The following is a 111111-nucleotide window of genomic DNA, read 5'->3' on the forward strand; positions in this document are numbered from 1 at the left end:
ATCGAGGCGCTGCCGCCCGGCTCCAAGGACCGCAAGGACCTCGCCGACCAGGCCACGATCGAGCTGGTGCGCCACTCGGTCGCGGAGGAGGCCTATCTGTACCCGGCGGTGCGCGAACACGTCTCCGGCGGGGACGCCCTGGCCGACAAGGAGCTCGCGGATCACGCCAAGGCCGAACGGATCATGAAGGACCTGGAGGGCATGCAGGCGGACGACCCCCGGTTCGACACGACGATGGCGCAGTTGATGAGCGAGATCAGGTCGCATCTGACGGACGAGGAGAACGATCTCTTCCCGCGGCTGGAGGCCGCCTGTCCCCCCGACGCGCTCATGGACCTGGGCGACAAGGTGCGCCGGGCGAAGAAGACGGCCCCCACTCGCCCGCACCCGTCCGCACCGGACACTCCCCCGGCCAACAAGCTCCTGGCCCCGGGCACCGGTCTGGTCGACCGTATGCGCGACGCGCTGTCGGGGCGGGGCAAGCAGAGCTGAGCACGACGACTCGCGGGCGGTACGGCCGGGACCCGGCCGTACCGCCCGCGTTCACGTGCGTCCTGTGTCCGTTCACACGGAGACCTCACGGAGGCCTCACGGCTGTCGAACCCTCACGGCGGTCGGCGGCGCCGGTACGGAGGCGCCTGCCGCAAGGGCAGGCGCACCGGGGCAGTCGCACGGCCCTCAGAGCCACTCCCTCGCCCTCTGTCCCGAGCGGGACCCGCCGCGGGTCAGGCGGCAGAGGAGGCGGACGGCCTGGAAGAGGGTGAGGGGCCACAGGAAGGCGAAGCAGCACAGCAGCGCGGGGTCGGAGGTGCGGATGCCCATGGCGGCGACGAACGCCGAAGCCATGCTCAGCAGCAGTACGGCCGCGGGCAGCAAGCGCCGCTGTCCGTCGCCCATGCGGCGGGCGAAACGGCGGTCCCGCCGAAGGCCGGTCTCGATCTGCAGCAGCACCAGCCGCTCACGCGGCGACAGCCGTGCCTCGTCGTGCATCTCCCACGTCTCCCAGTCGTCCATGTCCGAGTCGTCCACGGCGCCCCACCTCCTGTGCCGATCGGCGGGTCCCGTCCCCGGACGCCCGAGTTCCCCGGACGACCCGGCCGATGCGGGCCGCGTCCATGACGCAGGCCGGGCAAGGTGGCCGTTCAGGACGCCGGCACGCATGAGGCGGGTACGGCTCCGGGGAGGGAGAGCCGGCCCCGGCCCGGCTCGCACCGGTCGCCCTCGGCGTCGAACCGCCGTCCTGGGCGCTCCGCTCACGATCCGGGCGACGCGGCTCGCGGTCCGTGACGACGGGCGCTTGCGCGTGACCTCGTCTGGTACAGGGCCGATACTGCCAGTAGCTCCGTACTCCACCCAGCTCCCGCAAGGCGCACTAGGAGATACCGATGAGGATGCTGATCAACGTGCCGGAGACCGTCGTGGCGGACGCGCTGCGCGGGATGGCGGCCGCGTATCCGGACCTGACCGTGGACGTGGAGAACCGGGTGATCGTGCGCCGGGACGCTCCGGTGGCCGGGCAGGTCGCGCTCGTGTCCGGCGGCGGGTCGGGGCACGAGCCGCTGCACGGGGGGTTCGTCGGCCCGGGCATGCTCTCCGCCGCCTGTCCCGGAGAGGTGTTCACCTCCCCGGTGCCGGACCAGATGGCGCGCGCCGCGGCCGCCGTGGACAGCGGCGCAGGGGTGCTGTTCATCGTGAAGAACTACACCGGCGACGTGCTCAACTTCGACATGGCGGCCGAACTCGCCGAGGACGAGGGCATCCAGGTCGCCAAGGTGCTCGTCAACGACGACGTGGCCGTCACCGACAGCCTCTACACCGCCGGCCGGCGCGGAACGGGTGCCACCCTGTTCGTGGAGAAGATCGCGGGCGCAGCAGCGGCCGAGGGGCAGCCGCTGGAACGCGTGGAGGCCATCGGCCGCCAGGTGAACGAGAGTTCCCGCAGTTTCGGCGTGGCCCTCAGCGCCTGCACGACCCCGGCGAAGGGCACTCCCACCTTCGAACTTCCCGACGGAGAACTGGAGTTGGGCATCGGCATCCACGGCGAGCCGGGCCGGGAGCGGCGGCCGATGATGACCTCCGGGGAGATCGCCGACTTCGCGGTGAACGCGATCCTGGAGGACATGCCCCCGCGCAGCCCCGTACTGGTCCTGGTGAACGGCATGGGCGCCACCCCGCTGCTGGAGCTGTTCGGCTTCAACGCCGAGGTGCAGCGGGTGCTGCGCGAGCGCGGCGTCGCCGTGGCGCGCACGCTCGTCGGCAACTACGTCACGTCCCTGGACATGGCGGGCGCCTCGGTGACGCTCTGTCAGACCGACGAGGAGCTGCTGCGGTTGTGGGACGCGCCGGTGAAGACCCCGGCGCTGCGCTGGGGGATGTGATACGGCCCACGAGGCGACCACCACCGTGGCGCGCCGGTCATCATCCCTACCACGTAAGGAGATCCAGTGCTCGACGCCGACTTCTTCCGCCGTTGGATGGCGGCGACCGCCGCGTCCGTCCACCGCGAGGCGGACCGGCTCACCGCTCTCGACTCGGCCATCGGGGACGCCGATCACGGCAGCAATCTGCAGCGCGGCTTCACGGCCGTGCGGGCCGCCCTGGAGAAGGAGGCGCAGGACACCCCGGGTGCCGTACTGACCCTCGCCGGGCGGCAGCTCATCTCCACGGTCGGCGGCGCGTCGGGGCCGCTCTACGGCACTCTGCTGCGCCGCACCGGCAAGGCGCTGGGCGACGCCGCCGAGGTCAGCACGGAGCAGCTGGCCGAGGCGCTGCGCGCGGGCGTGGACGGGGTGATGGCGCTCGGCGGGGCGGCCCCCGGCGACAAGACCATGATCGACGCACTGGTGCCGGCCGTGGACGCGCTCGGCGACGGCTTCGCCGCCGCGCGGGCCGCCGCCGAGGAGGGCGCGGTGGCCACGACGCCGCTGCAGGCCCGCAAGGGCCGGGCGAGTTATCTCGGCGAGCGCAGCATCGGCCACCAGGACCCGGGCGCGACCTCGTCGGCGCTGCTGATCGCCGCGCTGGAAGAAGCGGCGGAGGGCTGACGGTGAGTGACGAGAAGCTGGTCGGGATCGTGCTGGTCTCGCACAGCGCGGAGGTGGCCGCCTCGGTCGCCGAGCTGGCGAAGGGCCTGGCGGGCGGGGCCGCGGCGGTGCCCGTGGCCGCGGCGGGCGGTACGGAGGGCGGCGGGCTCGGCACCAGCGCCGAGCTGATCTCCGCGGCGGCGGCCTCGGTCGACCGCGGCGCCGGGGTCGCGCTGATCACCGATCTCGGCAGTGCCGTACTGACCGTGAAGGCGCTCATCGCCGAGGGCGACGAACTGCCGGACGGTTCACGGCTGGTGGACGCGCCGTTCGTGGAGGGCGCGGTGGCCGCCGTGGTCACCGCCGCCACCGGCGCCGGTCTGGACGCGGTGGAGAGCGCGGCGACGGAGGCGTACGGCTACCGCAAGGTCTGACGCGACGTCGGGGTCCGGCTGGTCACTTGTCCATGACGAACAGTCTGGCCAGCCGGACTCCCGCGTTGGCCGCGGCGGTGTCGTCCTCGATGGGGTCCATGTGCGAGTTCTTGAAGACGATGTAGGTGACGCCGGAGGGCGCCCCGCCGCCGCGCGGGTCGGCCCGGATGCCGAGGCGCCGGGCGGTGGCGTAGGAGGCCTCGCCGATGAGGTCGCGTGGACCGATGTCGCCGACCACGGCGTACTGCACCCGGCCCCGGTAGACGACGGCGGCGATGGATCCGCCCCGCACGCCGTCCTTGCGGGGGTTCCAGATGCGGCTCGGGGCCGGGACGACGATGTAGGGCAGGGTCTCGGCGTTCAGGGTGCGGCCGTCGGACTGCGGGTAGGCGGTCGCGCCGGAGAACTGCGGGTCGGTACGCCGGTTGCAGCGGGCGGTGGACTGTCCGTCGCAGTCGACGTCCAGGTCGGCCTTCCAGAAGACGGCGTCCCGGGTGCCGCAGACGGGCACGGACGCGGAGCTGTCGGCGTCGGTGCGGTACCGGCCCCGGGAGATCTGGTGACAGTCGCCCAGCCGGGCCAGCAGGTCGGTGGCGGCCACGGCGCCGCTGCCGCGGGCCATGGACCGTCCCCCGGGCGGGAGGGCGGCGGCCGGGACGGGCAGTGCGGCCGGGGCGAGCAGGGTGGCGCCGGCAACGGCCAGCGTCAGGGAAGGGACACGCACGACGAGGGACCCTCTCGACGGGGACGGGGCGACATCCAGCACACTGTGGTGCCGGTACACGGCCCCGGCCGTCTTGGCCACTCCGAAGCGGCCGGATGGAGCACGGTTCTGACACCCCGTGAGGGACAAACGCGCCCGCTGGCGTGACGGACGGCGGCGACAGGGGCCGGGAATCCGGGCCGCAGCCGGTCCGGATCCCCCGGCCACCCGCGCCGGCGCGGGTTCGGCGACGACAGCGTGTCCGCGCCACAGGCATGAACTCCCCCGGGTCCTCGGTGAGTTCATCCGTAGGAGACTCAGCATACGTAACGTCCCGGGACGGCCACCAACGCGGGCCCGCACCGGTCGGCCACGCGGCATCGGGATCCGCCGGCCCCCCGGAACCCGCACCGGTCACCCGCACGGCCCTCTTGCCGCCCCGCGCCCCGCCGCGCCATATTGGTCCGGACCTTTACGTGAGTGCCGATGCCGTCCCCGGGGAGGCAGAGCCGTGCGACGTGTTCCCTGGCCGCTCGTCCTGGTGTGCGAGGCCCTGCTGCTGGTCGCGTCCTGCGGCTGGGGCCGGGCCGCCGACGCGGACGAGGGCCGGGCGCCCGGTCCGCCGACCGGGGTCACCGCACAGGCGGGCAGCGCCACGAGCGTGCACGTCATGTGGAACGCGGTGCCGGACGGGCCCGGTGTCCGTTCGTACGAAGTATATCGCGGCACCACGAAGGTCGAGGAAGTGGCGGGTTCGCAGCACATGGTGGACGTCACCAGGCTCAGGCCGTCCACCGTGTATGTCTTCACCGTGCAGGCCCGGGACACGGAGGGCCGGCTCGGCCCGCCGAGCCGTGCGGTGCGGGCCCGCACCCCGGCCAGGGTGGCCGCGGACCGCTCGGCACCGGCCCGGCCCTCGGGGCCCGCGGGCCGGATCGTCGGCAGCCGCGCGGTCCAGCTGTCCTGGGGCGCGTCCCGGGACGACCGGGGCGTGGTGTCGTACGACGTGTACCAGGGCGACGCGAAGATCCACAGCGTCGGCGGGGGCCAGACCGCGACCGTGGTGACCGGACTGCGCCCCGGCACCGGCTATGTGTTCACGGTGCGGGCCCGCGACGCCGCCGACAACCTCTCCCCCGCGAGCGCCCCGGTCCGTCTCACCACCCCCGGTCGCGACGACGGCCGGAACACCGCACCCCGTGGCTTCACCGCGGCGACCCACCGGGCGGGCGGGGCGTACTACCTCGACCTGTCCTGGGACCCGCCCCGCGTGGACGGGGTGATCACCGAGTACCAGATCCGGCTCGACGACACGTCGGCCACCTCGCTGGTGTGGGGCGGCACACCGCCGCACGGGAGGGCGCGTTACAGCTTCTACGTCGGCCGGAGCGCGGGTGAGCGGCACCGGGTGCGGCTGCGGGCGCGGTTGCCGGACGGCACCTGGGGCGGCTGGTCGGCGCAGCGTGAGGCGACCACGGGCGGCTGACGGACGCTCCTTCGCGGCGTGTCGCCTTGCGCCGGACGGAGGAAACCGTCACCTGGCCGGGCGCCTCCCGGGTGCGGGCGGGCCCGCGGCGGCGTTGGCTGCTGCCGAGGCAGCACGGACGCTTCCCGACCCCTGGCGGCGCATGGGACGTACCGCCGACCGTGCCGCCGGAGGCCAGCCCATGCACCCCTCGCGACTCCTCGTCCGCTCCGGTCTGTTCCTGGCGGCCGCCACGGCGCTCCCGACCGCTCTCGCCTGGCCGTCCGCCGCGGTCTCGGGCATCTCCGTCAGCACCACCGGGTCCGTCGTCTCGGTGGTCACCAGCGCATGCACCCAGATCAACGGCAGCTGGGGCACCGCGGCCCTGCTCGGCAGCAAGCAGGCGAACTTCGCCCAGGGCCGTCAGGTGGCGCTGTCCGGCACGACCATCAGCCAGTCCGCGGCCTGGTCGGGGGTGAGTCCGGGGACGTACACCGTGGTCGTGGTCTGCTCCAGCGGCAGTACGGCGGGCACCCAGTCGGTGATCGTCTCGGCACCCTCGGCGCCGACGATCTCGTCGACGGCCGCCAAGGAGGCGCCCTCCCGGGGAGTGATGGGCGGCGCGGGCGGCGCCACCCGGGACTACGGGCCGCTGACGCTGGGCGTCGGCGCGGCCATGGTCGGCTCCGGGGCGATCGCCGCGGGCTGGTACCTGCGCCGGCGTTCGCGGCCGTACCGGCTCTGAGCGGGACTCAGTCGTCGGGCAGTTCGGCGAACTGGGCCAGGGCGTGGGTGAGCCACTGGGTCCAGAAGGTCTCCAGGTCGATGCCGGCCCGCAGCACAAGGTGCCGGATCCGGTCCTCGGGGGCGTCCCGGTCCGGCGGGAAGTCGCGCTGCTCGATCTCCCGGTACTCGGCCAACTGCCGCCGGTGCAGCTCCAGATGGCGGCGCAGATCCGCTTCCAGGCCCGCCGTCCCGACCACCGCCGCGGCCCGCAGCCGCAGCAGGAGCACGTCCCGCTGGGGCCTGGGGTCCTGGGCGGCGGCGGTCCAGCGGGCCAGTTCGGCGCGGCCCGCGGGCAGCACCTCGTAGCTCTTCTTCTGCCCGCGGGCCGGCTGCTCGGCCGGCAGCGTGCGGATGAGCCCCTCCCCCTCCAGCTTCCCCAGCTCGCGATAGATCTGCTGGTGCGTCGCGGACCAGAAGTAGCCGATCGACTTGTCGAACCGGCGGGTCAGATCCAGTCCCGACGACGGCTTTTCCAGCAGGGCGGTGAGGATCGCGTGCGGGAGTGACATGGGCTCATCCTAGGGACGTGCGTCAGGTGACCTACAGCGCCGCCGCCAGCTCCGTGCCCTGCTTGATGGCCCGCTTGGCGTCCAGTTCGGCCGCGATGTCCGCGCCGCCGATCAGGTGGACGCTGCGCCCGGCCGCCGCCAGCTCGTCGTACAGGTCACGGCGCGGCTCCTGCCCGGTGCACAGGACGACCGTGTCGACCTCCAGGACCGTGCTCTCCTCGCCGACGGTGATGTGCAGGCCCGCGTCGTCGATCCGGTCGTAGCGGACGCCCGGGACCATGGTCACGCCGCGGTGCTTCAGCTCGGTGCGGTGGATCCAGCCGGTGGTCTTGCCGAGGCCGGCGCCGACCTTGGTGGTCTTGCGCTGGAGCAGGTGAACCTGGCGGGGCGGCGCCGGCCGCTGCGGGGCCGCGAGACCGCCCGGAGTCCGGTAGTCCATGTCGACGCCCCAGGCACGGAAGTACGTCTCCGGGTCCTCGCTCGCCTTGTCGCCGCCGTCGGTCAGGTACTCCGCGACGTCGAAGCCGATGCCGCCGGCGCCGAGGACCGCGACCCGGTCGCCGACGGGCGCGCCGCCCTGGAGCACGTCGAGGTAGCCCAGGACGCGGGGGTGGTCCACGCCGGGGATGTCCGGGGTGCGCGGGGTGACGCCGGTGGCGACGACGACCTCGTCGAAGTCAGCCACGGTCTCGGCGGTGACCCAGGTGTCCAGGCGCACGTCGACCCCGTGCGCGTCGAGCCGGTGCCGGAAGTAGCGCAGCGTCTCGTCGAACTCCTGCTTGCCGGGGACCTTGCGGGCGACGTTGAGCTGGCCGCCGATCTCGCTCGCGGCGTCGAACAGGGTGACGGCGTGTCCGCGCTCGGCGGCGGACACCGCGCAGGCGAGTCCGGCCGGGCCGGCGCCGACGACGGCGACGCGCTTCTTCAGCCGGGTCGGGGCGAGCACCAGCTCGGTCTCGTGGCAGGCGCGCGGGTTGACCAGGCAGGAGGTGATCTGCCCGCTGAAGGTGTGGTCGAGGCAGGCCTGGTTGCAGCCGATGCAGGTGTTGATCGCCTCCGGCGTGCCGGCGGCGGCCTTGGCGACGAACTCGGGGTCGGCGAGCATCGGGCGGGCCATCGAGACCATGTCCGCGTAGCCGCCGGCGAGGAGCTCCTCGGCGACCTCGGGGGTGTTGATGCGGTTGGTGGTCACCAGCGGCACGGACACCTCGCCCATGAGCTTCTTGGTGACCCAGGTGTAGGCGCCGCGCGGCACGGACGTGGCGATGGTGGGGATGCGGGCCTCGTGCCAGCCGATGCCGGTGTTGATGATCGTCGCCCCGGCGGCCTCGACCGCCTTGCCCAGCGTGATCACCTCGTCGAGGGACGAGCCGCCGGGCACCAGGTCCAGCATGGAGAGGCGGTAGATGACGACGAAGTCCTCGCCGACGGCCTCGCGCACCCGCTTGACGATCTCGACGGGGAACCGCATCCGGTTCTCGTACGGCCCGCCCCAGCGGTCGGTGCGCTGGTTGGTCCGCTCGGCGATGAACTCGTTGATGAGGTAGCCCTCGGAGCCCATGATCTCCACGCCGTCGTAGCCGGCCCGGCGGGCGAGGCGGGCGGCGCGGGCGTAGTCGTCGATGGTGCGCTCGACGTCGGCGTCGGACAGTTCGCGCGGCACGAACGGGCTGATCGGCGCCTGCAGCGCGCTCGGGGCGACCAGGTCCTGGTGGTAGGCGTACCGCCCGAAGTGCAGGATCTGCATCGCGATCCGGCCGCCTTCGCGGTGCACGGCGTCGGTGACCACCCGGTGCCGCTCGGCCTCCGCCTCGGTGGTGAGCTTGGCGCCGCCCTCGTAGGGCCGGCCCTCGTCGTTGGGTGCGATCCCGCCCGTGACGATGAGGCCGACGCCGCCGCGGGCGCGGGCCGCGTAGAACGCCGCCATCCGCTCGAAGCCGCGCTCGGCCTCCTCCAGACCGACGTGCATGGAGCCCATGAGCACGCGGTTGGGCAGCGTGGTGAAGCCCAGGTCGAGCGGGGTCATCAGATGCGGGTAACGGCTCATCGGGGCCCTCCGTGCGCGGTGTCGTCGCATCTGTTGTAGAGGACGCCCAGCTCTTTATGCAACTAGTTGCACAAACCCGGAGAGTGACCCCGGCCACTCTGTACCTACTGGTATGTACACTTGCCACCACACGCACACCCGCTCCGAAAGGACCTCCCGCCATGCCCTTCGTCCGGATAGACGCGCTCGGCACCGACCCCGCCCGGCTCGGCACGCTCGGCCAGGCCGTCCAGGACGCCCTCGTGGAGACGCTCGGCGTCCCGCCCGACGACCGCTTCCAGGTGCTGACCGGCCACGACGGCGTGACCAGCACCCTGCGGTACGACGACTACCTGGGCCTGCGCAAGGACGACGCGGTGGTGTTCGTGGCGATCACGATGCGCTCGGGCCGCACCCCGGAACGCAAGCGCGCGCTGTACCGGAGGATCGCCGAGCTGGTGCACGAGCGCACCGGCACCGACCCGCGCAACGTCCTCGTCACCGTCACCGAGAACACCTCCGTCGACTGGTCCTTCGGCGACGGCGAGGCGCAGTACGCCCCGGCCGGCGCGGAGCCGGCCGGGGCGCTGCCGTAGCGAGAGGGAGGGTCAGCGGCTCTGCAGCCGCAGGTGCAGATCCCTCTCCTGGTCACCGGAGGCCGTGCAGGTCTCCTCGACGGTGAACATCGAGTCCAGGGTGTGCCGGAACCGGTCCACGGCCCAGTAGCCGCCCTGGACGTCCGCCTGCACGTCCGCGCCGAGGTGGACCGGCGGGCAGCCCGGGCCACGGGGGTCCGCGACGTCGTACGTACCGAGCCACACCATCGGCCGGACCTCATGGAGCTGCTGCGGGATCTCGTCCGCGCCCCGGTCGGACGCGAAGCAGGAGCTCAGCGCGTCGAAGACGAGACGGGCGTCCTCCTTGGAACCGCTGATCTCCACCGTGACGGTTTCCGGATGCGACCGCTCCGTGTGTGCCATTGATCGCTCCTTTCGTGGCCGCGCTGCGGTGGAACGGGGTACCCCGCCGAACCGCGTCCACCCCTCAGGAAAGCACCACCGGCCGGTCCGCACACCCTCAGCCGGGCTCAGCCGCGCGAGAACTTGTAGGTCTTGCTGTCGGTCAGGACGCAGAAGCCGGGCGACATCACGATCACGCGCAGGATGCCGGTGCGCCGGTCGTAGTCGACGCCCTCCGCCTCGAACGTGCCGGAGCAGGAGCTGCGCAGCGGCAGCTGGCGCAGGGCGGTGACATGGCCGGTGACGTCCCCGGAGCCGTTCGGCGCGCCCGACAGGTCGATCTGGAGCAGCGGCTTGGTGACGCCGAAGAGACTGCCGTCCGGGTCGTCGGAGGAGCACAGCAAGGTGGCGGGACCGGAGAAGTCGCAGCCCTGGACGTCACGGACGGCGTGGTCCAGGCGGACCGTGGAGGCCTGCGGGAGGTTCGCGGAGGGCGAGGTGGACGGGTTGACGCCGGGGGTCGGGAAGACCAGCAGGCGGTTCATCGTGCCCCACTCGCCCGAGAGCATCCACCGGCCGTCGGGCGAGATCGCGTCCCAGGAGTTGTTGAGGGCCTCACCGGGGCTGAGCGTGTGGACGTACTCCGACCAGGTGCCGTCGGGCGCCTGCACCCGGTACATCTTCGAGTTGCCGGAGTCCTGCTGGTAGGGCTCGATGTAGTAGCCGTTGTACGAGGCGTCGGGGTCGCCGACATGGTTCCAGCCGCGACTGGAGACATCGAGGGGGACGGTGCCGATGCCGGTGTACCGGTTGGGGCTGTTCGCCGGAATCTCGACCGAGGTCAGCCCCTGGCTCTCGGTGAGGGGGCGGGCGCGGTCGGAACCGGTCTCCGTCCAGGTGTCGGCCGCGGCGGCGGACCCGGGTGCGGCGAGCGACACGACGGCGGCGGTGGCGAGGGTGACGAGTCCGGCGAGAGCTGCGTGACAACGTTGCCGGGCGGGCGCGGGCATGGCCGACTCCTCGGACGGGGGGACACAGGGACGGGTGTGTGAGCACACTCGATCGGCCGACAGTCTGGCGTGCCGCCGTGGTCATGTACAGGCCAATGAAGCAACATGAGCGTGAACTCTCCCGGCCGGCCGCCCCGGCGTGCACGATGTCCGGGAAAGGCGGCCCGCCCCGGCGTGGCGGCTTCGGCGGACGTGCACCGCCGCGGTGAGAGATGGTGGAGCTAGCCGGCGAACGCGTCGGGGAGTCGGGTGTGAGCGCGGTGGAACAAGGGGAGTCGGCACGGGGGACGACGTGCCGTGCCAACGGGCGAAGGCGGTGCATGGCATGAATGCAGCCGGGGCTCCGGCGACGGAAGGCGGCGAGCCGGTACGCGGGCCGGTGCGGCCCGGGGGTCTGCTCGACATCCTGGGCGTGGCCTCGGTGGTGCTGGACACCACCGGGCGGATCGTGCTGTGGAGCCCGCAGGCGGAGGAGCTGTTCGGTTACAGCGCCCGCGAAGCCCTCGGCCAGTACGCCGCCCGGCTCATGGTCCACGAACGGCACCTGGAGCTCGTCGGCAAGCTCTTCGCCGATGTGCTGCGCACCGGGGAGAGCTGGGCGGGGGGCTTCCCGATCCGGCACAAGGACGGCAGCACCCGCCTGGTGGAGTTCCGCAACATGCGGCTGCTCGACGGCCGCGGTGACGTGTACGCGCTCGGACTGGCCGCCGACCAGTCGACGGTACGGCGGCTGGAGCAGGACGTGGCGCTGTCCGAGCGGATGGTGAAGCAGTCACCGGTCGGCTACGCGGTCCTCGACACCGACCTGCGGTTCGTCTCGGTCAACCCGGCCCTGGAGAAGATCAACGGGGTGCCGGCCGCCGAGCACGTGGGGCGGACGCTGCGCGAAGTGCTCCCCATGCTGAACTCCGAGCCGGTGGAGACCGACGCCCGGCGGGTGCTGGCCACCGGCCTGCCCGTGGTCGACAACACGCTGATCGGCCGCACTCCCGCCGACCCGGACGAGGACCACGCCTGGGCCCACTCGCTGTACCGGCTCGAGGACACCATGGGCAACGTGCTCGGGGTCGCGGTCTCCGTGGTCGACATCACCGCGCAGTACCGGGCCTCGCTGGAGGCGGAGGCCGCCCGCCGCCGGCTCGCCATCATCGCCGACGCGTCCGCCCGGATCGGCACCACCCTGGAACTGGAACGCACCGCCTGCGAGCTGGCCGACGTCGCCGTTCCGGAACTCGCCGACGTGGCCGCGGTGGACCTGCTCGAAGCGGTGGTGGAGGGCCGGCGCAGCACACTGGGCCCGTCGGAGGCGGCGGTGATCCGGGCTCTCGCGGTGCGGCCGGAGGAGGGCTCGGAGGCGGTGCTGGCGGCCGACCCGCCCGGCCAGATCGCCCGGTACGCCCCCGACCGCCTGGTCACCGAGTGCGTGCGCTCGGGCGAGGCGGTGCTGGTGCCGTACGTGAAGGACGATGACCTGCCGCGCATCGCCCGCTCCGCCGAGGCGGCCGAACTGCTGGGCCGGGCGGGACTGCACTCGTACCTCGCGGTGCCGCTGATCGCCCGGGGCGAGGTGCTCGGCGCCCTGGACCTCAAACGCATCGCCAATCCGGCGCCGTTCGACGAGGACGACGTGCTGCTCGCCCGGGAGCTGGCCGCCCGGGCAGCCGTGCAGATCGACAACGCGCGCTGGTACCAGAACGCCCGCAACACCGCGCTCACCCTGCAGCGGAGCCTGCTGCCCGGCCATCCGCCGCTCATGACGGGGCTGGAGGTGGCCTCCCGCTACCAGCCCGCCGGGGCCACCATCGAGGTCGGCGGCGACTGGTTCGACGTCATCCCGCTGGAGGGCGGAAAGACGGCGCTCGTGGTGGGTGATGTGATGGGCAGTGGGATCAGCGCCGCCGCGACCATGGGCCGGCTGCGTACGGCGACCACCACGCTGGCCGCCCTCGGCCTCGACCCCGCACTGCTGCTGGAGCACCTGGACAAGACGACGTCGGCCCTGGACCACTCCATCGCGACCTGCGTGTACGCCGTCCACGATCCGCATCTGCGGCAGTGCCGGATCGCCAACGCCGGGCACCTGCCGCCGGCCCGCGTCCGCCCGGGCCGGCCGCCGGAACTGCTCGAACTGCCCACCGGGGTCCCGCTGGGCGTGGGCGGCGTCGGCTTCTCCACGGTGACCGTCGACTTCGAGCCCGGCGACGAGCTGGTGTTCTACACCGACGGACTGGTGGAGACCCGCCGCCACCCCCTGGACGAACGCCTGGACTTCCTGCTGTCCCTGCTCGACGACCCCGCCCGCCCGCTGGAGGAGACGTGCGACTTCCTTCTGCGCACCCTGCACCACCCCGACAACCACGACGACGTCGCGCTGCTGATCGCCCGGGCCCGGCAACTTCCGTGACAGGGGCGTGAGACGACGGAGGCTACGGCCGCACGCCGATCACCACGTGCGCGGACAGCTCGTCCGACACCGCCAGCCGGGTCGTCAGACCCGCCCCGCTGAAAGCCCGCACGGCTGCCGGTGCCTGGTGTGCGCTGGTCTCGCTCAGCAGGCACCCGCCCGGTGCGAGCCACTCGGGCGCCCCGGCGGCCACCCGGCGCAGCACGTCCAGGCCGTCCCTTCCGCCGTCCAGGGCGACCCGCGGCTCGTGGTCGCGGGCCTCCGCCGGCAGCAGGGGCAGTTCGGCGGTGGGGACGTACGGCACGTTGGCGCTGAGGATGCCGACACGACCACGCAGTGCGGCGGGCAGCGCGTCGTACAGGTCGCCGGTGTGGGCCCGGCCCCCGAAGGCGGCGAGGTTGCGCCGGGCGCACCGTACGGCGGCGGGGTCGATGTCGGCGGCATGCACCTCGGCACCGTCGAGTGCGGCGGCGAGGGCCGCGCCGAGTGCGCCCGAGCCGCAGCACAGGTCCACGACCACGCTCGCGTACGGCGCCTGGGCCAGCGCCTGGTCGACCAGGAACTCGGTACGGCGGCGGGGGACGAACACCCCCGGTTCCAGGGTGATGCGCAGCCCGCGGAACTCGGCCCAGCCGAGGACCTGTTCCAGGGGGAACCCGGCGACCCGCCGGTCCACCATCGAGGACAGTTCGTCCGCGGAGCGGGCGGTGGCGCGGATCAACTCCGCCTCGTCCTCGGCGAAGACACACCCGGCGGCACGCAGCGCGGCGACGACTGCGGTGAGAGAGCAGGAAGATGGCATGGAGGCGAAGGGCCTTTCGGAAGCGCGAGACCTGCAGGGCGCTCCCGCGGTCACCGCTGCCGGTGCACCGCGCCGTCCTGAGGGGAGAGCACCCCGGCTGACACAGCGGTGATGGGTCCCACCTCCTCGCCGATCGGGGCCGCGAACCGTCCGCGACCGGACGGCCACCATACCCCAACGCCCGCGACCGGGCCGCTGTCGCGGAACGGTGGGAAACCGGGTGACGCGGCGCCGGGTACGCGGTTAGGCTCGCCGCGATGACGACTCAATCGACTCAGAGATCGGGGGTCCCGTCCGCGCAAGGTGAGCGCTGATGCTCCCTTCCACGTACGGGGACTCCCGGCTTTCGTTGTGGCTGCGCGTGCGCGAGTACGCCGTGCCACCATCCATGATCGAGACCGCGACCGGCCGCCGTGAGGCCGGTGACTGGGCCGGGGCCTGCGCCGCCGCCCGGATCGACGTGGACCTCGACCTGCGTTCCGTCGCCCGGACCCACGGCCGTCGGATGGCGGACCGGCTGCGCGCCGACCTCCGCCGTCTCGCCCCGGATCTGCTGCGCTGGCACATGCCGAGGATCGCGCCCGACGGGCTGCTGCGCCCGGGCCTGACCCTCACCCTGGCCCGGTACGACCGGCCCGGCCGGACCGGCCCACTCCACCTGGTGGCCCGTACCCCACCGGCCTGGGCGGGCGCCGGCCAGCGGATCAGTATCGCGGTGTGGGACCCGGCGCGGCCACCGGCCGGCGGTCATCCGCATCCGCACCCCAACCGGCGCTACCGACTCGACCTGCACCGGCATCTGTGGGACGCCCGCACGGCCGCCGACCTGCGCGAACGGGCGGGGGCCGACGGGGGCGTGGCACCACGGGCGCGCGACCGCGCAGAGGCTGACGGGAGTGTGCCGCCGCGGGCCGGTCCGCTCGGCCTCGTACCGCCGGCCGAGGGCTGTGCCGTGGGCCGGTGGGCGGCCGAGGCAGCCCTCCTGCTGGCCGCCGAGGGCCGCCGCGGCGGCCCGTTCGCGGTACGGCTCGGCGGCCGACGCCGGCTGGCGCTGGAGCTGGTGGCGGATCCGGGCGGCGACTCGGAGGCGGCGACTCGCTCAACTCCCGCCGCACCGGGGGTCGTTGATCCCGTCCGGAGGAATGCCCCCGGCGCTCCGGGCAGTGGCCCCGAGCCCGCTTCCCGCCGGGCACACGTCCGCCGGCTCCCGTCGGCCGACGGCCACAGCGGCCCTGATCCGGCCACCGCACATCCGCCGCACGGACACCCTTCGCCGGATCCTGCCGGTGTCACACTCGCGCTGCGGGTCCTGACGCAGCCGCCGCCGGGCGGGTTCTCCGCGCTGCCCGTACTGCCCGACGCGGCGACCTGGGTGCTGCCCGACCTGGAGCTGCTCCGCGCCGGACTGCTCGCACCGGGACAGCTGCACCCGCTGGTCGCCGCCGCGCTGGCGCCCGGGTGGGAGCGGGTGGACCCGGTGCCCGACGGCGACCCGGCCGCGGGAGCACGGCTCGTGCAATGCCGGGGAGCCACGCACCGCATCGGTCTGGTCGACGGCGTTCTGGCCCCGTTGGACCACGACCCGGCCGAGATCCGGCGCGAGGAACTGCTGGCCGCACTCGGCGGCCCACCGCTGCCCTGCCTGCGGGCCGTCGACGAGGCGCACCGGCGTCCGGACTGCCTGGCCGGGGTCCGGGAACGGCTGGACCACGGTGACACCGCCGGCGCCCTGGCCGTGGTCGAGGCTCTGCTGGGCCCCGGCGCCGTGCTGCGCGACGGCCCGCTGCGGGACGAACTGGCGGTGGCCGCCGAGCGGCGCGTCGCCCACGGGCTGTACCGGGCGGGTCTGACCGGCTCCGGCCGCACCTCCCCCGCCCCGGCCCCGCGCGCCGCCCGAGGCCGGCGCCTCACCCGGCGCCAGGCCGACACCGTCACCTTCTACTGAACTCCCTTTACTTCTCCCCTACTTCACACCCAGGTGATTCCTTCATGACCTCATACGCCTCCGCCACCCTGGCCGCAGAACGACCGGACATCTCCCAACTGGCCGTGGCCGACGACCTGTTGACCCTGCTCCGGGACACCACCACCGAACCCCGCACCGACATCCAGCTGGAAGCGCTGACCCTGGCCGTGGCCGCCGACCTCCCGGTGCTGCTGTGGGGTGAACCCGGCATCGGCAAGACCGCGGCCCTGAACCAGCTCGCCGCGGCCCTGAACCTGCCCCTGACCACGGTGATCGCGAGTGTGCACGAGCCGTCCGACTTCTCCGGGCTGCCCGTCGTGGGGGACGATCCCGCGGTCCAGGGCGTGCCGATGGCCCCGCCGGACTGGGCGGTACGGCTGGTGCGGGCCGGACGGGGACTGCTGTTCCTGGACGAGCTGTCCACCGCTCCCCCGGCGGTGCAGGCGGCCCTGCTGCGGCTCGTGCTGGAGCGGCGGATCGGTGCCCTGCGGCTGCCGCCCGGGGTGCGGATCGTGGCCGCCGCCAACCCGCGCTCCTCGGCGGCCGACGGCTGGGAACTGAGCCCGCCACTGGCCAACCGGTTCGTGCATTTGCAGTGGACCCACGACCACGACGTCGTCGTACGGGGCCTGGGCGGGACCTGGCCGCGGGCGGCCCTGCCCCGGCTCGACCGCGACCGGCTGCCCGAGGCCGTGGCCTTCGCACGGCGCGCGGTGTGCGCGTTCCTCGTCGCACGGCCCGGGCTCGTCCACCGGCTGCCGGAGGGGGAGAGCCGCCGGGGCGGTGCGTGGCCGTCGCCCCGGAGCTGGGAGGCGACCCTGCGCCTGCTCGCCTTCGCGACCGCCGCCGGATCGCCGCGGGACGTGCTGTCGCTGCTGGTCCGGGGCACCGTGGGGGACGGTCCCGGACTGGAGCTGCTGGCGAGCCTGGACCGGATGGACCTGCCCGACCCCGAGACGCTGCTCGCCGACCCCGCGGGCGCCGAACTGCCCGAGCGCGGTGATCTGCGGCAGGCCGTGCTGGACGGCGTGGTGGACGCGGTCCGCAGACGGCCGGAGCGGGACCGCTGGGACGCCGCCTGGGCGTTGCTGGTGCGGGCGATGGAGACCGGGGCTCCGGACGTGGTGGTCGTACCGGCGACCACGCTGGCCTCGCTGCGCCGGGACGACTGGGACGTGCCGGCGGCGGTCGAGCGGCTCGCCGGGGCGGTGTCGCTGGCCCGGCGGGCCGACGAGGCCGCCCGCCACGCGGCGCGGACCGCCGGGGGCCGCCGATGACGGCCGACGCACCCGCCCGGCTGGATCTCGTCAAGCTCTTCGCCGCGCGGCTGCACGCGGCCCGCGCCCGCCCGTACCTGGCCACCGCCCTGTTCGCGCTGCGGCCGGTGGAGTCACGGGAGGTACCGACGATGGGGGTCGACCGGTACTGGCGGTGCTATGTCTCACCGGTCTTCGTGGACCGCACACCGGTGGCGGAACTGGCCGCGGTGTGGGTGCACGAGGTGGCGCACCTGCTGCGCGACCATCACGGGCGCAGCGAGCGGTACGCCCGCGAGCACGCACTGTCCGGGCCCGCGGAGCGGCTGCGGATGAACATCGCCGCGGACTGCGAGATCAACGACGATGTGTACGGCGACGGTCTGGTGCGGCCCGAGGACGCCGTGACACCTCAGCGGGTAGGGCTGCCGCCGGGCTGGTTGATGGAGGACTACCTGCCCGGCTTCCGGCTCGGGCCCCGACTGGAACGGCTGGCCTGGCTGGACTGCGGCAGCGGCGCCGACGGGCTGGACCGGGCGTGGGAGCTGGGGCCGGACGGCGCGCACGGGCTGAGCGAACAGGAGCGGGACGCGGTCCGGTTCCGGGTGGCGCAGGGCATCAAGGGCGACCCGGGCAACGCGCCGCGGGGCTGGCGGCGGTGGGCGGAGGAGGTGTTCCATCCACCGCAGCCGTGGCGTCAGTTGCTGGGCTCGGCACTGCGCTCGGCGGTTTCCGGACCGGGAGCGGGCGAGGACTACCACTACGGCCGGCCGGCGCGGCGTTCGGCCGGGCTTCCCCGGGTCGTCCTGCCGAGTCTGCGGCGCAGGCCGCCACGGGTGTGCGTGGTCGTCGACACCTCGGGGTCGGTCAGCGACGCCGAACTGGGCAGCGCGCTGCTGGAGGTGGCCGCGATCTGCCGGGCCGTGGGCGGTCGGCGGGACCTGGTCTCCGTGCTGTCCTGCGATGCCGCGGCCCAGACCGTGCAGCCGCTGTGCCGGGCGGAGGGCATCGAGCTGGTGGGCGGCGGCGGGACGGATCTGCGCACCGGATTCGCCCGGGCACTGCGGACGCGTCCCGACGTGGTGGTGGTCCTCACCGACGGGCAGACGCCATGGCCCGCGGCGCGGCCGTCCTGCCGGACGGTGGTGGGCCTGTTCCCCCGCACCGGCGGCTCGTACGACGAGGACGACCCGGACTACCGGCCGGACATGCCACCGGCCTGGGCCCGGGTGGTGACGATCGGGTCGGCGCGCCCCTGAAGGGCGGTGGCGCCGGAGCGACCGGCAAGACTCGCGAGGGACCGCTGGCGCCAGACAGCCAGCGGCGCACGGGGCGCCGGTGGCGACACGGCAACCGGCGCAGTCCGAAAGGCCGGCGGCGGGGTGGGGCCGGCGAGGGAGGGACGGCAGGCGCCCTGGAAATCCGGCAGGGAACCCCGCCCGGTGCTGGGCGGTGTGCTCCCTGTCCCCCGGTCGGCACCGGGTCAGACGCCGACCGTCTCCTCGACCTCTTCCTCGGCCTCCTCCTCGGCCGCCCGCGCCGCCGGCCGCGGGGCCGCCGCCGGGGCGGGCACCGTCGCGGCCCCGACCTCGGTCACAGCCTCGGCCTCGGCCGCCGGGGCGGTGTGGCCGGCGGCGTGCCGGGCCTTGCGAGGGCGCTCGTACAGGGCCGCGATCCCGGTCACCACCAGGCCCGCCAGCAACCAGGCCACGAGGGTCCACGCACTGCGGGACAGACCGTCGTCGCCGAAGTACAGCAGGCTGCGCACGCCCTCGACGAAGCCGGCGCCGTTCCAGAAGGCGTGCAGGGTGCCGAAGAAGCCGTTCTGCAGTTCAGGCCGGAACAACCCGCCGGAACTGGTGAAGTTGAGCATCACGAACAGCACCATCATCGTCAGCGTGGTCCATCGCTTCAGGAAGGTGTGCAGGCCGAGGCCGACGAAGAGGATGCCGGCGGAGTACAGCCAGGCCATGCCCCACACGCCCGCGAGGTCGTGGTGCGCGAGGTGGAACACCGGTCCGGCGAGCAGCGCGCCGATCCCGCTGACCGCGGCGGAGACCCCGAGCGTGAGCAGCGCACGCGCCCGCATGGGCAGGGCCGCGCCCGCGGCACCGAGGGCGGCGACGGAGGCGTAGGAGCCGATACTGAGGGCGATCAGCAGGAAGAACAGGCCCTGGCCGGTGGGGTCGTCGGCGACGGGCTCGGCCACGTCGGTGACCTTCAGCGGCACGCCCTGCTTGGCGGCGACCGGGGTGAAGACCTTCTCGACGGCCGTCGCGCCCATGTCGGAGGCCGCGCTCGCCACGAGCAGCTCGGGCGCCTTGGGGCTCGGCACATAGGCGCCGGTCACCGTGCGGGACTTCAGCAGGCCGACGGCGTCGGCGCGGGTGGCGACCGTGCGGACGTCGAGCTTGTCCCCGGCGGTGTCCTTGACCGTCTGGGCGAAGACCTTGGCCTGCGGGGCGGTGCCGACGACGGCGACGGGCAGGTGGTGCGGCTCGGGGGTGACGAAGGCCCCCATGTATGCGAGCCCCATGCCTATGCACATCAGCAGCGGGGTGATCAGGTGCGTCAGCACATGGCGCAGCGCCGGTGACCTCATCGCGGCGACCTCCCAAATGGTTGGCTTATACAACTCTCGGATCAAGTTGTACTATACAACTAGAACGCCGGAGGAGGTATTCCCGTGAGCGCAGCGGAGTCGGCCGTCGAGACGATCCAGCGCGAGATGACCATCTTCGCCCGCCGGGCGCGTGCCTCGGCGGGCCGTATGCACCCCGAGCTGTCCCTGGTGTCGTACACCCTGCTCGGCCATCTGGAGGAGCAGAGCGGCTGCCGGGCGACCGACCTGGCGGCGCACTACGCGCTGGACAAGTCCACGGTCAGCCGCCAGGTCGCCGCGCTGGAGCAGGCGGGGCTGATCGAACGCCGCCTGGCCCCGGAGGACCACCGGGTCCAGGTGCTGCATCTGACGGAGGCCGGCCGGGAGATCCTCGCCCAGGTCACCCGCAGTCGCCGGGCCGCGTTCCGCGAACGGCTCGCCGACTGGCCGGCGGAGGACCTGGTGCGCTTCGCGGCCTACCTGGAGCGGTACAACGCGGACCCGGGCGACAGGGGGTCCGGCTGAGCCCCGTCGTGTCCTGCGGCGCTCAGGCCACCGGCACCGCGGTCGGCTCGTCCGCAGGCCGCTGCGGGGCGCGGGCCGCGAGGAACGCGGTACGACGGCGCAGCCGGAAGCCCAGGGACTCGTACAGCCGGATCGCGCCCGTGTTCCCGGCGCTCGTGTGCAGGAACGGCGTCTCGCCGCGCTCCCGGATGCCGTGCGCGACCGCGAGGATCAGCCGGGTGGCGAGGCCCTCGCCGCGGACGGCGGGATCGGTGCAGACCGCGCTGATCTCGGTCCAGCCCGGCGGGTGCAGCCGCTCCCCCGCCATGGCGACCAGCGCGCCGCCCCGGCGGATGCCGAGGTAGGTGCCGAGTTCGACGGTGCGCGGCAGGAACGGTCCGGGGCGGGTACGGGCCACGAGGTCGAGCATCTCCGGCACGTCCGCCGGGCCGAGGCGGACCGCCTCCGCGTCCGGCGCGGCGGCCAGGCCGTCGTCCACGAACTGCACGCCGTCGATCCGGAAGGTGATCTCCCAGCCGTCCGGCAGTTCGCCGCGGTAGCCCGGCAGCGGGATCTCCGCGCCGGGGCCGGCGAGCGCGGCCAGGTCGGCCCAGTCCCGCGCGTCCGGCGTATCGGGCAGCGCCAGCCACGGGGAGACGTCGACCGGGTAGCGCAGCACCCGGCCCCGCCGCTCGGCGAAGTGGGCGTGCGGGCCGGTCAGCGAGGTCAGGGCCGGGTTGTCGAGGACGTGCGGGGCTGCGGCGGCGCTCCGGTCGCCGACGCCCGCGCCGACGGTGACGCTCACGCGGCCACCTCGATCACGATCTTGCCGAGGACGTGCCCTTCCTCGACGGCGCGCAGCGCCGCACCGGCCTCCTCAAGCGGGAGGACGCGGGTGACGTGCGGCTCCAGGTCACCGCGTACGACGAGCCCGGCGACCGCCTCCAGCACGGCCGCGGTGCGGGCCCGCTGGACCCGGGTACCACCCAGGGCGGTGACGGCATCGAGCGGTGCGGCGGCGCTGACCAGCCTGCTCCGGTCCTTCAGCAGTTCGGCGGCCTCGGCGAGCGCCTGGCCCCCCACCAGGTCGTACACCGCGTGGATCCCGTCGGGCGTGGCGGCCCGCACCCGCTCGGCCAGGCCGGGCCCGGAGGACACGTGCACGGCGCCCAACGCCTCCACGAAGTCCTTCTTGCCCTCGCTCGCCACGCCCACGACCCGCAGTCCGACGGCGCGGGCGATCTGCACGGTGGCACTGCCGACCCCGCCGCCCGCGCCCGTCACCAGCAGGGTGGCCCCGCGGGGCAGGGCGAGCTGGCGGACGCCGTCGTAGGCGGTGGCCGCGGCGACCGGGAGGGTGGCGGCGTCACGGAAGGACAGCGCGGCCGGCTTGCGGGCGGTCACGTCGGCGGCCAGCAGGGCGTACTCCGCGTAGGCACCGCCGGCGGTACTGCCGAACACCTCGTCGCCGACGGCGAAGCCGGTGACTCCCGCGCCGAGCTCCGCCACGACACCGGCGGCCTCACTGCCGAGAACCGCGGGAAAGACGCGCTCGGGGTCGCCGGGACGGCGGAAGCCCTCGCGCAGCTTCCAGTCGACGGGGTTGACTCCCGCCGCACGGACCGCGATCAGGATCTGGCCGGGACCCGGGCGCGGCCGGTCCAGGTCGGCCAGCGCCTCGGTCCCGGGTCCGCCGTCCCGCGTGTGCACATACGCCTTGGGCATGCTCTTCCTCGCTTCGCTCGCGCTGTCACCGGTGAACCGGTGCCGGCACCGAGCCCAAGGCGCAAACGTCGCGGGGCTATTCCCCCGGCCCGGAAGAGTTCACACGGGCGCAATGATCCGGGCGATGACCAGGGCCGGAGCACCCGGAACGACAGCGTACGGTTGAAGGATGAACGTTACGCGAGGCTTCACGGGCCGTCCGCGCGTCCACAACCCCGGGCTGCCGCCGGGACAGTACGACGCGGGTGCGGACTGGCCCGTCCTGTCCGCCGAGGTCACCCCCGACCTCGCGCCGGCCGACTGGTCCTTCCGCATCGACGGCCTGGTCGAGCGGCCGTACACCTGGGACTGGGACGCGGCGCACGCGCTGCCGGCCTCGGCGTACGACGGTGACATCCACTGTGTGACCGGCTGGTCGAAGTTCGGCGTGCGGTTCGGCGGTGTCTCGCTGGACGCGTTCTTCGCTGTGGTGCGGCCCCATGTGTCCGCCACCCATGTGCTCGCTCGCTCCCACACCGGCTACACCGCCAACCTGCCGCTCGCCGACCTCACCGGCGGCCAGGCCTGGATCGTCTGGGAGTACGACGGCGCGCCGCTGCCGTCCGAACACGGCGGCCCGGCTCGGCTGCTGGTGCCCCACCGCTATTTCTGGAAGAGCGCCAAGTGGATCGCGGGCCTCACGCTTCTCGACCACGACGAGCCCGGGTTCTGGGAGCGCAACGGCTACCACGAGCGCGGCAACCCCTGGGAGGAGCAGCGGTACTCCGGTGACTGAGGCGCTGACGACACACCCGAGCAGCCCGGCCGGGGCCTCCCCCGCCCCCGGTGCGGACGTTCCCGCGAGGCGGTTCGCGGTCCCCGGCCGCATCGCCGTGAGCGAGCAGGCGGCGGCGGTGTGGCAGACGGCCACACTGACGGAGATCCGGCGTGAGACGCCGCAGGCGGCCACCTTCCGGCTGGCGGTACCGGACTGGGCGGGGCATCTGCCGGGCCAGCACCTGATGCTGCGGCTGACCGCGCCGGACGGATATGTGGCGCAGCGCCACTACTCGATCGCCTCCGCGCCGGACGATTCCGGGCACATCGAGCTGACCCTGGACCATGTGCCGGACGGCGAGGTCTCCGGCTGGTTCCACACGGTCGCCCGGCCCGGCGACACGGTCGAGCTGCGCGGACCGCTGAGCGGGTTCTTCGCCTGGCCCGGTGACCGGCCCGCGCTGTTGCTCGGGGCCGGCTCCGGGATCGTCCCGCTGATGTCGATGGTGCGGCACCACCGGCGGTGCGGCCTCACCGTGCCGCTGCGCATGCTGGCCTCCGCGCGCAGCCCCGAGGAGCTGATCTACGCCTCGGAGCTGGGCGCGGAGACGACACCCGTGTTCACCCGCAGTGCTCCGGAGGGGGTACCGGTGGGACGTATGGCGGCCGCACATGTGGCGCCGCTCCTGGCCCAGCAGCCTCCTGGTGGGTGGGAGGCCTATGTCTGCGGGTCCAACGCGTTTGCCGAGCACGCGTCCCGGCTGCTGGTCGCGGCGGGCCAGCCGGTGGACCGGATCCGCATCGAACGCTTCGGCTGATCCGGGGCGCGCACCACCGTCGGTCGCGCGAACGCGGGGCGCACTGCGCGTTCCGTGCTCCAGGCGGACTGGAACTCGCGGTTCGCGGTGTGAGCGAGGTGCTCCGTACGGGGTACGAGACGGGTGTGGGCGCTCGTGTACGTGAGCGGCGGGGGTGACGGACTCGGGGAGCGGTTCGTCGGCTCTCCGGCTCCGAGGGAGCGAGGAGGTGGACATGCGTACCCGGGTGCATGGCTGGCGCTGGCGGCGCAATCCGCTGCGGCGCAGCTCGGATGTCGTGGAAGCGTGGACGGTGCTGATCGTGGCCGTCCTGCTGTTCGTCGTCGCGCCGCTCGTCGGCGCCGCCGCGGGCCTGCGCGCGCACGGTGAGGCCCGGACCCTCGCGGCCGCGCAGCGGGCCGAGCGCCACCTGGTCCGCGCGCGGGTGATCGGCGACCCGCCCGAGCGGCTCTCCGCCGTGCAGGGCGACCGCGAACACCCGTACCGCGCCGAGGTCCGCTGGACCGAGCCCGGCAAGGGGGCCCGGACGGCGTGGGCCAGGGTGCCGGCGGGGACCCGGACCGGGGACACGGTGTCCGTGTGGTTCGACGCCAGGGGCCGCAATGTCGCACCGCCCGCGGGCGACGCGGCGGTCTGGCAGCACGCGGTGACCGTCGGGGTGTGCGCGGCGGGCGGTGCGGCGGCCGTCGTCCTCCTCGGGCACGCCGTCGAGCGCCGGATCGCGCTGCGCCACCGGCTGGCGGAATGGGAACGGGAGTGGGCGTGGACCGGTCCGCGGTGGACCCAGCCACGGACGTGACGGCGATCCGGCCGCCGGGGGAGCGAAGGCTTACTGGTCAGCCCACGGCCACGCCCGTACGGTGAGCAGACGCTGATTCCTTCACAAAGGCGGTTGTCGATGGCCCTGTTCGACCTTCCCCTGGACGAACTCCGCACGCACCGCAGCGAGTCCACCGAGCCCGAGGACTTCGAGGCCTTCTGGGACAAGACGCTTGAGGAGGCGCGCGAGCACGAGCTGGACGCCCGCTTCGAGCCGGTGGACAGCGGGCTGTCGACGGTCCGGGTGTACGACGTGACGTTCGCCGGGTTCGACGGACACCCGGTCAAGGGCTGGCTGCGGCTGCCGGCCGGCGCGACCGAGCCCCTGCCGGTGGTCGTGGAGTTCATCGGCTACGGCGGCGGGCGCGGGCTGCCGCACGAGAACCTGCTCTGGGCGTCGACGGGCCGCGCGCACTTCGTGATGGACACGCGCGGTCAGGGCAGCGCGTGGGGGGCGGGGGGCGGCACCGCGGACCCGGTGGGCGCGGCACCGGCCTACCCCGGCTTCATGACGCGGGGCATCGACGCACCCGAGAACTACTACTACCGCCGGGTGTACACGGACGCCGTGCGCGCCGTCGAGGCGGCCCGCTCCCACCCGCTGACCGACGCGGCGCGCACCGTGGTGCTCGGCGCCAGTCAGGGCGGCGGCATCTCCCTGGCCGTCGGCGGCCTGGTCCCGGACCTGGTCGCGGTCGCCCCGGACGTGCCGTTCCTGTGCGACTTCCCGCGTGCGACGGTACTGACGGACCGTCACCCGTACCGGGAGATCGGCCTGTTCCTCAAGACGCACCGCGGCCGCTCGACCGAGGTGCAACGCACGCTGTCGTACTTCGACGGCGTGCACTTCGCGGCCCGGGGCCGGGCGCCGGCGCTGTTCTCGGCGGCACTGGAGGACCAGACCTGTCCGCCGTCGACGGTGTTCGCCGCGTTCAACGCCTGGGCGCACGAGGACAAGGCGATCGAGGTCTACGACTTCAACGATCACGAGGGCGGCGGCCCCTTCCACGAGGCGGAGAAGGTGCGCTGGCTGCGGTCGTACACCTGAGGCCGCGGGCCCCGGCCGGGCCCTTCCCTCCGGTCCGACCCGTCGGTATGCTCTGGCCACCCGGGTCGCAGCGCCGCGACCCGGGTTTTGCTGCTCGTGCGGCGGCTCGCCGGTGGCGGCTTCGAGGCGCGACCGGGATCGGGCCGGTTCCGTGGCCGATCGGCGCCAGGCGCGTGCGGCCCGAACCCGCCGGCTTTCGGTCATGACGGGTTCGGCGGCTCCTCTAAGCCCCCGACCCACAGACGGGCGCGCCACGGGGCACGTGAGGGACCGGATGGCTCCGGGCATCGCCGGCGGCTCGCGGAAGACGGCACCGATCGGCGCCACGGACAGCGCTCCGCGACGGCGGGACGGCCTGGGTGGGTTTCGGCCGAACCGGCGGACCGCTCTTCCCTTGTGGTTTAGACCAATGCTAATTGTGGTCGCGCACCGAGTCCGCACGACTACGTCTTGTCACAACAGGAGGGCGCGGCATGGCCCGCACCACCCCGCACGAACCCGCCCAGAACGACGACCTGCCCCTGTACGGGCGGATCGCGGCGCTGCTGCTCGACGAACTGCGCGACGGCACCATTCCGCCGGGCGAACGACTGCCGGGCGAACGACACCTGGCCGCCCACTTCCAGGTCAGCCGGGAGACCGTCCGGCAGGCACTGGAGATGCTGCGGCGCAGCGGTCTGGTCGCCACCGACCGGCGGGGCAGCCATGCCGCGCTGCCCGCCCGGCCGGTCGAGGCACAGGGAACGCCCGCCTTTCCGCTGGGCGCCCGCTCGGCGGACCCGTCCGCGGTCGACCGGGCCACGGTGACCTGGGAGACACCCCCGCCGGAACACGCGCGGGCGCTGGGCCTGGCACCGCACCGGCCGACACTGGTGCACCGCTACCGGTCGGCCACGCCGGACGGCCGCTCGCTGCGCACGGCGGTGACGTCGTTCTCGGCGGTGGCGCTCGCGGAGGTCACCGAGCTGGCCCGCTACCGCGGCCGGGCCGACGGTGCCACCCCCGCGCATCTGCGGTGCGCCTACGACTGGATGCGCAAGGCGGGTCTGTCCCTGCACCACCGCGATTCCATCAGCCAGGTCGACGGCGCCTCCTCGGTGCGGGTGACCCGGCGCGTGCACGACCAGTACGCCCGGCCGCTGGAGATCACCGACCTGGTCGTGAACGCCGAACGCGACACCCTGGTCTACGAGTTCACGCTGCCCGCGGCGGGCTGAGTCCGCCGGGCCTCGACCAGCCGGGCCCGTGGGCTGCCGTCGCCGCGCCGTCCGAACCCGGCAAGCGCGTGCAGCTCGACGGCGAACCCGGCCCGGCCCAGCTCGCCGAGCACGTCACCGAGCCGGAAGGCCCGGTAGTACATGACGAACGGTGGCCGCCACAGCGCGTTGCGCACCCGCATCACCGCGTCGAAGCCGAGCAGCGCCCAGAAGCCGGGCTGTGCCGGGCGGGGCGGGGCGAGCACCGGGAAGGCGAACCGGCCGCCGGGCCGCAGAACGGAGTGGACCTCGGCGAACAGCCCGGGCAGCTCCCGCGGCAGGAAGTGACCGAACGCCCCGAAGGACACCACGAGATCGAAGGCGGCCCGGAACGGCAGGGCACGGGCGTCGCCGCGCACCCAGGCGACCCCGGGCCCGCCGGCGGGCCGCGCCCGGCGCCGGGCGACGTCGAGCATGCCCGCGCTGAAGTCGACACCGGTGACACTCCGGCGGCACAGCCCGGTCAGCGCTTCGACGCCCGCCCCGGTACCGCAGCACAGGTCGAGTCCGTCCTCGAACGGGCCGAGCGGGGCCAGCGCCTTCGCCACCGACTCCAGCACCTGGTCGGGTGTCCGGAAGGGGGTGTGGTCGAACTTGGGGGCGAGCAGGTCGTAGCCGTGCTCGACGGACGACAGTGCCTGCACGGCCAGTTCACGCAGCCGGGGGCCTTCAGGACCGAACATCTGCTCAGCCTAGGGCCACCCGCTCGGCCAGGACCACGAGGACCCGGTCGCACCAGCGCAGGTTCTCCTCCTCGAAGGCGATCCCGGCCATGAGGGTGAGGTAGGGGCCGACGCGCTCGGCGTCGCGGAGGTACTCGTCCTCGGTGCGGCCGCCGAGGAGGCGGGCCTGCACCCGCCGGTAGCGGTCGAGCTTTCCGCGGGACCACCCCCTGCGCTCCTCGACCAGCGCACGGGTGGTCTCGGGGTCGCCGCCATCCATCGCCTGGATCTTGATGAGGAGTTCGTCGCGGACGGCGGTGGGCCGCTTCGGCGGCTCGGCGGCGAACGCGCCCAGCTCCGCACGGCCCGCCTCGGTGAGCGTGAACATCCGCTTGTTCGGCCGCCGCTCCTGCTGCACCGTCCGGGCCTGGACCAGCCCGTCCTGGGCCAGGCGCTCCAGCTCCCGGTAGAGCTGCTGCGGTGTGGCGGGCCAGAAGTTGGCGAGCGAGACGTCGAACGACTTCGACAGCTCGTAGCCCGATGCCTCGCCCTCCAGCAGGGCGGCCAGGACGGCGTACTTGAGCGACATATGGACAGGCTAGCAGTCGTTGATTAATCTCATCCGCACCTATTCAACAAATTGACTATGCGAGGTGGTCCGATGCGCGCGTTCCGCGAGGCGGTGGAGGCCGGGGACATGGAGGCCGTCGAGGCGCTGCTGGCCGAGGACGTCGTCTTCACCAGTCCGGTCGTCTTCAAGCCGTACCCGGGCAAGGCGATCACCGCGGCGATCCTGCGCGCGGTCTCCCAGGTGTTCCAGGACTTCCGGTACGTCCGCGAGATCGGCGACGCGGCCGGCGCAGACCAGGCGCTGGTCTTCACGGCCCGCGTCGGCGACCGCGAGCTGACCGGCTGCGACTTCCTGCACGTGAACGAGGAAGGCCTGATCGACGACTTCATGGTCATGGTCCGTCCGCTGTCCGGCGCCCAGGCCCTCGCCGAGGCCATGGGCGCGCGGTTCGACCAGATCGTCAAGGAGGCGCAGGCACGGTCGGCACAGAGCCGGCCCGGCGACGCGCGGGGCTGAGGGTCAGCCCCGCAGCCGGCCCAGCGTGGACTTCGCGTCCTGCTTCAGCCAGCCGTCGACCTGGCTGAGCGAGGGCGGGTTCTTGTCCTGGTCGTAGGAGGAGAGGTAGACGCTGTAGCTCATCGTGTAGGTCACCGAGCCGTCGCGGACGGCGAGCGTGGCGTAGCGTGAGCCGCTGCTGGAGGAGCCGCTCGTGGTGTCCTGGCTGACGAGGTAGGCCTCGTCGCCGATGCCGCTGACCGTGGAGACGTCGTAACCGGTGTGGCTGTCGCCGTAGTTCTTCCACGTGGCCGTGAACTCGGGCCCCGGGTCGGTCTTCTTGTGCAGGTCCAGCTGCATGGACAGATAGGCGTCGGCGTACGACGAGCCGGTCTTCTTCAGGCCGAGGCTGCAGTAGCTCTCGTCCAGCGCCGGGTTCTTGAGCGAGGTCTTGGCCGGCGAGGAGTCGCCCTCGGGATACTCGCCCTTGAAGGAGGAGTAGTCGGCGCTGGAGCACATGTCAGAGGGCGCCGAGTAGCCCCGCAGGTCCGCGCTGTCGCCCTTGCCGCCGACGAGGAGAACACCGGCCGCCCAGGCGGCGGAGGCGACGACCGCGCCGACCGCTGCCCAGAGCACCGCCTTGCCGGCCCCGCCGCCACCGGACGCGGGCACGGGCGCCGCGGGACCGAACTGGGCGGCCTGGGCATAGGGATTCCCCGGCTGACCGAACTGGCCGGGCAGCGGCTGGACGGCGGGCTGGCCGATCACCGTGGGCTGCGCGTAGAACGGGCCCGGCTGCGGGGACTGCGGTGTCGGGTAGGGGTAGGCCGTCGGCTGCGGCGGGACCGCCGGCTGCTGCGGGGGCTGTGGTGGCGTGGACATGTCCTGAACATAGTCGACGGTTGGCGGTGAAGTCCCTTGACGTCCTGGATCGTTACGGTCTGGGGATATCTGGACTGGCCTGCCTGGCCTGCCTGGCCTGCAGGTGACGAGCCGGTGTCAGTGTGGCCGGTGGTAGGTGTCGAGAGGGACGCGTGCCTCGTCGAACAGGGCCGGGCCGTCCTGTGCCACCGTGGGCCAGTCGCCCGACTGTGGGTTGAGCGCGACGAGTTGCTCGGTGGAGAGAGCGTAGACGACCCGGCCGATGCCGGAGCGGACGATGCCGCCGGCACACATGCCGCATGGCTGGCAGCTGGTGTACAGGGTGGTGTGCGCGGCCGTGTCCGGGGTGAGTTCACGGGCAGCCCAGCGGGCGAGCTTCAGTTCCGGGTGGGCGGTGATGTCGTCGTCGCGCCGTACCGTGTTGTGGGCCTCGGCGAGGATCGCGCCGTCGGGGCCGGCCAGCAGGGAACCGTACGGTGCGTCGCCCAGGGTGACCGCACGGGCCGCGATGGCGATGGCGCGCCGCAGGAGGCTCTCGTCGGCACTGTTGATCATGATGGGTCCTCGAAGTCCGTTACGCTGACGCCACGTTGCATGCCCCGAGGGTATGCCGGTGATCACGGCAGACCGAATCCGGCCGGTCCTGACCAGCGGCAGACCCGCGCGCCCCGGTCGGGTGCGGCCATCCCCTCGCCCCCGCCGGACATCCCACGTCGACGGTCTCCGGGCAGCCACCGGAGGGCTCACGGGGGCTCAGGAGGGAATGGACACGGACGTCCTCTTGTTGACGCGAGCGAACGCATGGGTATAGTGCGATCAGCGCATGTGCGTGTCCCGTCGTACGGACACCGATGCGGTTCTCTCTCCACCAGCCCTTCGGCCGAGGCTTCCGACCGGCCCGGGCTTCTTCTCCGCAGCACCTCGTGACCAGGGCGTCCGTGCCGTACCCGAGGTGCCGTTCCCGCCGCCCGGAGGCGGTTGTCCACGCCTCCCGCTCGCGGCCTCTCCCCCCCTTCCCGTCTGTCTTCTCCCGTCCGTGAAAGGACTCCCACCATGACCACCACTCTCGAACACCCTCCCGTGGTCCAGCAGCCCCCGGCCTCCCCGCTCGTCACCGGTGTTCTCGACATCGACGCGCACGGGAAGGGGCATCTGCGGGCCGCGGGCCTCCTCTCCTCCCCCGCCGACCCGCAGGTCCCGTCGGCCCTGATCCGGCGCCACGGGCTGCGCAAGGGCGACCTCGTCGAGGGCGTCCGGGGCGCCCAGCGCGCCCTGACCGAGGTCACCCGCGTCGACGGCCGCGAACCGGCGGACCTCCGCGGCCGAAGCCACTTCCGCGACCTCACCCCGCTCCACCCGCACGACCGCATCCGCCTCGAACACCCCGCGTCCGGACCGGCCGGCCGGGTCGCGGATCTCTTCGCACCGGTCGGCAAGGGCCAGCGCGGGCTGATCGTGGCCCCGCCGAAGAGCGGCAAGACCGTGCTGCTCCAGCAGCTCGCGGCAGCCGTGGCCGGCAACCACCCCGAGTGCCGGCTGATGGTCCTGCTGCTGGACGAGCGCCCCGAGGAGGTCACCGAGATGCGCCGCTCGGTGCGCGGCGAGGTGTACGCCTCCACCTTCGACCGGACGCCCAAGGAGCACATCGCCCTCGCCGAGCTGGTCGTGGAGCGGGCCAAGCGCCTGGTGGAGGCCGGTGAGGACGTCGTCGTCCTGCTGGACTCGCTGACCCGGCTGTGCCGGGCCCACAACAACGCCTCCGCCGCCGGCGGCCGTACCCTGAGCGGCGGTGTCGACGCGGGCGCGCTGCTCGGACCCAAGCGGTTCTTCGGCGCCGCCCGCCAGGCCGAGGAGGGCGGCTCGCTGACCATCCTCGCCACGGTCCTGGTGGACACCGGCTCCCGCGCCGACGGCTACTACTTCGAGGAGCTGAAGAGCACGGGCAACATGGAGCTGAGGCTCGACCGGGAAGCCGCCGCCCGCCGCCTCTTCCCCGCCGTGGACCTCGACGCCACCGGCACCCGTCGCGAGGAACTCCTGCTCGGCGCGGCCGAGTTGGCGGCCACACACGGCCTGCGCCGGGTGCTGCGCACCCGCGAGAGCGGTCCGTCCGGCCTGGAGACCCTCCTGGAGCGGCTGCGCTCCACCCCCGACAACGCCGCGTTCCTGCGGCAGATCCGGCCCACCCTGCCCGGCGGCTGACACCGCCCGCGGACGGCCGGGGTGCGGCATCCGGGTTGCTCCCCTGGGCCGAACGGCCCCGACAGCGCGAGGGACGACGCCCCCGTTCGTACGTTGATCATATGTTCACAGCCCTTTCTCATCGGGCGGCCGTGTCGGCTTGTTCCCTGTGTGTGGCGGGCGTGCTGGCACTCGCGCCGGCCGCCGCCTCCGCGGAGACCCGCGCCGGGGAGCCCGCCCCGCCAGGCCCCCGGGCGGCGATGCCCGGGCCGTCCCTGCTCTACCGCTCCGGCACCCAGGTCCGGCCGCGCCAGGGGGTGCCCGAGGTGCCGGAGGTGTCGGCGCTGTCCTGGGTGGTGGCCGACGCGGACAACGGGGAGGTGCTCGCCGCGAACGACGCGCACCGCAAGCTGCCGCCCGCGAGCACCCTGAAGACGCTGTTCGCCCTCACCGTGCTGCCGGCGCTGCCCGCCGGGATGCAGCACACCGTGCAGAACGCGGAGCTGGCGGACATCGGCCCGGGCAGCAGCCTGGTCGGCGTCGAGGAGGGACACTCCTACCAGGTGGCCGACCTGTGGCGCGGGGTCTTCCTCAGCTCCGGCAACGACGCCGTGCACGTGCTCGCCTCGCTGAACGGCGGCTGGCAGGCCACGGTCGCGCGGATGCAGGCCAAGGCACGCTCGCTCGGCGCCCTGGACACCCATGTCGTGTCCCCCGACGGTTACGACGCCCCCGGTCAGGTGTCCTCCGCCTACGACCTGGCGGTCTTCGGCCGGGACGGGCTGCGTAATCCCGACTTCGCCCGCTACTGCTCCACCGCCCAGGCGCAGTTCCCCGGTGAGGGCTCGTCGTACGGCATCGAGAACACCAACCGGCTGCTGACCGGCGAGGACGGGGTGGCGCCTTATCCGGGGCTGATCGGCGTCAAGAACGGCTACACCACCAACGCGGGCAACACCCTCGTGGCCGCGGCCCGCCGGGGCGGCCGCACGCTGATGGTGACCGTGATGAACCCTCAGGAAGGCGGCGGACTGACCGTGTACGAGGAGGCACGCCAGCTGCTCGACTGGGGCTTCGCGGCGGCCGGGCGGGTCGATCCGGTCGGCTCGCTGGACGGGCTGCGCGCCAAGTCGTCCCCGGCGTCCGCCGCCGCGCCGGTGGCCGCGGCGGCCTCGTCGGCGCAGGACGACCCGGACTGGTCGGGCACCGCTGTCGTCGTGGGGCTCTCGGGGCTCGGCGCGGGAGCCGTGGCGCTGGCGTTGCGGGCCAAGGCCGGCAAAGGCGCGCGCGGCTGACCCGTCGGCAGGCCGAGCAGCAGACCCAGCGTGATCCATGTGTAGGCGTTGCTGCCGAGGAAGCCGCCGATGCCGGAGGCGTCGTCGTACCACAGCCAGACCACGCTCGTGCACAGCACCGCGTACAGGGCGCCCGCGATCCGCGGGCGTCCGGCGCGCACCAGTACGGCGAAGGACGGCAGCAGCCACACCAGGTGGTGCACCCAGGTGATGGGGCTGACCAGGCAGGCCGCCGCCCCGGTGAGTGCGAAGGCCGCCGTCCAGTCGCCGGCCGTCACCGCCCTGCGGGCCCGCCACGCCCAGACGCACAGGACCAGCAGGACCGCCGTCGCCCACAGCGGGCGGCCGGGCTCGCCGAGGCGGGCCAGTACCCCCTGGAGCGACTGGTTGGACACATAGGCGAGCCGCCCCACCCGGCTGGTGTCCCACAGCGCCTCGGTCCAGTAGACCCGGGACGCCCCGGGGTCCGCCCAGGCGGCCAGCGCGCTCGCGACGGCGGCGACGGCCGTGGCGAGGCCGGCCGCCCGGCGCCGCCCGGCGAGCAGCAGCAGGCCGATGAACAGGGCGGGCGTGAGCTTCACGGCGGCGGCGAGCCCGATCCCGGCGCCCGCCAGGCGGTCCCGGCCGGTCGCCAGCAGCAGGCAGTCGCCGAGGACGAGGGCGAGCAGCACCAGGTTGACCTGGCCGAAGCTGAAGGTGTCCCGCAGCGGTTCGAACAGGGCGAGCAGGCACAGGCACAGCGACCAGCGGTACCAGCCGTGGCGCCGCCAGTCCGGGCCGGCCAGGGCCCGCAGGACCACCGCCAGGGCGGCCAGGTTGACCAGCAGGGACGCCACGATCGCCGAGGTCCGGTCGAGCAGGGCCAGCGGCAGCATGGCGAGCGCCGCGAACGGCGGGTAGGTGAAGCCGTAGGAGGTGCCGGGCACCTGGTAGTCGTAGATCCGGCCGCCGTGGTGCGCCCAGGTGTGCACGGTGCCGTAGTAGACGCGCAGGTCGAAGAAGCCGCGCAGCAGCGGCACGGTGGCGGTGAAGACCGTGACGGCCGCGGCGAGGGCGAGCACCAGCAGCACGCGGCCGCGGTCCGTACGGGGTCGCAGCGGCCCGCTCACGCCGTACGTCCCGGAGCCGGGGCCTGCGCCGCCTGGTGGGCCTGCCACAGGACGACCACGCCGAGCACCCCGCCGGAGACGGCGAGCACCAGCTGGCCGAGGTCGGCCGGACCGCCGCTCGGCAGGACGGCGAGGGCGAGGACGCCGGCCAGGGCCGCGACCCGGTTCCGTACCGAGGTGTCGGGCGCGCCGGCGGCGATGAGGAACAGGCCCCACAGCACGTACCAAGGGCGGATCGCCGGGCCGAACACGGCGACCGTGAGCAGGCTGAGGCCGAGGGCGTACACCGGTCTCAGGCGCAGCCGGAGCCATATCAGCGCCACGGCGACGGCGGTGGCCGCGAGCCCGAGCAGGTGCCAGGCCGGGACGGCCAGCGGGGCCAGGCTGCTGCCGAGGTGTTTGAGCAGAGCGCCGGTGGCGCGGCCGGCCAGGCTGGTCAGGGCCCAGTTCTGCGGGGAGACGGGAGTGGTCAGGGCGCCGATCCAGCCGTAGCCGGTGCCGGCGACGGCGGTGGCGGTGACCGTGGTCAGGGCGGAGGCGGCGGCCGTGGTCAGGACGGCCGGCAGCGGGCGCCGGCCGGCCCGGATCTGCAGGGCCAGGACGGCGAGCAGGCCGAGGGCCGCGGGTGCCTTGACCAGCGCGGCGAGGGTGACGAGGACGGCCCCGACGGCGGGCCGGCGGCCGCGCGCGGCGACCAGCCCGAGGCCGAGCAGGCCGAGCATGATGGCGTCGTTGTGGGCACCGGCCACCAGGTGCAGCAGGACCAGCGGATTGAGGGCGCCGAGCCACAGCGCGGCGGCCGGGTCTGCGCCGCTGTGCCGCGCCAGGCGGGGCAGCGCCGCCGCCATCAGGGCCACGCCGAGCAGGGCGACCAGGCGCATGCCCAGCAGGCCGGCCGGGAGCTGTCCGCGGGTCAGACCTGCCAGGGCGGAGGCCATGGCCAGGAAGGCGGGCCCGTAGGGGGCGCCGGTGTGCTGCCACATGGGGGCGACCTCGTCGGCGAGCGGGCCACCGAGCATGGCGGGCCCGTGGGTGTAGACGTCCATGTGGGCGTCGGCCATGGCGCCCTGCGCGAGGTAGCTGTAGACGTCCCGGCTGAACAGCGGCGGTGCGAGCAGCAACGGGGCCGCCCACACGGCGAGCACCAGCAGCAGGGAGCGCGGGGTGGGCGGCTGGGGGCCGCGCACCAGGCGGCCGAGGAGCACCCAGGCGGCGACGAGCAGCACGACACCGAAGTACACCCCGACCAGACCGAGCGCGGCCTTGGCCGAGGCGGAGCCCAGCAGGTCCTGGACGGGCAGGGCACCGGATGTCTCACCGCCCAGCGCGAGGGAGGCGGTGCCGGCCAGCCCGAGCAGCTGGCAGCGGCGGAGATCGACGGGGAATGCCATGGCCAACACTGGGGCAGCGTGTCAACGCCGGATGGCCGGAAGGCGACGGTAGCCCTGCCGGGCGGGGGCGGCGATGTAACTGGTGAGTGCGGGTATGGTGCCGGCCGCGGGTACGCCGTGGCTTGTCGCCCGCCAGGTTCTCGGCTTCGCCCGATGGAAAGCGGCGTCCTCAGAACACCGACAGACCCGTCAGTGTCGTGAACAGGTCCAGGGCCGCCACGCCGGCCACCGAGTTGCCCCGTTCGTCCAGCCCCGGGCTCCAGACGCACAGGGTGCACCGGCCGGGTACGACCGCGATGATCCCGCCACCGACCCCGCTCTTGCCGGGCAGCCCCACGCGGTAGGCGAAGTTCCCGGCCGCGTCGTACGTCCCGCAGGTCAGCATCACCGCGTTGACCTGCTTGGCCTGGCTGCGGGTGAGCAGGCGGCTGCCGTCGGCGCGGATGCCGTGCCGGGCGAGGAAGCCGGTGGCGAGGGCCAGGTCGGCGCAGGAGGCGGTGATCGAACACTGCCGGAAGTACTGGTCGAGCAGGGTCGGCACATCGTTGTCGATGTTGCCGTAGGACGCCATGAAATGGGCGAGGGCCGCGTTGCGGTCGCCGTGGGCGGTCTCGGAGGCGGCGACCTCCTGGTCGAAGTCCAGGGAGGTGTTGCCGCTCTCGGCGCGCAGAAAGGCCAGCAGCTCCCCGGCCGCGTCCCCGGTACGGGTCTGGAGGCGGTCGGTGACGACGAGGGCGCCCGCGTTGATGAAAGGATTCCGCGGGATGCCGTTCTCGTACTCCAGCTGGACCAGGGAGTTGAAGGGGTTGCCGGAGGGCTCGCGGCCCACGTGCTCCCAGAGCTCGTCACCCTCGCGGGCCAGGTCCAGGGCCAGTGTGAAGACCTTGGTGACGGACTGCGTGGAGAACGGCTCGCGCCACTCCCCCACCCCGTACACCGTGCCGTCCAGCTCGGCGACGGCCATGCCGAACCGGCGGGGATCGAGCGCGGCGAGGGCCGGTATGTAGTCGGCGGCCCGGCCGCGGCCGGGCGTGCGCTCCATCTCCTCGGCGATGCGCTCCAGGACCGGCAGGAAGGTGAGGGACGACGTCGTTGTCATGATCACCATTGTGCCTCCCGCTCGGTCCCGGAGCGCAATCGGCCGTACGTCGCCGCAGGTCAGGCGGCCGGTGCCCCGCTGCCCGCGACGACCTCGGGGCGCAGCAGCTCGGCGAGGCGCTCGGCCGGCAGCAGGCCCTTCTCCAGCACCAGTTCGGCCACTCCGCGGCCCGTGACGAGGGCCTCCTTGGCGATGTCGGTCGCGGCGGTGTAGCCGATGTGCGGGTTGAGCGCGGTGACCAGGCCGATGGAGTTCTCGACCGTGGCGCGCAGCCGCTCGGTGTTGGCGGTGATGCCGTTCACGCACCGCTCGGCCAGCGTCAGACAGGCGCTGCGCAGGTGCGTGATCGACTCCGACAGCGAGTGCAGGATGATCGGCTCGAAGGCGTTGAGCTGGAGCTGTCCGGCCTCGGCGGCCATGGTGATGGCGACGTCGTTGCCGATCACCTCGAAGGCGACCTGGTTGACCACCTCGGGGATCACCGGGTTGACCTTGCCCGGCATGATGGACGAACCGGCCTGGACCGGCGGCAGGTTGATCTCGCCGAGGCCCGCTCGCGGCCCGGAGGACAGCAGCCGCAGGTCGTTGCAGCTCTTGGAGAGCTTGACCGCGATCCGCTTGAGCACGCCGGACATCTGGACGAAGGCACCGCAGTCCTGGGTGGCCTCGACCAGGTTGGCGGCGGTGACCAGGGGCAGCCCGGTGATCGTCGACAGATGGCGGCGGGCGGCCTCGGCGTAACCGGCGGGCGCGTTGAGCCCCGTGCCGATCGCCGTGGCGCCCAGGTTGATCTCATGGATCAGCTCGACGGCCTCGGCGAGACGGCTGCGGTCCTCCTCCATCATGACGGCATAGGCGGAGAACTCCTGGCCGAGCGTCATCGGTACCGCGTCCTGCAACTGTGTACGGCCCATCTTGAGCACGTCACGGAACTCGACGGCCTTGCGGGCGAAGGCGTCCTGCAGGACGGCCATCGCCTTGAGCAGTCCACGGACCGCGAACACCGTCGCCACCTTGACGGCGGTCGGGTAGACGTCGTTGGTCGACTGGCCGAGGTTGACGTGCTCGTTGGGGTGCAGCCGGGTGTACTCGCCCTTGGCGTGGCCGAGCAGTTCCAGCGCGCGGTTCGCCACGACCTCGTTGGCGTTCATGTTCGTGGACGTGCCAGCGCCGCCCTGGATGACGTCGACGACGAACTGGTCGTGCAGCTTGCCCGCCCGGATCTCCTGACAGGCCGCGACGATCGCGCGCGCCTTCTCCGGCTCCAGCAGGCCGAGTTCCTCGTTGGCGAGAGCGGCGGCCTCCTTGACGGCGGCCAGGGCGTCGATCAGATGCGGGTAGGCGGAGATCGGGGTGCCCGTGATGGGGAAGTTCTCCGTCGCGCGCAGGGTGTGCACACCCCAGTACGCGTCGGCGGGCACGTCACGGTCACCGAGCAGATCGTGTTCGCTGCGGGTGAGGGCGGCGGTCATGGGGAAACGGTCCTCTTTCTGCGGTACGGAGGTGAAGGCGCCCGGTCAGGGGCGCGGGGAACTGCGCGGTCGGCCACAGACGGCCGACAGACCGGCGACGGCCCGCGGTCCCCCGGAGGCATCGGCGCATCCCTAGGCGCAGGCAGGAAGCTCGACAGGGTCCAGCGCACGCACCGCACGCACACACCCCACCGGCTCCCCGCCCCCGAGCAGCGGCTCCCCCGCGAACTCGGTCAGCAGCCCGGGATCCACGCCCGCGCGCGCGAGCGCGGCCGCGGCCACCGGAATCCGCGCCCGGTTCGCCCCGTCGGCGATCTTCACGGCGATCGCACGGCCATCCGGCAGCGCAGCGACCTGCACGCCCTCGAACCCGTCCTTGGCGAGCAGCCCCGGGACGGCCCGCATCAGCGCGGCCACGTCCCGCCCCGAGCCGGAGGCCATCTCGGCGTGCGAGCGCATCGCGTCCGCGACCCGCGCCTCGGGCGTGCCGGGGACGGCCGAGGCGATGCGGGACAGGGCACGGGCGAGCCCGTGCAGGGAGATGGAGAACAGCGGCGCGCCGCAGCCGTCCACGGTGACCCGGGCGACCCGCTGGCCGGTCAGGTCCTCGACGATCTCCTCGATCGCCTGCTGCAGCGGGTGCTCGGGATCGAGGTAGTCCTGCAGGGACCAGCCGTTGAGCCTGGCGGTCCACAGCATGGCCGCGTGCTTGCCGGAGCAGTTCTGGGCGAGTCGGGAGGGCATGCGGCCCTCGCGCACCCAGACGTCCCGGACCACGGGGTCGAACGGCATGTCGGGGACGTTGCGCAGGTCGTCCTCGGTCAGCCCGGCGAGTTCGAGGATGCGCCGGGTGCCGGCGAGGTGGCGTTCCTCACCGGAGTGGCTCGCGGCGGCCAGCGACAGCAGTTCGCCGTCGAGCGGCAGTCCGGCCCGCAGCATGGCCACGGCCTGCAGCGGCTTGACGGCCGAGCGCGGGTAGAAGGCGGCCTCGATGTCGCCGAGCTGGAACTGCACCCGGCCGTCGGCGCCGAGGACGACGACGGAGCCGTAGTGGATGCCCTCGACGACCCCGCCGCGGACGAGGTGGGCGACGGGCGCGTGGAGGGGCTCGCGTATGACGGGTGCGTCGGCGGGGGAACTGCTGTACATCACTGCCTGTATCGAGGGATCGGGGCGGTCCGGGTCGCGGGTCACGCGCCGGCGCCGGTGGACATGCGCGCTATGCGGCCGCGGATGCCGTACCAGCCCGCGACCAGCGCTGCGACGATCAGCGGCAGACAGAGCACGGTGGTGCGTCCGGCGCCGCCGTCGGCGTACATGAGGACCAGGACGGAGGCGAGGAACGCCAGCGTCACGATTTCGGTCCAGGGGGAGCCCGGCAGCCGGTAGGAGGGCCGGGCCAGTTCGCCCTTCTGGGTCTTCCGCCAGAAGAGGACGTGACAGAGCATGATCATGCCCCAGGTCGCGAGGATGCCGATCGCCGCGAAGTTGAGGACGATCTCGAACGCGTCGGCGGGGACGACGTAGTTGAGGCCCACGCCGAGGACACACATACCGCTGGTGAGCAGGATTCCGCCGTACGGGACCTGGCTGCGGCTCATCTTCGCGGTGAACCTCGGGGCCGAGCCGCTCATGGCCATGGAGCGCAGGATGCGGCCGGTGGAGTACAGGCCGGAGTTCAGCGAGGACATGGCGGCGGTCAGCACGACGAGGTTCATCACGCCGCCGGCCGCCGGGACACCGATGTGCGACAGGACGGTCACGAAGGGGCTCTCGCCGGCGCTGTACTTGTTCCAGGGCAGCAGCATCGAGAGCAGGACGACGGAGCCGACGTAGAAGAGGCCCACGCGCCACATGATCGAGTTGATCGCCTTCGGCATGATCTTCTCGGGGTTCTCGGTCTCGCCGGCGGCGACGCCGACCAGCTCGACCGAGGCGTAGGCGAAGACGACACCCTGGATGATCAGGAGCATGGGCAGCAGGCCGCTGGGGAAGACGCCGCCGTTGTCGGTGATCAGGGAGGGGCCGGGGTGGTGACCGTCGACCGGGTGCTGGGTGACCAGCAGGAAGATGCCGATCGCCATGAAGACCACGAGCGCGCCGACCTTGACGATCGCGAACCAGAACTCCAGTTCGCCGAAGATCTTGACCGAGATCAGATTGACGGTCAAGACGATGGCCAGGGCGATCAATGCGATCAACCATTGCGGGATGTCCGAGAACATGCCCCAGTAGTGCGTGTACGTGGCGACCGCGGTGATGTCGGCGATGCCGGTGGTCGCCCAGTTCAGGAAGTACATCCAGCCCGCGGTGTAGGCGCCCTTCTCGCCCAGGAACTCCCGGGCGTAGGACACGAAGGCCCCGGAGGAGGGGCGGTACAGGACGAGTTCGCCGAGGGCCCGGACGACCAGGAAGGCGAAGACGCCGCAGACGGCGTACGCGATGAACAGGGAGGGTCCGGCGTCGGCGAGCCGGCCGCCCGCGCCGAGGAAGAGGCCGGTGCCTATGGCACCGCCGATGGCGATCATGTTGACGTGCCGGTGCTTCAGGCCTTTGCTGTAGCCGGCGTCTCCGGCGTCGACATGGCCGGACGAGGGGCGCGTCTCGTCTTTGAGGTGCTGCTCGCTCACGCCTCGGGTCCGCCTTCCGTGGGGAGGTCCGTGCGCCGGGGACGCACGATGTCGGTGAGGGTCGTCTCGACGCGGTCCAGATGGTGGCTCATGGCCTCCACCGCGTCGTGCTCGGAACCGTCGATCAGCGCCTCGACGATCGCCCGGTGCTCGCGGTTGGACTGCTCGCGGCGCCCGCCCAGCTCGTTGAGGAAGGCCGACTGACGCGCCAGTGCGTCCCGGATCTCCTCGATGACCCGGCGGAAGACCGGGTTCTGGGCGGCCTCGGCCACGGCGAGGTGGAAGAGGGTGTCCATCGCGACCCAGGCGGTGGTGTCCGTCTCCCGCTCCATGCGGTCGAGCAGGTGGGCCAGGTGGTCCAGATCCTCCGGGGTGCGGCGTGCGGCCGCGTATCCGGCGACCGGGATCTCGATGTGCCGGCGCACCTCCAGCAGGTCGCTGGCCGCGTAGTCGCCGAACGTGGGGTCCTCGACGGCGTTCGCGACGACGAAGGTGCCCTTGCCGGTCCGGGAGACCGTCAGGCCCATCGTCTGCAGCGCGCGCAGCGCCTCGCGCAGCACGGGCCGGGACACCTCGAGCGTGCGGCACAGCTCGGCCTCGGAAGGGAGCTTGTCGCCTATGGCGTACTCGCCGCGCTCGATGGCACCGCGGAGGTGGGCGAGGACCGCTTCCATGGCGCTGACGCGCCGCGGGGCCCGACCACCTGTCTGGCTGTCTGACAGGTTCACGGGAGTGATCCTGCGGGTTGCGTGTCCGGACTGTCAAGGCGTCCCGTAAGGAAACATTCACGGGGTGCGGCGCCTGAATGCAGGCATCCGCACCCCGTGGGTGATCAGCAGGGTTCGCTCAGGCGTTGAGCGTGCCCGTGGCGAGCAGGCCGAGCAGGCCCACTCCGATGACGATGCGGTAGATCACGAAGGCGTTGAAGGAGTGCTTGGCGACGAACTTCAGCAGCCACGCGATGGAGGCGTAGGCCACCACGAACGACACGATGGTGCCGACGGCCAGCGGCGCGGCGCCCACGCCCGCGCCGAGGGCGTCCTTGAGCTCGTAGATGCCGGCGCCGGTCAGGGCGGGGATGCCGAGGAAGAACGACAGGCGGGTGGCGGCGACACGGTCCAGGTCCAGGATGAGCGCGGTGGACATGGTGGCGCCGGAGCGCGAGAAGCCGGGGAAGAGCAGGGCGAGGATCTGGGAGCAGCCGACCCACATCGCGTCCTTGAACGAGGTGTCGTCCTCACCGCGCTTGTGCCGGCCCATCTGGTCGGCGGCCCACATCACGGCGGAACCGGCGATCAGGGAGCCGGCGACCACCCAGAGCGAGGCGAGCGGACCGTCGATCAGCGGCTTGGCGGCGAGGCCGACCACCACGATCGGGATGGTGGCGGCGATCACCCACCAGGCGAACTTGTAGTCGTGGTGGTAACGCTCCTCGCGGTGGGTCAGACCGCGGAACCACGCGGAGACGATCCGCTTGATGTCCTTGAAGAAGTACACGAGCACGGCGGCGATGGCGCCGACCTGGATGACGGCCGAGAAACCGACGACGGACTTGTCGTCGACGGGAATGTTCATGAGCCCCTCGGCGATCTTCAGGTGACCCGTGGAGGACACCGGGAGGAACTCGGTCACCCCCTCGACTACTCCGAGGACGACGGCCTGACCGACGGAGATGGCGCTCATGGGATCCAGTTCTGAGGAGAGTTGGTCGACAGTGCTGTAGACAGTACTTGTTGTGTCCGGCCGTATGGCAAGCGCCTAGGCCCACAGGGCGCCGGCGAGCGAGACACCCGCGAAGGCCGCGGCGAGCCCGGCCACCACGCTCGCGACGACGTTGACGGCAGCGTAGAGGCCGGAGCCGGCCTCGGTCAGCCGCAGGGTCTCGTAGGAGAAGGTCGAGTACGTCGTCAGGGCGCCGCAGAACCCCGTGCCGATGAGAAGCTGCAGGTGGGGCCCGGCGGCTCCGGCCGAGACGGCGCCCGTGAGCAGCCCCAGGACCAGCGAGCCGGTGACGTTCACCACGAAGGTGCCCCAGGGGAAGACCGAGTCGTGCCGGGCCTGCACGGCACGGTCGGTGAGATAGCGCAGCGGTGCGCCGACCACGGCTCCCGCGATGACGAGCAGCCAGTTCACAACGACTTCTTACCCTTCGGATCCGTGTCCCCCGTGACACCCGAGCGCCCCACGTACCGGACGACCTCGCACTCCTCCAGGGTCACGAGGCCTTCGTCGACGAGTTCGTCGAGTTGCGGCAGGAACGCCCGTACGCGCTCCTCCGTGTCCACGACGACGACCGCCACGGGCAGGTCCTCGCTCAGGGACAGCAGCCGGGAGGTGTGGATGCGGGAGGAGGCGCCGAAGCCCTCGATGCCCCGGAAGACGCTCGCGCCGGCGAGTCCGGCCGCGTGCGCGCGGTGCACGATCTCGGAGTAGAGGGGCTTGTGGTGCCAGGTGTCGTCCTCACCGATGTAGACGGTCAGCCTGAGGGCCCGGCCGCTGAGCGATGTCATCGCTGCCTCCCGATCAGCACCCGGCGGGCGGCGGCCGAGGCGAGCCACACCGCGGCGAGGGCCGCGCACAGCGTCGCGGCGAGATAGGCGAACCCGGTTCCCGGCCGGCCGGCGTCGACCAGCCTGCGGATGTCGACGGCGTAGGTGGAGAAGGTGGTGAAGCCACCGAGCACTCCGGTGCCGAAGAAGGGGCGGACGAGTCGGTGGGCGGCCCACACATCGGTGATGAGCACCATGAAGACACCGATCACCGCGCAGCCGATGAGATTGGTCCAGAAGGTCGCCCAGGGGAAGCCACCGGGCGGTGTGGGCCAGGTCAGGGTGAGCCCGTAGCGGGCGCACGCGCCCAGGGCGCCACCGACCGCGACGACGGCGACGACGGGTGTCTGGGTACGCCACTCGGACCGCCGCCGTGGCGTGGGGCGGACACGGAGGCTCTCGGCTTCCGGGGCTGTCATGCTGGTGCGTCTCCTGTTCGGCCTGCCCCGACGGGTGATCACGGCCGGCACCAGCGTACCGCCGTGTCAGAGGGCGGCGGGCCGGGCGCAGACCGCGACGCCGGGCTCCCGGAGGCTGCCGAGGACGAGGTGGTCGCCGGTCGCGCAGACGCTGGTGACCATGCGGAAGCCGGAGCGGCGGCGGGCCAGGTGGTGGAGGGTGCGTCCGGTGTCGTCGAGGGCCATGACCCCGATCGTTCCGCTCGGGCGGTAGGGCGCGTGGACGGCGGCCCGGGCGGCTGCGCCGCGCACGGCGGGCGGGGTGCGGTGCAGGAGGTCCAGGGGCGGGACCCGCGGACTGGCGAGCGCGACCCAGAGCGGGCCGTCGGAGCCCTCGCGCCAGAGGTTGTCCGGCATGCCGGGCAGCGTGGCGAAGAGGTCGGTGTGGCCGGCGCGCGGGCCCCTGAGGTGGTAGCGGGTGAGCCGGCAGGCACCGGTCTCGGCGATCACCAGAAAGGAGCCGTCGCCGCCGGCCGCCAGACCGTTGGCGAACTGCAGCCCTTCCAGGAGGACTTCCGGCTCGCCGCCGTCGGCCGGAAGGCGCAGCAGCCGTCCGGTGGCGGTGTGTTCGACGATGTCGCCGATCCACTGGTCCAGCGGGTAGCGGCGGCTGGAGACGGTGACGTACACGGTGCCGTCCGGAACGGCGACGACGTTGCTGCAGAACCGGAGCCGCTCGCCCGCCACGGAGTCCGCGAGGACGTGGACGGTGCCCGCAGCGCCTTCGACGGGATCAACACGCAGCAGGCCGCGTTCCGCGTCGCACACCAACAGGCCCCCGTCCGGGAGCGGTTCGAGCCCGAGCGGACGGCCGCCGGTCTCGGCCAGCACCTCCACGCGGGCCGTGCGCGGGTCGCCGAGGTGGTGGACGCGCAGGATCCGGCCGTCCTCCGCTCCGGTCAGCACGCGTCCGTGCGCGTCGGCCACCACGTCCTCGGGGCCGCGGGCGCCCAGGGAGACGTAGTGGAGCGGGACGAGTGCCGTGGGTCGGTCCATGCGCGGTGTGCCCTTTCGCCGTCGGTCGCCACCTGTCCGGCCACTCTGTCCTGCCCGGCGGCCTCTCACCACCCCTTCTCGAACATCCGGGCCACCTCGGCGATGCGGATCTCGTCGCGCCGGTAGTAGGTGCGGCAGCGGCTGCGGCGGGTGCGCAGCAGGCCGAGGCGGGTGAGGAAGTCCAGGTGGGCGAGGGCGGTCCGACGCGGCACGCCCAGCTTGACGGCCACGGCCCGCGCGGTGACGCCCGTCTCGGCGAGGTCGCGGCGGAGGTACGCCGGGAAGTGCGCCGCCGGGTCCTTGAGCCACTCCAGGATGGTCTGCCGTACCCGGCCCGAGGGAGTTCCCATCATCAGTCCGCCTCCGTCCCCGGCCTCCTCGTACGCAGTCTTCCCACTGTCACCCGGCCGATTCCGTCGCGCACGGGAGTCGTCGTTCGTTGTCCGGTACCGAACGGCCGTGCGACCGCGAGACGCCTGGCGGGCCCGGAAAACAGGGCGGGGCCCCGCCGCCCCCTACGGCCGGGCCCCGCATCGGTGGTTCAGCGATGGCTGAACCACGTCATGGAGGGCAACGCCTTGTCGTCGTAGCCGAACAGGGCCTGGTTCTCCCAGCCGTTGCCCGAGGTGGCGTCGGCCGGGTCCCAGCCGTTTCCGGTGACGGCGGTCCAGGTCGCCTCCCAGTAGACGACGCCGAGGCCACGGCCGTTCGGGACGGCCTCCACGATGCTCGTCATGTCGTTCATCCACTTGGTCTGGCCGGCCACGGCCGCCGGTAGCCGCTCACCAGCTCGCCGCTGGTGTCGATCTGGTTCTCCAGCAAGTCGTCCTGGGCCAGCGTGAACGGGTAGGCCGTCTCGGCGACGAACACCGGCTTGCGGTGCTCGCGACCGAGGCGGTCTGGGCCGGCAGGGCGGTGAGGGCGAGCCCGGCCGCGAGCGGCAGCAGCAGGACCCTGATGGTGCGTCTGGGATGGAACTTCATCGTCCGTCGTCCCTTCGACGTGTACGGGCAGGGGTGTCCTCCGGTGGGGCCGGAGGAGAACCTTTCCGCCCGCGGCTCTCGTGGCCCACCTGAACGAGGGGAGCCGGCTCAGCTGTCGAGTCGTACGCCCCGTACGGCCCCCGCCGGGACCGCCGGGCGGCCCGGCGGGGCCTTCGGCGTACGTCCACACCGTCTCGGCACCGCGTGGCACGACGAACTCCGTCCACACGTCCCCGTTCAGGACGCAGCCCTCGGGGCCCGTCAGCCGCACCCGCTCGTCCGCCGGCAGCGGCGAGAACTCCTCCACGGTGAGGCCGAGGACGTGCCGCGGCGCGCCCAGGCAGGCGCCCTCGTGCACGGCGTCGTGCTCGTCGACGACGCCGGAGAAGTACGGCACCACCAGCGTGCCGCCCCTCTCGACGTACTCCCTGAGGTTGTTCCCGGCCGCCTCCGTCATCAGGTACAGGGCCGGTACGACGACAAGGGGATAGGCCGACAAGTCGGCTTCCGGATGGGCGAAGTCGACCGTGAGGTGGCGGTCGTAGAGGACCTCGTGGAAGGCGTCGGCGCGTTCACGTGGGTCGTGGTCCTCGCTGGGGCGCCAGGCGAGGTTCTGCGCCCACCAGGACTGCCAGTCCCACAGCATGGCCACGTCGACGACCGTGCGCGTGCCCCGTACGCTGCGCAACGCGTCGACGGCCGCGCCGAGTTCGGTCACCTCACGCCACACCCGGGTGCCGGTGCCGCCGTGCGGCAGCATGGCCGAGTGGAACTTCTCGGCGCCGCGCCGGGACTGGCGCCACTGGAAGAACATCGCGCCCTCGGAGCCGCGCGCCACGTGCGCCAGGGAGTTGCGGGCCATCTGGCCGGGGGCCTCAGCGGGGTTGCGGGGCTGCCAGTTGACACCCGAGGTCAAGTACTCCAGGAGCAGCCAGGGGGCTCCGCCGGCGACGGAGGCCTGTACACGCTGCTGGAGCAGGGCTCCCACACCCCGGCGCTGTACACGCTGGTGATCACAGGGGCGTTCCTCGCGGTCCTCCCGCTGATCGCGCTGTTCCTGGCCATTCAGCGCTTCTGGAGCCTGGATCCGCTGTCCAGGGCCGTAAAAGTCATGACCATGACCAATGCGGGAGGCCGGTGCAAACCGCCGACGATCCACGACGTGGCGCGGGAGGCGGGTGTCTCGCGCGGCACCGTCTCACGTGTGCTCAACGGCGGCCACTACGTCAGCCCCGCCGCCGCCGAGGCGGTCGCCGCCATCCGGAAGACCGGCTACGTCGTCAACCGGCACGCACGGTCACTGATCACCGGACGCTCGGGGCCTTCCAACGGGCGCTCGAGACGGGCGACCTGCAGAGCCTGCTCGACCTCCTCGCGCCGGACGTCGTCGCCCTGAGCGACGGCGGCGGCGTCAAGCAGGCCATGCCGCGTCCCACGGTGGGAGCCGAGAAGGTGGCCCGTCTGCTGGCCGCCGGCGTGGCGGTGTTCGGTCTGCGGCGACCGGTGGAGGCGGCGCAGGTCAACGGTCATCCGGCTCTGATCGTCAGGATCGACGGGGAGATCGACATGGTCGTGGCGCTGCGGATCGACGACGGCCTCGTCACCGGGCTCTACTCCGTGCGCAACCCCGGGAAGCTGACGTGCATGGAGCGGGAGACCGCTGTGAGCCGCTGAAGCCGGCAGGCGGGGACGGCTGCCGTCCGGCTGGAGACGGGCCGGTGGCGCACTGCTGGTCGCCGCGGCCGTAACCTACGACTCCGCACGTTCTGGATGAGGGGTCTGTTCCGGATGAGGAGATGGCTGGAGGGGCTGTTCGGAAGGGGGCGGCCCCGCACCGTGGCCGCGTCCGTCCCGGGGGCCCCGGTGTGGGCCGAGCCGGAGATCCCCGATGAGGAACGGGCCGTCCTGCTGGTCGGCATCCTTGACGACCCGATGGCTCGCGAGGACGAGAAATACGACGCGGCGGGCTGTCTGGAGTTCCTCTCCGGTCCGTTCGTCGAGTCGGGCCTGGCCCGGATCATCCGCGCCGAGGGCTTCACGAGCGTGCTGGCCCAGCACTGCGCGGAGTCCCTCGGCGGGATCTGGGCCAGGACCGGTGAGGTGGACCCCGCCTTCATGGCGGAGCTGCGGGGGCCGGCGAAGGACGAGGTCTTCGGCATCCTCGGCATCCGCGCCCCGCGCCTGCTCCCCCCTCCCGGCGCCGGGAGGGGGGAGCAGGCGCCGGGAGGGGTGTGAGCTACTTGCCGAGGACGAGGGTGTTGTCGCACCCGAGGCGGGAGCCGACGTTGGTGGTCTGCTGGCCGGGTGAGCCCTTGCCGTTGGGCTGATTGCCCTCCCGGCCGTTCTCGAACCCGGACTCACCCTGTACGTCGACGTTCTCTTCGGCCACCGTGCATGAGGTGCTCTGGTTGATGAGGACTGTCTCGCTCTCTCGACCCTGGTGTCCCTTCGCGTGCGAGTGCCCGTTTTTGTGCCCGTGCCCGTGTCCCTGCCCGTGGGCGTAGGCGGTGCCGGTGCCGAGGAAGCCGACGGTGGCGAGAAGGGCGGCCACGACGGCGGTCTTGCGAGGCTTGCGCATGTCTTCTCCGAGCGTTGAAGCGGATGCGTACGCGATCCACCACGTCATAAGGTGACGAGAGGTTAAGTCGCACATGTCCGAGATCTGCTCGTCGGCACGCCGGATCGTCTGATCAACGAGCACGGGCGCCGGCCCGGCGTTCGGCACCAACTCCCTTGTGCGGTCAGGGCATCGCGAGGTGGAACGCGGGCTCAGGCGCTCCGCGCAGAACCACCCGTGTGGCCGCGCCGCGAGCGCGGGGCGGCGTGGGCTGTTCGGCGCTGTACCGGGAACACCGGGGAGACTCCCGTGCATTGTCGACGAGTTCCTCCCACGACGGCGAGCGATCGTGCCTGCCGGCTCCTGCAGACCCGTACGTGAACCTCTCGGCCGTGTATGACGGGCCGACGATCACACTTACGCCCTGATCGGGTCGAGCCGTACTTCGCCGTCCGGCGCGAGGGCATCATGGTCGGACTCGCCGAGCAGTTCGGCTGAGGACCGCCTGAGGGGCCGTGGCTGACTCCCGGCTGTCGGAGTAGATCACCAGTGTCTGTTCCGGTTGTTCGGCCAGATGGAACGCGGTGTAGGCGAAGTCGACGATCCGACGTCCCGGGAGCCGTATCCGCTTCCGTCCGCCGCGCCGGGCCTGCACGTCGTACTGCGGCCACCAGGCACGCACTTCAGGGCTGCCCGCGTTCAGTTCGTCGATCAGCCGGGTGTACCGGGGGTCGCCCGGGTGGCGTCCGGCAAGTGTCCTCAGCCGGGCGAGCAGGCCGCGTGCCTCGGTCTCCCAGTCGACCAGAACGTCCCGGGCGACGGGTTCGAGGAACACCCAGCGGGCGAAGTTGGCTTGCCCGTCCGCCGCGTTGAGGCGCGGGAACAGGTCGTCGGCCGCCTGGTTGTGGCCGAGCACGTCGTAGTTTCCGCCGATGATGTACGCCGGATGCGGCTGGAGCAGGAGCGGGACGGCTGCCACATCGGCGGCGAGGGACTCCGGTTCTTCGGGTTCGGCCGCAGGTGCGCGCCCGGCGAGCCGGAAGAGATGACCGCGCTCGTGCCGGTCCAACTGCAGTGCCGAGGCTAGGGCGTCGAGCACCTGGTCCGAGGCGCGGACGTCCCGGCCCTGCTCGAGGTACGTGTACCAGGTGGCGCTGATGCAGGCGAGCAGCGCGAGTTCTTCCCGGCGCAGGCCCGGTGTCCGTCGTCGGCCGGTGTGCGGCAGCCCCACTTGGTCAGGGGTGATCCGCTCTCTGCGGCTGCGTAGGAAGGCGCCCAGCTCGCGGCGCTGATCGGGCGGTGAGGGCATGCTGGATGGTATCTCCGGTTCCAGAATAACCGCGTTCTGGATACCGGGCTGAAGACCTCACAGACTGTCCTCCGAGTGGGAGTTGCGGCTCTCCCCGGTGACCTGTGGGCCCCGGCTACCGGTACTTCAGGAAGCAGAGGAAGACAACGTGTCCGGAATCGACGGCAAGGTCGTGGCGATCACCGGAGCCAGCAGCGGTATCGGCGAGGCGACCGCACTGCTGCTGGCCGGGCGAGGCGCGCGGCTCGTCCTGGGTGCGCGCCGGTTCGAGCGCCTCGCGAACTTGGTGGCGCGGATCGAGAGCGCGGGTGGCACGGCCGTGCAGACCCGCACGGACGTGACCCGGCGGGACGACCTGCATGCCCTGGTCGCACTGGCCGGCGAGCGATTCGGCCGGCTCGACGTGTTGGTCAGCAATGCCGGGGTGGGCACGATCTCGCCTCTGGACGATCTACGGGTCGACGAGTGGGACCAGATGGTCGATGTCAACGTCAAGGGCGTGCTGCATGGAATCGGCGCGGCGTTGCCGGTCTTCCGGGCCCAGGGCACAGGCCACTTCATCACCATCGCCTCCACCGCCGCATTGCGCGTCGTGCCGGCCATGGCGGTCTACGCCGGCACGAAGTTCGCGGTCCGCGCCATCTGCGAAGGCCTGCGCCAGGAAGCCGGTGACTCCCTGCGGGTGACCACCGTCTCGCCCGGCGCCGTAGCCACCGACTTCGCCGAGGCATCAACGAATCCGCAGGTCCGAGCGCAGATCACGGAAATGCGCGACCGGGTCGCGATCCCGCCGGAGGCGATCGCCCACGCCGTCGCCTTCGCCATCGAGCAGCCCCCGACCGTCGACGTCAACGAGATCGTCGTCCGGCCCACCGCCCAGAACTGACCTGACCGCCGGCCCCGAGTCGATCGCCTGGAGCAGCTACGTCGACCTCCTCGCCTGCGGCCTCCACCTCCCCCTCGGAAGCGCGCTTCGGGATGTGCCTGGGCCTGGTGCCCGAAGGCCTACGTCCACGCCGAACCGCAGAAGAAGTCGGCACGGGACCTGAAGGAGGAGCTGCGCAGGTCGGGGACGGTCCCGTCAGTGCGCCAGCAGCTCGATCAGGCCCGTCAGGCTCTCGTCGCCGCCACCCTCGGCCAGGCGGCGGCGCATCAGCTCGAAGTAGGGGTTGAGCAGTTCCGCGCTGACGCCCTGCTCCTCGGCGGTCCTCAGGAAGGTCGGCGTGCCGGCCACCTGCATGGCGAGACGGGAGACGACACCCCTGGTGTAGTCACCGGTCCGCAGCTGGTCGGCGGTCTGGTGAACCGCCGGGGCCATCGCGACGAGCCAGTCGGCGAGCAGCGGAGCGAGCGTCGCGGGGTCGATGCCTTCCTTGCGGATCAGGGCGAAGGCGTGCGCGGTCCCGGCGAACATCCCGTACATGGCGCTGAGCAGGGCCACGTCGTACAGGGCTGCGAAACCGGCGTCCTCGCCGACGTAGGTGGTGCCGGCCGGGACGCCCAGCGTGTCCTGGTGCCGTTCGAGCAGTTCTCGCGAGCCGCTGTAGAAGACGTAACCGCCGGCCCCTGGGGCACCGATCATCGGAGGGACGGCCATGATCCCGCCGTCCAGGTAGCGGGCGCCACGGTCGCGGGCCCACGCGGCGCGGACGCGGGCCTGGGCAGGGGTACTGGTGGTCAGGTTGACCACGTCCCGGCCGGCCAGGTCGGTGCCGGCCAGCGCCTCGCCGACCGAGGCGTCGTCCAACAGACAGACGATGACGAGGGTGTTCGCCGCCACCGCCTCAGCGGCGCTGTCCGCGACGCTCGCACCCTCGGCGGCGAGCGCGGCCGCGCGGGCCGGCGTGCGGTTCCAGACGGTGAGCGGGTGGCCGGCGGCAAGCCAGGTGCGGGCCAGCGCGCTGCCCATCGCGCCGAGGCCCAGCAGTGTGACGGAGGTCTTCTCAACGGTGTTGTGTGTCATGCCGATTAGGCTGGCCACAGGCCCGCAGGTGATCAAGTACGCACTTCGGAGTGGGTGGTTACCTCGGGGTGAGCGAGCACGTCAGAAGGGGTGGGCATGACGACGCTGAACCGGCCGGGCGCACCAGACGGACACGTCTGCGGGATCGACACCGCGATGGAGGTGATCGGCGGCAGGTGGAAGGTGTTGATTCTCTGGGCGCTTCAGGAGTACCCGCACCGTCGCTTCGGCGAGCTGCGCCGGCTGCTTCCGGGGATCACCGAGAAGGTGCTGGCCTCTCATCTGCGCGAGATGGAATCGGACGGCGTCGTGCGCCGCGTCGCCTATGACGAGGTGCCGCCCCGCGTCGAGTACTCGCTCACCGAGGACGGCACGCGCCTCAACACCGCTCTCCAGCCGCTGGCTTCCTGGGGACGCGAGCGGAGGGCCGCCCCAGGCCCCGCATCGCCCTCTGCGTCTGTCTCTACGCCCGCTCCGCCGGGGTAGTGGGGCGAGCCGTCCTGTCCTGGGGTGCACGGCCATCAAGGAGCTGAGCGGACAGGGCCCGCCCTCCCTCAAGCGGTCAGGATCGGAGAAGCCATGGCAGGCTCCCCGGCCCTAGCGTGAAGAGCACCGGCAAACGACCCGCCGGGCCACGTACCTCAGAAGGAGAGTCCCATGACCGCCGGCCTGCAGACGATCATCTACCCCGTCAAGGACAAGGACCGGGCCAAGGCCCTGTTCACCGTCCTGCTGGGCGTCGAGCCGTATGTCGACGAGGCCTACTACGTCGGTTTCAAGGCCGAGGGGCAGGACGTCGGCCTCGACCCGCACGGGCATGCCCAGGGCCTGACCGGTCCGGTGCCGTTCTGGCACGTCACCGACCTCAGGGAGCGGCTCGCGGGCCTGCTGGAGGCGGGTGCCGAGGTCGTCCAGGACGTGCGGGACGTCGGCAACGGCCGGCTGATCGCCTCCGTGAAGGACGCCGACGGCAACCTTGTCGGCCTCCTTCAGGACCCGGCCGCCTGAGGCGGGGCCGCGCAGCACACCCGCACTAGTTGCACACTCAACGATTGGCTGGATCGGTGCTACGGTGCGGGTATGGCAGTCAAGACGGCCGAAGCCCGGCTCGAGGAACGGTGGCGGGACATCCTCGCGGTGCACGCACACACGATGTGCGAGATCGACCGGGCTCTGCACCCGCACGGGCTGGGCGCGAGCGACTTCGAGGTGCTGGACATCCTGGCTGCCGAGTCGCCCGCGCAGGGCGACCAGTGCCGGGTGCAGAACCTGGTCGGCCGCGTCCATCTCAGCCAGAGCGCGCTGTCCCGGCTGATCGGCCGGCTGGAGAAGGACGGGCTGGTGGAGCGCTCGGTGTGCGCGGAGGACCGGCGCGGGGTGTGGGTGGCGCTCACCTCCAGGGGCCGCGCCCTGCACGCCGAGGTGCTGCCCCTGCAGCGTGCCGTGCTGGAGCGCATGCTGACCGGGCAGGAACGCTAGAGCACCAGCTCCGCACCGTCGGGCAGGACCTCCACGCCCTCCTCGGCGACCCGCGCGCGTGCCGCCGACGCCGGGTCGAGGAGCGGGTTCGTGTTGTTGAGGTGGGTGTAGATACGGCGTGCGCCGGGATGCCGGGCCAGGCCGGCGAGCGAGCCGTCCGGGCCCGTGACGGGCAGGTGCCCCATGGCGGCCTGCCCGGCGCCGGACCGCACCGCCGTGCCCATCTCGTCGGACGCGAAGAAGGTGCCGTCCAGCAGGACGCAGTCGGCCTGGGCGCACAGCTCCTCCAGCGCCGGACTCCAGGCCCCCGCACACGGCGCGTACACCAGCACTCCCCCGCTGGCCAGGTCCTCGACACGGTACGCCGTCACCCACGGGCCGGCCGGGTCCGGCGTCGGCGCCGGCACGTACTTCGGGATCTTCATGCCCACCGGATGGGCCGTGACGACCAGCCCGCCGGCCAGCACGAACCCACCGTCGGCCAGGCTGTCCGCCCACTCCCAGCGGGCGTAGCGGTCCAGGGCGGCGCGCGCGGGCGCCAGGACGGCACGGACCGGCGGGGCGGCGTAGACCTTCAGATCCGCCGCCCCGCGCAGCTCGGACAGGCCGGTGACGTGGTCGGCCTCCGCGTCGGTGAGCAGGACACCGCGCAGCGGGGTGTCCCGGGGGCCGGGGCCGGGCCACAGCGCCGGTGTGGCGGTGAGCTGGGCGCGCAGGTCCGGCGAGGCGTTCAGCAGCCACCAGTCGCGGCCGTTGCCGGTGACGGCGGCGCACTCCTGCGTACGGGAGGGCAGCCTGCCGTCCCGGGCGGCGGCGCACAGCGCGCAGGCGCAGTTCCACTGCGGGAAGCCGCCCCCGGCGGCGGTGCCCAGCAGGACGACCCTCACGACCATCGGCTCCTTCGCACGCGTACGGATACGTCTCCGGTGGGACCTTCCCGTCTCGGGCCGGGGACTACCCAGTGGCAGGAGGAAGTTCCGGCCGTCCTTCGCCGGACGGGTCGACCGGGCGCCGGTCGGCGGGGCGCAGCGGCGGGATCGGGCCGCCGGGGAAGTCCCGGGGGCCGGTCCACAGCGCGGGTACGGCGTCACAGCGGCGGCACAGCTCGTAGGCGATCGCCTCGTAGTTGACCCGCCAGCCCCGGAAGTGCGGCCAGGCCTCCTCCGGCGGGCGCTCGGCCCGGAACCCGGCCGCCTCCAGCATCGCCACGGCCGCGTCGAACTCCGCGAAGGTGAGCCGGATGGAGGCGTCCGGCGACGGGTCGGCGTCGAAGGGGATGCGCAGGGCACGGGCGATGTCGCGCAGGGCCGTGAATCCGGCCCGCAGCACCAGCCGGGCCTCGGGCGGGGCGAGCCGTGGCTCCAGGGCGAGGTGTGTCGCGGCCGCGTCCATCACGGCGACGAGCCCGACCAGCCAGCTGCGGTGCGGGCGCGGGGAACGGAAGGTCAGCAGGACAGGGTACGTCGAGTGGCTCTCGCCCATGTCCGAGGCGAGCCGCTCCCAGGCGCGGTAGAGGGCCGGCAGTGCGGTCTCGGTGTCGACCAGCCACTGCCGGGCGAGGATCTCCGGCCCCCACGCGGGCTCGCCGGCCCGCGCCTGCAGCAGGGTGACCTCCAGTTCGCGGCGGTTGTAGGCGGCGTACAGGGTGGGCAGGTAGGCGATCTGCAGGGCGATCAGGACCGGTCCGGTGGCCGCGGCGACGAAGTCCAGCACCGACAGTTTCAGCCGGGCGCCGCCGGCGAAGCCGAGCGTGAACAGGCTGGACCCCGCTTCCCGGAAGGCGTTGGTCCAGGACAGCGGGGACAGCGCGTACAGCAGGAGGCCGAAGCCCAGCAGCGCCCCGGCGAGCCAGGCGGTGAGCATGCCGATGAGCATCAGCGGGGCGAGCCAGGTCTGGGCGCGGTCGATCGCGGCGTAGTCCTGGCGGACGGCGATGAGCCGCAGGAGCCGGCGCAGCGTCCACCAGAGCCGGAACACCAGCGCGGAGTACAGGCCTCGCGGTACCACCAGCGTGCGGAGGATGCTGCTGAGGACCAGTACGAGGATGACGGCTCCGGCCGCGCCGGAGATGTATTCCATGGGCCCATTTTCGCGCCCGAGGGAGTGGGCGCCCTACGGGCCGCTTGTCATCGGGCCAGCAGCGTGCGGACCCCCTGCGACGTGAGGGTCAGGGCGTGGGTGGAGTTGCCGTCGATGGCCAGCGAGAGATCCTCCTCGGGCCATTGGGAGGCCAGGGCGCCCAGCGGTATGAGGCGGTAGCGGGAGACGAACGGCAGCAGTTCGGCCATCTCGCCCTCGGTGGTGAACACCGGGACGACCGGGTCTCCTCCGGGCTGTTCGAGGACGGGCAGGGCCACGCTCGTGGCGTCGGCGCCCTCTCCGTCGATCGCGTCGTCCGGGACGGGGACGAGTACGTCGCTGTGGGCGAGGACGTCCAGCGCGGCCTGGTCCTCGGCATTCGTGGCCAGCGCGTCCAGCGCCTGCTGGGCCGGCGTCGGCAGGTCGTCGTGTGCGGGTGTCTCCATGGCAGATCCCCAGGTAGCGGCGGTGGTACGGGCCACCCGGGGCGGTTGCGCACCGGGCGTGCTCCCGCCTCGCGTACCCGGTGGGCGACGGGGCATGCGCGAGGATCGACGGCAGGTCCGGTGGGGGCCCTGGGGCCCGGGGCGATCCGGGGGAACCACAACCGGCAGCGGTGCGGGTCAGCCGTAGGTGAGGGTCAGCTGGAAGTGGCCGGGGTCGAGGAGGCTGACGGCGTGCTCGACGAAGGAGCCGTCGGCCGCCCGGCTCGTCCGCCGTGTCTGCAGGAACCAGTCCCCCGGCGTGCGCCGCAGCAGCTCCGCCTCCCAGGTGTCGAGGGGCCGCCCGCAGACCCGCTGCTCCCCGTGGTCGGGCCGCAGCCCCGCCCGCAGCAGCAGTTCCGTGAGCGCCTCCTGGCCGAGGCCGCGGGCGGGCAGTTCGCGGATCAGGGGCAGCGGCGGCAGGAAGCTGCGCTCGTACGACACCACGGTGCCGTCCGCGACCAGTTCCCGGGTGCGCTCCACGCACACGAAGGCGTCCTTCTCCAGGCCGAGTTCCACGGCAAGGGCGGCATCGCGCGTCTCGTGCACGCCGAGGGTCCGCACGGTGGTGTCCGCGCCCCGCGGGCCCAGGGCCCGGGCCCAGCCGGACCCCTCGTCCAGCGGGCGGCCGTCGTAGCGGACGTAGGAGCCCTTGCCGGTGCGGGTGGTGATCAGGCCTTCCCGGGACAGTTCGGCGAGGGCCGCGCGGACGGTCGTACGGCTGACGCCGAACCGCTGGGCCAGGGTGTGTTCGCCGGGCAGCCGCTCGCCCGCCGGGCGGCTGCCGCCGCGGATCTCCCGGGCGAGGATCCGGCTGATCCGCTGGTGCTTGAGCGGGACGCCGGTCACGGTCCGGGCTCCGCGAGCAGATCGTCGACGGTGGTGACCCGGATCAGCGGCCGGTACAGCTCCATGATCTGCAGGGCCTTGAGGTGGGAGTCGTCGTCCACGCCGGCGCAGGCGTCCGCGACCACCAGGACCTCGGTGCCGGCGTCGGCGGCGGCCAGGGCGGTGGACAGCACACAGCAGTCGGTGCTGACACCGGCCAGGACCAGGCGTTCTCCGGGGCCGACGCGGGCAGCGAGCTGCGGGGTCCACTTGCCGAGGGTGGTGGCCGTCACGACATGGCCGGCCAGCTCGGCGAACTCCTCGGACAGCTGCCAGAGTTCGGAGTCCGGGGGCTGGAGGGCGAAGGCCCACTGCGCGTAGTAGGCGCGCCAGGCGCCGGTGGGTTCGCGGGGGGCCTGGAAGCGGGTGAAGGTGACGCGGTCGGCGAAGGCCGGCAGCAGGCTGCGGACGCCCGCCACCGCGTCGGCGTACCGGGGGGTGGCCCAGGGGCTCACCGGGTCGGCGAAGACGCGCTGCATGTCGATGACGGCGAGGTGTCCGGCGGTCATGCGTTGAGCACCCCCTCGTCGGTGACCGGGCTGGGCGCCTGTGCCTCCTGGGCGCGCACCCGGCCCCGGCCGAACAGCAGGGTGCCGGCGAAGGCCAGGGCCAGCGCTGCCAGGACACCCAGGTTGGCGTACGCCCAGGCGCCGGTCTTGCCGCCGAGGCCGAACGGACCGAGCAGGTAGCCCTGCCAGGTGAGCCAGCTCGCGGCGGTGTTGGTGACCAGGCCCCAGCCGACGGCCGTGGCGGCGAGGGTGAGCAGCAGGGGCGGCAGGGGGATGTCGCCGTACCGGCCGTGCGGGCGGTAGAGGTCGCCGTCGTCGTAGTCGCGGCGGCGCAGGGCGAGGTCGGCGAGCATGATGCCGCACCAGGCGGCGATCGGGACACCGAGCGTGGTGAGGAAGCCCATGAACTGGCCGAGGAAGTCGTCGGCGAAGAAGACGATGTAGACCGCGCCGGCGATCATCAGGACGCCGTCGAAGAGCGCGGCCAGGTATCGGGGGACGCGCAGGCCGGCGGAGAGCAGGGCCAGGCCCGAGGAGTAGATGTCGAGGACGGCGCCGCCGACCAGGCCGAGTACGGCGACCACCGCGAACGGCACCAGGAACCAGGTGGGCAGGATCGTCGTCAGCGCGCCGATCGGATCGGCCGCGACGGCCTTGCTCAGGCTCGGGGAGGAACCGGCCAGCAGCAGGCCGAAGACCAGCAGGAGCAGCGGGGCCGCGGAGGCGCCGAAGGTGGTCCAGCCGATCACACCGCGGCTGGAGGAACTCCGGGGCAGATAGCGGGAGTAGTCGGCGGCGGCGTTGACCCAGCCGAGGCCGAAGCCGGTCATCATGAACACCAGCGCGCCGACGAACTCCTGCGCGGAACCGGCCCGGACGGCGCTGACGGTGTGCCAGTCGACGTGGTCGACGACGAGGGCGACGTAGACGAGCGTGAGGACGCCCGTGACCACGGTGATGACCGTCTGCAGCCGCATGATCAGGTCGAAGCCCATGACGCCGCCGACGACGGTCAGCGCGGCCACCACGAGGAGGGCGACCACCTCGGTCTGTGTGCCGCCGCCCCAGCCGAGGCGGCTGAAGACGGTGGCGGTGGCCAGCGTGGCGAGCGCGGTGAGGACGGTCTCCCAGCCGACGGTGAGCATCCAGGAGATCAGGGACGGCAGGCGGTTGCCGCGCACTCCGTAGGCCGCCCGGCTGAGGACCATGGTGGGCGCGGAGCCGCGTTTTCCGGCGACCGCGACGAACCCGCACAGCAGGAAGGAGACGACGATGCCGAGCACGCCGGCGGTGAGGGCCTGCCAGAAGGAGATGCCGAAGCCGAGCGCGAAGGCGCCGTAGCTGAGTCCGAGCACGGAGACGTTGGCCCCGAACCAGGGCCAGAACAGCGTGCGTGGGGTGCCCTTGCGGTCCGCGTCCCCGATCACGTCGAGCCCGTGTGTCTCCACCTGTATCGGGCGGGCGGGGGATCTTCCGCCGGTGCTTGTGAGCGGGTCCTGCGGGTCCGTCATCGCCGAGCCACCTGTCCTACCTGTCCAGACGTGTCTGGTCCCGCACGCTAGGCCGGGGCGCCAGGGGCGTCAAGGGACGGCGGGGCGGTGCGGGTCGCAGGCGTCGGCTCAGCGGTCGAACTCCTCATGGATCGGTGTCTTCGGCTCCTCCCACAGATGCTGGGCGAGGCCGGGCTTGCCGCCCTTGCGCGCCCGTACCGCGCGTGGAGCGGCGGTGCGGCCGGGCTCCGGGCCCGGGTCCACCCGGACCGACCTCGCCACCTCGTCACGGCCCGCGTACCGCTCGGCGGGGATCCCGCGCAGGGCCCTGACCACCTCGTCCGACGCGCCCGCCGCACGCGCGGCCGTGACCAGGCGCTCCCTGTCGGCCGGGTACGACACGTCCTTCAGCGCGGCCAGCACCTCGGGGACGCTGGTGTGTGCCGTGATCATGACTCCTCCCTCACTCGTCGCTCTGGTCGGCGTCGCCGTCCGCGGTCTCGTCCGCGGTGTCCGGCCCCTCCGCCTGGGACGGAGTCGTGCGCGGCGGCTGCTCCGCCTGCGCGTCGCCCGTCTCCCGCTCACCCTCCGCCTGGGAGGGCGTGGACTCGCTCATCGGACCTCCCTCACGCGTGCGCGCCTGCTGCGAAGCCTTCGAGTACCCGTCGGCCCGGTGGCCCATGACCGGGGGGATCCGTGCATCCGCCGGCCCGGCCCGAGCGGCCGGCGCGGACGGACGCCGCGGCGGCTCACCGGGAGGTCATGGGGCGGGTCTCCTCTCCCTTGCCGGCCTCCCTCCCGGCCCCGGTTTCGGTTTCGGCCGCCGGCGCTCCGCTGGGCGGCCGGGGAGGGCCCGGCTCGGACAGGGTGCGCAGCAGCAGCCAGCTCAGCGCGGGCATGAGGACGAGCGGGGCGAGGGCGGTACGCAGGGAGGTGGCGTCGGCGAGCCGGCCGATGAGCGGGCTCGCGAGACCGCCGACGCTGACGGCCAGACCGAGGGTGATGCCGGAGGCCGTGCCGACCCGGGAGGGCAGGTAGTCCTGGCCGAGGGTGACCTGCAGGGAGAACGGCACGTACAGGCCGGCGGACGTGAGCGCCACGCACGCGTACAGAGCGGGACCCGGGACGAACACCACGCCCGCGACCGCCACGACCGACACCAGGCAGGACCAGCGGCACACCGTGACCCGGTCCCACCGCTCCGCCAGCGCGCCGCCCAGCACGGAGCCGACCGCGCCGCCGAGGTAGAGAACGAACAGCGTGACGGTGCCGGAGGCCCGGCTCCCTCCCAGGCGTTGCGCGGCGTACAGGGAGAGGAAGGAGCTCAGCCCGATGAACACGACCGAGCGGCACATCACGGCCAGCGACAGCTTCACGAACGACGCCGTGTCGTCGGCCTCGGCCGCCGGCGTCGCACCGGCCCGGACGCGGGGACTTCGTTCCCGTGCGCGCAGCACGACCACGCACAGCGCGGTCCCGGCCAGCGCCGGCAGCACCAGCAACGGCGTCCGGCGCAGCCCGCCCGTGCCCACGACGGCGGCGACCAGGAGCGGGGCCAGGGCGAAGCCCACGTTGCCGCCGAGCGAGAACCAGCCCATGGCGCTGTGCGCGCCCGCGGCCGCCTGCCGCGCGACCCGGGCGGACTCGGGGTGGTAGGCGGCCACCCCGATCCCGGACAGCGCCGCGCACCCCAGGGTGAGGACGTAGGCGCCGGCCAGCCCGCTCAGCGCGATGCCGACACCGGCCAGGAGCGTACTGACCGGGAGCAGCCAGGGAACGGCCCGGCGGTCGGTGAGGGCGCCGAAGAACGGCTGTGCCACGGACGACAGCAGGGAGGCCGCCAGGACGACACCCGAGGCAGCGGCGTAGCCGTATCCGCGCTCGGCGACCAGAAAGGGGATCAGGGACGCGACGGCGCCCTGGTAGACGTCGACGCAGGCGTGTCCGGCGGACAGAAGAGTGATCGATGTGTTCCTTCGCACCCTGTCATGCTCGGGTCCGGCCGGGTTGTCGTACTTCCGATAACCTGCCGGCTGATGACGGAAATCCGCCATCAGCCGACGGCTCCGACGCGCATCCGCCGGCTGGCGTCCCGCGCGGCGATCGAGGCCCACCGGCACGACGACCATCAGATCGTCTACGCGGGCCGCGGAGTGGTGGCCGTCACCACCGACGCAGGTTCCTGGGTCGCGCCCGCGACCCGGGCCATCTGGGTGCCGGCCGGCACGGTGCACGCGCACGAGGCGCACGGCGAGCTGGAACTGCACCTGGTGGGGCTGCCGACTGCCGAGAACCCGCTGGGCCTGCACACGCCGACCGTGCTCGCCGTGGGCCCCCTGCTGCGCGAGCTGATCATCGCGTACACCCGCTCACCGGACGACGACAGTCCCCGGCGGGCCCGGCTGCGCGCGGTGTTGCTCGACCAGTTGGAGGCCTCGCCCCAGCGGCCTCTGCACCTGCCCACGCCCTCCTCGGCCGTGCTGCGCGCGCTGTGCGACCTGCTGCGTGCCGATCCGGCCGACGGCCGTACCCTCGCGGAACTGGGCCGCGAGGTCGGGGCGAGCGACCGTACGCTGTCGCGGCTGTTCCGCCAGGACCTCGGCATGACGTTCCCGCAGTGGCGCACGCAGTTGCGACTGCACCACGCGCTGGTGCTGCTGGCCGACCGGACGCCGGTGACCACGGTGGCGCACCGGTGCGGCTGGGCCTCGGCCAGCGCGTTCATCGACGTCTTCCGCCGCGCCTTCGGCCACACGCCGGGCTTGCGTCCGAAGGACGGCGACGGCCCGGTCGGCTGACGCCGCGCGGAGGTCCAGGATCCCGGCGACGGGCGCCCGCGTGGCGCGTGCCGCGTGGCGGCGGTTCGCGGGCGAGGATGGCGCGGGGGCGCAGCCGGCTGGGAGGCGGATATGACGGTGAACCGGATCGGCCTGGTGGTGCACGGCGGCCGTGCCGAGGCCGTGGCCGCCGCACGGACGGTCCGCGCGTGGTGCGCGGAGCACGCTGTGGGGTGCGCCGACATCGACGTGTGGCAGGAGGGGGCGCGGCACAGCGCCCGGGAGGAGGTCGACGCGGCGGACGATCCGGACCTCATCGTCACCCTCGGCGGCGACGGCACGTTCCTGCGCGGGGCCCGGCTGGCGGCCGAGAACGACGCCCTGGTCCTCGGCGTCGACCTCGGCAGGGTCGGCTTCCTGACCGAGGTCCCGGCCTCGGCGGTGCGCGCGGCGCTGGACGCGGTCCGGGCCGAGCGGATCACCGTCGAGAGCCGGATGCTCCTCACCCTGCGGGCCTCGTGCCGGCTGGAGGTGCCCGCGCAGATGGAGGCGCTGCTGCGGTACGGCCGCGGGCCGATGCTGCCGCCGCCCCGGGTGCGCAGGGAGTGCGTGACGGGTGACGACTGGGGCGTCGCGCTGAACGTCACGGCGCTGAACGACGTCGTCGTGGAGAAGCTCGCCCGGGACCGGCAGGTGTCGGTCGGTGTCTATCTGGCGGGGCGGCTCCTGGCCTCCTACTCCGCGGACGCGCTGCTGGTGGCCACGCCCACGGGCTCCACGGCGTACAGCTTCGCCGCCGGCGGCCCGGTGGTCTCGCCACGCGCGGAGGGCCTGGTGTTCACGCCCGTCGCCCCGCACATGGTGTTCAACCGCTCGGTCGTCGCCGCCCCCGACGAGCCCATCGCGCTGCGGATCCTCGAACGGTCGGGCCAGGCCGCCGTGAGCATCGACGGCCAGCTGCGCGGTGTGCTGAGCCCCGGAGACTGGATCGGCGTGTACGCCGCGCCGCGCCGGCTGAAGGCGGTCCGGCTGGGGCCGGTGGACTTCTACGGCCGTCTGCGTGAGCGCATGAACCTCACCGACGCGCCGGCCGCGCTCGCCGACGGTCAGGCCGCTCCCCTGTGGCCGGTCACCACGCCTCCGCCGGGCGACCTGGCCCACCTGGCGCTGCCTCCGGCTCCGGAGGACACGGCGCGGCCGGCCGGGAGTGCGTAGGTGCGCGCGCCTCTTGGGTGCCATGGGCGTCCGGGGGCGCTTGGGGCGCCGTGATCAGGTCATGGACGTCCGTCCCGGGCGCGCGTGTCACCGGCGGCCCCGGACGCCGTGGCAGAGCCGGGGGTCCGGACGAGTGCCGGCAGCATCACCGCGCCCGCCGCCACGGCGACGGCGTGCAGTGCGGCCGCGAGGGCGAGGTGGTCCGGCAGGGCCGTGTCGGCGGGGTGGGTCAGCGCCGCGTGGAGGACGAACGGGAGTCTCCAGCCGCTCCACGCGCACAGCGACCCCGTCCCCAGCCAGCCGAGCGTCAAGGGGATCCAGCGGGGCAGCCGGGCGGGCCGGCCGCGGCCGACCGCCCAGGTGGCGGCCGAGGCGATGAACGCCCACAGCCCCCACACACCGCTCAACAGGCGCTCGCGGGAACCCTGTTGGCCCGGATACGGGACACCGGCCGTACCGCCGAGCGCCCAGTAGACCCAGACCGCTGCGACCACCGCACCGGCGACCACCGCCCACCGCACGGGGCGTGCAAGACCGCCGCTCGCGTCGCCCAGCCGGCCGGCGAACACGCCGGGCCGGCGCCGCCGGAGGTGGGCGGGCAGCGCGACGGCCAGGCACAGTCCCATGCCCACGAAGCTGGTCTGGATCAGCGCGGCCTCCCAGCCTGGCATGACCGGGCCGCCGTCGCCGCGGGGCGACGGCGCGCCGGCCGAGGGCCCCAGCAGGGAGTCCAGGACGGCGTACGGCAGCAGGGGGACGAGGAAGCCCGTGCCCACCCAGGCGACACCCGCGACGCACAGCACCGGCAGTCGCAGGCCCCAGGGCCGTACCAGGGCGAGGGCCAGGGCGATTCCGAGGCCGGCCATGCCGAGGGTCACGGTGTTGAGCGCGATCCACCCGGCCAGACCGAAGCCGTCACCGATCGGCAGTGCCCCGGCGAGCGCGCCGGCCACCCATGAGCTCTTGATCAGCGCGTACGGCGTCATCACCGCCGCCGCTCCGTACGCCGCCAGCCGCCCCAGCCGGTCGAAGCGGTCCCACGAGTCCAGCCGGTCCACCGAGTTCCCCCTGCCGTCACCGGCAACGGGCCGTCCGCGTCCCGCTGCCTCCGGTGACCCACACTCGTCGCCGGCCGCGGCGGTCACATCGTGCGCCGGTGGGATCACCCTCCCCCGTCCGGCGGAGACAGGGCGCTCCCGCAAGCTGGTCGGGCCGTGGGACGGGGCGAGCCGGCCCGGGCCGGATGCGTGCCGGGAAACCCGGGAACGGTCCGCGCGTATCCGTCAGCCGGTCGTGGACGAGCCGCGCCGCGGCAGTTTCCAGTTCGGTCGCGGGAAGTGGCAGGTGTAGCCGTTGGGATAGCGCTCCAGGTAGTCCTGGTGCTCGGGTTCGGCCTCCCAGAAGTCGCCCACGGGCTCCACCTCGGTGACCACCTTCCCCGGCCACAGCCCGCTCGCCTCGACGTCCGCGATCGTGTCGACGGCGACGCGGTGCTGCTCCTCGTCGCCGTAGAAGACGGCGGACCGGTAGCTGCGTCCGATGTCGTTGCCCTGGCGGTCCCTGGTGGTCGGGTCGTGGATCTGGAAGAAGAACTCCAGGACGTCGCGGTAGCTCGTGACCGTGGGATCGAAGAGGATCTCGATGGCCTCGGCGTGGTCGCCGTGGTTGCGGTACGTGGCGTTCGGTGTGTCGCCACCGCTGTAGCCGACGCGCGTGGACACCACGCCCGGCTGTTTCCGGATCAGATCCTGCATGCCCCAGAAACAACCGCCTGCGAGTACGGCCCGCTCGGTTTCCACGGTCATCGGTCACTCCTGACGCTCGGGCCCGGCACCACTGTCGACATGCCGGTTCACACGGTCACCCAGCCTAATACCGGCCGCGAACAGCCAACGGACGAAATCCACAGGGACTTAGTTGGTCTAGTCCTCTTGACGGGGTCACACCCCGGCTGTTTGGTATGTACCAACGCTCGGCCCTCTGCACGGCACCACCCCACCACTCCCCATGAGGGGCACCCCGAAAGGGGAAATGTCATGCACCTGGCAAGGTTGAGATCCGCGGCTTCCACGTGCGCGCTCGCACTCGCGACCACCGGCGCGGTGGTCGCCGTCGCACCCGCCGGCAGCGCGGCGGCTGCGAGCAGCGTCTACTCCGTGGCCCCTTACGTCGACATGTCGAACGGTCAGGAAGGGCTGCTCGACACCGCCCTCACCGCACACCGCCTCAAGGCCTACACCGCCGCCTTCGTCCTCGGCGAAGGCTGCACCCAGATCTGGGGCGACACCCTCCCCGTCGGCAACGACCCCTACACCGACCCCGAGATCGCCAGGGCGAAGTCCGAGGGTGCCTCCGTCATCCTGTCCTCCGGCGGGGCGAGCGGCGAGCCGCTCGCCTGGACGTGCTCCACGCAGAGCAGCATCGACGCCGGATACCAGGCCCTCGTCGACGACTACGGCGTGACCCAGCTCGACTTCGACGTCGAAGGCGCCGCCGTCGCCGACACGGCGGCCGCGGCCCGCCAGATGCGGGCGATGAAGGACCTCAAGGCGTCCGACCCGGGCCTGCGGTTCTCCATGACCCTGCCCGTGCTGCCGAGCGGACTGACCAACGACGGCGTCAACATCCTCAAGGCCGCGAAGAACGCGGGCATCCAGATCGACGTGGTCAACATCATGGCCATGGACTACTACGCCGGGACCGGTACCGAAATGGGGCAGGCCGCGGTCTCCGCCGCCAAGGCCACGCTGGCCCAGATGCAGTCCGTGGACTCCGGCTACACCTACGCCAGCCTCGGGATCACCCCGATGATCGGCAAGAACGACGACGGTTCCACCTTCACCCTGGCGGATGCCCGCACGGTGGAGAGCTTCGCCGAGCAGAACGGGGTCGGGCGCCTGGCGTTCTGGTCGGTCAACCGGGACCAGCCGTGCAGCGGAAGCGCCAACTCGCTGCCCACGTGCAGCGAGATCAGCCAGAGCAGCCTCGCGTTCACGGACGCTTTCGTCCCCTACGAGGGCGGTTCCGGCGGCGGGGGCGGAGGCACGGCCAGCGACTTCTCCCTGGCCCTGAAACCCGGCTCCGCGTCCGTCGCCCAGGGCGGTTCCGCGACCGCTGCCGTCTCCACGGCCGTCACCTCCGGCAGCGCCGAATCCATCGGCCTCTCCGCCTCCGGGGCGCCCTTCGGTGTCGGCGTCTCCTTCAGCCCGGGCTCCGTCACATCCGGCGGGACCGCGACGCTGACGGCCACGGCCGGCCCGTCCGTGGCCCCCGGCACCTATCCGATCACCATCACCGGCACCGCCGCGAGCGGCAGCCACAGCGCGACCTACACCCTCACCGTCACCGCCGGCGGAAGCGGGGGCGGGGGCTCGCTGACCAACGCCGGCTTCGAGACCGGCGGTCCGAACCCCTGGACCTGCACGGGTGGCAGCACGGTGGTCGCCGGACCGGCCCACACCGGCGGCCACTCCCTCCTGGTCACCCCGAGCTCCAGCGGTACCGGCGAATGCGACCAGACCGTCGCCCTGTCCCCCCACCACAGCTACACGCTCACCGGCTGGGTCCAGGGCCCCTACGCCTACATCGGGGTCGGCGGCGGCGCCACCGCCGCCTCGTGGTCCAGCCGCACGGACTGGAACCAGCTGACCGTCGCCTTCACCACCGGCGACAGCGGGACCGTGACGGTGTACGTCCACGGGTGGTACGGCCAGGACGACGTCCGCGCCGACGACTTCGCTCTCGGCTAGATCGGTCACCCCGCCGCACGCACAGCCCGCCGCCTCGCCCGGGGCAGCGGGCCACGTGCGTCGCGCGGCCGGCGTACGGCGACGGGGCGGTGGGCGCGGGAGATCAGGTGGGGTCCGGAGCCGGGCGGGCGTCCCCGGCCCCGCCGGCCGCCCCGGGGCCGGGCAGGTAGCTCGCCAGGCCGCGCAGGATGATCTCCACACCGGTGTCGAACCTCTCGTCGGACGAGTCCGACACGATCAGCCCGGCCAGGGCGCGCAGATGGGGGAATTCCGCGGCGGGCAGGGACGCGAAGTACTCCCGCATCTCGTCGGCCATCCCGGACCAGTCGGGGCGGGCCAGGGAGGAACCGTCGCCGCCGTGCCGAGCCGCCCGGTCCTGCCACATCCCCTCCTCCAGGACGAACCCGTCGATGTATGTGGAGATGAGGTCGCCGGCCTCCGCGGCGATACGGTCGGGCAGCCCGGCGGTGCGGAAGATGGCGAGCAACGCCTCGACGTGCGGCAGCAGTTCCGCGGTGAAGGGGACGTGGGCCATGGCGATCCGGGCCATGTCCCGGTGGGACAGCAGGCGCCGGCGTCCGGCGCGGGCGTAGTCCCGCACCTGCTCGCGCCACCGCTCCGGGTCGGGTTCGGGCAGTGCGAAGCCGTCGAAGAGCCGGGTGTACATCAGCTCCAGAAGGTCGTCCTTGGAGCTGACGTACGCGTAGAGGGCGGAGACGGTGACCCCGAGCTCGGCCGCGACCTGGCGCATCGACAGCCCGTCGAGCCCCTGACGGTCCAGCACGGTGAAGGCGGCCTCGACGACCCGTTCCCGCGACAGCGGTGGGCGGGACGGGGTCACGTGGGTGCGCGCGCGGCGCTCGCGCTCCCAGGGGGACGGAGCGGGCGTGGGGGTCTCGGCGGCCTCGTCGGTCATGAGGGCCAGTCTATGCGGCGGGAGAACACTGTTCTCCTGCGGTGAGCGGCGTTCAGGGGACACGCGATATATCTTGTCTCGGCGCGAGGGTTGCGCTATATCTTAATGAACGCCGTTCTCCGGCTGAACATCGTTCTGTTACGGTGAACAGTGTTCTCTCGCTTCGCGAGAGGCCCGTCCGTCCCTGTTGTGAGGAGTTCCGATGTCCACCACCGGTGTCGCGTCCGCCGAGACGCCCACCGACACGCCAGCGCCCTACCGGTGGCGCTGGGCTGCACTCTTCGTCATTCTCGCGGCCGAGGTGATGGATCTCCTCGACGCCGTCGTCACGAACATCGCCGGGCCCTCCATGCGGGCCGACCTCGGTGGCGGTGCCTCCACACTGCAGTGGCTCGCCGCCGCGTACACGCTCTCGATGGCCGTCGGGCTCGTCACCGGCGGACGGCTCGGGGACATCCACGGGCGCCGCCGGATGTTCCTGGTCGGAGCCGCCGGGTTCACCGTGGGATCGCTGCTGTGCGCACTGTCGGTGTCACCCGAGATGCTGATCGCCGCGCGCGTCGTCCAGGGGCTGTTCGGCGCGGTGATGCTGCCGCAGGGCCTCGGCATGATCAAGGAGATGTTCCCGCCGCAGGAGTCGCAGAAGGCCTTCGGCATGTTCGGCCCGGTCATGGGACTGTCCGCGGTGTGCGGACCGATCCTCGCGGGCTGGCTCGTGGACGCCGACTACTTCGGCACCGGCTGGCGGATGATCTTCCTGATCAACCTGCCGCTGGGCGTCGCGGCCTTCCTCGGTGCCCTGCGCTACCTTCCCCGGGGCCTGTCCGGCACCAGGCCGCGCCTGGACATCCCCGGCATGCTCCTGGTGTCCCTGGCCGCGCTGCTCATCATCTTCCCGCTCGTCCAGGGCCGTGAGTACGACTGGCCCGTGTGGACGTTCCTGATGATGGCCGCCTCGGTGGTCGTCTTCGTCGCCTTCGGCGCGTACGAGTCGCGCCGCAGCAAGGCCGGCCGGGACCCGCTCGTCGTCCCCAGCCTCTTCCGCAAGCGGGGATTCAGCGGCGGCATGACTCTCGGCCTGGTCTTCTTCTCGACCATGCAGGGCTTCATGCTGGTGTTCAACCTCTACACCCAGATCGGTCTCGGCTACTCGCCGCTCAAGGCGGGACTGGTGATGGTGCCCTGGTCGGGCGGCATGATCGTCGGCTTCGGTGTCGCCCAGGGCATCGCCCGGTTCGGGCGGGCCGTCCTGCAGGCGGGGGCGCTGGTCATGGCGGTCGGCGTGTTCGGTGTGTGGCTGACCCTCGACATGGTGGGCTCCGGTGTCGGTCCCTGGCAGCTCGTGCCGTCGCTGCTCGTCACCGGCATCGGCCTGGGCCTGCTCATGGCGCCGTTCTTCGACATCGTGCTCGCCAGCGTCGAGCAGCACGAGACGGGCTCGGCGTCCGGCACGATGACCGCGATGCAGCAGCTCGGCGGCGCGTTCGGCGTGGCCGTCCTCGGCACCGCGTTCTTCGGCCTGCTGGGCGGCGGGATCGCCACCGCCGTCGACCACCACTCCGCGGGGCTGCGGGGGCAGCTGGCCGCCGCGCACGTCGCGCCCGCCGCGCAGGAGCGCCTCGTGGCGGACCTGCGCAGGTGCGCCTCGGACCGCGCCGTCGCCAAGGACCCCGCCGCCACCCCGCCGTCCTGCACCCGTCTGGAGAAGGACACACGCGCGGCGGTGACCTCGCCCCAGGCCGGCGCCCGGATACCCGGCGCGCTGCAGTCGACCGCGTCGTCGGCCTTCCGGAGCGGTTTCGGCACCGTCATGAAGACGATGCTGTGGGTGGTCGACGGCATGCTCGCCCTGACCTTCCTGCTCGCGTTCCTCCTGCCGCGCCACGCGCGCCCCGAGGGGGCCGGCGGGCACTGAACCCGGGCGCACCGGTAACGGACGGCGGGACGGCCGGGTATGCCCGAGCAAGGGCTGCCCGGCCGTCCCGGCTCCGTCCGTCGGGCGGTGCGTCCTCTCGCGGGGCGCGGGAAGCGGAGCTCAGCCCTGCAACGCCTCGGGGTTGGCGCAGTGGGCCAGCGGCTCCTGCCGGAGGAAGCGGGCGGCCTCGGCGGCGACGATCCGGGCGGCCTTGTGGGCGACCTCGCGGCTCGCTCCGGCGATGTGCGGGGTGAGGACGACGTTCGGGGCCGACAGCAGACGCGAGCCGGCCGGCACCGGTTCGACGGGGAACACGTCGAAGCCGGCGGCCGCCAGCTGTCCCGAGTCCAGAGCGTCGCGCACCGCGTCGTAGTCGACCAGGGCGCCCCGGGCGCAGTTGACGAGGACCGAACCCCGCGGCATGGCCGCGATCTGGGCCTGCCCGATCATGCCGCGGGTCTCGTCCGTCACCCGCGCGTGCAGGGAGACGATCCGGGAGCTGCTCAGCAACTCGTCCAGGGACACCAGCCGTGCCACACCCCGCACCGCCTCCGGCCCCACATAGGGGTCGTGCACCAGGACCGTGGCCCCCATGGCGGTCAGGACCCGGGCGACGCGCGAGCCGATGGCGCCGAAGCCGACCAGACCCACTACCGAGCCGTCGATCTCGACGCCGCAGCGCGTGTAGTCGTAGTAGTCGCCGCGCCAGATGCCGTGCCTGAGGTCGGTGTGGACGTCACCGATCCCCCGCGCGGCGGCGAGGATGAGCGCGAGGGTGTGCTCCGCGGTGGCGACGGCGTTGCGGCCGGGGGCGTAGCAGACGGCGACGCCATGACGGGTGGCGGCCTCCAGGTCGGCGTTGACCGGCCCGCCCCGGCTCACGCAGAACAGCTCCAGATCGGGGCAGGCGGCCAGCACCCGTTCGGTGAGGGGTGCCATCTGCGTGACGCAGATCCGTACGCCGCGCAGCGCCTCGATCATCTCCTCCTCGGTTCCGGATGCCTCGTCGACCTCGGCGACCTTCCCGAACGGGGTGTGCGGCCAAGGAAGTTGGAGCTGCCGGACGTCCAGGTCGGTACGGGCGGGCACTGCGGCGCGCAGTTCCTGTGCGAGCAGCCCGGGCAGGACGAAGTGGTCGCCGGCGGCGAGGACGGTGGTGGGCACGGCGTTTCTCCCGGAGAGGGGTGGATCAGCGGACGGGTGAGTTGAGGCGGAGCAGGGACGCCTGGTCGTCGCGCAGCCGCAGTTCGGTCAGCGCGCCGTTGTGCAGGGCGGGGAAGACCTGGCGGTAGCGCGCGAGGGGAATGCCGAGGAACCGGCAGAGCACCAGGCGCAGCAGGGTGGAGTGGGCCACGACCAGGACGCGGCCGTCGGGGAGTTTGTGCGCGGTCTCGTGCAGACAGCCGACGGCGCGGTCGGCCGCCGCGGCGGGATGCTCTCCACCGGGCAGATGGTGGGCGACCGGGTCGGTGAGGAAGGCGGCGAGCGCCTCGGGGAACGCCTCGGCCATCTCGGCGCGGGTGAGCCCGTCGCCGCGGCCGAAGTCCACCTCGTACAGGCGCTCGTCGATCCAGGGCGTGAGGCCGAGCGCCGCCGCCGCGGGCTCGGCGGTCTGCCGGGCCCGGGACAGTGGGGAGCAGAGCACGGCGTCCAGGTGCTGCCCTGCGGCCCAGGCCGCGAGGTCCGCGGCCTGCCGGCGGCCGAGTTCGGTGAGCGGCACATCCGTGCGGCCCGCGTAGCGGTTGTCCGCGTGCCAGACGGTCTCGCCGTGGCGTACGAGGACGAAGTCGGTCACGGTGCGGCCTTTCCGCGCGCGTGGTCGGCCACGGCCGGTGCCAGCCAGCCGCGGCGGACCAGCGCGTCGACGAATTCGAGGTAGACGGGGAGCAGGCGCCCGGTGCGGGCGGAGTCGGGGCGGAGTTCCCCGCGCAGACGCACCATGGCGCCCGCGGCCTCGTCCAGCGTGGCACCCGAGGCGGTGGCGGCGAGCACCGCCATGCCGAGCGCGCTCTCCGCCTGCTCCGGAAGGCGGGCGGTACGGCCGAGCACGTCGGCGCGCAGCTGTGCCCAGTAGCGGTTGCGGGCCCCGCCTCCGGTGAAGGTGAGCGGGCCGTCGACCGGGGCGCCGAGGTGGTCGAGGTAGTCGAAGCAGAGCCGTTCGAGCAACGCGACGCCCAACAGGCAGGCGTGGAACTCCTCCGCGGCGTCCGAGGGCGTGCCGAGGACGAAGGACTCGGCCTCGGGGGCACGGAACGGGAAGCGCTCGCCGCCCGATCCGACCAGCGGGTAGACGACGGCGGTGGAGCCGGTGGCGGCGGCCCGCGCGGTCAGCGCGTCGAGCTCGGCGGGGCCGGCTCCGGGGAAACGGTGGGCCAGGACGCCGGCGCCGCTGCTGGAGGCGCCGCCGGGCAGCCAGCCGCCGCCGGGGCCGCGGTGGCAGTAGACCACGCCGCCCGGATCACGGACGAGGTGGGGGCTGGCTCCCTTGAACACCAGGGTGGTGCCCAGCACCGAGTTCCAGGAGCCGGGCGTGAGCGCGCCGGCTGCGATCTGTGCCGCGCAGCCGTCGGTCATGCCGGCGGTGATGAGGGTGCCGGCGGGGATGGCGGTCTCGTCGGCGGCAGCGGCGCACACCGTGCCGAGGACCGTTCCGGGCCGGACGACGTCGGGCAGCAACTCGCCCGGGACGCCGAGGGCGTCGAGTTCGGTCGTGGGCCATCGCTCGGCGATCAGGTCGTAGCCCGTCTTCAGGGCATGGCTGGCGTCGCTCGCGACCTGGTGTCCGGCGAGTCGCCAGGTGATCAGATCGGCCTGGTGCAGCAGCCGGGCGCCCTTCGGGAGCTGTCGGCCGCCCGGCCGGGCCGGGTCGTGCAGCAGCCAGAGCAGTTTGGGCAGCGCCCAGGACGGCTGCATGGCGCGGTAGCCGAGTCTCTCCCACACCTGTGCGCCACGCGTGTTGACGCCGTCGGTGTACGCGTCGGCCCGGCGGTCGTCGTACATCAGGCCCGGAGTGAGCGCGACCCCCGCGGCGTCGGCCAGGAGCACCGTCCCGGAGGTGGCGTCCACGGCCAGGCCCCGTACCCGGCGGGGATCGATGCCGGTCAGGGCCTCGCGGCAGGCGGCGGCGAGGGCGGACCACCACTGCTCGGGGTCCTGCTCGTGGCGTACGCCCTCGCGGCGGCCGGTCAGCGGGCGGGAGGCGGCGCCCAGCAGGCGGCCGGTGCCGTCCACGGCGACCGCGCGGGCGCTCTGGGTGCCGAGGTCGAGTCCCAGGTGGACGGCGTCGGGTGACAGGGCGTCAGACATGCGGGGTCTCCGGGGTGCGGGGCGGGGAGGCGGCCGGGACCGCGGCGGCGGGCCGGGCGGCCGGTGCGGCTGCCCAGCCGAGGGAGCGGGCGGCGTCGCGCCAGGTGAGGTAGGAGTCGTAGAACCCGTCGTAGAACGCGGCACGTTCGGCGTCCGGTTCCCAGCTCGCGCGCATCCGGACGTACTTGGCGGCGGCGCTGTGCATGCTGCTCTCGGCCCCGGTCAGGACGAGGCCGGTCAGGAACGCGCCCTTGGCGCCCAGTTCCGTGTCGGCGCCGCGCGCCGTCGGCACGCCGGTGACGTCCGCGATGAGCCGGCACCAGGCGTCGCTGGCGGATCCGCCGCCGCACAGGCGCAGTTCATGGACGTCGGTCCCGGACGCGGCCAGGCAGTCGCGGACGACGAGGGACAGTCCCTCGAAGACGGCGCGGGCGACATGGGCGGGGGTGTGGTCGAGGGACAGGCCCCAGAAGACCCCGCGGGCGTGCGGGTCGAGGAACGGGGCGCGCTCGCCCGCGGGGGACAGGTACGGCAGGAACGCCAGTCCGCCCGCGCCGGGTTCGGTGCCGAAGGCGAGCCTTCCGAGGTGGGCCGGGTCCTCGACGGCGAGGGTGCGGCAGGCCCAGTCGAGGACCTCGGTGCCGGACAGGGTGGGGAAGGCGCGCAGGACGCGTTCGCGACCGCGATAGGCGATGTTGATGCCGCACGGCTCTCCACCGGTGTCCGGCTCGCGGGTGACGATCTCGGTGCACAGGGTGGTGCCGAGGATGGTGCACGCCTGACCGGGATTGACGGCTCCGGCGCCGCGGGCGGTGGCGGCGATGTCGTAGGGGGCCATGACGACGGGCAGCCCGGCGGGCAGGCCGAGTTCGGCGGCGGTGTGCTGGGTGATCTCGGCGATGCGCTCGTGCTCGCCGAGGATCCGCGGCAGCAGCGGCTCGGCCCACTTCATCGCGAAGAGGTCGAGGATCACCGGGTCGTAGGCGCCGGTGGCGTGGTCGAGGAAGGGCGCCGAGGCATCGGACTCGTCGATGGCGGTGACCCCGGTGAGCTTCAGGAACAGCCAGCCCGCCGCCGTCAGCGCGGTACGGGAGCGCCGCAGTCGCTCCGGGTCGTGCGCGGCGAGCCAGCTGAGCACCGCGTTCGGCATGCCGCTGCAGGTGAGCGAGCCGTTGCGGCGGAACGCCTGCTCCAGGACGCCGTCCGCCTGCCAGCGGGTGAGCAGGTCGCCGGCGCGTCCGTCGGACCACAGGATCGCCGGGCCGGTGGGGCGGCCGTCGCCGTCCACGAGCCAGCAGCCGTCCCCCTGGGCCGTGAAGCTCACCAGCCAGACCGGGTCCTGGGCGGGGCCGGGCTGCGCCAGGACGCTGCGCACGGTGAAGACCACCCCGTTCCACACCGCCTCCATGTCCTGCTCCGCCCAGCCGGGACGGGGCCTCAGCACCTCGGTGCCGATGCGGGAGACGGCCAGTTCCTGGCCCTGGTCGTCGAACACGACGGATTTGATGACGGAGGTGCCGACGTCGATCGTGAGAACCGACATGACTTCAATACCTGCCCCTTCTAGGCCACGCACGCGGAACGGACCTGTCGGATCCGACGGTCCGGCCACGCACGGTTCGGCTCGCAGAAATCAGGGAATCGCGGATCAGAAGGAGCCGTCAATCGGTCTTCCGGCTTATCCCGCGGCCGGAGCGGCACGTCGTGTGAAATTCCCGGCCGGGCCGGGTGCGCCGCGCGGCGCGTGCGCCGCTCGCCGCGGCCCCGGCCAGGTCACGGCCCACCTCCTCCGTGTTAGGTTCATGTGGGATTCTCATGAGGCTCTTCTCAGGAAGGAGCGGCGGCCATGGCCGGTCCGGACGCCCGGACGGACGCCCAGGAGGGGCGCCGTAACCGGGTGCGTGAACGCGTCACGGGCAAGGGGTTCGTCCGGACCACCGACCTCGCGGCCGAGTTCGGCGTGAGTGTCATGACCATCCACCGTGACCTGGACGCCCTCCAGGCGCAGGGGTGGCTGCGCAAGGTGCGCGGCGGGGCGAGCTGTCTGCCCTCGACGCAGTTCCACGGCAGCGCCAGCGAGCGCCTGTCGACGATGGTGCACACCAAGCAGTTGCTGGCGCGGGCCGCCGCGGAGGAACTCGCGCCCGGACAGGTCGTGATGATCGACGACTCCACGACCTGTCTGCACCTGGTCCGGCATCTGTCCGAGCACACCCCCATCACGGCGATCAGCAACTCGCTGCCGGCCATCTCGGCGCTGGCCCGCGAACCCGGTGTGGCGCTGGTCGCCCTGGGCGGCACCTACTTCCCGGCCTACGACGCCTTCATGGGCGCGCACACGGCACACAGCGTGGAGGCGTTCCGGGCGGACGTGCTGTTCATGTCCACGACGGCGGTGACCGGCGGCCGCTGCTATCACATGTCGCCCGAGACCGTGCAGGTCAAGCGGGCCATGATGGCCGCCGCCTCGCGCCGGGTGCTGATCATCGACCACACCAAGTTCGCCAATCAGGGCCTGTACGCACTCGCTCCGCTCACCGACTTCGACCTGGTGATCGTGGACGACGCGGCCCCGGCGGGAGAGGTACGGCGGCTGCGCGACAGCGGAGTCCACGTCCGCACGGTCGCCGGAACACCCGCGGCACCCCGCCCCCACGACGCCACGTGAACATCACACGGTTCTCACTTGGCGCACCCCACCCGGCGGCACTCCGCACACCGCCCTGACCAGCGGTGACCAGCCCTGCTCCAGGCCGGGCGCACCGGGGCGGAACGGCGACTTAACACGACGGGTGACACGGCCGGCGAGGTCTTTCCCACGACGGATTGACCCCACCCCTGAGCGGACTTTTCATCGGTCCCACGCCGTACGGCACTCCGCTCTCCTCATTTCCGCAAGAAGGTGTCAGCCGTGACCGTCCCCCTGAATCCCCCTTCCGTGACCGCGAAAAGCGGACCGCATCACTTTCTGGACCGTATCGGCATTCCGAAGGCCCTTTCCTGGGGTTTTCTCGGTGTTCTGATCTTCATGATCGGCGACGGTGTCGAATCGGGATTCCTCTCTCCCTATCTGCTGCACGACGGCATCTCCAAGGAACGCGTGGCAGTGCTGTTCACCGTGTACGGCGTGACGGCGAGCGTGTCCGCCTGGTTCTCCGGTGCGCTCTCCGACCTGTGGGGCCCGCGCCGCGTGATGATGCTGGGCCTCGGCATCTGGGCCACGCTGCAGGTCGCCTTTCTCGGCCTCGCGGTCCCGACGCACCACTACGGGCTGCTGCTGGTCAGCTATGGTCTGCGCGGCTTCGGTTACCCGCTCTTCGCTTACGGCTTCCTGGTCTGGGTGACGGCGGTGACGCCCAGGCACCGGCTCGGCTCCGCCGTGGGCTGGTTCTGGTTCGCCTTCACCGGCGGGCTGCCCACCCTCGGCTCGCTGGTCGCCAGTTTCACGGTGCCGTGGCTCGGCACGTACCGCACCCTGTGGTTCGCGCTGGCCCTGGTGACGGTGGGCGGCCTGATCGCCGTACTCCTCGTGCGCGAGCCGACGGGCAGGAGCCGGCTGGCGCCCACCGGTGAGCGCCCGGTGGCCACGCTGCTCGGCTCGCTCTCCATCGTCTGGCGCAAGCCGCGCATCGGCGTCGGCGCGGTGGTGCGCACCATCAACACCGCGGCGCAGTTCGGGTTTCTGGTCTTCCTGCCGGTCTTCTTCACCGACACGCTGGGCTTCTCCCTGACCGAGTGGCTGCGGCTGCTGTCGGCGATGTTCGCCACCAACATCTTCTTCAACCTGCTGTTCGGCCTCGTCGGCGACCGGCTGGGCTGGCAGCGCACCGTCGCCTGGTTCGGCGGGGTGGGCTGCGCGATCACCACGCTCCTGCTGTACTACGGCACGGTGGCCTCCGGTGACGACTTCGCACTGGCCATGGTCCTGGTGAGCCTCTTCGGTGCGACGCTCGCCGGATACGTACCGCTGTCCGCGCTCATGCCCTCACTGGCCCCGGAGCACAAGGGCCAGGCGATGTCGGCGCTCAATCTCGGCGCGGGCGCCAGCACGTTCGTGGGCCCGGCCGTGGTCGCCCTCTTCCTCGGGCCGCTCGGCGTCCAGGGCGTGATGTGGATCTTCGCCGGCCTGTACCTGGCGAGCGCCGGCATGACCCTCTTCCTCACCCTGCCGGCGCAGGACTCCGCGGCCTGCGCCCCCGCGACGCCGGCACCGAGCCGAGCCGAAAGCGTGTAGCCACCCGCCGGTTCACGCCCCGCTCCCCCGCTACCGGCACCGCGTCATCGCGGCTCCTCGTAGACCACGTGGTAGCGGCGCGTGAACCGGTTGAGAGCGGCCGGGTCCAACCCCGGCTCTGTTTCCAGCGCGGAGGCCTGGACGGCGGGCGAGGCGGAGGACGATGCCCCGCGGGTGGCCCAAAGGAGCGCTCCGCTGCGAACGCGCGGTCGGGGGTGAGCGCGCGGCAGGGCGTTACGAGCGCTGTCGGCCCTCGGTGCGACACGCTGACAAGGGCGGGCCGCCATCGAGACCCTTGGGGTCGAGCCGTGGTATACCGGCGTTCACCCCGGTGCCCCGGCCGCCGCGTTTCAGGGCACAGCGCACGTATAGTTGCGCCATGAGCAACTACACCGCAGACAGCGAAACAGCAGCTCCCGCGGTGAGCGGGGTGCAGTCCGTCGACCGTGCCGTAAGCGTCCTGGAGATCCTCGCCCAGCGGGGTGAGGCGGGTGTCAGCGAGGTCGCCGCCGAGATCGACGTCCACAAGTCGACGGCGTTCCGCCTGCTCGGGGCGCTGGAGGCGCGCGGCCTGGTCGAGCAGGCCGGCGAGCGGGGCAAGTACCGGCTCGGTTTCGGCATCGTGCGCCTGGCGGGGGCTGTCACGGGCCGGCTCGACATCACCCAGCAGGGCCGTCCGGTGTGCGAGCGCCTGGCCGAGGAGATCGGCGAGACCGTCAACATCGCGGTCCTGCAGGAGCACTACGCGGTCAACCTCTACCAGGTGCGCGGCCCCGGAGCGGTCGGCACCCACAACTGGGTCGGGCAGCTCACCCCGGTGCACGCCACCTCCAGCGGCAAGATCCTGCTGGCCCATCTGCCGGCGAAGGAGCGTGCCCGGGTGCTCGCGGCAGCCGGACCGCAGAAGCTGACGCCGCACACGCTGACCGCCAGGACGAAGCTGGAGAAGAACCTCACCGAGGCGCGGGAGCGCGGGTACGCGGTGACGCTGGAGGAGCTGGAGATCGGGCTGCACGCCATGGCCGCCCCGATCCGTTCCCGGGACGGCGAGGTCATCGCCGCCCTCAGCGCCTCCGGCCCGGCGTACCGCTTCACCGAGGAGCGTATCCACGAGCTCGCTCCCGTGCTGCTCAAGGGGGCGGAGGAGATCAGCCACCGGATGGGTCACGTGGGCTGAGCCTCCCCCGCCCGCCGCGGAGCGCGCCGCCGTCGGCCGGACGGCCCGCACCTCGTACGGGGGCACGGCCGCACCTGGGGCCCTCGGTCAGCCGCGGAGACGGGACATGGCCGGGTCGAACAAGGGCTCCTCGGCGACGACCGCCTCGACGCGCTGGTCGAAGTAGCCGATGTGGACGGTGGTTCCCGGGACGGCGAGTTCCGCCGGCAGCCACGCGTACGCGATGCCCTTGCCGATCGTGTAGCCGTATGCGGCGCTGGTGACGTACCCGACGGCCCGTTCACCGTCGTACACCGGCTCCTTGCCCATCACGACCGACCGCGGGTCCTCGACGGTCAGGCACGTCAGTTTCCTCCGTACGTCCGCCTTACGGCGCTCCAGCGCCGCCCTGCCGATGAAGTCGCCCTTGTCGAGCCTGACGGCGAAGCCGACGCCGGCCTCGTAGGGGTCGTGCTCGTAGGTCATGTCGGTGCCGAAGGAGCGGTAACCCTTCTCCAGGCGGAGGCTGTTGAAGGCGCCGCGGCCCGCGACGATGCCGCCCAGCGGCTCGGCGGCGGCCCAGAGGGTGTCCCACAGCTTCTGGCCCAGGTCGGCGGTGGTGTACAGCTCCCAGCCGAGTTCGCCGACGTACGACAGGCGCATCGCGGTGACCGGGACGGAGCCGATGTGGGCGCGCTTGGCGCGGAAGTACTTCAGGCCGTCGGCCGAGAAGTCGTCGGCCGTCAGCGGCTGCAGGACCTGGCGGGCCAGCGGACCCCACAGACCGATGCAGCAGGTGCCCGGGGTGATGTCGCGGACCTGGACGCGGCCGTCGGCGGGCAGGTGGCGGGTGAACCAGTCCAGGTCCAGGTTGCCGTTGGCGCCGACCTGGAAGAGGTCGCGGGCGAGGCGGGCCACGGTGATGTCGCTGCGGATGCCGCCGTCGTGGTCCAGCAGCAGGGTGTACGTCACCGAGCCGACGGACTTGGCGACCTTGCCGGTGACCAGGCCCTCCAGGAAGTCGGCGGCGCCGGGGCCGCTGACCTCCAGGCGCTTGAGGGCCGTCATGTCGTACAGCGCGACGGTCTCCCGGGTGACCTGGGCCTCGGCGCCGACGATGGGTGACCAGTACCGCGCGGCCCAGTCGTTGGGGGTGGGGATGTTCCTGCCCTCGACGAGCGGCGCGTTGGCCTCGTACCACTGGGGGCGTTCCCAGCCGTTCGCCTCCAGGAAGAACCCGCCGTGTCGCTGCTGGCGGGCGTAGAAGGGGCTGGTGCGGATCGGGCGCGGTTCACCCGAGGGCTGCAGGGGGTGGAGGATGTCGTAGACCTCGGCGAAGTTGCGGCAGTCGCGCGCCAGGACGTACTGCGGGGTCAGCTGGTGCGGCTCGAAGCGGTTGACGTCGCACTCGTGCAGGTCGAAGGAGGAGCAGTGGCCGTCGACCAGCCATTCGGCGACGGCCCGGCCGACGCCCGCGGAGTGGGTGACCCAGACGGCCTCGGCGACCCAGAAGCCCTTGACGTCCGGGGACTCGCCGAGCAGCGGGAAGCCGTCGGTGGTGAAGGAGAACAGGCCGTTGATGCCCTCCTCGACCTTGGCCTCGCGGGTCGCCGGGAGCAGGGACTGGGTCTCGGTCCAGGCGTCCTCGAAGTCCTCCTCGGTGAACTTCAGGACCGACGGCATCTCCTCGGCCTCGTCGAAGGAGAGGATGTCGTCGGCGGAGACGGGCATCGGCCGGTGCCCGTAGGAGCCGATGCCGATGCCGTCGAAGCGGTCGCGGTAGTAGAGGTCGGCGTCCTGGTGGCGCAGGATCGGGCGGACCGCCTCCTCGGTCTGGCCGGCGAGGGCGGGGACCGGGCCGGTCCAGACGAGCTGGTGGGCGAGCGGCGTGAGCGGCAGGTTCATCCCGGCCATGCGGGCGATCCTCGGACCCCAGATGCCGGCGCAGCACACCACGATGTCGGCGGGGATCTCGCCCTGGTCGGTCACGACGGCGGTCACCCGGCCCTCGTCCTGCCGGATGTCGAGGACTTCGTGGCGCGCGAGGAAGCGCACACCGCGCTCGGTGGCCCGGCGGATCTGTGCCTCGACGGCGAGGACGGCCTTGGCGAGGCCGTCGGTGGGGACCAGGAGACCGCCGAGGATCTTGGCGCGGTCGACGAGCGGGTGCTGCTCCACGCACTCGTCGGGGGTCAGCAGGCGGCCCTCGATGCCCCAGGCGCTGATCCAGCCGTGGCGGCGGTGGAGTTCGGTGAGCCGCTCGGGAGTCGTCGCGACCTCCAGGCCGCCGACCTGCAGGAAGCAGGGCTCGCCGTCGACGTCGAGGGAGCAGAACTTCTCCACGGTGTAGCGGGCCAGCTCCGCCATGGTCTTCGAGGGGTTCGTCTGGAAGACCAGGCCCGGGGCGTGCGAGGAGGAGCCCCCGGTGGCCGGGAGGGGGCCCTGGTCGACCACGGTCACGTCGGTCCAGTCGCGTGCGGAGAGCTCGTCCGCGAGGGCCGCTCCCACGACGCCCGCTCCGATGATGACCACCCGGGGTCCCGCCATCGCCCAACCTCCGCATCTCAACGTTGCCCTTCACGCAACTTGATTCAGGTTGCGCAACTCAATGTGCCCCCCGTGGAAGGGGGTGTCAAGAGGGCCGTGACGTCGGAAAACGTCCCGGAACACCGCCCTGGACACGGCAACGCCCGGCGGGCGGTGCGCACCTGGAACGCACCGCCCGCCGGGCGTGTTCGACCTGCCGGGGCCCGGTTACTTCAGCCAGGCCTCGACCTTGTCACGGTGGGCGTCGACCCACTTCCTGGCCGCCGCGTCGTCGGTCATCTTGTCCACCGCGATGTACCTGGCCACGGTGTTCTGGTCGTCGTTGGTCCAGTGGAAGTTCTTCACCAGCCGGTACGCCGGGCTGTCCGACTTGGCGAACTGCGCACTGACGATCTTGTCCAGGTCGTAGACGGGATAGTCACAGGCGATCTTGGCCGCGTCGGCGTCGCAGCCCGTGCGGTACGGGGGGAGGTCGACCTTGACCAGCGGCACCTCGGACAGGAACCACTGCGGCTCGTAGAAGTAGCCGATCACCCACTGCTTGTTCTTCTCGGCGGTCCGGTACGCCTGGATGAGGGCGGTCTCACTGCCCGCGTACACCACCTTGAAGTCGAGTTTCAGGTTCTTCACCAGGGCCGCGTCGTTGGTGACGTAGGACGGGTCGCCGTCGAGCAGTTGGCCCTTGCCGCCGGACTCGGAGGTCTTGAAGTCGGCCGCGTACTTGTCGAGGTTCTTCCAGTCGGTGATGTCCGGGTGGGCCTTGGCGAGCCACGGCGGCACGAACCAGCCGATGACGCCCTTGTTGCCGGTGGTGCCCGCCTCGACGGCGGTCTTCTGTCCGGTGATGTACTTCTTCTTCAGATCGTCATGGCCCCAGTTCTCCAGGACCGCGTCGACCTCACCGGTTCCGAAGCCCTGCCAGGCGATCTCCTCCTTCAGGTCCTTCTTGGTGACCTTGCAGCCGAGGTCGTGCTCGGCGACGTACGCGACCACCGCCGCGTCCGCCTGGTAACCCACCCAGGGATTGACGGCCAGGTTGAACGTGCCGCACTTGCCACCCGAGCCCTTGGCACCCGCCGAGGAGGTGTCGCCGACCTTCGCCCCCGCGCACGCCGTGAGGGTGAGGCCGAGGACGGCCAGGCCGGCCGTGCCGGCTCGCCAGTGTCTTGCCATGGTGTCGTGCTCCTTATGCCCTGGTGCGTCGGGCCGCAGCCTGAGTGATCCGGTCGAACATGACTCCGAGCAGTACGATGGCGAGACCCGCCGCCAGCCCCTTGCCGTACAGCTCTCCCTGCGAGAACCCGGCCACGACGTCGTAGCCGAGGGCGCCGGCCCCTACCAGGCCGCCCACCACAACCATCGACAGCACATAGATCAGACCCTGGTTGGTCGCGAGGGTCAGGGCGCCGCGTGCCATCGGCAGTTGGACCTTGGTGATGATCTGCCAGGTGTTGCACCCGGCCGAGGTGGCCGCTTCCACGGTGGACTCGGGCACGTTGCGCACACCGTCCGCGATGATCTTGATGGCGACCGGTGCCGCGTAGACGACGGCCGCGACGATCGCGGTGAACCGGGTGGCACCGAAGAGGGCCAGGAACGGCACGAGATAGACGAACGGCGGCATGACCTGCGCCGCGTCCAGGGTGGGCCGCACCAGCCGGTCCACCAGCGCGCTGCGTCCCATCCACACGCCGAAGACCGCGCCGAGCAGCATCACCAGCACCGTGGCCACGGCGGTCGAGGCGAGCGTCGTCATGCTGTCCGACCACAGGCCCGTACCGACCAGCAGCCCGACGCACACCGCGGCCGTCACCGCGGCCCACCGGCCGCCGAGCACCGCGCCGAGCGCGACCAGGGTGACGCCGACGAGCCACCACGGGGAGTCGGTGAGCAGCGTCTGGAACGGGTTGAGCAGGCCGTTGGTGATCGCGTCCCGCACGGCGTTGGTCAGGCCCGAGAGATGGTCCTGCAGCCAGGTGGTCGCCGTGTCGGCCGCGCTCGCGATGTGACCACCGGTGCCGCCGGTGCCGGGGAACTCGGCCGCCCAGACGTAGGTGTGGGAAAGGTAGACCAGGACGGCGGCCCCGATCCCGCCCGCCACCAGCAGCGGCCGGCGCCACTTCAGGAGCCGGCCGCCCGTGCGGCGGGCCGTCTCGGTGCGTGCGGCCGCCGCGGTGGTGACCCGGTCCAGCACGATGGCCATGACGACGATGGCGAGGCCGGCGTTGAAGGCGGTACCGACGTCGAGCGACTGCAGGGCCTGCACGACGGTCTTGCCGAGGCCGGGCGCGTCGATCAGGGCGGCGATGGTCACCATGGCCAGGGCGGCCATGATCGTCTGGTTGACGCCCATGACCACGGTGCGCCTGGACATCGGCAGCAGCACCTTCAGCAGTTGCTGCGCGCGTGTCGTGCCGAGCGAGTCCGCCGCCTCGACGGTGGTCTCGGGCACGGAGCGGATGGCGTGCGCGGTGATGCGGATGGCGGGCGGCGCTGCGTAGATCACCGTGGTGATCACGGCGGAGGCCCCGCCGATGAGGAAGATCAGGGTCAGCGGGGCAAGGTAGACGAAGGTCGGCATCGTCTGCATGAAGTCCAGGAACGGCGTCATGATCCGGTTGAACCGGTCGGAGAGGCCGGCCCACACGCCGACCGGGATGCCGATGAGCAGCGCCACGGCGACCGCCGACAGCGTCAGCGCCAGCGTGTCCATGCTCTCCTGCCACAGGCCCTGCAGCCCGAAGAAGGTGAAGCCGGCCACGGCCAGCAGGGCGACCCGCCAGTTGCCCAGGGCCCAGGAGACATAGCCGGTGAGCCCGACGACGCCTAGCCAGCCGATCTGCGGCACCGGGCGGCTGCCGGTGGGCTGGGAGATCAGGGACTGGACGAAGGTGACCAGGTTGTCGATGGCCAGGCGGATCTCGTTGAAGAAGTACAGGAAGACCGGGTTGGAGTTGCGGCCCGCTCCGATGCTGTCGTTGAGGTCGTTCAGCCGGCGGTGCAGACCGGTGAGATCGGCCGCCGCGAGGGTGAGTGTCTGCCGGCCGCGCAGGACGGCGAAGAGCACCAGCCAGACGATCAGGATCGCGGCCACCACCATGGGGCGGCTCACCCTCTGGCGCAGGGGCGCGGCCGTCTCGGCGGCGACGGCCATCACGCACCGCCCCCCTGTCCGGCGACCACGGAGAGGATCTCCTCGTCGCCGACGATGCCGAGCAGCTTGCCGTCCGCGACGACCTTGACCGGCTTCTCGGCGGCCAGCACCGCGCGCGTGGCCTCGCGCACGACGACGTCCGGGCCCAGTTCGGGGCCGTCGAGTGCGTCCTGGGGTTCGGCGGGGCGCATGATCCAGCGCAGGGTGAGGACGTCCCCGCGCGGCACGTCCTTCACGAAGTCCCGTACGTAGTCGTCGGCGGGGGCGCCGACGAGTTCGTCGCCGGTGCCGCACTGGACCGTTCTGCCGTCGCGCATGATCAGGATGCGGTCACCCAGTTTCAGGGCCTCGGAGAGGTCGTGGGTGATGAACACCATGGTCTTGCCGACCTCGTGGTGCAGACGGATGACCTCGTTCTGCATGTCACGGCGGATCAGCGGGTCGAGCGCGGAGAACGGCTCGTCGAAGAAGAGGACGTCGGGGTCGCCGGCGAGGGCGCGGGCCAGGCCGACGCGCTGCTGCATGCCGCCGGAGAGCTGGTCGGGGTAGGAGTTCTCGTATCCGGCGAGGCCCACCAGTTCGACGATCTCCAGGGCCTTCCTGGTCCGCTCGGCCTTTCCCAGGCCCCGTATCTCCAGGCCGAAGGCCACGTTGTCGACGACCCTGCGGTGGGGCAGCAGACCGAAGTGCTGGAAGACCATGGAGAACTTGCTGCGCCGCAGTTCGCGCAGCCGTCGGGGGTCGGCGCCCCTGATGTCCTCGCCCTCGAAGACGACCTCCCCGGCGGTGGGTTCGATCAGCCGGGTCAGACATCGCACCAGGGTGGACTTGCCGGAGCCGGACAGCCCCATCACGACGAAGACCTCGCCGGGCGACACATCGAAGCCCACGTCGCGCACGGCGGCGGTGCAGCCGGTGCGGTCCATGAGCTCGCGGCGGGTCAGCCCGCACAGTTCCTCGGAGTCCGGCACCTGGTCCGCCTTCGGCCCGAACACCTTCCACAGCCGGCGCACGGAGATGACCGGGGTGCGCTCCTCGGGGTCCTGGGACGTGTCGCGCCGCTGCGACACCTCGGTCTGTGCTGGGGTCACGTTCGACCTCTTTTCGGCGTTCAGCCGCGGAACCAGTGCTGCGGCCGGGGTTGGATGTTCTGCCAGACGTGCTTGGGTTCGCGGTACTCGTCGAGGCCGGTCGGCCCCAGCTCACGGCCCACGCCCGAGTGCCCGAAGCCACCCCATTCGGCCTGCGGCACATAGGGGTGGTAGTCGTTGATCCAGACGGTGCCGTGCCGCAGCCGGCGCGCGACCCGCTGGGCCTTGCCGGCGTCCTGCGTCCAGACGGCTCCGGCGAGTCCGTACTCCGTGTCGTTGGCGATGCGGAGGGCGTCGGCCTCGTCGTGAAAGCGCTCGACGGTGAGCACGGGCCCGAAGGACTCCTCGTGCACCACGCGCATGTCCTGGCGGCACTCGTCGAGGACGGTGGGCGGGTAGTAGAAGCCGCCGGCGAGCGCGGGGTCGTCGGGGCGGGCGCCGCCGCAGCGCAGTACGGCGCCCTCGGCGAGGCCCGCGGCGACGTACGCCTCGACCTTCTCCCGGTGCTGTGCGGAGATCAGCGCGCCGGTCTCGGCCTCGGGGTCGAAGGGACCGCCGAGCCGGATGCGCCGGGCCCGGCGGACGACCTCGGCCACGAAGGCGTCGTGCAGGGAGTCCTCCACGATCAGCCGGGCGCCGGCCGAGCAGACCTGGCCCGAGTGCAGGAAGACCGCGGTGAGCGCGAAGTCCACGGCGGTCTCGAAGTCGGCGTCGGCGAAGACGACGTTGGGGTTCTTGCCGCCCAGTTCGAGGGCGACCTTCTTCACCGTCGCGGCGGCGGTGGCCATGATGCGCCGCCCTGTCTCCAGCCCTCCGGTGAACGACACCATGTCGACGGCCGGGTCCTCGGCCAGCGGAGCGCCTGCCTGCGCTCCGGCGCCCAGCACGAGGTTGGCGGCGCCCGCCGGGAGCCCCGCCTCCTCCAGTGCCTTCATCAGCAGGATCGAGGTGGAGGGCGTCAGCTCGCTGGGCTTCAGGACCACGGTGTTGCCGGCCAGGAGTGCCGGGGCGACCTTCCAGGAGGCCTGCAGCAGCGGGTAGTTCCAGGGGGTGATCAGTCCGCAGACGCCGACGGGCTCGTAGGTGACCCGGCTGACGGCGTCGTCGCGGCCGGTGTCGACCACCCGGCCGGCGCTGGTTCCGGCGATGCCGCCGTAGTAGCGGAAGCAGGAGACGACGTCGGCGATGTCGTACTCGCTCTCGACCAGCCGTTTGCCGGTGTCCAGCGACTCGGCGCGGGCGAAGTCCTTGGCGTCGCGTTCGATGAGGTCGGCGGTGCGCAGCAGTACGGCGCCCCGCTCGCGCTCGGGGGTGTGCGGCCAGGGGCCCGCGTCGAAGGCGCGCCGCGCCGCGGCGATCGCCGCCTCGGTGTCGGCACGTGTCCCTTCGGACACGGTCGCGACCGTCGTACCGTCGGCGGGGCAGCGGATCTCCCGGTGGCCTCCGGCCACCGCCTCGCGCCATTCACCGTCCACGTACAGGTCTGCCACGGCGGAGCCCTCGCCCTCTTCGTTGCGCATCACGCATCGAATTGCTTGTTGAGGAACCCTGTCCGAAGGGCCGACATACGTCAAGGGTTCCTGCCGTATTCACAAAGGCCGGCCGTCCCGGTCTTGACCGCCAAAGGCCCCGGAGCGAACTATGTTGCGTATCGCTCATCCAGTTGTGCATTACGCACCGACGGAGGCCCGTGCATGTCCCCTCGACCGCGACCTGGCCATGAATACGTCCTCACCCTCGCCTGCCCGGACCGGGCCGGACTGGTCCATGCCGTGAGCGGCTTCCTCGTCCGGAACTCCGGCAACATCCTGCAGAGCCAGCAGTTCGACGACCGTCTCCAGGACCGCTTCTTCATGAGGGTCCACTTCGACGTGTCCGACCCCGACGTCACCCTGGAGCAGCTGCGTGACCGCTTCGGCCCCGTCGCCGAGGCCTACGCCATCTCCTGGGCCCTGCGGGACGCCGCCACGCCGACCCGGACGCTGATCATGGTGTCCAGGTACGGTCACTGCCTGAACGACCTGCTCTTCCGTCGCCGTGCCGGCTCCCTCAACATCGAGATCCCGGCCATCGTCTCCAACCACCGGGACTTCGAGGCCCTGGCGGAGACCTACGGCGTCCCCTTCCATCACATCCCGGTGACCAGGGAGACCAAGCCCCGGGCAGAGGCCCGCCTGCTGGAGCTGGTGCGGGAGCTGGACGTCGACGTCGTGGTGCTGGCCCGGTACATGCAGATCCTCTCCGACGACCTGTGCAAGGAACTGGAGGGCCGCGCGATCAACATCCACCACTCCTTCCTGCCGAGCTTCAAGGGCGCGAAGCCCTACCAGCAGGCGTACGCGCGCGGGGTGAAGCTGGTCGGCGCGACGGCGCACTATGTGACACCCGACCTGGACGAGGGGCAGATCATCGAGCAGGACGTGGTCCGCGTGGACCACTCCCTCGACCCCGACGACCTCGTCACGGTCGGCCGCGACGTGGAGGCGCAGGTCCTGGCGCGTGCGGTGCAGTGGCACACCGAGAGCCGCGTGATGGTGGACGGCCATCGCACGGTGGTCTTCCGCTAGGCGGCTTCACGGACGGACACGGCTTCACGGACGAGACCTCACAGCGGACGCGACTTGGCAGGCGGATGCCGGACGGGCTGGATTCCCGTCCGGCGTCCGTATCCGGTCCCCGAGGCCCGCGAGGTCCCCGAGCCGCTCCAGGAGCGTCCTGCCTACCCGGTCTGCTTCTGGGCGTCGCGGTGCCGGTAGTAGGCGGCCTTGGAGGGCTCCAGCGGCTCCTTGCCGAGGATGAGGTCGGCCGCCTTCTCGGCGATCATCATCACCGGCGCGTAGATGTTGCCGTTGGTGACGTACGGCATCACCGACGCGTCCACCACCCGCAGCCCCTCCAGCCCGTGCACCCGCATGGTCAGCGGGTCGACGACGGACATCTCGTCGGTGCCCATCTTGCAGGTGCACGACGGGTGCAGGGCGGTCTCGCCCTCCCGGGCCACCCAGGCGAGGATCTCCTCGTCGGTCTCGACGGAGGGGCCGGGCGAGACCTCGCCGCCGTTGTAGGCAGCGAGCGCGGGCTGGTTGAGGATCCGCCGGGCCACCCGGATCGCCTCGACCCACTCGCGGCGGTCCTGCTCGGTGGAGAGGTAGTTGAACCGCAGCTCGGGGTGGACCCGGGGGTCCCTGCTCTTGATCTTCACCGAGCCGAGGGCGTCCGAGTACATGGGCCCCACGTGCACCTGGTAGCCGTGGCCGCCGGCCGGCGAGGAGCCGTCGTAGCGGACCGCGACCGGCAGGAAGTGGAACATCAGATTGGGGTAGTCCACGTCCTCGTTGCTGCGCGCGAAGCCGCCCGCCTCGAAGTGGTTGGTGGCCGCCGGCCCCTTACCGAACAGCCACTGCAGCCCGATGAAGGGGGCGCGCCACTTCGCCATGTACGGCTGCATGGAGACCGGTTGCCTGCAGGCGTACTGGACGTAGACCTCCAGGTGGTCCTGCAGGTTCTCGCCGACGCCCGGCAGGTCGTGGACGACGTCGATGCCGAGGGCGGACAGCTCGGCGGCGTTGCCGACGCCGGAGAGCTGCAGCAGCTGCGGGGAGTTGATGGCGCCGCCGCAGAGGACGACCTCGCCGGCGCGGACCTGCTGGGGTGCGCCCTTGCCGCGCCGGTACTCCACGCCGACGGCCCGCTTGCCCTCGAAGAGCACCCGGGTGACGAGGGCGCGCGTGTGCACCGTGAGGTTCGGCCGCTTCGTCGCGGGCTTGAGGTAGGCCTTGGCGGCCGACAGGCGGCGCCCGCGGTGGACGTTGCGGTCGAACTTGGCGAAGCCTTCCTGCCGCTAGCCGTTGACGTCGTCCGTGGGGGCGTAGCCCGCCTCCTCGGTGGCCTTGAGGAAGGCGCTGAAGAGGGGGTTGGTCGCCGGGCCCCGCTCCAGGACGAGCGGACCGTCGTGGCCGCGGAACTCGTCGTCGGGGTCGGCGGCGAGACAGTTCTCCATCCGCCGGAAGTACGGCAGACAGTGGGCGTAGTCCCAGGTCTCCATGCCGGCGTCGGCGGCCCAGCGCTCGTAGTCCAGGGGGTTGCCGCGCTGGAAGATCATGCCGTTGATGCTGCTGGAGCCGCCGAGCACCTTGCCGCGGGCGTGGTAGATGCGCCGGCCGCTCATGTGGGGTTCGGGCTCGGACTCGTACTTCCAGTCGTAGAAGCGGTTGCCGATGGGATAGGTCAGCGCCGCGGGCATGTGGATGAACACGTCCCAGGGGTAGTCGGAGCGGCCGGCCTCCAGCACGAGCACCCGGTTTGCGGGGTCGGCCGAGAGCCGGTTCGCCAGTGCGCTGCCGGCTGACCCACCGCCGACGATGACGAAGTCGTAGTGCAGGAGAGCCATGGTGCCTCGTCTCGCTCGCGTCGTCGAAGTGCGACGCATGCTAGTACGGGTATCGCTATACGCACCAGGTTGCGAGCGACGCAACTTCCAGGCTCTTTGGATTCCGTCACATTACTTGCAAGCGTGTTGTTTACTGCGCGTATAGTTCCGCTATGAGCAACTACAGTCCGGATATCGAAACGACCGGGCCGCCGTCCGGCGGGGTGCAGTCCGTGGACCGGGCCATCAGCGTCCTCGAGATCCTGGCCCAGCGCGGCGAGGCGGGCGTGAGCGAGGTGGCCGCCGAGATCGAGGTGCACAAGTCGACCGCGTTCCGCCTGCTCGGAGCGCTGGAGGCACGCGGCCTGGTCGAGCAGGCCGGCGAGCGGGGCAAGTACCGGCTCGGCTTCGGCATCGTACGGCTGGCCGGGGCGGTCACGGGACGCATCGACATCACCCAGCAGGGGCGTCCGGTGTGCGAGCGCCTGGCCGAGGAGATCGGCGAGACGGTCAACATCGCCGTGATGCAGGAGCACTACGCGATCAACCTCTACCAGGTGCGCGGGCCGGGCGCCGTCACCGCGCACAACTGGGTGGGTCAGCTGACCCCGCTGCACGCCACCTCCAGCGGCAAGATCATGCTGGCCCACCTGCCCGCCACGGAGCGCACCGCGCTGCTGACGGAGGCCGGCCTGAAGAAGGTCACCCCCCGCACCATCGGGTCGAAGGCGAAGCTGGAGAAGAACCTCGCCGAGGCGCGGCAGCGGGGCTACTCCTGGACGCTGGAGGAGCTGGAGATCGGGCTGCACGCCGTGGCCGCGCCGATCCGCGACCGGGACGGCGACGTCATCGCGTCGATCAGCGCCTCCGGGCCCTCGTACCGGTTCACCGAGGAGCGCCTGCACCAGCTGGCTCCGGTGCTGGTCAAGGGCGCGGAGGAGATCAGCCACCGGATGGGGTACCTGGGCTGAGCGCCCGGATCCCCTGCGCTACTCGGGCTGCCGTGTCCCGAGGCGCTCGTGCACCCAGTCATGGAAGGCGCCGATGTGGTGCTCACTGGGCACGAGCACACCGCCCTTGGCGTACAGCCGCGAGCTCATGCCGGGCTGGGTGCGCTCACAGGCCTCGAAGTCCTGGCGGTTGACCCGGTCGAAGAGCTCCACGGACCGGCTGACGTCCTCGCCGCCGTCGACGACGTGCGGGAGGTAGAGCCAGTCGCACTCGACGACCGTGCGGTCGACGGCGACCGGGTACATACGGTGGAAGATCACGTGGTCGGGCACCAGGTTGATGAAGACCTGGGGCTTGACGGTGATCGCGTAGTAGCGGCGGTCCTGGCCCTCGCCGACGGAGGGGATCCGGTCCAGTCCCTCGGAGCCGTCGACGGTGAAGCCCTTGATCTGCGCGCCGAACTCGGCGCCGTGGCCGACGTAGTACTGGGCGGCGTAGCCGTCGGCGAACTCCGGGAGCACCTCGGTGAGTTCGGGGTGGATCGTGGCGCAGTGGTAGCACTCCATGAAGTTCTCGATGATCAGCTTCCAGTTCGCCCTGACGTCGTAGACGATCCGCCTGCCCACCGAGAGACGGTCGATGTCGTAGCGCTCGATCGACTCGACGTCACCGAGGCGCTGGACCACCGCGCCGATGACGTCCTCCTCGAAGGAGGGCGGGTTCTCCGCCAGGCAGACCCAGACGTAGCCGAGCCACTCGCGCACCGCCACGCCCACCAGGCCGTACTCGGTGCGGCCGACGTCGGGCATCTTGGTGAGGTTGGGCGCCGCGACGAGCTTGCCGTCGAGGTCGTAGGTCCAGGCGTGGTACGGGCACTGGAAGGCACGCCTGACCTCGCCCGACCCGTCGGTGCACAGTCTGGCTCCGCGGTGCCGGCAGACGTTGAGGTAGGCGCGGATCGAGTGGTCCCGGGCGCGGGTGACGAGGATGCTCTCGCGACCCACGTCGACGGTGCGGAAGGCGCCCGGCTTCGGCAGGTCCGCGGCGCGCGCGACGCAGAACCACATCGCCTCGAAGATGCGCTCCTGTTCCTGGGCGAAGAGGCCCGGGTCCGTGTAGGCGGAACCGGGGAGGGTGGCGATCAGGCTGTCCGGCAGGCTGGTCGAGGTCACGGTGCACTCCTCGGGAAACGTCGTGGGTCGGCAGGTCACGCGCCGGGAAAGAGCGACTTCGAACGATGTTGCTCAATGTGCAACATATTGTGCTATGCGCAACGCAGAATGGGCGGCCGCGCCGGCGGTGTCAAGCCGCGGCCGCGCTGAGCTGCTTGCGCCAGCGGGTGAACAGCCGCGGCTGGTTCATCCCGAGTACGGCGACCGGGCTGCCGGCCCGCCGGTAGACGGCCAGGAAGCTGCGGTCGTCGGCGGAGCCCTCCTCGACCGTCACACTGTCGGCGCCGAGGGCATGGCCGACGAACTGGATCTTCACGCCGTACTGGTCGGACCAGAAGTACGGAGGCCGGGGCGCGCCCGGCTGTGTCGCGCCGTAGGCGAGCAACGTGGCCACGGCGGTGTCGGGCCGTTCCAGCGCGCCCGTCCAGTGCTCGACCCTGCGGTGGTCTTTGGCGCGCGGGTCGTACCAGTTGGCGCAGTCGCCGACGGCGACCACCCCGGCCACGTTGGTACGGCCGTCGGAGCCGCACTTCACGCCGTTGCCGAGTGTCACGCCGGAACCTTCCAGCCACTCGACGCAGGGCCGCGCCCCGACGCCGACGACGACGATGTCGGCGGGAACGCTACGGCCGTCCTCCAGCAGCACGGCATCCACCCGGTGCTCCCCGCTCAGCCCCTTGACCCCGACCCCGCACAGCAGCCGTACGCCGTGGTCGGCGTGCAGGGCGGAGACGATCCGGCCCATGGTCTCGCCGAGCGGTCCGGCCAGCGGTGTCGGCGCCGCCTCGACCACGGTGACGTCGAGGCCGAGGGCGTACGCCGTGGAGGCGACCTCGGCACCGATGAACCCGCCGCCGATCACCACCAGCCGCCCGCCCCGGGTCAGCTCCTCCCGCAGGGCGCGGGCGTCGTCGAGGGTGCGCAGCACATGGACTCCGGCGAGGCCTTCGCTGCCGGGGAGGGTGCGGGCGGCCGCTCCGGTGGCGATGACCACGCCGTCGGCGCGCATCCCCCGGCCATCGGCGAGCCGGATCGTCCGGCCGGTGAGGTCGAGTCCGGTGGCGCGGACGCCGAGCACCCAGTCCGCCCGGAGGTCCTCGTCGTCGCGCTCCAGCGCCAGGTCCGCCTCGCCGAGGGTGCCGGCCAGGAATTCCTTGGACAACGGCGGCCTGTCGTACGGGCGGTGCGGTTCGTCCCCGATGACGACCAGACGGCCGTCGTACCCCCGTCGCCGCAGCGAGCGCGCGGCCGACAGACCGGCCAGGGAGGCGCCCACCACGGCAACGGTCCTCACGCGGGGCCCCCGGCCAGGCGGGCGGCGACGCACGGCGGCAGGTTGGGCGCCTCGGTGGACAGCCGCACGTAGACCAGGCCGTCCTCGACGACGACCTCGTGGGTGCGCACCGGGAGCTTGGCCGGCGGCGCGTCCACGGCTCCGGTCCTCAGGTCGAACTTCGAGGCGTGCAGCGGGCATTCGACCTCGCAGCCCTCCAGCCAGCCGTCGGCCAGCGACGCGTCCTGGTGGGTGCAGGTGTCGTCGATGGCGAAGAGCTCGCCGTCGCCGGTGTGGAACACCGACACCGGTGGGTCGACAGGGAGCCGATGGGCCTCGCCTCGCGGCAGATCCACGAGACGGCACGCGGGAATCATCATGACACCTCGGTGCGTATAGCGAAACGGATTGCGATTAACGCAACGCCAGTCTGAGGGCCGCTCCGAACCGCTGTCAAGGCGTGCGGAGGCCGGGTTGCGCGGGGTGCGACGGGGGTTTTCAGGGCAGGCCGAAGCGCGTGCGAAAGTGCAGGTCAACAGGCGGATCGAGGGGTACCGAGGGTGCACCGACGGCCCTGCCCGGGTGCCGTCCGCGAGGGCCGTCACCCGGGCAGGGCCGCTTTTCGCCGGTCTGCTTTTCGTCGGCCGGTCTTTCGCCGGCTTCTCGCCGTGCGGTCAGAAGCCGCGGTCGATCCACTCCTGCAGGTGCGGCGCCTCGGCACCAAGGGTGGTGGTGTCCCCGTGGCCGGTGTGGACGACGGTGTCGCCCGGCAGGGTGAGCAGGCGGTCCCGGATCGAGGCGATGATGGTCGGGAAGTCGCTGTAGGACCGCCCGGTCGCCCCGGGCCCACCGGAGAACAGGGTGTCGCCGCTGAAGAGGGCACGAAGACCGGGGGCGTGCAGACAGACCGCCCCGGGCGCATGGCCCGGGGTGTGCAGCACGGTCAGCTCGATACCCGCGACGGGGATGCGCTGCCCGTCGGCCAGTTCGCCGTCGGGCGCCCGGCCGGGATGCGTCTGCTTCCACAGCGGCAGATCGTCGGGGTGCAGCAGGATCGGGGCGCCGGTGCGGGCGGCGAGACCGGGTGCGGCGTCGATGTGGTCGTTGTGCGCGTGGGTGCACACGATCGCGCGCAGGGTGCGCCCGCCGAGGGCCCGGTGGATCGCGTCGGCGTCGTGGGCGGCGTCGATGACGACCGCCTCGTCGTCGTCCCCCACGATCCACACGTTGTTGTCGACGTCCCAGGTGCCCCCGTCGAGGTGGAAGCGGCCGGAGGTGACGAGGCGTTCGATGCGGGCGCCCGCCATCAGAGGACCACCACGGAGCGCAGCACATCACCGTGGTGCATGCGCTCGAAGGCCTTCTCGACCTCGTCCAGCGCGATGGTCTCGGTGACGAACGCGTCCAGGTCCAGGCGGCCCTGCAGATGAAGGTCGATGAGCATCGGGAAGTCGCGGGAGGGCAGGCAGTCCCCGTACCAGGACGACTTCAGTGCCCCGCCCCGGCCGAAGACGTCCAGCAGCGGCAGCTCCAGCTTCATCTCCGGGGTGGGTACGCCGACCAGCACCACCGTCCCGGCGAGATCGCGCGCGTAGAAGGCCTGCCGGTAGGTCTCCGGACGGCCCACCGCCTCGATGACGACGTCGGCGCCGAAACCGCCGGTCAGCTCGCGCACCGCGTCGACCACCTCGGTCTCCCGGGAGTTGACCGTGTGGGTCGCGCCCAGCTTCTCGGCGGTGGCCAGCTTGCGGGCGTCGATGTCGACGGCGATGACCTTCGCCGCACCCGCCAGCTTCGCCCCGACGATCGCCGCGCCCCCGACACCGCCGCAGCCGATGACCGCCACGCTGTCGCCGCGCCCGACGCTTCCGGTGTTGATGGCCGCGCCGATGCCCGCCATCACGCCGCAGCCCAGCAGCCCCGCGACCGCGGCCGACGCGGCAGGGTCCACCTTGGTGCACTGCCCGGCCGCGACCAGTGTCTTCTCGGCGAAGGCGCCGATACCCAGAGCCGGCGACAGCTCCGTGCCGTCGGTCAGGGTCATCCTCTGCCGGGCGTTGTGGGTGTCGAAGCAGTACCAGGGGCGGCCCCTGAGACAGGCACGGCACTGCCCGCACACCGCGCGCCAGTTCAGGATCACGAAGTCACCGGGGGCCACGTCGGTGACCCCGTCGCCGACCGCCTCGACCACCCCCGCCGCCTCATGCCCGAGCAGGAAGGGGAAGTCGTCGCTGATGCCGCCCTCGCGGTAGTGCAGATCGGTGTGGCAGACGCCGCAGGCCTCGATCCTGACCAGCGCCTCGCCCGGGCCGGGGTCGGGCACGACGATGGTCTCCACACTGACGGGGGCGCCCTTGCCCCGTGCGACGACAGCACTGACCTGCTGGGACATGGCCACTCCTCGACTGAGAGGGACAGGATGTTGCCTATTACGGCACGCATCTCATGTTTCGCAACACAGCATCGCGGAGCGCGCAGCACCGGTCAAGGATCCGTCAGACGATCCCCCTCGCCTCGAGGAGCTTGGCGATCGAGGTGATCGAGTTCTCGGGGTCGGGAAGCCGGTCGCAGGCGGCGCGTTCGATCTCGGGGGTGGCCCTTCTTCGCGCTGGTGGTTGTCTGAAATGGGTCCTGCGGTGATCGTCGTGGCGAGGGGTGAGCGCCCCCGGTCAGTAGGCCAGTGCGGTCATGTAGTCGGGGTGGTGGTCGGCGACGTCGTGGGCGGCCTGGACGAAGGCGGCGACGGCTGCGGATCGCGAGGTCTCCGGCCAGGCGACCACGACCGCGCTGGGGCTGAGGCCGGTGACCGGCCGGTATGCGATGTCCGGGCGCTGGTGCCGCTTGGTGGTGGAGCGTGACAGGAACGCCACCGCCTGGCCCAGCGCGACCACCTCCAGGAGTTGCTCGACGCTGGCCACGAGCGGCCCCTCAGGAGTGTCGGCCGGCGCCAAGCCTGTGTGGCCGTCGCCTGCTTCCGCTCCGTCGCATCCTGTGTAGTAGGCGGTGGTGGAGGGGGCGGCCCCTTTCCAGCGTGGGATCGGTTCGCCCCTGAGGTCGGCCAGCCGCAGTCGCCGGCGTCCGGCCAGGCGGTGCGCGGCGGGGAGAACGGCCAGTCGCGGCTCGACCACGAGCGTCTGGGAATCCAGCCCTTGACCGTCGAACGGGCTGCGCAGCAGCGCCACATCGGCACGGCCGTCCCGCAGCATGGCGATCGGCTCTCCGCTGCCGCCGACGACGACTTCAGGCGGCGGCAGATGCGAACCCGTTCCCCGGTAGGCGACGAGGATCTCCCGCAGCAGCCCGGCATCACCTCCCGGCTTGACCGCCACGACGAGCTGGGGTGTCGGCTGACCGGCCCGGCGTGCACGCCGGGCCGCCGCGTGCACCGCGTCGACCGCGATCCGGGCCTGGCCGAGCAGCACCTGACCGGCGGTGGTCAGCCTCACCTGCCGGGTGGTGCGCTCCAGCAGGCGTACACCGAGCCGGGACTCCATCTGAGCGATCGCCTTCGACAGCGGGGGCTGCGCCATTCCCAGGCGTTGCGCGGCCCGGCTGAAGTTCAGTTCCTCGGCGACCGCGATGAAGTACCTCAGCTCCCGCACCTCTAGCTCACTCATATCGGTGGACTATAGATCCAGAGCCTTCTGGTCTTTCCCTGCCGCCCGTGGGCGAGGGGAGGCTGGGTGCCATGACGACTTCGCAGAAGACTGCTCTGGTCACCGGCGCGAACAAGGGCATCGGCAGGGAAACGGCGCGCAGGCTCGCAGCCCTCGGCATCACCGTGCTGATCGGCGCCCGCAATGCCGAGCGTGGCGAGGCGGCGGCCGAGGAGCTTCGCGCTGACGGCGCCGACGTACGGTTCGTACCGCTGGACGTCACCGACGAGATCTCGGTCCAGGCCGCCGCCCAGCACATCGATGCCACGTTCGGCCGCCTCGACATCCTCGTCAACAACGCCGCGATCGCCGCCGGACCGCAAAGACCGAGTGAAACCCCGGCCGCCGCCGTCCGGCAGGTCTACGAGACCAACGTGTTCGGCGTGATCGCGGTGACCCACGCCATGCTCCCCCTGCTCCGCCGCTCCGCCGCCGCGCGCATCGTCAACATGTCCAGCGAACTCGGCTCCCTCACCCACCTGGCCGACCCGGGCAGCCCGTGGTCCGCCTACACCTCGATCCTCCTCCCTTACTGCACCTCGAAGAGCGCGCTGAACGCGATCACCGTGCTCTACGCCGATGAACTGCGTGCCGAAGGGATCCTGGTCAACGCGGTGAGTCCCGGCTACTGCGCGACCGACCTCAACCGCCACAGCGGGATACGCACGGCGGAGGAGGGCGCGGCCGTGGCGGTGGACCTGGCGACCGTGGGCGAGGACGGCCCGACGGGCGCCTTTCTGGCCGAGGACGGGCCGATTCCCTGGTGAGACCGTGCCATCGATCGTCTTGCCGCGCTTGCGGGCGAACTCGTGGCCCTCCAGGGTGCGGTCGCGGAGGGGATGAAGCCGCGCACCGTGGCGTACCAGGAGGCCGGCGCGGGCGCACCGCACCCCTAGGTGGAGGACATGGTCCCCCTGCAGCCGGAGATGATCAGATGCCGGGCCGGAACCGGAGTGCCGACCAGGTGTCGTCGATGGCCACCTGCCGCACGGGCCGCACGCCCTGCTCGGAAAGCGCGGCTGCCAGGGTGTCGCGGTTCAGGTCCGTTCCGAGGCGCCCGCCCTTCGGATAGGCCACCCAGGCGAGGGCGTCGCGCCGCGCGGCGGCGAGCGCCGCCTGCGCACCCTCCCCCGGAAGGTCGCCGGAGCTGGTCACGAAGGCGAGCACCACATCGGCCGAAGCCGCCTCACCCGCGGCCTCGACCTCCAGGTGGACGTCGTCGGGCTTGCCCAGGACGACGACACTCTGACCAGGCTTGATCTGCAGCTTACCGACGACGGACATCTCCCTGATCCTCCCACTCGGGGTGCGGCTCCGCACGCCGGTGAGGCTGACCAGTCCGTGCGTGCGGGCGAACGAGATCGCCATGATCCCGGCGCGGGCACGCTCACGGAAGGAGGACATGTCCTGTTGTCGAGAGAGCGCGATGTCGATGCGGTCCCGGCGGGGTCGGGGGAACCGGGAGGCTGGCGCCTCGGGGAGGTGTGTCGACTCCGTTCGTGACCGAGGGAGTCGGAGAGGCGCCAGCTGTCCGGGGCGGCGGCTTGCCGTCCTAGGTACGCCGCGTCCGGCCGCCGAAGTGGCCTGGCACAGCCCACAGCAGGCCCGCCGCCGCGTGGGTCCGCCTCAGCAGGAGGCCCACTGGGTCACCCTGACCGTGGCGTCGTACACGCTCGGTTCGTAGGTGCCGTTCGCCGTCCAGTCGTGCTTCTTGCTGGCCCACATGGTTGGACTGTCGTAGGTGGACGTGGTGAACAGGCCCTGGCCCGCGGAGTTCTTCAGCTCGAAGCGCGCATGCCACACATCGCCGCTGAGGGTGAAGTCCGTCCAGGTCCGCGCGCTGAACGTGAGGCGGCCGTCCGCGTACAAGCGGAGGTACCCACCGGTCTGGTGACAGTCACCGACCTTCAGGTCCCCCCAGCTGAACCACTTGTACGCGTCATCGGCGACTCCGGTCCGGTACCCGGTCGACACACCCGAGCGAACAGCATCGCTGCCCAGGGCGGCCCACGCCGGTGTGTGGAGGACGATGACGGCCCCGAGAACGGCGACCATCGTCGTCATGAGTCGGCCGACGTGCCGGACAACGGTCATGACCGGGCTCCCTTCGGTGCCACGGCGGTCGAGCCCAGACGGACCCCGAAGGCCCGGACGCCGGTGGGCGCGTCCCAGGTGGCGCCGACCCCGACCAGCGCCCACCCTCCGCTGCACGAGGAGTCCCCGTACAGGAAGGCCGTGTCGGTGGTGTCGTTGGAGACCCTGATGGCCCCGCCCACGAGCGGGAGGCAGGTGTCGCTCTGCGGTTCGTCGACACGGAAGCCCTGTCCGGCCGCCGTGATGTACGTGTAGCTTCCGCCGGCGGCTTGAGCGCTGCCGGGCACCGCGACCAGCAGCGCGAGCGCGAACCCGGCCGCCAGGGCAGGTGTCCGCAGGCGGCGGAGTGCGGATGACAGTGTCACGATTCCCCTCTCTTTCGCCCAGTCAGCAGCTGCCGCACTGGTATTCCGAGAACCACGGCTGCGAACACACCAGTCCGTCGCAGTCCCGGCACCACTGGCCGCACAGCAGCCGGTGGTTGGGAGCGTCGCAGCGTGAAGTCCCGCTGCTCTCGCACACCGGCACCATCACGCGGACCTTCTTCGCGGACTTGACCGCCGCCGCTGCCCGGCGGTCCAGCTCGGTACGGGCCTGGTCAGGGGTGTAGCAGTGCTGTCGGTGGATCTTGGCCGGTGGACCGGCGGCCAGCGCGTCGGCAGCGGCGGCGGCGGGCATGCCGAGGGCGAGGCCCAGGGCGAAGAGAGCGGGTAAGGCTCTGCTGAGTCTCATCACGCTGCCAGGCTGCCCACCCACCAAATGGGCTACTCTCGGGCCAAATAGGTCATATAAGCAGCGCGCAATCAGCCGGGCCGTAGCTCAACTCCTGTATGCCCACGGGGACTTGATCCGGCGCCCGATCACGGGGCTGGTTGTCGCGGGTGCACCCTCGGATGTCTCAGGTTCACGCCCGGGCGCGTGTGCCCTTCACTGATCACAGGAAGACAGCAACTCGCTCTCACGGGGGTACACATGCACAGCAGGAAGCGCATCCTCGCGGCCGGTCTGGCCTCGACGGTCTCCGCCCTCGCACTCGCCGGTGTGGCGGTTCCGGCGCAGGCCGCCGCTGCCCAGGGCACCGTCGACTGCGAAGGCTGGGTGCACAACAACGATCCGAACGTCGGCATCGCGGGCTGCCAGAACAACACCGACCACACCGTCACCTTCCGCGCCGAGATCGTCTGCGGCTGGGCCCCGGACGTCTCCGGCAACTGGGTGACCCTGAACCCCGGGCAGTACAGCGAGTCCACGGGCTCCTGCGCGTTCTACAGCACGGGGGTCGGCAGCGTGGGCTGGACCATCCAGTGACACACGGCCGTGCGGGCGCCGTCGGTCGGCGCCGCACACCGCCGCCGGCATGAACGGCCCCACCGTCGCGCGGGCTCCGCGGCCGTCGCGAGCGGTGGGGTCCTCATGCCTGTATGCGCAGCCAGGTGTCGCCCGTGCGGAGCCAGAGTGAGCCGTCGCGGCCCTGACCGCAGTACAGGACGACTCGACCGGGCACCCGAAGGCGGCGCCGGCTGGTCACCGCCCACGTGGTGCCGTCGAGTTCGGCACGTACGAGTTCGACCGACCGCTGGTCGTGGTTCCGGCGGGTGAGCACCGCCCGGTTGCCACGGACAGCGAATCCGTCCGGTCGGGGGACGGGACTGGGACGGCTGACCACGTCGCCGGTGGACGGAGTGATCCGCGTCAGGAAGGTACCGCGGCTGCTGCCCGAGTACCAGACGAGCCACACCTGTTCGCCCTCGGTCGCGGCGGTGCAGCCTTGCAGGGGGTGGTCGGGCAGTCCCCTGGGAGCCCAGGCCGCCCGGCCCTGCGAAGTCCAGCCCGCGAGGCCCGCCGCCGACTCGGGGTGGCCGCCGTGGATGCCCTCGTCGCCGTAAGCCGTCCAGATGCCTCCGTGGACGTCGGTGACCAGGGCGGGAATGTCGTCACCGACGCAGAACTCGGCCTCAGGTGTCCCTGATGCGGAGAACATCACGGCGTTGGACGCCCAGGAGCCCTCGGTCTCGTCCGGGAACGTACGACCGCTCACCAGGAGGAACCGCGAGTCCGGCAGCAGGGCCAGGTGCCTGGGCCGCATTCGGATGTCCTTCACCGGGGTACGCCGCTCCTCCTGCCCCGTGATGGTGACCAGCTCACCGCTGAACGGGACTTCCGGCCGCCACCCGACCCATCCCTTGACGTAGCGGTTGTGATCAAGGTAGCGCCGGTGGACCAGCAGGACCGCAAGCTCCCCTGCGGGCCCGACGCTCCACCACAGGGCTTGGTACCCCCGCTCGGCGTCCGCGGCGGGAAGCCGCCACACATGGTGTGTCGCGGCATCGGAACGAGCCTTCCTGGCAAGGAGGTTCATCGGCAGTCGCCTCTAGGACTCCGGGAGCCGAGCCACCCGAAGAGAAGCACCCTACCGGCCCTCGGTCAGTCCCACTCCGGTGGCCGGCCGATCTGCCGCTTGCCCTCGGCCTGAAGGTCCGGGTACGACGGTGGCCGCGCCCGTCAGCGTCATCGGACGCCGACGGGCGCGGCCACCGCACCGCGTCACAGCGCCCCGGTCGTCCCCTCCCCGGACGCGCTGCCCGCGAGCCACTCGTCCCATCCCAGGTTGAAGGCGGCGTAGCCGTTGTCGGCCGACGCCTTGGCCCGGGGCGAACCGGTGATGGTCACGGGGTCGCCCTGCTTGACCTGGCCGTAGAACCACTTGGCGTCCGACAGCGACAGGTGGACGCAGCCGTGCGAACCGCGGGCGCTCCCGCTGCCCGGGTTGGGGTCGCCGGTCGAGTAGTGCACGTAGGTGCCGGACTGGGTCAGGTGCACGTCCCAGGGCAGCGTGAGGTCGTAGAAGTTGGGGCTGCCCTTGTCGCAACTGATCCCCACGCTGCAGGAGGTCATGTGGACCTTCTCCTGCTTGTCGATGACGGCCATCGTGCCGTTCCACGTCGGGTACTGGGCGCTGCCCGCGTTGATCGACAGGGTGCGGACCAGCTTGCTGTTCCGCGTCACCTTCATGGTGTGGCCGGTCACCGAGACATCCGCGCGTACGTCGTCGCCGACCTTGAAGGTGTGCGTGTAGCTGCGCACGCCGTAGCGTCCGTTGCCGTTGCTGATGCCCTTCATGTCAGCGTCGATCTTCACCTGCGTGCCGGAGGGCCAGTACGCCTTCGGCCGCCAGTCGGCGCGCCTGTCCCCGAACCAGTGCCAGGCGCCGACCACCGGCTGCGAGGTGCTCACCTTCATGTGCTTCTCCACCGTGGCCCGTGCCTTCGCCGCCACCGGGTTCGTGAAGACCACCGAGATCGGCATGGCCACGCCGACCGTGGTTCCCGTCTGCGGGGTGATCGTCTCCAGCAGCATCGGCGGCCCGGCGGGCTTCGTCGGCGACGGAGAGGCGCTCACGCTCGGCTTGCCCGCCGCCTTGGCGTCGCCCCCGCCCGCCTTGTCACTGCCGCCGCCGCAGGCACTCGCGCCCACCAGCATCACACCCGTGACGAGTGCGATCCCTATGCCGCTCTTGCGCCGTCCCACGTCCTGCCCCGCTCTCTCGCTCCTCGGCCCTGACGGGCCCGACTCCCTGTCAGACAGACGAGCCACGGGCCACAGTTGCGCGCGTCGTGTAAAACATCTCTCAAAAATCGGTGCGTCGGTGCACACCGCCGGACCGGAGACGCTCAGTTCCCGGCGGTCTGCTGCCGCGCCCGGACCCGAGCCACCGCGAGCAGGACCTCGGCAGTGCGCCATGCGGTCGTCTCCCAGCGCAGGCGGGCCACGAGGTCGGCCGCCTGGGTCCCGAGGCGTCGGCGCAGGTCGTGGTCGGCGAGAAGCCGCCCGATGGCGGTGGCGAGTTGGCCGGGGGCCACCAGCAGTCCGGTGACGTCGTGCGTCACCGCGTCGCGGTGGCCCGGTATGTCGGTGACGACGGCGGGCGTCCCGCAGGCGGCGGCCTCACTGATGGCCAGACCCCACCCTTCGGCCGAGGAGGCGCTGACCAGCACCCAGGCCGAGCGGTAACGGCGGATGAGTTCGGCCTGGTCCACGTGTCCCAGGAAGGTGACCGTGGCCGAGTGGCCGAAGCAGGAACGGCTCAGCCGCTGCAGGGCGGCGCGTTCGGGGCCGTCACCGATCACGTAGAGCCGGGCCGACGGGCAGTGCTCCACCACGTGGCGCATCGCCCGGATCACCAGCTCGATCCGCTTGGACTTCACCGTCCTGGCCACCACCAGCACCGACGGGAAGGGAGACCGGCCGTCACGCCCTGGGCCGGCTCCCGGCGGAGCGGCTGTGAACGCCCGGTCGACCCCCGGAGGGACGACGGTGATGGACGACAGCGGCAGACCCAGCCGTCCGACCAGGTCGTCGCGCGTGGAGTTCCCCGGGGTACAGATGCGGGCGCGCCCGTACAGGCGTGGGGCCAGGCGCGCTTCGACCAGCCAGCCCACACGTCCGAGGAGCGGCCCGAAGTGCTCCTGCCACACGTTTCCGTGTACATGGTGCACCCAGGTGACGGTGGGGCCCACGGCCCACAGCGGCGCCAACCAGGGAACACCGTTCCATACCTCCACGACCGCCGTACCCGGCCGCCGTAAGAGCTTCGGCTCCGCGACGAGTGCCGGGAACACCGTGAGTTTCCCGCCCCGGCGCACGACCCGGTATCCGTCCCGGAACACCTGACCCGGAAGTCCCGGTGCGCTCGAAGTTCTCAGTATCACCTCGACACCCGCGTCGGCCCAGACCTTCGCCATGGCGCTGGTGTGGTATTCGGAGCCGCCGGCCGCAGTGTCCTGCACATCACGCCACGCCAGTACGAGAATCCTTCGAACAGCTGCTTCCGCGAGGCTTTTCCTGAGGCTTTCCGGGCCGGTGATGCAAGGTGTTTCGTGCGGGCGCAAACCTGGTCTCCTGTCTGCCGCACAGCGCCGGGCCGACCGGGCGGAGAGGGAACGGACGGGTCCGCATTCCTGTCAACTTCACGGCCGCCACGACATCTTGACAGCCCTGCGGTTGCATGTCACTCTCGGTTGCACTCTTTGGTTGACGTCGCAATCGGGGTCGTCGAATGAGGTACCGGTGCACGTCACCCACAGCCGAGGAAAGCGTCAGCGAGATCCTCCCCCGGGTCGCCGGCTGGCTCACACCGGCGCAGGCGGCAATTCTTTCCGAGCTGGCATCCCGTATTCCCGTCGGTACACACATCGTGGAATTTGGATCATTCCTCGGGCGCTCCACGCTCTCGCTTCTTTCGGGTGCCTCCGAAGACGTCACCCTGTACGCCGTCGACCCTTATGCGGGTGACGAAGTCGGCCCGAGACCGGGAAGGACGGCACATTCCGGTGTCGATCCCGAGACGACACATCTGGAGTTCCACAAAAACCTCGGACTCGCCGGTGCCGAGGGGCGCGTGACGCATTTGCGGATACGGTCCGAACAAACACCGGACGACGTGCTGGAGGGGGCGGGACTGGTCTTCGTCGACGGTTCCCACCGCTTCCGTGACGCGGCACAGGATCTGCGGCGTGTCTGCGGTCGGCTGACACCCGGAGGCTGGCTCGCCGTTCACGACGCGTTCTACTCCGTGGGGGTCACGCTGGCGATCACGACCGTACTGCTGCGCCGCCCGGACTTCACCTATCGGGGACGCAGCGGAAGCCTGGCCGTCTACCGGCGTACCGGCCGGGGTCCCGACGGCGGTGGCGCACGGCCGAGCCGCGGCAACCGGCTCCGTCAGGTGGCTGAGTTGCCCACGCTCGGCGGTGTCTGTGTCCGCAAGACGGGGCTGCTGATCGCGGCGGCCTGCTCGGCCGGCGACATCGACGCACGGTGGCCGCACTGAGTCCGGCGGTGCGGCACCGCGGTGCCGGGGCGCAGGACGCGCGCAGAAGGGATCGGTGGCCGGGTGCTGAGGAGGAAGCTGCTGGCCGCCCTGGCCGGAATCGGTGAGCTGAGGCCGTTTCGGTGGCCGTCCGCGCGGCGGCACCCCATCACGTCCCTGGCGCTGGCGGTGCTCGTGGTCCTCGCGGGGGTCCTCGGCTACGGACCGCTCACGGATGGTGCGGCCAACGACGTCTGTACCCGGCAGCCCGTGGCCTGCGGGCTGGTGACCAACCTGCTGTCCAGCATCATCGTCGCTTTCCTGGTGTCGCTGCTGTGGATCGGCACGATCTCCCGCTGGATCGTCCTTCGGCGTCATCTGCGCCGGATCCGCGAGAACCCCCGGCGGCTGGGGGCGGAGCCAGGGCCTGGCACGGGAGCGGACGACTTCATCGAACCCCCGGGCGTGCTCGCCATGCTGGAGGCGGAGCTGCGGTCCGGCGCTGCCGGCGTGCCGCTGATCGTCACAGGGGCTGCCGGCTCGGGCAAGACGATGCTCCTGGGCCGACTCGCTGTGCGCCTGGCGGAGCAGGGACTCGTACCCGTGATGCTGTCGATGCGTGGCCGGCATCCCGGGGACAGCGTCACCGCCCTGGCGAGGGCCACCTTCCTGAGCCAGATCGACCGCTTCGTCACCCGGGAGCGCGACGGCGAGCAGATCTGGCGCAAGGCGGCCGACCAGCGCCGCGTCGTCGTCCTCGTCGACTCGCTGGACGAGATGGGCAGCGACGTCGGTCTCGTCGACGTGCGGGAGCTGACCCGTGCTCTGCTGGACCGGGTGGTGGACGAGGACGTCGGCCTGGTGCTGGCCGCGCGGCCGGAGTCGCTGCCGGCCGTGCTGCCCGGCTACCGGTTCCCCATGCCCGCGCTGCCGGTCGAGGAGACGGTGGCCCGGCTCGCCGAGTGGGGCATCCCCGCTCCGCTCGGCGGCGAGCTCACCACCCGGCTGGCGCTGCACCAGGTTCCCTTCTACGCCGTCCTGTGCCGCGAGCTCGCCCTGGACGAGCTGTCCGAGGTCGCCGGCCTGCCCGGGCCCGTTCTCGGGCGCCGGGTCGCACTCCTCGACTCGGTGATCGCCCGGCGCACGGCCGATGCGGCCGTCTCGGAGGACACCCTGCGGGTGCTCGGGTCGATCGCCTGGACACAGATCCGGTTCGGGCACACCGTGTGCGGTGTGGAGGACTACCTGTCCGCCGGTGAGTCACCCGGTCTGGGCAGACGACCGCAGAACCGCGGGGAACTGCTGGCGGTGCTGCGTGCCGCCCAGTCGGTAGGCGTGTTGCGCATGGGCCTGGCCCAGGGGCAGATCGCCTTCCGGCATCCGCTGCTCCTCAGCCACGTCGCCTCGCTGAGCGTGGTCGACGGCCTGGGCAGCGGCCGCGGGCGGCGCTTCCTGGCCGCGGTGCTGGCCCGCACGGTCATGCGGGAGCCCATCATGGCGCTGGAGACGGCGCTGCTGCGTCAGCCCTCCCCCGCGTGTGCCCGCCGGCTGATGAGCATGGCCGAGGAGCTGTCACCGGTCGCACCGGTGCTCAGAAACCTCTCCCTGGTCAACATGCTCGCCTCGGTGGCCGCCGCGCTGTCGGACCGGCGCCTGAAACGGCGGTGTCTGCGGCTCTACCGTCGGCTGTGGGCGGGAGCCCGGCCCGCCGACCGAGGGGCGGCGGTCCCGTACGTCGGTCTGCTGGACGTCGGACGCAGTGGCGCGTTCCTCTGGTCGATCCTGGATCTCGACGACCAGTACGTGGCTCGCTGGGCCTGCGCCCAGCTGCTGGCAGAGCCGGACGTCGAGCGCTTCATGGGTCTGGCCGAGTTCGTGGACGGCTTCACCGCCCGGATGCGGGCGCCCGACGGCCCGGCACAGGGAAGCGACATCGTTGAACGGGCGTTCTGGTTCATCCCCGCGCTCGCCGACGGTCTGCCCGCGGGCCCGGCACGGGACCGGGCGGCGGGTCACCTGCTGGAACTGCGACGCTGCCTGGAGCAGCTGGCCCTTCGGGACGCGCCGGGCGCGCTCGGCGCGGAGTCGTCGCTGGCCCAGGGGTACAAACTGGCCGCCTTCCGCCACCCCGCGCTGCCGCCGGACGCGGGCGCCTGCGAACTGCTGCGCTCCGGCAGGTTCTGGTACGCCCGGCTGGAGGCGGTCCAGGCCGTCGGCCGCCGCCTGCACCACAACCCGGGCGACCCGCGGGCCCTGGGCGCCCTGCGCGACGCGCGGCGGGACAGCCACCCGTTCGTCCGGGCCATGGCCGCGCTCGCCCAGCGCTGCGCGGACGAACCGTGGTCCCGGCTGCTGTGGTACTCGGAGGAGAGTCTGAGCGGATCCGCCGTGTCGGCGCTGGCCCCTGAGGCGTTGCAGCTGCTGGGCGAGGTCACCCTCTGGCTCAACCACAACGAGAAGGCCGAACAGGGCAAGCGCGATGCCAACAGTCTGCGGAGCAGTCTCCCGCGGTGCATGTCGGCCAGAGCGTCCCGCTCGCGTCTCACCGGGGACGAGCCCTGCGGTGCGGAGTGCGGCTTCGGCCTGTGCCCCTACACCGCCGAGGCGACCGGCCGCCATTCGCGTGATCTGCTCAACGAGGCCATCTGCCGTTCCATCCGGCAGGCCGGACTCCGGGCCGGCACACCGGCCTGGTACGACTCCTCACGACGGAAGGAGTACACCGCGATATGGAGAACGCTGGAGACCTTCTACCAGAACCGGATGCGGTAGGTCCCCGCTCGGGGGGACGGCGTTTCCAGGGCAAGCGGGTCATGGTCACCGGTGCCGGTCACGGGATCGGCCTGGCCATCGCCCGCTCTTTCCTGCGTGAGGGGGCCAGCGTGTGCGCGGTCGACGTCTCGGAGGAGAACCTGACCCGGCAGCTCGGCGGTACGCAGGGAGCCGAGCTCGTGTGCGCGGACCTCGGCGGCGACCCGCGGCGGCTGGCGGCACGGCTGGTCGCGGGAAACGCGATCGACGTCCTGGTCAACAACGTCGGCGTGCGGTCCGGGAAGTCCTTCCTGGAGATCGAGCCCGAGGACCTGCGCAGGACCTACGCCACGAACATCGAGGGGCCGTGGTTCCTGACCCGGCAGTGGGTGCGGCGATGGCTCGACACCGGTCGGCGCGGATCCGTCGTCTTCGTGCTCTCGCTGCACTCCGACGCGATCCGCATGAACCCCGACTACAGCACATCCAAGGCGGCGCTGGCCATGCTCGTCAAGGAACTGGCCGTGGAACTCGGGCCGCACGGCGTACGCGTGAACGCGGTCGCCCCCGGTGCCATCGACACCTGGTCGGACGGCAGCGAACGGTCCCGCGCCCATGTCGAGCGCTCCAGCCGTGCCGTGCCGCTCGGCCGGCTCGGAGCCGCCGACGACGTCGCGCCATGGGTGCTGGCCCTCAGCGACGAGCGAGTGGCGGCGTACACGACCGGATCGGTGATCACGGTGGACGGCGGGCTCGGGCTGCACAACTGGCTGCTCGATCTGTACGCGGACGCGGCGGACGAACGCGACAGCACACGCTTCGGCCCGGACGATCCTGCGTCGCCGCCGCGGCCGTCCGCCGCCCCCGGACAGGAGTGGACAGGAGTGGACGGCCGACGCCCCTGACGGGCCTGGACAGTGGACACCGCGTCGCCCGAGTCTGTGCGCCATGAACCTCCCACGCACACCGTCGGGGCACACGCCGCCCGCCCCACGGCGGTCAGCGGTGCTCGCGGTGCTCGCCGCGGCCCAGTTCACCGTCATGCTCGCCACCTCGATCGTGAACGTGGCCCTGCCGCAGATCCGCGCCGGGGTGGGCCTGTCGGACAGCGGCACCACCTGCGTGGTCAACGCCTACGGCCTGGCGTTCGGAGCGCTGCTCCTGGCGGGCGGCCGGGCGGCCGATCTGCTCGGTCGCCGCCGGGTGCTGGCCGTCGGCCTCGCCGTGTTCGCGGCCGCCTCGCCGGCAGCGGGAGCGGCCGCCTCACCGGGCGTGCTGATCGCGGCCCGCGCCGTTCAGGGCCTCGGTGCCACCGCCATCGCCCAGGCCGCGCTCGCCCTGGCCATGGCCCTGTTCCCCCTCGGGGTGCGCGGCGAGGGCCTTGCCGAGTTCCGCGCCGTCGAGCATGGCCAGGCTGGCGCCTTCGCCGTTCGGGGCCGGGAGATGGGCGGCATCGCCCAGCAGGGTCACCACGGGCACCCGGTCCCACCGGTGCCCGGCCGGCAGAGCGTGGAGGGGGCGCAGGACCGGTGCGGTGTCGCCGTCGGTGATCAGCGCGGTGAGCTCCGGTGCCCAGCCGTCGAACTCCTCCGCGATCCGCGCGGTGGCCCCGGCGGCACCGGCGAAATCGACGGCGGCGAACCAGTCCTGCGGCTCGGACAGCCCCACGTAGGTGTGGAGGGTGTCGGGTCGGTGATCGTGCCCCCACCGGGCAGGGAGATCTTCGCTCACCGGGACAGCGGGGCACCGTCGGGCGCGGTGCGGCGGCCGGCGGCCGGCACCGCAGGGCGACGGCGACACGGCTACCGGGAGGCGTGGGGCAGCAGAGCCATCTCGCGTGCGTTCTTGACGGCCTGCGACATCTGCCGCTGCTGCCGAGGCGTCAGGTGGGTCACCCGACGGCTGCGGATCTTTCCGCGGTCGGAGAGGAACTTCCGCAGCACATCGGTGTCCTTGTAGTCGATGTACGTGATGCCGGCGGCGTCCAGCGGGTTGCTGCGCTGACGCGGGGCCGTCTGCCGTCGGGGGGTCCTGTTCCGGGGCACGGTCGGGTCGGTCCTTCTTCGATGGGATGGGGTCGGACATGCGGGCCATGGGGCAGCCAGGGCTCAGGCCGCTCGGTCGAGCAGGTCGTCGAAGGCGTGCGGCAGTTCCTTCCAGCCGTCCCTGCCCGCCGCGTACTCGTCGTCGGTGAGCAGGCACGAGTCGAGCAGGGCCGCCAGTCCGGCACGGTCCAGGCCGGGCGAGGTGAAGGTGAGGTGCTGGCGGCGGTCACCGTGCTCGGGGTGCCAGTCCAAAGAGGCCGCGACGCGCCGTTCGGCCGGAACCAGCTCCCAGGCGGCCTCGGGCAGGGCGGCCAGCCAGGGTCCGGCGGACTCCACGCACAGCGCGCCGCCCGCGGCGTCCCACGACAGCAGCGTGTCGGGACGGTCGGCCAGCCAGAAGCGTCCCCGGCTGCGGGCGGCGGCGCGGGTGAGGTCCTCCAGCGCGGCGTAGAGGCGCTGCGGGTGGAAGGGCCGTTCGCGCCGCCAGACGAGGGTGCTCACACCGTGCTCGTCGCATTCCTGTGGCAGCAGCGCACATGCGGGATGCAGCCGGGCGGCGGCCGCTGACACGTCGAACCCCGCCCGCAGAACGGCCCCCAGGGCCCCGTCACTCCCCGCACGCACCGGTCGTGCGCCGGGTGTGAGCTGGGCCAGCAGCGCGCGGTCGCTGTCGTCGGCGCTCTCGCCGTGCTCCCCGCCCGGGCCGTCCTCGACCAGGGCGATCACGGTGGGGTACTCCAGTTGCCGGGCGAAGGTGTCGGCGACGGTGCGCTGGTCGTTCGGGGCGGCGGCGAGACCGGCGTCGGCCAGGTCGTCGCCGTCGGACAGGTACGGCAGGACGAGTGCCGGGTCGACCGCGGTGGCGACCCCCGTCAACACCAGCGGTGCGCCCACGGCGGCGATGACTCCGGCCATGGCGTGGGGCTCGACGGAGTCCCACAGCTCCACGACGGCGAGCCCGCACCCGTCCTCCCGCGCGAGCCGCAGCAGTTCGGGCACCAGGTCCTCGCGCAGCGCGCAGCACGCGCAGTCGTTCACCAGGGGCGCGTCGCCGCTGCCCAGCAGGCCGCCGGCGTCCCGTACCGTGCGGCGCACGGTGCTGTCGACGGCGGACGCCAGGTCGTGGTGCAGCGCCACCGAGCCGGGGACCGTGCGCAGGATCTCCTCGACGGCGGTCCGGCGGGCGTCGGCGTGCAGCCCGGCGACGATCGCCACGGGCAGCCGCGTGCGCTCCCCGGTCACCGCTTGCCCCGTTCACGGCCGTAGCGCCGCTCGAAGCGCTCGACCCGGCCCGCGGTGTCCAGGACCCGCTGGGTGCCGGTGTAGAAGGGGTGGCTCGCGGAGGAGATCTCGACGTCGACGACCGGGTAGGTGTTGCCGTCCTCCCATTCGACGGTCTTGTCGCTCGTGGCCGTGGACCGGGTGAGGAAGGCGTAGTCGGCGGCCCGGTCACGGAAGACGACCGGGCGGTACTCGGGGTGGATTCCGGGCTTCACGGCTCTCAGCGCTCCTCACGGAAGTCGACGTGGCGGCCGGCGACGGGGTCGTACTTGCGCAGCGTCAGCCGGTCGGGGTCGTTACGGCGGTTCTTGCGGGTCACGTAGGTGTAGCCGGTGCCGGCGGTGGACCTCAGCTTGATGATCGGGCGCAGTTCGTTACGGGCCATGACCACACCATACACGAGATTGGTTTTCATTTTCATTTAGCGCTACGGTGCTGCCACCACACGAGGAGGAAACATGTCCGCCCACTGCCAACTGACCGGCCGACAGCCGGGCTTCGGGAACCAGATCTCCCACTCGCACCGGCGCAGCAAGCGCCGCTTCGACCCCAACATCCAGCGCAGGCGCTACTGGCTCGCGAGTGAAGGCCGCCACGTCCGGCTCACCCTGTCCGCCAAGGGCGTCAAGACGGTCGACGCGATCGGCATCGAGGCCGCCGTGGCCCGTGTCCGCGCCCGAGGAGGACAGGTCTGATGGCGAAGAAGAGCAAGATCGCGAAGGACGAGCAGCGGCGCCTTGTCGTGGCCCGGCACACCGCACGCCGCTCCGCATTGAAGGCGATCATCTCGTCGCCCCGGACATCCGACGAGGAACGCGCCGCCGCCCAGCGCGAACTGCGCCGGCAACCCCGCGACGCCAGCGCCACCCGCCTGCGCAACCGCGACTCGGTGGACGGCCGGCCCCGCGGCCATCTGCGCACCTTCGGCCTGTCCCGCATCCGCGTACGCGAGATGGCCCACGCGGGCGAACTCCCCGGCGTGACCAGGAGCAGTTGGTGATCAGCACCGGATCCGCACGCCGCTGAAGGCGGCACCGGAACTACGGCCGCACTTCGGTGAGGCCTCAGCGGGGCGGGGCGTCCGGCGAAGCTCCCGGAAAGCCGGCCCGGCTGCCTCACGGGGATACGGACCGCGAGGCAGCCGGGCGCGCGATCGGCGGATCAGCCGTGGACGACGAACGTCCTGGCCCTACCCGAGCGGCTGGAGCAGGAGCGCTTCTCCTGCGCGGTCATCTTCCTGGACTTGACGA

110 protein-coding genes and 7 pseudogenes (2 of these 117 cut by a window edge) are annotated in these 111111 nt (G+C 72.2%); 45 read left to right on the forward strand and 72 right to left on the reverse strand.

Translation table 11 applies throughout. From position 1 onward, the window contains the following. Positions 1-492 carry the 3' portion of a hemerythrin domain-containing protein gene (locus tag IO33_RS0110225; RefSeq protein WP_031162792.1) on the forward strand. Its footprint begins 72 nt before the window's first position, so the window shows 492 of its 564 coding nt (coding positions 73-564); the start codon falls outside the window, past its left edge; the stop codon is at positions 490-492. A 186-nt stretch (positions 493-678) separates the two neighbouring features. On the opposite strand, the gene IO33_RS0110230 is transcribed toward IO33_RS0110225, so the two are convergent. Then, positions 679-1029, reverse strand: a complete 351-nt coding sequence (locus IO33_RS0110230; protein ID WP_245235745.1) for a DUF3040 domain-containing protein — start codon at positions 1027-1029, stop codon at positions 679-681. 356 nt (positions 1030-1385) lie between these two features. Between IO33_RS0110230 and dhaK the strand changes: the two genes are divergently transcribed. The 3 genes from dhaK (at position 1386) to IO33_RS0110245 (ending at position 3457) form a co-directional block, all read left to right on the forward strand. Further along, a complete protein-coding gene (dhaK, locus tag IO33_RS0110235) occupies positions 1386-2378 on the forward strand; it encodes a dihydroxyacetone kinase subunit DhaK (RefSeq protein ID WP_031162797.1) in 993 nt (330 codons plus the stop codon). Positions 2379-2444: 66 nt separating this feature from the next. After that, on the forward strand, positions 2445-3044 hold the full coding sequence (gene dhaL / locus IO33_RS0110240) for a dihydroxyacetone kinase subunit DhaL (RefSeq protein ID WP_031162799.1): 600 nt from the start codon (positions 2445-2447) through the stop codon (positions 3042-3044). A gap of 2 nt (positions 3045-3046) precedes the next feature. Further along, complete coding sequence (locus IO33_RS0110245) at positions 3047-3457, forward strand: PTS sugar transporter subunit IIA domain-containing protein (protein WP_031162801.1); 411 nt, start codon at positions 3047-3049, stop codon at positions 3455-3457. A 22-nt stretch (positions 3458-3479) separates the two neighbouring features. Here the strand turns inward: IO33_RS0110245 and IO33_RS0110250 are convergent, their stop codons facing one another. Beyond that, on the reverse strand, positions 3480-4181 hold the full coding sequence (locus IO33_RS0110250) for a glycoside hydrolase family 75 protein (RefSeq protein ID WP_031162803.1): 702 nt from the start codon (positions 4179-4181) through the stop codon (positions 3480-3482). Between the two features lie 490 nt (positions 4182-4671). Here IO33_RS0110250 and IO33_RS0110255 point away from each other — a divergent pair, with 490 nt between their 5' ends. Together IO33_RS0110255 and IO33_RS0110260 are read left to right on the forward strand one after the other, a co-directional pair. Next, complete coding sequence (locus IO33_RS0110255; RefSeq protein ID WP_031162805.1) at positions 4672-5646, forward strand: fibronectin type III domain-containing protein; 975 nt, start codon at positions 4672-4674, stop codon at positions 5644-5646. 181 nt (positions 5647-5827) lie between these two features. Continuing rightward, positions 5828-6370, forward strand: a complete 543-nt coding sequence (locus IO33_RS0110260; RefSeq protein ID WP_031162808.1) for a hypothetical protein — start codon at positions 5828-5830, stop codon at positions 6368-6370. 7 nt (positions 6371-6377) lie between these two features. Here the strand turns inward: IO33_RS0110260 and IO33_RS0110265 are convergent, their stop codons facing one another. Continuing rightward, positions 6378-6920, reverse strand: a complete 543-nt coding sequence (locus tag IO33_RS0110265) for a PadR family transcriptional regulator (RefSeq protein WP_031162810.1) — start codon at positions 6918-6920, stop codon at positions 6378-6380. Between the two features lie 31 nt (positions 6921-6951). Beyond that, positions 6952-8967 carry an NADPH-dependent 2,4-dienoyl-CoA reductase gene (locus IO33_RS0110270; protein ID WP_031162812.1) on the reverse strand — a complete coding sequence of 672 codons (2016 nt, stop codon included), beginning with the start codon at positions 8965-8967 and terminating at the stop codon, positions 6952-6954. A gap of 161 nt (positions 8968-9128) precedes the next feature. On the opposite strand from IO33_RS0110270, the gene IO33_RS0110275 reads away from it, so the two are divergent. Next, positions 9129-9542 carry a tautomerase family protein gene (locus IO33_RS0110275; protein ID WP_031162813.1) on the forward strand — a complete coding sequence of 138 codons (414 nt, stop codon included), beginning with the start codon at positions 9129-9131 and terminating at the stop codon, positions 9540-9542. A 12-nt stretch (positions 9543-9554) separates the two neighbouring features. Here IO33_RS0110275 and IO33_RS0110280 read toward each other — a convergent pair whose 3' ends face one another. Then, positions 9555-9926: a hypothetical protein gene (locus IO33_RS0110280; protein ID WP_031162815.1), complete on the reverse strand. Its 372-nt coding sequence runs from the start codon at positions 9924-9926 to the stop codon at positions 9555-9557. Positions 9927-10033: 107 nt separating this feature from the next. Next, positions 10034-10915 carry a hypothetical protein gene (locus tag IO33_RS0110285; protein ID WP_031162818.1) on the reverse strand — a complete coding sequence of 294 codons (882 nt, stop codon included), beginning with the start codon at positions 10913-10915 and terminating at the stop codon, positions 10034-10036. 325 nt (positions 10916-11240) lie between these two features. On the opposite strand from IO33_RS0110285, the gene IO33_RS0110290 reads away from it, so the two are divergent. Further along, the gene (locus IO33_RS0110290; RefSeq protein WP_031162820.1) at positions 11241-13319 is read left to right on the forward strand and encodes a SpoIIE family protein phosphatase; all 2079 of its coding nucleotides are present in this window, start codon (positions 11241-11243) and stop codon (positions 13317-13319) included. Positions 13320-13341: 22 nt separating this feature from the next. On the opposite strand, the gene IO33_RS0110295 is transcribed toward IO33_RS0110290, so the two are convergent. Beyond that, on the reverse strand, positions 13342-14121 hold the full coding sequence (locus IO33_RS0110295) for a putative protein N(5)-glutamine methyltransferase (protein ID WP_031162822.1): 780 nt from the start codon (positions 14119-14121) through the stop codon (positions 13342-13344). 313 nt (positions 14122-14434) lie between these two features. Between IO33_RS0110295 and IO33_RS0110300 the strand changes: the two genes are divergently transcribed. The 3 genes from IO33_RS0110300 to IO33_RS0110310 are packed head-to-tail and all read left to right on the forward strand — an operon-like array spanning position 14435 to position 18602. Beyond that, positions 14435-16066: a hypothetical protein gene (locus IO33_RS0110300; protein ID WP_107069274.1), complete on the forward strand. Its 1632-nt coding sequence runs from the start codon at positions 14435-14437 to the stop codon at positions 16064-16066. Positions 16067-16110: 44 nt separating this feature from the next. Beyond that, the gene (locus IO33_RS0110305) at positions 16111-17364 is read left to right on the forward strand and encodes an AAA family ATPase (protein ID WP_031162827.1); all 1254 of its coding nucleotides are present in this window, start codon (positions 16111-16113) and stop codon (positions 17362-17364) included. After that, positions 17361-18602, forward strand: a complete 1242-nt coding sequence (locus IO33_RS0110310; RefSeq protein WP_031162829.1) for a vWA domain-containing protein — start codon at positions 17361-17363, stop codon at positions 18600-18602. Before IO33_RS0110305 ends, IO33_RS0110310 begins: the two co-directional genes overlap by 4 nt. A 224-nt stretch (positions 18603-18826) precedes the next feature. On the opposite strand, the gene IO33_RS0110315 is transcribed toward IO33_RS0110310, so the two are convergent. Next, positions 18827-19945 carry an ABC-2 transporter permease gene (locus tag IO33_RS0110315; protein WP_031162831.1) on the reverse strand — a complete coding sequence of 373 codons (1119 nt, stop codon included), beginning with the start codon at positions 19943-19945 and terminating at the stop codon, positions 18827-18829. Between the two features lie 126 nt (positions 19946-20071). On the opposite strand from IO33_RS0110315, the gene IO33_RS0110320 reads away from it, so the two are divergent. Beyond that, the gene (locus IO33_RS0110320) at positions 20072-20470 is read left to right on the forward strand and encodes a MarR family winged helix-turn-helix transcriptional regulator (RefSeq protein WP_245235758.1); all 399 of its coding nucleotides are present in this window, start codon (positions 20072-20074) and stop codon (positions 20468-20470) included. A 22-nt stretch (positions 20471-20492) separates the two neighbouring features. Here the strand turns inward: IO33_RS0110320 and IO33_RS0110325 are convergent, their stop codons facing one another. Both IO33_RS0110325 and IO33_RS0110330 read right to left on the reverse strand, forming a co-directional pair. Beyond that, positions 20493-21254, reverse strand: coding sequence for a GNAT family N-acetyltransferase (locus IO33_RS0110325; protein WP_031162839.1), 762 nt, complete (start codon positions 21252-21254; stop codon positions 20493-20495). Then, positions 21251-22174, reverse strand: coding sequence for an NADP-dependent oxidoreductase (locus tag IO33_RS0110330; protein ID WP_031162841.1), 924 nt, complete (start codon positions 22172-22174; stop codon positions 21251-21253). Before IO33_RS0110330 ends, IO33_RS0110325 begins: the two co-directional genes overlap by 4 nt. 169 nt (positions 22175-22343) lie before the next feature. On the opposite strand from IO33_RS0110330, the gene IO33_RS0110335 reads away from it, so the two are divergent. The 5 genes from IO33_RS0110335 (at position 22344) to IO33_RS0110355 (ending at position 26832) form a co-directional block, all read left to right on the forward strand. Beyond that, on the forward strand, positions 22344-22949 hold the full coding sequence (locus IO33_RS0110335) for a sulfite oxidase-like oxidoreductase (protein ID WP_031162843.1): 606 nt from the start codon (positions 22344-22346) through the stop codon (positions 22947-22949). Positions 22950-23040: 91 nt separating this feature from the next. Then, positions 23041-23748, forward strand: a complete 708-nt coding sequence (locus IO33_RS0110340) for a ferredoxin reductase (RefSeq protein WP_031162845.1) — start codon at positions 23041-23043, stop codon at positions 23746-23748. Between the two features lie 214 nt (positions 23749-23962). Then, positions 23963-24547 carry an Rv1733c family protein gene (locus IO33_RS0110345; RefSeq protein ID WP_031162847.1) on the forward strand — a complete coding sequence of 195 codons (585 nt, stop codon included), beginning with the start codon at positions 23963-23965 and terminating at the stop codon, positions 24545-24547. A gap of 99 nt (positions 24548-24646) precedes the next feature. Continuing rightward, positions 24647-25615: an acetylxylan esterase gene (locus IO33_RS0110350; RefSeq protein WP_031162850.1), complete on the forward strand. Its 969-nt coding sequence runs from the start codon at positions 24647-24649 to the stop codon at positions 25613-25615. Positions 25616-26088: 473 nt separating this feature from the next. Next, positions 26089-26832 (forward strand): GntR family transcriptional regulator, encoded by a 744-nt coding sequence (locus IO33_RS0110355; RefSeq protein WP_031162853.1) that lies wholly within the window; start codon positions 26089-26091, stop codon positions 26830-26832. On the opposite strand, the gene IO33_RS0110360 is transcribed toward IO33_RS0110355, so the two are convergent. Both IO33_RS0110360 and IO33_RS0110365 read right to left on the reverse strand, forming a co-directional pair. Beyond that, entirely contained in the window at positions 26802-27554 is a 753-nt protein-coding gene (locus IO33_RS0110360) for a class I SAM-dependent methyltransferase (RefSeq protein ID WP_031162855.1), read from the reverse strand. The two genes, IO33_RS0110355 and IO33_RS0110360, sit on opposite strands and share 31 nt — an antisense overlap. Positions 27555-27558: 4 nt before the next feature. Then, positions 27559-28122, reverse strand: a complete 564-nt coding sequence (locus tag IO33_RS0110365) for a PadR family transcriptional regulator (protein WP_031162858.1) — start codon at positions 28120-28122, stop codon at positions 27559-27561. A 72-nt stretch (positions 28123-28194) separates the two neighbouring features. Here IO33_RS0110365 and IO33_RS0110370 point away from each other — a divergent pair, with 72 nt between their 5' ends. Then, a complete protein-coding gene (locus tag IO33_RS0110370; protein ID WP_031162861.1) occupies positions 28195-28620 on the forward strand; it encodes a nuclear transport factor 2 family protein in 426 nt (141 codons plus the stop codon). A gap of 3 nt (positions 28621-28623) precedes the next feature. Here the strand turns inward: IO33_RS0110370 and IO33_RS0110375 are convergent, their stop codons facing one another. Together IO33_RS0110375 and IO33_RS0110380 are read right to left on the reverse strand one after the other, a co-directional pair. Beyond that, entirely contained in the window at positions 28624-29481 is an 858-nt protein-coding gene (locus IO33_RS0110375; RefSeq protein ID WP_245235746.1) for a hypothetical protein, read from the reverse strand. Positions 29482-29598: 117 nt separating this feature from the next. Then, positions 29599-30036, reverse strand: a complete 438-nt coding sequence (locus IO33_RS0110380; RefSeq protein WP_031162866.1) for a nucleoside deaminase — start codon at positions 30034-30036, stop codon at positions 29599-29601. 498 nt (positions 30037-30534) lie between these two features. On the opposite strand from IO33_RS0110380, the gene rho reads away from it, so the two are divergent. Beyond that, positions 30535-31683: a transcription termination factor Rho gene (rho, locus tag IO33_RS0110385; protein ID WP_031162869.1), complete on the forward strand. Its 1149-nt coding sequence runs from the start codon at positions 30535-30537 to the stop codon at positions 31681-31683. 239 nt (positions 31684-31922) lie between these two features. Continuing rightward, positions 31923-32618: pseudogene (locus tag IO33_RS53775) on the forward strand (D-alanyl-D-alanine carboxypeptidase family protein); the annotation flags it as partial. Between the two features lie 59 nt (positions 32619-32677). Here IO33_RS53775 and IO33_RS53780 read toward each other — a convergent pair. The 14 genes and pseudogenes from IO33_RS53780 to IO33_RS54070 form a co-directional block, all read right to left on the reverse strand. Further along, on the reverse strand, positions 32678-34066 hold the full coding sequence (locus IO33_RS53780) for a glycosyltransferase family 87 protein (protein ID WP_157857821.1): 1389 nt from the start codon (positions 34064-34066) through the stop codon (positions 32678-32680). After that, positions 34063-35457: a polyprenol phosphomannose-dependent alpha 1,6 mannosyltransferase MptB gene (gene mptB / locus IO33_RS0110400; protein ID WP_031162872.1), complete on the reverse strand. Its 1395-nt coding sequence runs from the start codon at positions 35455-35457 to the stop codon at positions 34063-34065. The genes IO33_RS53780 and mptB overlap by 4 nt, the downstream gene beginning before the upstream one ends. Before the next feature lie 169 nt (positions 35458-35626). After that, positions 35627-36565, reverse strand: a complete 939-nt coding sequence (locus IO33_RS0110405) for a glutaminase (protein ID WP_031162873.1) — start codon at positions 36563-36565, stop codon at positions 35627-35629. Between the two features lie 50 nt (positions 36566-36615). After that, positions 36616-38028, reverse strand: coding sequence for an aspartate ammonia-lyase (aspA, locus tag IO33_RS0110410; protein WP_031162881.1), 1413 nt, complete (start codon positions 38026-38028; stop codon positions 36616-36618). 132 nt (positions 38029-38160) lie between these two features. Further along, positions 38161-39177: an asparaginase gene (locus IO33_RS0110415; protein WP_031162883.1), complete on the reverse strand. Its 1017-nt coding sequence runs from the start codon at positions 39175-39177 to the stop codon at positions 38161-38163. A gap of 41 nt (positions 39178-39218) precedes the next feature. Next, a complete protein-coding gene (locus tag IO33_RS0110420; RefSeq protein ID WP_031162885.1) occupies positions 39219-40658 on the reverse strand; it encodes an amino acid permease in 1440 nt (479 codons plus the stop codon). Then, complete coding sequence (locus tag IO33_RS0110425) at positions 40655-41332, reverse strand: FadR/GntR family transcriptional regulator (RefSeq protein ID WP_031162887.1); 678 nt, start codon at positions 41330-41332, stop codon at positions 40655-40657. The genes IO33_RS0110420 and IO33_RS0110425 overlap by 4 nt, the downstream gene beginning before the upstream one ends. A gap of 172 nt (positions 41333-41504) precedes the next feature. Then, a complete protein-coding gene (locus IO33_RS0110430) occupies positions 41505-42341 on the reverse strand; it encodes an undecaprenyl-diphosphate phosphatase (RefSeq protein WP_031162889.1) in 837 nt (278 codons plus the stop codon). Between the two features lie 75 nt (positions 42342-42416). Next, positions 42417-42791, reverse strand: coding sequence for a fluoride efflux transporter CrcB (crcB, locus tag IO33_RS0110435; protein WP_031162892.1), 375 nt, complete (start codon positions 42789-42791; stop codon positions 42417-42419). Next, positions 42788-43168, reverse strand: coding sequence for a DUF190 domain-containing protein (locus IO33_RS0110440; RefSeq protein ID WP_031162895.1), 381 nt, complete (start codon positions 43166-43168; stop codon positions 42788-42790). Before IO33_RS0110440 ends, crcB (IO33_RS0110435) begins: the two co-directional genes overlap by 4 nt. Then, positions 43165-43626, reverse strand: a complete 462-nt coding sequence (gene crcB / locus IO33_RS0110445; RefSeq protein WP_031162897.1) for a fluoride efflux transporter CrcB — start codon at positions 43624-43626, stop codon at positions 43165-43167. Before crcB (IO33_RS0110445) ends, IO33_RS0110440 begins: the two co-directional genes overlap by 4 nt. A gap of 66 nt (positions 43627-43692) precedes the next feature. Beyond that, positions 43693-44661 (reverse strand): SMP-30/gluconolactonase/LRE family protein, encoded by a 969-nt coding sequence (locus IO33_RS0110450; protein ID WP_031162900.1) that lies wholly within the window; start codon positions 44659-44661, stop codon positions 43693-43695. 65 nt (positions 44662-44726) lie between these two features. After that, a complete protein-coding gene (locus tag IO33_RS0110455) occupies positions 44727-45014 on the reverse strand; it encodes a helix-turn-helix domain-containing protein (protein WP_031162902.1) in 288 nt (95 codons plus the stop codon). A gap of 188 nt (positions 45015-45202) precedes the next feature. Next, positions 45203-46602: pseudogene (locus IO33_RS54070) on the reverse strand (beta-galactosidase); the annotation flags it as partial. Here IO33_RS54070 and IO33_RS47140 point away from each other — a divergent pair. The 4 genes and pseudogenes from IO33_RS47140 to IO33_RS0110480 all read left to right on the forward strand — a co-directional run. Further along, positions 46600-46752 (forward strand): annotated as a pseudogene (locus IO33_RS47140) (carbohydrate ABC transporter permease); the annotation flags it as partial. The pseudogenes IO33_RS54070 and IO33_RS47140 sit on opposite strands and share 3 nt — an antisense overlap. Before the next feature lie 3 nt (positions 46753-46755). Continuing rightward, a pseudogene (locus IO33_RS47145) lies at positions 46756-46962 on the forward strand (LacI family DNA-binding transcriptional regulator); the annotation flags it as partial. Between the two features lie 104 nt (positions 46963-47066). Continuing rightward, a complete protein-coding gene (locus tag IO33_RS44020; RefSeq protein WP_031162918.1) occupies positions 47067-47318 on the forward strand; it encodes a sigma-70 family RNA polymerase sigma factor family protein in 252 nt (83 codons plus the stop codon). Positions 47319-47432: 114 nt separating this feature from the next. Beyond that, positions 47433-47879 (forward strand): hypothetical protein, encoded by a 447-nt coding sequence (locus IO33_RS0110480; protein ID WP_031162920.1) that lies wholly within the window; start codon positions 47433-47435, stop codon positions 47877-47879. 1 nt (position 47880) lies between these two features. Here the strand turns inward: IO33_RS0110480 and IO33_RS0110485 are convergent, their stop codons facing one another. Further along, positions 47881-48222 (reverse strand): hypothetical protein, encoded by a 342-nt coding sequence (locus IO33_RS0110485; protein ID WP_031162929.1) that lies wholly within the window; start codon positions 48220-48222, stop codon positions 47881-47883. 445 nt (positions 48223-48667) lie between these two features. Then, positions 48668-49510, reverse strand: a complete 843-nt coding sequence (locus IO33_RS0110490; protein WP_051926585.1) for a helix-turn-helix transcriptional regulator — start codon at positions 49508-49510, stop codon at positions 48668-48670. Positions 49511-49658: 148 nt separating this feature from the next. Between IO33_RS0110490 and IO33_RS0110495 the strand changes: the two genes are divergently transcribed. Further along, the gene (locus IO33_RS0110495; protein WP_031162933.1) at positions 49659-50396 is read left to right on the forward strand and encodes an SDR family oxidoreductase; all 738 of its coding nucleotides are present in this window, start codon (positions 49659-49661) and stop codon (positions 50394-50396) included. A gap of 195 nt (positions 50397-50591) precedes the next feature. Here IO33_RS0110495 and IO33_RS0110500 read toward each other — a convergent pair whose 3' ends face one another. After that, a complete protein-coding gene (locus IO33_RS0110500; RefSeq protein WP_031162935.1) occupies positions 50592-51473 on the reverse strand; it encodes an NAD(P)-dependent oxidoreductase in 882 nt (293 codons plus the stop codon). A 96-nt stretch (positions 51474-51569) separates the two neighbouring features. Here IO33_RS0110500 and IO33_RS0110505 point away from each other — a divergent pair, with 96 nt between their 5' ends. The 3 genes from IO33_RS0110505 to IO33_RS0110515 all read left to right on the forward strand — a co-directional run bounded on the left by IO33_RS0110505 (position 51570) and on the right by IO33_RS0110515 (position 52952). Then, on the forward strand, positions 51570-51959 hold the full coding sequence (locus IO33_RS0110505; RefSeq protein WP_051926608.1) for a winged helix-turn-helix transcriptional regulator: 390 nt from the start codon (positions 51570-51572) through the stop codon (positions 51957-51959). 171 nt (positions 51960-52130) lie between these two features. Continuing rightward, positions 52131-52481, forward strand: coding sequence for a VOC family protein (locus tag IO33_RS0110510; RefSeq protein WP_031162939.1), 351 nt, complete (start codon positions 52131-52133; stop codon positions 52479-52481). A 72-nt stretch (positions 52482-52553) separates the two neighbouring features. Next, the gene (locus tag IO33_RS0110515; protein WP_031162941.1) at positions 52554-52952 is read left to right on the forward strand and encodes a MarR family winged helix-turn-helix transcriptional regulator; all 399 of its coding nucleotides are present in this window, start codon (positions 52554-52556) and stop codon (positions 52950-52952) included. On the opposite strand, the gene pqqB is transcribed toward IO33_RS0110515, so the two are convergent. The 9 genes from pqqB to IO33_RS0110560 all read right to left on the reverse strand — a co-directional run bounded on the left by pqqB (position 52949) and on the right by IO33_RS0110560 (position 60382). Next, the gene (gene pqqB, locus IO33_RS0110520) at positions 52949-53839 is read right to left on the reverse strand and encodes a pyrroloquinoline quinone biosynthesis protein PqqB (RefSeq protein ID WP_031162943.1); all 891 of its coding nucleotides are present in this window, start codon (positions 53837-53839) and stop codon (positions 52949-52951) included. The genes IO33_RS0110515 and pqqB overlap by 4 nt on opposite strands. Positions 53840-53906: 67 nt before the next feature. After that, entirely contained in the window at positions 53907-55031 is a 1125-nt protein-coding gene (locus IO33_RS0110525; protein ID WP_051926587.1) for a hypothetical protein, read from the reverse strand. 47 nt (positions 55032-55078) lie between these two features. After that, on the reverse strand, positions 55079-55477 hold the full coding sequence (locus IO33_RS0110530) for an SseB family protein (protein ID WP_031162948.1): 399 nt from the start codon (positions 55475-55477) through the stop codon (positions 55079-55081). A gap of 177 nt (positions 55478-55654) precedes the next feature. Then, the gene (locus tag IO33_RS0110535; protein WP_031162950.1) at positions 55655-56362 is read right to left on the reverse strand and encodes a GntR family transcriptional regulator; all 708 of its coding nucleotides are present in this window, start codon (positions 56360-56362) and stop codon (positions 55655-55657) included. Continuing rightward, positions 56359-56910 (reverse strand): cysteine hydrolase family protein, encoded by a 552-nt coding sequence (locus IO33_RS0110540; RefSeq protein WP_031162952.1) that lies wholly within the window; start codon positions 56908-56910, stop codon positions 56359-56361. Before IO33_RS0110540 ends, IO33_RS0110535 begins: the two co-directional genes overlap by 4 nt. After that, the gene (locus tag IO33_RS0110545; protein WP_037685183.1) at positions 56907-58421 is read right to left on the reverse strand and encodes a purine-cytosine permease family protein; all 1515 of its coding nucleotides are present in this window, start codon (positions 58419-58421) and stop codon (positions 56907-56909) included. The genes IO33_RS0110540 and IO33_RS0110545 overlap by 4 nt, the downstream gene beginning before the upstream one ends. A gap of 108 nt (positions 58422-58529) precedes the next feature. After that, entirely contained in the window at positions 58530-58853 is a 324-nt protein-coding gene (locus tag IO33_RS0110550) for a DUF2795 domain-containing protein (RefSeq protein WP_031162958.1), read from the reverse strand. 10 nt (positions 58854-58863) lie between these two features. Next, positions 58864-59016 (reverse strand): hypothetical protein, encoded by a 153-nt coding sequence (locus IO33_RS51115; RefSeq protein WP_167349444.1) that lies wholly within the window; start codon positions 59014-59016, stop codon positions 58864-58866. A gap of 133 nt (positions 59017-59149) precedes the next feature. Continuing rightward, a complete protein-coding gene (locus tag IO33_RS0110560) occupies positions 59150-60382 on the reverse strand; it encodes an MFS transporter (RefSeq protein ID WP_031162961.1) in 1233 nt (410 codons plus the stop codon). A gap of 54 nt (positions 60383-60436) precedes the next feature. On the opposite strand from IO33_RS0110560, the gene IO33_RS0110565 reads away from it, so the two are divergent. Beyond that, complete coding sequence (locus IO33_RS0110565; protein ID WP_037685212.1) at positions 60437-61198, forward strand: AraC family transcriptional regulator; 762 nt, start codon at positions 60437-60439, stop codon at positions 61196-61198. Positions 61199-61309: 111 nt separating this feature from the next. Beyond that, complete coding sequence (locus IO33_RS0110570; RefSeq protein ID WP_031162966.1) at positions 61310-62392, forward strand: NAD(+)/NADH kinase; 1083 nt, start codon at positions 61310-61312, stop codon at positions 62390-62392. A gap of 59 nt (positions 62393-62451) precedes the next feature. On the opposite strand, the gene IO33_RS0110575 is transcribed toward IO33_RS0110570, so the two are convergent. Then, complete coding sequence (locus IO33_RS0110575; protein WP_245235747.1) at positions 62452-63450, reverse strand: hypothetical protein; 999 nt, start codon at positions 63448-63450, stop codon at positions 62452-62454. 225 nt (positions 63451-63675) lie between these two features. After that, positions 63676-64197, reverse strand: a complete 522-nt coding sequence (gene msrA, locus IO33_RS0110580; protein ID WP_031162970.1) for a peptide-methionine (S)-S-oxide reductase MsrA — start codon at positions 64195-64197, stop codon at positions 63676-63678. Positions 64198-64428: 231 nt separating this feature from the next. On the opposite strand from msrA, the gene IO33_RS0110585 reads away from it, so the two are divergent. Then, the gene (locus IO33_RS0110585) at positions 64429-66141 is read left to right on the forward strand and encodes a carbohydrate binding domain-containing protein (RefSeq protein ID WP_031162973.1); all 1713 of its coding nucleotides are present in this window, start codon (positions 64429-64431) and stop codon (positions 66139-66141) included. A gap of 103 nt (positions 66142-66244) precedes the next feature. On the opposite strand, the gene IO33_RS0110590 is transcribed toward IO33_RS0110585, so the two are convergent. Then, a complete protein-coding gene (locus IO33_RS0110590; protein WP_031162975.1) occupies positions 66245-67057 on the reverse strand; it encodes a TetR/AcrR family transcriptional regulator in 813 nt (270 codons plus the stop codon). A gap of 202 nt (positions 67058-67259) precedes the next feature. On the opposite strand from IO33_RS0110590, the gene IO33_RS0110595 reads away from it, so the two are divergent. Next, on the forward strand, positions 67260-68972 hold the full coding sequence (locus IO33_RS0110595; RefSeq protein WP_031162977.1) for an MFS transporter: 1713 nt from the start codon (positions 67260-67262) through the stop codon (positions 68970-68972). Between the two features lie 120 nt (positions 68973-69092). On the opposite strand, the gene IO33_RS0110600 is transcribed toward IO33_RS0110595, so the two are convergent. Genes IO33_RS0110600 through IO33_RS0110615 form a run of 4 tightly spaced genes read right to left on the reverse strand, consistent with a single transcriptional unit; the run spans position 69093 to position 73821 of the window. Further along, positions 69093-70136 carry a 2-hydroxyacid dehydrogenase gene (locus tag IO33_RS0110600; RefSeq protein WP_031162979.1) on the reverse strand — a complete coding sequence of 348 codons (1044 nt, stop codon included), beginning with the start codon at positions 70134-70136 and terminating at the stop codon, positions 69093-69095. A 25-nt stretch (positions 70137-70161) separates the two neighbouring features. After that, the gene (locus tag IO33_RS0110605; protein WP_031162982.1) at positions 70162-70767 is read right to left on the reverse strand and encodes a histidine phosphatase family protein; all 606 of its coding nucleotides are present in this window, start codon (positions 70765-70767) and stop codon (positions 70162-70164) included. Beyond that, positions 70764-72278: an FGGY-family carbohydrate kinase gene (locus tag IO33_RS0110610; RefSeq protein WP_031162984.1), complete on the reverse strand. Its 1515-nt coding sequence runs from the start codon at positions 72276-72278 to the stop codon at positions 70764-70766. The genes IO33_RS0110605 and IO33_RS0110610 overlap by 4 nt, the downstream gene beginning before the upstream one ends. After that, positions 72271-73821, reverse strand: a complete 1551-nt coding sequence (locus IO33_RS0110615) for an FGGY-family carbohydrate kinase (RefSeq protein WP_031162987.1) — start codon at positions 73819-73821, stop codon at positions 72271-72273. The genes IO33_RS0110610 and IO33_RS0110615 overlap by 8 nt, the downstream gene beginning before the upstream one ends. A gap of 303 nt (positions 73822-74124) precedes the next feature. Between IO33_RS0110615 and IO33_RS0110620 the strand changes: the two genes are divergently transcribed. The 3 genes from IO33_RS0110620 (at position 74125) to IO33_RS0110630 (ending at position 77689) form a co-directional block, all read left to right on the forward strand. After that, positions 74125-74946, forward strand: a complete 822-nt coding sequence (locus tag IO33_RS0110620) for a DeoR/GlpR family DNA-binding transcription regulator (protein ID WP_051926589.1) — start codon at positions 74125-74127, stop codon at positions 74944-74946. A 270-nt stretch (positions 74947-75216) separates the two neighbouring features. Further along, entirely contained in the window at positions 75217-76512 is a 1296-nt protein-coding gene (locus IO33_RS0110625) for an MFS transporter (RefSeq protein ID WP_037685217.1), read from the forward strand. A gap of 379 nt (positions 76513-76891) precedes the next feature. Then, entirely contained in the window at positions 76892-77689 is a 798-nt protein-coding gene (locus tag IO33_RS0110630; protein ID WP_051926592.1) for an IclR family transcriptional regulator, read from the forward strand. An 87-nt stretch (positions 77690-77776) separates the two neighbouring features. Here the strand turns inward: IO33_RS0110630 and IO33_RS0110635 are convergent, their stop codons facing one another. The 5 genes from IO33_RS0110635 to IO33_RS0110655 form a co-directional block, all read right to left on the reverse strand. Further along, entirely contained in the window at positions 77777-80215 is a 2439-nt protein-coding gene (locus IO33_RS0110635) for a GcvT family protein (protein ID WP_031162997.1), read from the reverse strand. 207 nt (positions 80216-80422) lie between these two features. Next, positions 80423-81388 carry an ABC transporter substrate-binding protein gene (locus tag IO33_RS0110640; RefSeq protein ID WP_031162999.1) on the reverse strand — a complete coding sequence of 322 codons (966 nt, stop codon included), beginning with the start codon at positions 81386-81388 and terminating at the stop codon, positions 80423-80425. A gap of 13 nt (positions 81389-81401) precedes the next feature. Beyond that, positions 81402-83369, reverse strand: a complete 1968-nt coding sequence (locus IO33_RS0110645; protein WP_031163001.1) for an ABC transporter permease — start codon at positions 83367-83369, stop codon at positions 81402-81404. After that, the gene (locus IO33_RS0110650; protein WP_031163003.1) at positions 83369-84460 is read right to left on the reverse strand and encodes a quaternary amine ABC transporter ATP-binding protein; all 1092 of its coding nucleotides are present in this window, start codon (positions 84458-84460) and stop codon (positions 83369-83371) included. The genes IO33_RS0110645 and IO33_RS0110650 overlap by 1 nt, the downstream gene beginning before the upstream one ends. A gap of 20 nt (positions 84461-84480) precedes the next feature. Further along, a complete protein-coding gene (locus IO33_RS0110655) occupies positions 84481-85950 on the reverse strand; it encodes an aldehyde dehydrogenase family protein (RefSeq protein ID WP_031163005.1) in 1470 nt (489 codons plus the stop codon). A gap of 204 nt (positions 85951-86154) precedes the next feature. On the opposite strand from IO33_RS0110655, the gene purU reads away from it, so the two are divergent. Continuing rightward, positions 86155-87027 (forward strand): formyltetrahydrofolate deformylase, encoded by an 873-nt coding sequence (purU, locus tag IO33_RS0110660; RefSeq protein ID WP_031163007.1) that lies wholly within the window; start codon positions 86155-86157, stop codon positions 87025-87027. A gap of 152 nt (positions 87028-87179) precedes the next feature. Here the strand turns inward: purU and betA are convergent. Beyond that, positions 87180-88850 (reverse strand): annotated as a pseudogene (gene betA, locus IO33_RS44030) (choline dehydrogenase). A 152-nt stretch (positions 88851-89002) separates the two neighbouring features. Here betA and IO33_RS0110670 point away from each other — a divergent pair. Continuing rightward, entirely contained in the window at positions 89003-89800 is a 798-nt protein-coding gene (locus IO33_RS0110670; RefSeq protein ID WP_051926593.1) for an IclR family transcriptional regulator, read from the forward strand. Positions 89801-89818: 18 nt separating this feature from the next. On the opposite strand, the gene IO33_RS0110675 is transcribed toward IO33_RS0110670, so the two are convergent. The 6 genes from IO33_RS0110675 to IO33_RS0110700 form a co-directional block, all read right to left on the reverse strand. After that, on the reverse strand, positions 89819-90952 hold the full coding sequence (locus tag IO33_RS0110675; RefSeq protein ID WP_031163011.1) for an aromatic ring-hydroxylating oxygenase subunit alpha: 1134 nt from the start codon (positions 90950-90952) through the stop codon (positions 89819-89821). 130 nt (positions 90953-91082) lie between these two features. Beyond that, positions 91083-92246 carry an NAD(P)/FAD-dependent oxidoreductase gene (locus IO33_RS0110680; RefSeq protein ID WP_078963477.1) on the reverse strand — a complete coding sequence of 388 codons (1164 nt, stop codon included), beginning with the start codon at positions 92244-92246 and terminating at the stop codon, positions 91083-91085. Next, positions 92243-92605 carry a bifunctional 3-phenylpropionate/cinnamic acid dioxygenase ferredoxin subunit gene (locus IO33_RS0110685; RefSeq protein ID WP_031163015.1) on the reverse strand — a complete coding sequence of 121 codons (363 nt, stop codon included), beginning with the start codon at positions 92603-92605 and terminating at the stop codon, positions 92243-92245. Before IO33_RS0110685 ends, IO33_RS0110680 begins: the two co-directional genes overlap by 4 nt. Before the next feature lie 294 nt (positions 92606-92899). Further along, positions 92900-93532 carry an MBL fold metallo-hydrolase gene (locus IO33_RS0110690; RefSeq protein WP_031163018.1) on the reverse strand — a complete coding sequence of 211 codons (633 nt, stop codon included), beginning with the start codon at positions 93530-93532 and terminating at the stop codon, positions 92900-92902. Then, a complete protein-coding gene (locus tag IO33_RS0110695) occupies positions 93532-94617 on the reverse strand; it encodes an S-(hydroxymethyl)mycothiol dehydrogenase (RefSeq protein WP_031163019.1) in 1086 nt (361 codons plus the stop codon). Before IO33_RS0110695 ends, IO33_RS0110690 begins: the two co-directional genes overlap by 1 nt. 277 nt (positions 94618-94894) lie before the next feature. Next, positions 94895-95842, reverse strand: coding sequence for a LysR family transcriptional regulator (locus IO33_RS0110700; protein ID WP_051926594.1), 948 nt, complete (start codon positions 95840-95842; stop codon positions 94895-94897). Between the two features lie 71 nt (positions 95843-95913). On the opposite strand from IO33_RS0110700, the gene IO33_RS0110705 reads away from it, so the two are divergent. Beyond that, positions 95914-96648, forward strand: coding sequence for an SDR family oxidoreductase (locus IO33_RS0110705; protein ID WP_107069276.1), 735 nt, complete (start codon positions 95914-95916; stop codon positions 96646-96648). A 163-nt stretch (positions 96649-96811) separates the two neighbouring features. Here IO33_RS0110705 and IO33_RS0110710 read toward each other — a convergent pair whose 3' ends face one another. The 4 genes from IO33_RS0110710 to IO33_RS0110725 all read right to left on the reverse strand — a co-directional run bounded on the left by IO33_RS0110710 (position 96812) and on the right by IO33_RS0110725 (position 98707). Further along, entirely contained in the window at positions 96812-97285 is a 474-nt protein-coding gene (locus IO33_RS0110710; RefSeq protein ID WP_051926595.1) for a hypothetical protein, read from the reverse strand. A 222-nt stretch (positions 97286-97507) separates the two neighbouring features. Beyond that, positions 97508-97975, reverse strand: a complete 468-nt coding sequence (locus tag IO33_RS0110715; RefSeq protein WP_031163027.1) for a DUF6294 family protein — start codon at positions 97973-97975, stop codon at positions 97508-97510. Next, complete coding sequence (locus tag IO33_RS0110720; protein WP_031163030.1) at positions 97972-98340, reverse strand: hypothetical protein; 369 nt, start codon at positions 98338-98340, stop codon at positions 97972-97974. The genes IO33_RS0110715 and IO33_RS0110720 overlap by 4 nt, the downstream gene beginning before the upstream one ends. Positions 98341-98362: 22 nt before the next feature. Further along, complete coding sequence (locus IO33_RS0110725) at positions 98363-98707, reverse strand: hypothetical protein (RefSeq protein WP_157857822.1); 345 nt, start codon at positions 98705-98707, stop codon at positions 98363-98365. Between the two features lie 240 nt (positions 98708-98947). Between IO33_RS0110725 and IO33_RS0110730 the strand changes: the two genes are divergently transcribed. Next, positions 98948-99283: a hypothetical protein gene (locus IO33_RS0110730; RefSeq protein ID WP_031163033.1), complete on the forward strand. Its 336-nt coding sequence runs from the start codon at positions 98948-98950 to the stop codon at positions 99281-99283. Positions 99284-99386: 103 nt separating this feature from the next. Here the strand turns inward: IO33_RS0110730 and IO33_RS52330 are convergent, their stop codons facing one another. The 3 genes from IO33_RS52330 to IO33_RS0110745 all read right to left on the reverse strand — a co-directional run bounded on the left by IO33_RS52330 (position 99387) and on the right by IO33_RS0110745 (position 102762). Beyond that, a complete protein-coding gene (locus IO33_RS52330; RefSeq protein WP_245235748.1) occupies positions 99387-100334 on the reverse strand; it encodes a hypothetical protein in 948 nt (315 codons plus the stop codon). Positions 100335-100519: 185 nt separating this feature from the next. Continuing rightward, a complete protein-coding gene (locus tag IO33_RS0110740; RefSeq protein WP_031163036.1) occupies positions 100520-101503 on the reverse strand; it encodes a L,D-transpeptidase in 984 nt (327 codons plus the stop codon). 143 nt (positions 101504-101646) lie between these two features. Further along, positions 101647-102762, reverse strand: a complete 1116-nt coding sequence (locus IO33_RS0110745; RefSeq protein ID WP_051926596.1) for a glycosyltransferase family 4 protein — start codon at positions 102760-102762, stop codon at positions 101647-101649. Between the two features lie 269 nt (positions 102763-103031). Here IO33_RS0110745 and IO33_RS47150 point away from each other — a divergent pair, with 269 nt between their 5' ends. The 4 genes and pseudogenes from IO33_RS47150 to IO33_RS47155 all read left to right on the forward strand — a co-directional run. Continuing rightward, the gene (locus IO33_RS47150; protein WP_078963480.1) at positions 103032-103805 is read left to right on the forward strand and encodes a class I SAM-dependent methyltransferase; all 774 of its coding nucleotides are present in this window, start codon (positions 103032-103034) and stop codon (positions 103803-103805) included. A gap of 63 nt (positions 103806-103868) precedes the next feature. Further along, positions 103869-106556 carry an NACHT domain-containing protein gene (locus IO33_RS0110755; protein ID WP_031163042.1) on the forward strand — a complete coding sequence of 896 codons (2688 nt, stop codon included), beginning with the start codon at positions 103869-103871 and terminating at the stop codon, positions 106554-106556. Between the two features lie 41 nt (positions 106557-106597). Further along, on the forward strand, positions 106598-107440 hold the full coding sequence (locus IO33_RS0110760) for an SDR family NAD(P)-dependent oxidoreductase (protein WP_031163045.1): 843 nt from the start codon (positions 106598-106600) through the stop codon (positions 107438-107440). Positions 107441-107576: 136 nt separating this feature from the next. Further along, positions 107577-107867: pseudogene (locus tag IO33_RS47155) on the forward strand (MFS transporter); the annotation flags it as partial. A 27-nt stretch (positions 107868-107894) separates the two neighbouring features. On the opposite strand, the pseudogene IO33_RS44035 reads toward IO33_RS47155, so the two are convergent. The 5 genes and pseudogenes from IO33_RS44035 to rpmG form a co-directional block, all read right to left on the reverse strand. Next, positions 107895-108227: pseudogene (locus tag IO33_RS44035) on the reverse strand (FAD-dependent oxidoreductase); the annotation flags it as partial. Positions 108228-108337: 110 nt separating this feature from the next. Further along, complete coding sequence (gene rpsR / locus IO33_RS0110770; protein WP_031163050.1) at positions 108338-108580, reverse strand: 30S ribosomal protein S18; 243 nt, start codon at positions 108578-108580, stop codon at positions 108338-108340. Positions 108581-108643: 63 nt separating this feature from the next. Beyond that, positions 108644-109822 (reverse strand): CobW family GTP-binding protein, encoded by a 1179-nt coding sequence (locus IO33_RS0110775; protein ID WP_031163052.1) that lies wholly within the window; start codon positions 109820-109822, stop codon positions 108644-108646. After that, the gene (locus IO33_RS0110780; RefSeq protein WP_031163054.1) at positions 109819-110076 is read right to left on the reverse strand and encodes a type B 50S ribosomal protein L31; all 258 of its coding nucleotides are present in this window, start codon (positions 110074-110076) and stop codon (positions 109819-109821) included. The genes IO33_RS0110775 and IO33_RS0110780 overlap by 4 nt, the downstream gene beginning before the upstream one ends. A 5-nt stretch (positions 110077-110081) precedes the next feature. Further along, on the reverse strand, positions 110082-110246 hold the full coding sequence (gene rpmG / locus IO33_RS0110785) for a 50S ribosomal protein L33 (RefSeq protein WP_017949758.1): 165 nt from the start codon (positions 110244-110246) through the stop codon (positions 110082-110084). Positions 110247-110319: 73 nt separating this feature from the next. On the opposite strand from rpmG, the gene rpmB reads away from it, so the two are divergent. Together rpmB and rpsN are read left to right on the forward strand one after the other, a co-directional pair. Then, positions 110320-110556, forward strand: coding sequence for a 50S ribosomal protein L28 (gene rpmB, locus IO33_RS0110790; protein ID WP_031163058.1), 237 nt, complete (start codon positions 110320-110322; stop codon positions 110554-110556). Next, positions 110556-110861 (forward strand): 30S ribosomal protein S14, encoded by a 306-nt coding sequence (gene rpsN / locus IO33_RS0110795; RefSeq protein WP_031163060.1) that lies wholly within the window; start codon positions 110556-110558, stop codon positions 110859-110861. Before rpmB ends, rpsN begins: the two co-directional genes overlap by 1 nt. Before the next feature lie 161 nt (positions 110862-111022). Here the strand turns inward: rpsN and IO33_RS0110800 are convergent, their stop codons facing one another. After that, positions 111023-111111, reverse strand: the 3' portion of a protein-coding gene (locus tag IO33_RS0110800; RefSeq protein ID WP_031163067.1) for a hypothetical protein. Its footprint extends 586 nt past the window's final position; only the last 89 of its 675 coding nucleotides appear in the window; its start codon lies beyond the right edge, outside the window — the gene reads right to left on this strand; it ends in the stop codon at positions 111023-111025.

Origin of the sequence: Streptomyces durhamensis, from assembly GCF_000725475.1 — a bacterium.
Lineage (GTDB): Bacteria > Actinomycetota > Actinomycetes > Streptomycetales > Streptomycetaceae > Streptomyces > Streptomyces filipinensis.

Bases quoted from the DNA above. Each gene is read 5' to 3' on its own strand.
- dhaK (WP_031162797.1), top strand. From the start codon at position 1,386: ATGAGGATGCTGATCAACGTGCCGGAGACCGTCGTGGCGGACGCGCTG.
- IO33_RS0110260 (WP_031162808.1), top strand. From the start codon at position 5,828: ATGCACCCCTCGCGACTCCTCGTCCGCTCCGGTCTGTTCCTGGCGGCC.
- IO33_RS0110265 (WP_031162810.1), bottom strand. From the start codon at position 6,920: ATGTCACTCCCGCACGCGATCCTCACCGCCCTGCTGGAAAAGCCGTCG.
- IO33_RS0110270 (WP_031162812.1), bottom strand. From the start codon at position 8,967: ATGAGCCGTTACCCGCATCTGATGACCCCGCTCGACCTGGGCTTCACC.
- IO33_RS0110275 (WP_031162813.1), top strand. From the start codon at position 9,129: ATGCCCTTCGTCCGGATAGACGCGCTCGGCACCGACCCCGCCCGGCTC.
- IO33_RS0110280 (WP_031162815.1), bottom strand. From the start codon at position 9,926: ATGGCACACACGGAGCGGTCGCATCCGGAAACCGTCACGGTGGAGATC.
- IO33_RS0110285 (WP_031162818.1), bottom strand. From the start codon at position 10,915: ATGCCCGCGCCCGCCCGGCAACGTTGTCACGCAGCTCTCGCCGGACTC.
- IO33_RS0110290 (WP_031162820.1), top strand. From the start codon at position 11,241: ATGAATGCAGCCGGGGCTCCGGCGACGGAAGGCGGCGAGCCGGTACGC.
- IO33_RS0110295 (WP_031162822.1), bottom strand. From the start codon at position 14,121: ATGCCATCTTCCTGCTCTCTCACCGCAGTCGTCGCCGCGCTGCGTGCC.
- IO33_RS0110300 (WP_107069274.1), top strand. From the start codon at position 14,435: ATGCTCCCTTCCACGTACGGGGACTCCCGGCTTTCGTTGTGGCTGCGC.
- IO33_RS0110305 (WP_031162827.1), top strand. From the start codon at position 16,111: ATGACCTCATACGCCTCCGCCACCCTGGCCGCAGAACGACCGGACATC.
- IO33_RS0110310 (WP_031162829.1), top strand. From the start codon at position 17,361: ATGACGGCCGACGCACCCGCCCGGCTGGATCTCGTCAAGCTCTTCGCC.
- IO33_RS0110315 (WP_031162831.1), bottom strand. From the start codon at position 19,945: ATGAGGTCACCGGCGCTGCGCCATGTGCTGACGCACCTGATCACCCCG.
- IO33_RS0110320 (WP_245235758.1), top strand. From the start codon at position 20,072: ATGACCATCTTCGCCCGCCGGGCGCGTGCCTCGGCGGGCCGTATGCAC.
- IO33_RS0110330 (WP_031162841.1), bottom strand. From the start codon at position 22,174: ATGCCCAAGGCGTATGTGCACACGCGGGACGGCGGACCCGGGACCGAG.
- IO33_RS0110335 (WP_031162843.1), top strand. From the start codon at position 22,344: ATGAACGTTACGCGAGGCTTCACGGGCCGTCCGCGCGTCCACAACCCC.
- IO33_RS0110345 (WP_031162847.1), top strand. From the start codon at position 23,963: ATGCGTACCCGGGTGCATGGCTGGCGCTGGCGGCGCAATCCGCTGCGG.
- IO33_RS0110350 (WP_031162850.1), top strand. From the start codon at position 24,647: ATGGCCCTGTTCGACCTTCCCCTGGACGAACTCCGCACGCACCGCAGC.
- IO33_RS0110355 (WP_031162853.1), top strand. From the start codon at position 26,089: ATGGCCCGCACCACCCCGCACGAACCCGCCCAGAACGACGACCTGCCC.
- IO33_RS0110360 (WP_031162855.1), bottom strand. From the start codon at position 27,554: ATGTTCGGTCCTGAAGGCCCCCGGCTGCGTGAACTGGCCGTGCAGGCA.
- IO33_RS0110365 (WP_031162858.1), bottom strand. From the start codon at position 28,122: ATGTCGCTCAAGTACGCCGTCCTGGCCGCCCTGCTGGAGGGCGAGGCA.
- IO33_RS0110370 (WP_031162861.1), top strand. From the start codon at position 28,195: ATGCGCGCGTTCCGCGAGGCGGTGGAGGCCGGGGACATGGAGGCCGTC.
- IO33_RS0110375 (WP_245235746.1), bottom strand. From the start codon at position 29,481: ATGTCCACGCCACCACAGCCCCCGCAGCAGCCGGCGGTCCCGCCGCAG.
- IO33_RS0110380 (WP_031162866.1), bottom strand. From the start codon at position 30,036: ATGATCAACAGTGCCGACGAGAGCCTCCTGCGGCGCGCCATCGCCATC.
- rho (WP_031162869.1), top strand. From the start codon at position 30,535: ATGACCACCACTCTCGAACACCCTCCCGTGGTCCAGCAGCCCCCGGCC.
- mptB (WP_031162872.1), bottom strand. From the start codon at position 35,457: ATGGCATTCCCCGTCGATCTCCGCCGCTGCCAGCTGCTCGGGCTGGCC.
- IO33_RS0110405 (WP_031162873.1), bottom strand. From the start codon at position 36,565: ATGGTGATCATGACAACGACGTCGTCCCTCACCTTCCTGCCGGTCCTG.
- aspA (WP_031162881.1), bottom strand. From the start codon at position 38,028: ATGACCGCCGCCCTCACCCGCAGCGAACACGATCTGCTCGGTGACCGT.
- IO33_RS0110415 (WP_031162883.1), bottom strand. From the start codon at position 39,177: ATGTACAGCAGTTCCCCCGCCGACGCACCCGTCATACGCGAGCCCCTC.
- IO33_RS0110425 (WP_031162887.1), bottom strand. From the start codon at position 41,332: ATGGAAGCGGTCCTCGCCCACCTCCGCGGTGCCATCGAGCGCGGCGAG.
- IO33_RS0110430 (WP_031162889.1), bottom strand. From the start codon at position 42,341: ATGAGCGCCATCTCCGTCGGTCAGGCCGTCGTCCTCGGAGTAGTCGAG.
- IO33_RS0110440 (WP_031162895.1), bottom strand. From the start codon at position 43,168: ATGACATCGCTCAGCGGCCGGGCCCTCAGGCTGACCGTCTACATCGGT.
- crcB (WP_031162897.1), bottom strand. From the start codon at position 43,626: ATGACAGCCCCGGAAGCCGAGAGCCTCCGTGTCCGCCCCACGCCACGG.
- IO33_RS0110450 (WP_031162900.1), bottom strand. From the start codon at position 44,661: ATGGACCGACCCACGGCACTCGTCCCGCTCCACTACGTCTCCCTGGGC.
- IO33_RS0110455 (WP_031162902.1), bottom strand. From the start codon at position 45,014: ATGATGGGAACTCCCTCGGGCCGGGTACGGCAGACCATCCTGGAGTGG.
- IO33_RS44020 (WP_031162918.1), top strand. From the start codon at position 47,067: ATGCCGCGTCCCACGGTGGGAGCCGAGAAGGTGGCCCGTCTGCTGGCC.
- IO33_RS0110480 (WP_031162920.1), top strand. From the start codon at position 47,433: ATGAGGAGATGGCTGGAGGGGCTGTTCGGAAGGGGGCGGCCCCGCACC.
- IO33_RS0110485 (WP_031162929.1), bottom strand. From the start codon at position 48,222: ATGCGCAAGCCTCGCAAGACCGCCGTCGTGGCCGCCCTTCTCGCCACC.
- IO33_RS0110490 (WP_051926585.1), bottom strand. From the start codon at position 49,510: ATGCCCTCACCGCCCGATCAGCGCCGCGAGCTGGGCGCCTTCCTACGC.
- IO33_RS0110500 (WP_031162935.1), bottom strand. From the start codon at position 51,473: ATGACACACAACACCGTTGAGAAGACCTCCGTCACACTGCTGGGCCTC.
- IO33_RS0110505 (WP_051926608.1), top strand. From the start codon at position 51,570: ATGACGACGCTGAACCGGCCGGGCGCACCAGACGGACACGTCTGCGGG.
- IO33_RS0110510 (WP_031162939.1), top strand. From the start codon at position 52,131: ATGACCGCCGGCCTGCAGACGATCATCTACCCCGTCAAGGACAAGGAC.
- IO33_RS0110515 (WP_031162941.1), top strand. From the start codon at position 52,554: ATGGCAGTCAAGACGGCCGAAGCCCGGCTCGAGGAACGGTGGCGGGAC.
- IO33_RS0110525 (WP_051926587.1), bottom strand. From the start codon at position 55,031: ATGGAATACATCTCCGGCGCGGCCGGAGCCGTCATCCTCGTACTGGTC.
- IO33_RS0110530 (WP_031162948.1), bottom strand. From the start codon at position 55,477: ATGGAGACACCCGCACACGACGACCTGCCGACGCCGGCCCAGCAGGCG.
- IO33_RS0110540 (WP_031162952.1), bottom strand. From the start codon at position 56,910: ATGACCGCCGGACACCTCGCCGTCATCGACATGCAGCGCGTCTTCGCC.
- IO33_RS0110545 (WP_037685183.1), bottom strand. From the start codon at position 58,421: ATGACGGACCCGCAGGACCCGCTCACAAGCACCGGCGGAAGATCCCCC.
- IO33_RS0110550 (WP_031162958.1), bottom strand. From the start codon at position 58,853: ATGATCACGGCACACACCAGCGTCCCCGAGGTGCTGGCCGCGCTGAAG.
- IO33_RS51115 (WP_167349444.1), bottom strand. From the start codon at position 59,016: ATGAGCGAGTCCACGCCCTCCCAGGCGGAGGGTGAGCGGGAGACGGGC.
- IO33_RS0110565 (WP_037685212.1), top strand. From the start codon at position 60,437: ATGACGGAAATCCGCCATCAGCCGACGGCTCCGACGCGCATCCGCCGG.
- IO33_RS0110570 (WP_031162966.1), top strand. From the start codon at position 61,310: ATGACGGTGAACCGGATCGGCCTGGTGGTGCACGGCGGCCGTGCCGAG.
- msrA (WP_031162970.1), bottom strand. From the start codon at position 64,197: ATGACCGTGGAAACCGAGCGGGCCGTACTCGCAGGCGGTTGTTTCTGG.
- IO33_RS0110585 (WP_031162973.1), top strand. From the start codon at position 64,429: ATGCACCTGGCAAGGTTGAGATCCGCGGCTTCCACGTGCGCGCTCGCA.
- IO33_RS0110590 (WP_031162975.1), bottom strand. From the start codon at position 67,057: ATGACCGACGAGGCCGCCGAGACCCCCACGCCCGCTCCGTCCCCCTGG.
- IO33_RS0110595 (WP_031162977.1), top strand. From the start codon at position 67,260: ATGTCCACCACCGGTGTCGCGTCCGCCGAGACGCCCACCGACACGCCA.
- IO33_RS0110610 (WP_031162984.1), bottom strand. From the start codon at position 72,278: ATGTCTGACGCCCTGTCACCCGACGCCGTCCACCTGGGACTCGACCTC.
- IO33_RS0110615 (WP_031162987.1), bottom strand. From the start codon at position 73,821: ATGTCGGTTCTCACGATCGACGTCGGCACCTCCGTCATCAAATCCGTC.
- IO33_RS0110620 (WP_051926589.1), top strand. From the start codon at position 74,125: ATGGCCGGTCCGGACGCCCGGACGGACGCCCAGGAGGGGCGCCGTAAC.
- IO33_RS0110630 (WP_051926592.1), top strand. From the start codon at position 76,892: ATGAGCAACTACACCGCAGACAGCGAAACAGCAGCTCCCGCGGTGAGC.
- IO33_RS0110635 (WP_031162997.1), bottom strand. From the start codon at position 80,215: ATGGCGGGACCCCGGGTGGTCATCATCGGAGCGGGCGTCGTGGGAGCG.
- IO33_RS0110640 (WP_031162999.1), bottom strand. From the start codon at position 81,388: ATGGCAAGACACTGGCGAGCCGGCACGGCCGGCCTGGCCGTCCTCGGC.
- IO33_RS0110645 (WP_031163001.1), bottom strand. From the start codon at position 83,369: ATGGCCGTCGCCGCCGAGACGGCCGCGCCCCTGCGCCAGAGGGTGAGC.
- purU (WP_031163007.1), top strand. From the start codon at position 86,155: ATGTCCCCTCGACCGCGACCTGGCCATGAATACGTCCTCACCCTCGCC.
- IO33_RS0110670 (WP_051926593.1), top strand. From the start codon at position 89,003: ATGAGCAACTACAGTCCGGATATCGAAACGACCGGGCCGCCGTCCGGC.
- IO33_RS0110685 (WP_031163015.1), bottom strand. From the start codon at position 92,605: ATGATGATTCCCGCGTGCCGTCTCGTGGATCTGCCGCGAGGCGAGGCC.
- IO33_RS0110690 (WP_031163018.1), bottom strand. From the start codon at position 93,532: ATGGCGGGCGCCCGCATCGAACGCCTCGTCACCTCCGGCCGCTTCCAC.
- IO33_RS0110695 (WP_031163019.1), bottom strand. From the start codon at position 94,617: ATGTCCCAGCAGGTCAGTGCTGTCGTCGCACGGGGCAAGGGCGCCCCC.
- IO33_RS0110700 (WP_051926594.1), bottom strand. From the start codon at position 95,842: ATGAGTGAGCTAGAGGTGCGGGAGCTGAGGTACTTCATCGCGGTCGCC.
- IO33_RS0110705 (WP_107069276.1), top strand. From the start codon at position 95,914: ATGACGACTTCGCAGAAGACTGCTCTGGTCACCGGCGCGAACAAGGGC.
- IO33_RS0110710 (WP_051926595.1), bottom strand. From the start codon at position 97,285: ATGTCCTCCTTCCGTGAGCGTGCCCGCGCCGGGATCATGGCGATCTCG.
- IO33_RS0110715 (WP_031163027.1), bottom strand. From the start codon at position 97,975: ATGACCGTTGTCCGGCACGTCGGCCGACTCATGACGACGATGGTCGCC.
- IO33_RS0110725 (WP_157857822.1), bottom strand. From the start codon at position 98,707: ATGAGACTCAGCAGAGCCTTACCCGCTCTCTTCGCCCTGGGCCTCGCC.
- IO33_RS0110730 (WP_031163033.1), top strand. From the start codon at position 98,948: ATGCACAGCAGGAAGCGCATCCTCGCGGCCGGTCTGGCCTCGACGGTC.
- IO33_RS52330 (WP_245235748.1), bottom strand. From the start codon at position 100,334: ATGAACCTCCTTGCCAGGAAGGCTCGTTCCGATGCCGCGACACACCAT.
- IO33_RS47150 (WP_078963480.1), top strand. From the start codon at position 103,032: ATGAGGTACCGGTGCACGTCACCCACAGCCGAGGAAAGCGTCAGCGAG.
- IO33_RS0110760 (WP_031163045.1), top strand. From the start codon at position 106,598: ATGGTCACCGGTGCCGGTCACGGGATCGGCCTGGCCATCGCCCGCTCT.
- rpmG (WP_017949758.1), bottom strand. From the start codon at position 110,246: ATGGCCCGTAACGAACTGCGCCCGATCATCAAGCTGAGGTCCACCGCC.
- rpmB (WP_031163058.1), top strand. From the start codon at position 110,320: ATGTCCGCCCACTGCCAACTGACCGGCCGACAGCCGGGCTTCGGGAAC.
- rpsN (WP_031163060.1), top strand. From the start codon at position 110,556: ATGGCGAAGAAGAGCAAGATCGCGAAGGACGAGCAGCGGCGCCTTGTC.